The organism is Gordonia sp. ABKF26 (assembly GCF_041103195.1).
GTDB lineage: Bacteria > Actinomycetota > Actinomycetes > Mycobacteriales > Mycobacteriaceae > Gordonia > Gordonia terrae.
Genome location: NZ_JBGCVZ010000003.1, coordinates 4,596,510 through 4,709,388, shown reverse-complemented (window position 1 = coordinate 4,709,388; position 112,879 = coordinate 4,596,510). Strand labels below are relative to the sequence as shown.

Genomic DNA, 112,879 nt, shown 5'->3' with positions numbered 1-112,879 from the left:
GTGTACGGCACCGCGGCCGTCGAGTGGTTCTTGATCATCGCGATCGCGACGATCATCGTCACCAGGCTGTACCTGCACCTGACCGGGTATCCGCAGATCGGCGGCGGCACCCTGCACATCGCGCACGCGCTGTGGGGCGGGGCGCTGATGATGCTGGCGCTGATCACCGGTTGGCTGTTTCTCGGGGCGACGGCGCGGATCGTCGCGATCGTGCTCGGCGGCATCGGTTTCGGGTTGTTCCTCGACGAGGTCGGCAAATTCGTCACCCGCACCAACGACTACTTCTACGGGCCGTCGGCGGAGATCATGTACGTGCTCGTCGTGATGATCCTGTTGATCAGCCGCGTCGTCCGAGATGTGCAGCGTCCCACCGGCGCCGAAGCGCTCGCCAATGCGGCGGTCATCGCGGCCGACGGTGTCGCACACGGGCTTCCGGAGCGCCGACGACGCCAAGCCGAAGAGTTCCTCGTCGTCGCGGAGGACAAGGGCCTCGATGCCGAGACGATCGGTCACATCCGGGCGCTCCTCGAGTCGAGCGAGGGCACGCCGGACCGGTTGATGCGGCTTCGCGACCGCGCGGTGGCGTTGATCCCCGGCTTCTTCCGGAGTCCCCGATGGGTTCCCGTCGTCGGCTGGGGATTGGTGGTGGCCTCCGGGCTCACCATCGTCGTCGGCGTGTTGAGCTTCTACTTCACCGGGGATCGCAGCGAGGAACTCGACATCTACATCGAGCTCACCGGCAGTACTCCCGCCACGTGGATCCTACTGGTCAGCGGCATCATCACCCTGGCCTTGGCCCTGCCGGCAATGGTCGCGCGTGGACGCGGGGTGGCCTCGGCGGGACCGCTTCGCGGGCTGCGTATCGCGGCGTTGGTGTTCATGCTGTCGAACGCCCTCGTCGACTTCGCGCTCGAAGGGTTCGGTGCCCTGTTCAACCTGGCCCTCGGGCTGTTCGCACTCAGCATCGTGAGCTATCACCTCACGCAGGCGGTCACGACGGATGGCCGACATGATCAACTGAGGGTGTGACTACTCTCGATCGGGCCGTGGCCGCCGCGCGCGTCGACGCCTTTGACCGGCGCACCGCCGACGTCCCGGACGCCCGCGCCGCCTCGGTCGTCCTCGCCGTCGCCGAGAAGGACGGACGCCAGGGCATCTGGCTGTCCAAACGCCCGGCGACCATGCGACGCCACGCCGCGCAGTTCGCCCTGCCGGGCGGCCGGCTGGACCCCGGTGAGGACCATGTCACGGCCGGTCTGCGTGAACTCGACGAGGAACTCGGCATCCAGTTGCCGTCGAGTTCGGTGCTCGGTGCGCTCGACGACTACCCGACTCGCTCAGGGTTCGTGATCACCCCGATCGTCTGCTGGGCCGAGGAGTACCAGGAACCGACGCCCAATCCCGACGAGGTGGCCCTGCTGTTCTTCGTCACCTTCGAGGAACTGCTCGTCGAACCGCGATTCCTCACGATTCCACAGTCGGATCTGCCGGTCATCCAGCTGCCCATCGTCGGCTCCCTCGTCCACGCGCCGACGGCTGCGGTCATCTATCAGTTCGCCGAGGTGGTCCTGCGGGACCGACATACCCGGGTCGACGGCTTCGAGCAGCCGGTGTTCGCCTGGAAGTGAGGCGTCAGCCGTCGCCGAGTCGATGCTCGGCGCGCCGCAGGTAGGGACGGGCGCCGGTGTCGCGCGCGACCCGTATGGCCTCCCGCAGATCGGCCGAGCCATCCATCCCGACGATCTGGCGTGCTGTTCCTCGATAGAGCGTCACCGGACCCAGGCACACGAGTCCAGGCCACTGCACCAGAAGGCCCGACGACCAGTCCGCGGTGAACGGCTCGATGCGTCCGCAGATCTCGCGCGCGGCATCGCGGTGACGGGGATCGCACGAGATCGCGTACAGCGTCTCGATCAACAGCGGAACCCGGGCGACCACCCGCGAACCCGTCCACCCACCGGCGTCCGCGGTGAGCTCGGTCGCCAGGTCGAGGGCGCGGTCGAGGTCGCCGCTCTCGGCGGCGCCGAGAGCGATGACGAGGGCGAAGTCCTCGTCGACCTCTTCCGCGAGCGCGTCGAACGGCGGCAGCGCCGAGGCGAGGTCGCCTCGATGCCACGCCGCGATCGAGGCGCTGGTCGCCATCGAGGACTCGGCGAGAAGCCTTGCACGGTCTGACAGTTCGCCGACCGTCGCCGCGAACCGTTCGGTCAGCCTCGTGCTGGTCTCATGATCGCCGCGCAGGAGCGCGATCATGACTTGCCACCACAACTGCATGGTCTCCGCGTCGGTGCCACCACCTCGTCCAGCGAGTCGGGTGAACTCGGTCGACAGCCGCCGCGCCAGACGGAGGTCACCTGCCTCCAGCGCACACACACGTCGTAGGTGGAGTGCGGTGAGGCGCTTCTGAATGTCGCCCGCCGACAGTTCGTACAGCTCCCGCGCGATCTTGCGCCGATCCGCCAACCGGTCGGGAACCCACCGCACGAGGAAGTCGGCGAGCGCGATCTCGAAATCCACGGCGCCGCCGCCGTGGACGACCCGTGCGGCCCCGAGGTGATCGTCGGCGCCCGGCAAGCCGAGGACCGTCAACCGGGCTGCCTCCGACGCGTGCAGGCGCGCCGACACCTCTGGGGCCAACGCGTCGCCGTGTGTCAGCGCCTCACGGGCCAGCGCGGCGTCGTCGGACTGCACGACGCCGTAACCGGACCAGTAGCCCGCGACCCCTCGGGGGGTCGACAGCAGCGCGGTGTCGGCGAGGGAGCGCCAGTCCCGCGCAGCCCGACTCGGAGCTGCGGCCGATTCGAGAGACGCAGCCGCGGAATCGAACTCGCCGACACGGAGTGCGGCCTCACCGGCGATCCGGTGCAGCTCGACGGTCGACGACGGGTCCAGCCCGGGAAGGGAGAGCCCGCATCGGGCCAGGTCGAGCGCGCGATGGTCCGCCGACGCGGACAATGCGCGGTGAGCCGCCCGGATACACGCCTGAGTGGCGACGGCGATCGATGCCACGTCGACGGTGCCCCGGAACTCGCTCCTCAGAGGAGTGAGGTCGGTCAGCAGGCCGCTGCGCCGCGCCTCATCGCCCACGCCCCGGCCGAGAGCATCGGCCACCTCGGTGAACACGTCCTCGGGGAGTTCACCTCCGGCCACCGCAGCGATGGTGACGAGTGCACGCGCGGCGTCGGACAGGTCGTCGAAGCGTGTCGAGATCATCGATCGGACCGGTTGGTTCCGATCCCACGATTCACCGGTCGCCGCCGCAACGCACAACTGTTGCGCCAGAGCGGGATTGCCGAGCGACTGGGCGACCAGCGTCTCGGCGTCGAGGTGTGCGGTCTCGCCGAAGTCGCCGAGGCGCTGATCGATGAGGGTGCGGATGTCGTCGGTGCCGAGCTCGCGCAGACGCAGGTCGGCGACCGGGCCGTGCCGATCCAGCGTCGACCGGAGGATTCGGACGGGCTCGGCGTCGGGGTCGCGGGAGGTGACCAGTACCGCCAACGGTGCCTGCCCGATGCCTGCCAGCACCCGGCCCAGCACACGCGCGGAGTCGGTGTCGAGCCATTGGGCGTCGTCGACGAGCAGCACTGATCGCCCGAAATCGGCTACGTCAGACCAGATGTGGGCGGTGAGGTCGGTGACGATTCGCCCGGCCGGGATGGGCGCCGTCGGGCCGGATACGGGTGACTCGCCGAACAGTTCCTCGAGTCCGCAGAACATCGGTCCGGGCGGCCCGGGGCGGCCGATGAAGCGGCGCGCGGTCGCACCGTGTCGGGCGACGAGGTGTTCCACGAGCGCGGTCTTCCCGATGCCCGACGGTCCGACCACGACCGCACCCGCGGGACGGCTCGTACTGGCGTTCCAGACCTGTTCGAGGACAGCGTGTTCCGCGGTGCGGCCGAACAGTTCGCGTGTCGTCCGGGCCGGCGACGGTCGCGCGACGGCAGGGGAGGTCCGCATGACCACGGGCGACGGGTCGAGCAGATCGACTTCGAGGGCGACGGTGTCGGGGTGTGGATCGAGACCCAGTTCGTCGCGCAGGCCCTGCCGGAGCAGGCGCAGGACATCGAGGGCGTCGACAGTGCGTCCGTCGTCGTGCAGTGCGTGGGCAAGTGTCCGCGCGGCGCCCTCGCGGTAGGGATGGCGTCGGCACAGCGGCGTCAGCAGCGCCACCGAACGACGGTGCTCGCCCACGGTGCGCAGCGCGTCGGCGGCGGTCTCGGTGAGTTCGGCCCGCATCTCCTCGAGTCGGACGAGTTCGGGTGCGATGTCGGGGGTGTCGGCGATCTCCGGAAGCGGATCGCCGCGCCAGAGTTCCAGGGCTCGGCACAACACCTCTGCGCCGGCTCGAGGGTCGGTCCGGACCAGCTGCAGTCCTTCTTGTCCGAGTTTGTCCAGCAGGTCGAGGTCGGTGACCGCTCCGTCGCAGCGCAACACGTATCCCGCGGGCACGGTGTCGATGCGCACGACACCGGTGGGGCCGAGCGTCCGGCGCAATCGTGAGACGTAACCGTGCAACGTGCTCACCGCCGACGCCGGTGGACGACCGCGCCACAGCAGTTCGGTCACCCGTTCGGGGGAGCACGCCGTGCGTTCGGCGGTGAGGATGGCCAGCAATTCGGCGTGTTTGCGGGCCGTCATCGTGATCGGCGACCCGTCGGCGGCCGTCACCGACAAAGGGCCCAGGACCCGGATCGCCAGTTGTGGATCGGAAGCCAACACACGCGCCGTTCGTCGGGCCGCACCAGTCGCGCACAAGGCTAACACCAGTGGGGGCCGTCAGCGTTGCGGTCATGACTACCACCGCACACACCCAGAACCAGAACGACAACGCGACCGGCGCCGATGGTCCCGGCCCGTTCCGCAGTCCGAGTTGGCAGGTCCTGCGCCGCCTCAGCGGGGGCGCCCTGACGTTCGGCGGGCTCGCCTGCATCGCCGGCGGCACCCTGCACCCCATCGTCGACGGCGAAGCCCATTCGGTGCAGGCGCTACAGGGGGCGGGCGCGCCATGGGCGCAGATCCTGCTCGCGATCGGCACGACCCTGCTGCTTCTCGGCCTGCCCGGGATGTATGCGTGGCTGGCGCCCCGGATCGGGATCGCCGGACTGATCGGCCTCGTCGCCTACGCGGTCGGCAACCTCGTCACCGCAACCGGTCACCTCACGATCGAATTGTTCGTCGCGTATCCCTTTGCGCACGATCCGGACAAGGCCGCGCTCATCGCTGCCGACGACTCGATGCTGGGCACCACGGCCTTCGAACTGCTCAACACGGTCGGCGGCCTCGTGATGCTCGCCGGGATGGGGATCTTCGGCGTCAGCCTCATCCGCAACCGGGCGGTACCGCTCTGGATCGGGATCCTGACCGTGGTCGGCATGGTCGGGTTCATGCTGCCGATCCCGGCGATCGCCGGGATCTCCGGCTTCATCTACGAGGCGCCCCGCGGAATCGCCATCGCCGCGATCGGAGTGTTGATGTTGCGGAGGTGACGTAGATCACACGGGCGCCGGGGATGAAATCGGACCGCGGTCCGGTTAGTGTCTGGTGATGGGTCGCGAAGGCCCACAGCCACCATTCGAGACCCGAACGAACACTCCCTGGAAGGACCACGACATGACCTCCGCAACCACCGTCAAGGCACCCGTCCCCGCCGGCACCTGGACCATCGACGCCGTGCACTCGGCGATCAACTTCACCGTCAAGCACCTCATGGTCAGCAAGGTCCGCGGTAGCTTCGACACCTTCTCCGGCACCATCACGGTCGACGAGAACGGCACCCCGGCCGTCCAGGCCGAGATCGACGTGACCTCGATCAACACCCGCAACGAGCAGCGTGACGGCCACATCAAGTCCGCCGACTTCTTCGACGCCGAGAAGTTCCCGACGGCCACCTTCGTGTCCACCGGCGTGCGTCAGAACGGCGACGACTACCTGCTCGACGGCGACTTCACCCTGAAGGGCGTCACCAAGCCCGTCACCCTCGAACTCGAGTACCTGGGGACCAACCCCGGCATGGGCCAGGGCACCGTTGCCGGCTTCGAGGCGAAGATCGTGCTCAGCCGTAAGGAGTTCGGCATCGACATCGAGATGCCGCTCGAGGGCGGTGGCGTCGTCGTCGGCGACAAGATCACCATCAACCTCGAGATCGAGGCCCTGCAGGCCTGATCCGCACCTGACCCGAATGGACCGGCACCGTGAGGTGCCGGTCCATTCGTGGTTTCGACACGCCGCGTGGCCGCTTCGCGTCCGCGTGGCGGCTCAACCAGCGGGGGATGGGCGCGTGGCGGCTCAACCAGCGGGGGATGGTCGCGTGGCGCCGGGTCGAAGCCACCTGGCTTGCGACAAGGGTCGTTGGACACCTCTGCGACAGCGCCTCCTTCGGTAGGCTGCGGAGAACGCCGTCAGGCAGGAGAGGCCGATGGGACGACCACGCCGGACCCGTCGTGGTGCGTCGTGGATGCGTCTGCGCCGACGCACCGCGGGTTTTCTGTGGGGCGTGTCGACGGTCCCGAGTCCGCGCGGATGGGCCCGGATCGGGCCGACGATGCGCAGCAAGATCGCTCTTCACGCCACTGTCACCGCGATGACGGCCGTGATCGCCAGCAATGCGGTGATCGGCGTCGAGACCTTCCTGCTCGTCCAACTCGCCTTCAACGGCGGACAACTGACCTTCGACGAGACGCTGGGTGCGCCGAACTTCCCGGTCGTCGTAGGGGCGATCGTCGTCGGCATCCTCACCAACCTGCTGCTCGGAATGCTCGCGGTCCGGCCTCAACTGCGCTGGTTCATCAGCTGCCAACCCGCCGACCATGCCCGACGACGCGCAGTGCAGCGGATACCGATCGTGCAGCTCGGGGTCACGGTCGTCTCCTGGAGCGCGGCAGCCCTGTTCTACGTGTTCATCGCCGAGGAACTGACGACCGCGACCGTCGCGGGCGTCGCGGTGGCCTTCGCGCTGGCCGGTATGTCGAGCGCTTGTCTCACCTACCTGTTCGCCGAGCGCGCCGCCCGGCCCCTGGCTGTCGTCGTTCTCGAGGATTTCCCGACGAATCACGTGATGAACGGTGTGCGGGTACGGATGCTGGCCGTGTGGGCCGTGAGCTCGGCGGTGCCGATGGTCGGTCTGCTGACCGTCAACGCAGGCCGGTGGACCGGTCTGTTGCCCGACGTCTACGGTGCCGTCGACTGGACTACGGTGATCCTGTGCCTGGTGGGTCTCGCATCGGGAGCCCGTGTCATCGCGCTTGTGGGACAAGCGATCACCGACCCGTTGACCGAGATGCGCCGCGCGGTTCACCGCGTCGACCACGGGGACTACAAGGCACGCGTGCCCGTCTACGACTCATCGGAACTCGGCGTGCTGCAACACGGTTTCAACCAGATGGTCGAAGGGCTCGCCGAACGTGACCGCATGCGTGAGATCTTCGCGCGACACGTCGGCGACACCGTGGCCGATCTCGCGATCTCCGACGGGGTCGGCATGCACGGCACCAACAAACGAGTCGGCGTCCTCTTCGTCGACATCGTCGGATCGACGGGACTGGCGCAGCAACGCAGTCCCGATGACACCGCCGCGCTGCTCAATGCGTTCTTCAGCATCGTCGCCGACGTCGTCGACCAGCACTCCGGCTTCGTCAACAAATTCGAGGGCGACGCCGCGCTCGCCGTCTTCGGCGCACCCGTCGAGATCGACGACCCGGCCGGTGCCGCATTGGGAGCGGCCCGCGATCTCGCCGACCGACTGGCCAGCAGCCTCGACATCCGTTGGGGGATAGGCGTTTCCTACGGCGAGGCGTTCGCGGGCAACATCGGCGCCGAACGGCGCTACGAGTACACCGTCATCGGCGACCCGGTGAACGAGTGCGCCCGGTTGTCCGACATGGCCAAGACCGGGCGGATCCCGGCGCTGGCGAGCGGGGCGGCCGTCGAGTCGGCAGGCGAGGAAGCCGAGGAATGGAAGCTTCTCGGTACTCGAATCATGCGCGGACGCTCGGAGCCGACCGCCTTCTACGCGCCGATCCAGCTCGTCGAGCGGCTCGGATCGTCGACCAATCTGATCGCGGAACTGTTGCGGCCTGCCCGGCGGATCGTCGGCGCGAATCCGTTGCGGCTGACGACATTCTTCGGCGGGTAGGCCCGGCGAACGCCGGGGACGTCCACGGCGACTCGTTGACGTCGTCCCGGCCGGTCAATAGCGTGGGCCGCATGGACCCGGCGTCGGTGCCGGGCCTGACAACGCATCCCAGGGGGTCGTGATGAGTGGTTGGACGAATTCAGATGTGCCGGACCAGGCGGGCCGGACGTTCGTGGTGACCGGCGCCAACAGCGGTCTCGGCTATCAGACCGCCAAGGTCCTGGTCCGCGCCGGCGCCGACGTGGTCCTCGCGTGCCGGAACACCGCGAAAGCCGACGCCGTGGCGTCGGAGCTGGGGCCGAAGGCGACCGTCGCGAAACTGGACCTCGCCGACCTCGAATCGGTGCGCAGCTTTGCCGCCGGGATCACCGGCGCCGACGTCCTCATCAACAACGCGGGGCTGATGGCGGTGCCGTTCCGGCGCACCGCCGACGGTTTCGAGATGCAGATCGGCACCAATCATCTCGGGCACTTCGCCCTCACCGCGCTGCTGCTGCCGAAGATCACCGAACGTGTGGTGACCGTGTCCTCGACGATGCACCAGATCGGGGACATCCAACTCGACGACCTGAACTGGGAGCAGCGCCGCTACCGCCGGTGGCGGGCCTACGGCGACTCGAAGATGGCCAACCTGATGTTCGGCAAGGAACTCGCCGCGCGGCTGGCCGCGGCCGGGTCGTCGAAGAAGTCGTTGATCGCCCATCCCGGTTATGCGTCAACGGAATTGCAGGGCAGGAGTGAGAACTTCTCCGACTTCTTCGCGAAGCTGGGCAACAAGCTGCCGATCGCCCAGCCGGCGGCCGACGGCGCGCTGCCACAGCTGTACGCGGCGACCGTGCCGGACGCGGAGTCCGGGACGTTCTTCGGGCCCACCCAGATGTTCGGCATGCGCGGTGCGCCCGGTCGGAGCGGTTACAAGAAGGCCGCCGACAAGACGGAGTTCCGAGCGGCGCTCTGGGAAGAATCCGAGCGGCTGACGGGTGAGAAGTTCGACGTCGGGGCCGCGGGCTGACGAACGGAGTCGGCCACGCGATTCGTTCCCATGATCGGACGAATTGTGTTCGGGATCGAGAACTTCGGACGCTGATGCCATAGATTCTCGGCATGACTCTGTCGAAAGTCTCGATACGAATCGTCCTCGCCGGCGCCGCGTGTGTTGCCGGCGCGGCATTGTCCACCGTCTCGCCTCCGTCGGCGTCGGCCGAACCCACCGGATGTGTGGCGGGTTCGGCCTTCGTCGTGGCGGCGTCGTACTGCAGTGGCGGGACGGGTGAGCATCGGGTCGAAGCGGCCTGCGTCGTACCTTCGCTCTACGCCACGTTGTTCACAGCCCCCGGACCCTGGACGGCGCCTGGCCAGCTGTCCGTCGTGACGATCGGTGCGCCGACGACGTCGCCGACTTCGGCCGGGAGCTGCGTTCTCCCGGTCCTCGCCGGAACCGGGACGCGCTGACACCGAACGCTCGGCCGACGTCCGGCGACGTGACTACTGGACGCTGAACGCGATGCTGTTCGACGCACCCGAGATGGTGTCGGTGACGCGGATGGTGAAATCGCCCGCGCCCTTGAAGAAGTAGGACTTCACCGCAGTGCAGTCCTGCGTCTTGAACAGGGAAGCCTGCTTGGGGACCTTGGGTCCGGACAGACGGACCTCCATGCGGCACTCGTTGCCGTCGACGATCGGCCCGGCGTCGATGATCGAATTCCAGCGCACGCCCAGACGCGAGTTCTTTGGGTAGGTGTTGGGCACGATCGCCTGGGTCTTGTCGGGCGTGTAGACCCACACATTGATCGACTTGATGCCGTTTGGCGCGCCGGGACGACCGAGCTTGCCGTAGTGCGTCACCTTGTCGCCGCCTGACGAACCGAGCGCGGCGCTGCCGGAGTCGAGGCTGCCGCTCGCGCTTCCGAACAGCGTGTCGAACGGGCTCGCGGTCGCCGGCGCGACCGGCAGGGCCAGGGCGGCGGTGGCGAGCAGGGCGGCGGCGATACGGGTGCGCTTCATGACTTCTCTCGGTCCTGGCGGTTTATAACGAAATGATTAAAGCACGATCGCCCGCTGGTTGACCCGGCACCGAGCCGAAGGCACTTGGTGACCTACCCCCGCTGCTCGGCTGGCAGGAGAGCCCTGCCCCCGCTGGCTCGGCGAGCGGGAGAGCCCTACCCCCCGCTGGTTGAGCCGGCTCCGAGCGGAGCGAGGCGCCGAGTCGAAACCACTTGGCGACCGCAACGGCCCACATCACCACACCCCGGGCGGCCTCAGTTGAATGCTGATCCGGGCGCCGACACCACGCACCTTGGGGACCGCGTGCTCCCAGGTGCGTTGGCAACTCCCACCCATGACGAGCAGGTCGCCCGACGACAGCGTGAACTTCAGTGACCGCCCACCACCGCGGGGTCGCAGCATGAGGGGTCGAGGTGAACCGAGCGAGATGATGGCGACCATCGTGTCGTGCGTGGACGCCCGGCCGATCCGGTCACCGTGCCACGCAACCGAGTCATTGCCGTCGCGGTAGAGGCTGATCCCGGCCGTCGAGAATCCCTCGGGCAGCTCGTCGCGGTAGTGCTCGGTCAGCGCGGTGCGTGCGTCGGTGATGATCGGATCGGGGAACCGGTGATCGGCCTGGTAGATGGAGACAAGCCGCGGGACCTCGACCACCCGCTCGTACATACGACGTCGCTCGGCCCGCCAGGGGACACATTCGCTGAGTCGGTCGAAGAGTTCGTCGGCGCCCCTGATCCAGCCGGGACACAGGTCGACCCACGCTCCCTCGGTGAGCGGGCGCCGCGAGATCGAGGTCGCCAGGTTTCCGAGCGTCGGCTCCGCTGACTGCTCAGAGAACAAGGAGCCTTGGGTACCGAGGGACATGGTTGCAGGGTACACCTGAGTAGCACGTGTGTTCGAGTATTCTGCGCCTGCCGTCACCTCCCATCCGCGCGCGACAGTTCCGGCAGCAGGTCGAGCCGGCCCTCGATGAGTGCGGTCCGCTTCGCGCGCGACCAGCCATGGATGCGACGCTCTGCTGCGTAGGCCTCGCCGATGTGCGGGAACTCCTGCTGGTAGACGAGCCGAACCGGCCGACGAGGACGCGTGTAGCGCGATCCGTTCCCCGACTGGTGCTGGTCGAGTCGATGCTCGACGTCCCGGGTGCTGCCGACGTACAGGGTGCCGTCGGAGCATTCGAGGATGTAAAGAAACCCGCTCATGACTCGAGAGTGGTCCCTGTTGATCCAGAGGGCGTGACTGTGTCCACAGCTGATGAACTCTGCGCCGCCTCCATACACAGGCGCGTCTCGCGTACGGGCTGGGTTGGGAGGTCGGGTCACCAGGTGATTTCGACTCGGCGCCTCGCTTCGCTCGGTGCCGGCTCAACCAGCGGTGGGGACTGCCGGGTCAATTAGCGGGGGTGCCGCCAGGTGGTTTCGACTCGGCGCCTCGCTTCGCTCGGCGCCGGCTCAACCAGCAGTGGGGGGGCTTCCGGGTCAACCGGCGCGGGTGGCGTCGGACACCGGCGTGATCGGCAGACGCAGCGCGCCGGGGGCGTGTGCGGGGACGGTCGGACGGTGGGGTTCCACCGGCTCGACGGGACGGTACGACGCTCCGAGCTCGGGGCGCGGGTCGGCCTCCCCGGCGTTGGGCCACATGGCGAGCGCGCGCTCCGCCTGTGCGGTGATCGTGAGCGAGGGATTGACGCCGAGGTTGGCCGAGACGGTCGCGCCGTCGACGATGTGCAGGCCCGGGTGATCGAACACCCGGTGGTAGGGGTCCACCACGCCGTCCAGTGCCGACCGTCCGATCGAGCAACCGCCCAGGAAGTGAGCGGTCATCGGGATGTTGAACAGGTCGACGATGGAACCTCCTGCATCGCCGTCGATCTCGCGTGCGACAGCCCGGACCGCGTCGTGTCCCTCCGGGATCCACGTGGGCGGTGGATCGCCGTCGCCCTGCCTGCTACGCAGCATCGGGCCGAAACGGCCTCGCCGGGAGAACAGTTCGAGTGAGTTGTCGGCAGTCTGCATGACGAGCGCGATGATGGTGCGCTCCGACCAGCGCCGTACGGAGAGGCCGCGCATCGTGATCACCGGGTGGCGGACCATCTCGATCAGTGCCTGCAGCAGCCGCGGCAGCGGACCACCACCGTCGACGAGAATCGCCTGCAACAATCCGATCAGGTTGCTGCCCTTGCCGTATCGCACCGGCTCGATGTGCGTGTGCTCGTTGGGATGGAACGACGACGTGATCGCCACACCCTCGGTGTAGTCGGTCTCGAGGTCGCGCGCGGTGGCGGCCAGTACCGCCTCGGAGTTGGTGCGGACCACCTTGCCCAGGCGCGACGACAGCCCGGGCAGGTGTCCGCCCTGCTGCATGTCCAGCAGGAGCTTGTTGGTGCCGTACGTGCCGGCGGCGAACACCACGTGATCGGCGGTGAACGTGCGGCGCCCGCGGCGCGACCAGCGGCGGCCCGACCGGTGCGCCTCCACGACGTACCCGTCGCCCGAACGGGGACGGACGGTGTCGACGGTCGTCATCGGGATGATGTCCGCGCCGGCCTGCTCGGCCAGGTACAGATAGTTCTTGACGAGCGTGTTCTTCGCCCCCACCGGGCATCCCGTCATACACGCGCCGCAGTCGGTGCAACCGGTGCGTGCCGGACCGGCGCCGCCGAAGAAGGGGTCCTCGACGGTCTTGCCGGCCTCCCCGAAGAACACGCCGACGGGGGTGTGGACGAAGGTGTCGCCGACCCCCATCTCCTCGGCGACCTTGCGGATCACGCGGTCGGCCGGCGTCACCTTCGGGTACGTCGTCACACCGAGCATTCGCGACGCCTGGTCGTAGTACGGGTCGAGCTCGGACGCCCAGTCGGTGATCGACCCCCAGTGCGGGTCGTCGAAGAAGGCGGGCAGCGGCCGGTACAGGGTGTTCGCGTAGTTCAGCGATCCGCCGCCGACGCCGGCACCGGCCATCACGAGCACGTCGCGCAGCAGGTGCATGCGCTGTACGCCGAACAGTCCCAGCGCGGGCGCCCAGACGTAGTCCTTGAGGCGCCAGCTCGTCTTGGGCAGGTCGCCGTCGGAGAAACGCCGTCCGGACTCGACAACCGCGACCCGGTAGCCCTTTTCGGTGAGACGCAGGGCCGCAACCGAACCGCCGAAACCGGAGCCGATGACGATGGCGTCGTAATGGTCTGGGGTCGAACTCACGGTGCGACGGTCCTCTCGGTGTCGGGTTCGGTTGCATCGGTGGCGGCCGCGAGTGGGATCGCGGCGTCGAATCGGTGATCGGCCGGGTCGAACGACGACATCATCCGGCGGAAGTCGCTCGTGAACTTCGGCCACATCACCGAGTTTCGTCCGGTGGAGTCGAGATACCAGCTCGAGCATCCGCCCGAATTCCATACGGTGCGTTCGAGTTCGGGATCGAGGTCGGCGTTGTACCGGTCCTGGGCGGTGTCGGTGACCTCGAAGGTCGACCGGCCGCTGCGGGACAGCTCGGAGAGTGCCTTGCTCATGTAGTACGCCTGCGGTTCCAGCATGAGCACGATCGAGCTGTGACCCAGATTGGTGTTGGGGCCGTACAGGAAGAACAGGTTGGGGAAGCCGTGGATCTCGACGCCGCGGTAGGCGCGCGGCGATCCCGCCCACGCCTGGGCCAGGGTGCGCCCGTCGCGTCCGGTGATCGCCGACGCGATCGGCGGTTCGGTGGGGGTGAACCCGGTGGCGAAGACGACCGTGTCGACCTCGTGTTCGCGGCCCTGGTCGTCGACGGCGCCGCGTGCGGTGAGGCGGGTGATCGCGCCGGTCACCGTTGCATTGTCGCGCTGCAACGCGGGGAACCATTTGTTGGTCAACAGCATCCGCTTGCAACCGATGGTGTAGTCGGGGGTGAGCCGACGGCGCAGGTCGCCGTCACGGACCTGGATCCGCAGCTGCGCCAGCGCGATGGTCTTGGCGATCGGGAGCAGTTTGGGGTTGCGGGCCATCATCAGGACGTAGGCCTCGCGATAGGTCCACACCATCCGCCGGACGAGCCGGTGGACACCGGGGACGCGGCGATAGAGTGCGCGTTCGAGGGAACCGATGGTGCGGTCCAGACGCGGCACGACCCAAGCGGGAGTGCGCTGGAAGACCGTGAGATGTCCGACCTCGTCGACGATCTCGGGCACGATCTGGATCGCCGACGCGCCGGTGCCGACGATCGCGACGCGACGTCCGCGGAGGTCGTGGGAGTGGTCCCACTGAGCGGAGTGGAACACGGTGCCGGTGAACTCATCGGCTCCGGCGACCGGTGGCAGACCCGGCTCGGACAGCGCTCCCGGTGCCGCGACCAGGTAGCGGCAGCGGATCTCGCCATCCGTCGTGACCACGATCCATTCCTGCGCCGCGCCGTCCCAGTGAGCCGATGTGAGTGCACAGTTGTAACGGATCTGGTCGGCGAAATCGGCTGCGACCGAACGTAGATACTGGTGGATCTCGTGGCGGCGACCGTAGGTGTTGGACCAGTCCGGGTTGGGGGCGAAGGACAGGGAGTACAGCGACGTCGGGACGTCGCAGGCCGCGCCCGGGTAGTCGTTCTCGCGCCAGACCCCACCCGCGCCGTCGCCACGTTCGATGGCCAGCGTCTGCAACTGCGGATGATCCGTGCGAAGACGATGCAGGGCGGCGAGACCGCCGAATCCGACGCCGACGACGAGGACGTCCACGCGCCGGGGCAGCGTGTTCTGCTGCGGGAGAGTCGGACTGGGTTCAGTCATGGGTCAGGAGTTCCTTCCATACGGGCAGGAGGTGGTCGAGCAGCGCGCGGTCGGCGTCGGGTGAGCGCAGGATGCGCGACACCGCCAATCCGCGTGCGAGTTCGATGGAGAGTTCGAGTTCCGCGGCGGTGTACCGGTCGCCGAACAACTCGGCACAACCGACGGCGAGTGCGTCGGACACCTGCTGTTCGAGCGGGATGATCGCGGTTCGCAATCCGACGTCGCAGCGGGCGGCGACCCACAGCTCGAGAGCGGCGTCGAACAGCGGGCCGCTGAATGCCTCGATGAGTATCTCGAGTCCCTCGTCACCCGTCCGGGGCCGCGACAGGATCTCTGCCAGCCGACGCTCGACCAGGTGTCCGACCGCGGCGACCACCAGTGATTCCCGGGTGGGGAAGTGATGCAGGAGAGCGCCGCGGGAGATACCCGCTCGGCGGTTGACCTCCTGCGTCGTGGTGGCGGCGTAGCCGACGTCGACCAGGGCGTCGACGGTCGCGTCGAGGATGAGCGCACGCGTGGTCGCGGTGCGTTCGGCCTGCGTGCGTCGGCGCGGGGCTCGGGTGGGCTCGGTCACATCGACGACGATAGCACAAACAGTCCGGACTGCTTGTAAGTTCCGGGGATCATCCACCGCACGCCGCATGCGATGTCGTGATTGTCCACTCCGTACGATGACCGGGACGCAAGGGAACCCGGTGCGAATCCGGGGCTGTCCCGCAACTGTGACCCGACCTCGATCGGGAAGCCAGATCGCTTGCGTCTTCGCGACCCACGAGGATGGACATGAAAAATTCAAGATCGACAGCTGCGCACGCAGCTCCCGAATTGACCCGACGCCGGCTGCTACGCGGAGCCGGTGGGATCGCCGGCCTCGCCGGTCTCGGCGCGGTGGGCCTGCTCGCCGGTTGTGCCGACCGGCCGAGCCCGGCAGGCGCTCCGAGCGGCGGTACCCCGGTCCCCGGCGGCACATTGCGCGTCGTCTTCGCGGGCACCTCGGCGACCGCCGATGTCCTCGACCCGCACGTCGTCGGCCACTCGGCGGGTGGCGCACTGTCCAAGGCGGTGTGGGATCACCTCGTCGACTACAACAACGACCTCACCCTCGACTATCGGCTCGCCGAGTCGCTGGAACCCAACGCCGACGGCTCGCAGTGGCGGATGGCGCTGCGCCGGGGCGTCGAGTTCAGTGACGGTTCGCCGTTCACGTCTCGCGATGTCATGTGGAGTCTCGAGCGCATGCTCGACGAGGAGAAACCGTCGGCCGGTGACCTCGACATCATCGACCTGTCCCGCACCAGGCCCGACGGCGATCACGCCGTCGTGGTGTCGATGAGAGAACCCGTCGCCGACTTCGGTTCGGTGCTCGCCGGTTGGTACGTCTACGTGATCAAGGACGGTACGACGGAATTCACGCCGTCGTCGCTTCCCGTGGGGACCGGCCCGTTCGTTCTGGAGTCGTGGTCGCCGGGCGACCGGTCGGTGTTGACCCGCAACGAGAGCCACTGGGATCAGCGGCCGCACCTCGACGGGCTGGAGATCCTTCAGGTCGCCGAAGCCGACGCCAGATTCAACGCGTTCGGCTCGCAGGAGGCCGACGTCGTCTACGAACTCTCGCCGGCGCAGGGCAACATCCTGCGATCGCAGTCCGACGTCTACCTCGTGACGCCGCCGGTGGGCACGATGAGCTCGTTCACGATGCGTACCGACCTCGCGCCGTTCGACGATCCGCGAGTACGCGAGGCCCTCAAGCTGTCGGTGGACCGGCAGGCGATGGTCGACAAGGTGTATTACGGGTTCGCCGAGGTCGGCAACGACCTGTACGGCAAGGGCGCACCGTTCTACGCCGACATGCCGCAACGCGCGTACGACCCGGAACGAGCTCGCCGCCTGCTCCGAGAGGCGGGCAAGGAGAACCTCGTCGTCACCCTGCACACCGCGGACGTCAGTCCCGGCCAGTTGGCCTCGGCGACCCTCTTCGCCGAGCAGGCCAAGGCCGCCGGGATCACCGTCAACCTCGCTGTCGAGCCGGGCGACACCTACTTCTCCCAGTTCGTCGGGTCAAAGCCCCTCACCCAGTCCGGTTGGTGGAACTACAGTCTGGACTACTTCTACGGGCAGACCCTCACCTCGGACGCCCCGGCCAACGCGACCGCCTGGCGTCGTCCCGCGTGGGATGCCACCTTCGCCCAGGCTCGCGCCGAGATGGAGCCGGCTCGCCGTGGTGAGTTGTACCGGGAACTGCAGGACGAACTCTGGAACGACAGCGGTTACCTCATCCACAGTTTCGCCCTGCAGCCGACGGGCGTCCGCAACACCGTGCAGGGCATCACCGACGGGGTGCCCGGCACCGGGCAGTGGGCCTCCTTCACGGGCACCTGGCTCCAGCAGCGCTAGGGGACTCGTCGTGTTGCGGTATGTCGCGGGCCGGTTGGCCGGGGCGTTGGCCGTGCTCGCTGTCGTTGCGGTGTCGATCTTCGTGCTCTTCGAACTGCTCCCGGGTGATGCCGCCACGACCCGGTTGTCGAGAGGAGCCGCGGGCCAACCGGATCCGGCTCAGGTGGCCGCTCTGCGCGCGGAACTGGGACTCGATCGTCCGGCAGTCGTACGGTTCCTCGACTGGGCAGGCGGTTTCCTCACCGGGGACCTCGGCGTGTCGCAACTCTCGGGCCGTCCGGTCGCCGAGATCCTCGACGGGCGACTCGCGAACTCGGTGATCCTCGCGATCGTCACCGTCGTCGTCCTGGTCCCGGCGGCGCTGGCGATCGGCGTCGCCGCCGGCGCACGGCCGGGTTCGCGCTGGGACCGGTTGCTCAGTACTGCGGCGCTCGCGGCGGAATCCGTCCCCGCGTTCGTGGTCGGTGTCGTACTGATTGCCTGGGTGGCGATCGGGATGGGGGTGCTGCCCGCGGTGTCGCTCGTACCGACGGGCACATCGGCGCTCGACCGTCCGGAGGTGCTGGTGCTACCGGTGCTGTGCCTGCTCATCGGGCTGGCACCGCATCCGGTGCGACTCGTCCGCGCCCAGATGGCGGAAGCGATGCGCGCGCCGTACATCTCGGCGGCGCGGGCGAACGGGGTCGGCGAATTCCGGCTCGTCGTGCGTCATGCGGCGCCCAACGCGATCTCCGCGTCGGTGCAACCGCTGGCGGGAGCCGTCGTCGGGCTCGTCGGCGGTATCGCGGTCATCGAAGTCGTGTTCGCGTATCCGGGTGTGGCGCACGAACTCCTGCGGGCCATCTCCGGACGCGATCTGATCTTCGTGCAGTCGGTGGCGGTGCTGTTGGCCGCGTACGGACTAGTCGTGTACCTGCTTGCCGACATCGTGGCACTCGGCTCGTCACCGGCCGCGCGTGGTGTCATCGGACGTGGGCGGTCATGAGTACGCGCTCTCGACGGCTCGTCGGCCCCGCTGCGGTGTTGGTCGTCCTCGTGATCGTCATCGTCCTCGGGCCGTTCGTCGCACCGTTCTCGCCGACCGCGATCGCCTCGGTGCCGTTCGAGACACCGTCGTCGAACCATTGGCTCGGAACCGATTTCGTCGGACGCGACGTCCTGTCGCGAGTCCTGCACGGTGGTCACCGGCTGGTGTTGATGACCGCGGTGGCGTTGTCGGTGTCGTACGTGGTCGGCGTTCTCCTCGGAGTCACCGCGGGAATGTCACGCCGGCTCGACGGCTGGGTGATGCGCCCGGTCGACGCGATCACCGTCCTGCCATGGTTTCTCCTGCTCGTGGTCATCGCGACGACGATGGGGAAGGGCCCGGTCGCGGTGTGCCTCACCGTCGGAGTCGCGACGGTGCCATGGGTGGCGAAGATCGTGCGGACGGCGACGATCGAACTCATGGACGCGGGTTTCGTCGAAGCCGCGATCGCCCGCGGCGAGACACTGCGATGGATCGCGGTGGCCCAGGTACTGCCGAACCTGCGGCCGGTGTTGCTGGCCGACGCCGGGATACGGGTCTCCGGAACCATCGCGCTCGTCACCGCGGGCAGCTTCCTCGGTCTCGGAGTGACTCAGCCACAGCCGGACTGGGCGTTGATGGTCACCGAGAACAAGGGCGGGATGGCGTTGACCCCCTGGCCGGTCGTCGTGCCTGCCGTATGCATCGCAGCGCTGGTCGTGGCGGTGAACCTGCTCGTCGACCGGTTGTCCGAACCCCCCGAGCCCTCACCTCGTGGTCCGCGACAACGTGTCCGGCGGCCGCTGGGCCGTCCGGATGCCACGGCCGGGAACCCGATATCGGTGTCGGGGCTCACGGTGGCGGCACCTGATGGCACCCCGCTCGTCGCGATCGACGCTCTCGAGGTCCGCCGTGGCGAGACCCTGGCCGTCGTCGGACCCTCCGGTGCCGGAAAGACCACGACGGCACTCGCTCTCGTCGACGCGCTGCCACCCGGATTCGTCACCGCCGGGACCGTGCGTGTGCAGGCTCCCGCCGACGGCGGTAGACGGCTCGGATACGTACCGCAGGACCCCGGTACCTCGCTCAACCCGTCCATGCGGATCGGTTCGGCCCTCCGAGAAGTCCGACGCGCCCACCGGTCGCGTCGTGCCCGGGACATCGAGATCCTGCTCGCCGAACTCGGATTGCCGACGGACCGCGAGTTCCTCCGCAGGTATCCGGCGCAGCTGTCCGGCGGCCAGCAACAACGGGTTCTCCTCGCGATCGCCCTCCTCGGCTCCCCGGGCGTGCTCGTCCTCGACGAGCCGACGAGCGGTCTGGACGCGGCCACGGCGGACGAACTGGTCGGGGTGTTGGACCGTCTCCGCAGTGGACGCACGGTCATCGTCATCACCCATGACCTGCACCGTATCTCGCGTATCGTCGATCGAGTCGTGATGCTCGACGGCGGGCGGATCACCGGTGAGTGCCAGGCCGACGAGTTACCTGCATCGCATGTTCCGGCGGCGGTGGCGCCCGCGGCCCGATTCGTCGACGACGCCGGCCCACGCGTCGTCGTGCGCGGCGTCACGGCAGGCCATGGCCGCGCCACCGTGCTGCACGACGTCTCGTTCGAGATCGGGCGGGGTGAGTGTCTGGCGATCGTCGGACGTTCGGGCGCCGGAAAGTCGACGCTCGCGCGGTGTCTGGCGGGTCTGCATCCCCCGACCGACGGTGAGCTGCTGCTCGACGGCGCGCGCCTGGCGTCGACCGCCCGTGACCGCAGCATCGATCAGCGGCGCGCGATCAGCATGGTCTACCAGAATCCGCGACGCAGCCTCGACCCCCGGCGGACGGTCGGCCGGGAACTGCGCCGGGTACTCCGGGTGTTGCGCGGACTCGACGGCGTTGCCGCGGACCGCGAGATCGCGTCATTGCTGGCGGCGGTCCACCTCTGCCCGGAGATGCTCGATCGCCGCCCCGGCGAGTTGTCCGGCGGCCAGATCCAGCGCGTGGCGATCGCACGGGCACTCGCCGGCGGTCCGGACGTCCTGATCTGCGATGAGATCACGTCGTCGCTGGACGAGGTGGCCGCGGACGCGGTCCTGAGGATCCTCGAGGAACTCCGGGCGACGGGAACCTCGATGCTGCTGATCTCCCACGATGCGCAGACCGTGCGGCGGATGGCCGATCAGGTCCGGACGATGATCGACGGCCGCGTAAGTTGGACGGCATGCGATTCGGACTCTTCATTCCGCAGGGCTGGCGTCTAGATCTCGTGGGTGTGGACCCCGCGGACCAGTGGGGGGTGATGTCCTCGGTCGCCGACCGCGCCGAGTCGGGCGGATGGGACTCGGTCTGGGTCTACGACCACTTCCACACCGTGCCGCTGCCGACGGACGAGGCCACCCACGAGGCCTGGACCCTGGTGGCCGCACTGGCCGCCACCACCAGTCGCGTGGAGATCGGCCAGATGTGCACCGCGATGAGTTACCGCAACCCGATGTACCTGGCCAAGGTCGCCGCCACCGCCGACCTGATCTCCGGGGGCCGCGTGCAGATGGGCATCGGCGGCGGTTGGTACGAACACGAATGGCGCGCATACGGATACGGATTCCCGTCGGCGGGCGAGCGCCTCGCGCGGCTCGACGAGGGCGTGCAGATCATGAAACAGGCCTGGGAACAGGGCCGCGCGACGCTCGACGGCAAGCACTACACCGTCGACGACGCCATCTGCGCCCCGCAGCCCACGGCCGGACGGCTGCCGCTGTGGATCGCCGGCGGCGGGGAGAAGAAGACGCTGCGGATCGCGGCGAAGTACGCGGACTACACCAACTTCGACGGCACACCCGACGGATTCGTGCACAAATCGGCAGTGCTGCAACAGCATTGTGCCGACCTCGGACGCGACTTCGAGGCGATCACCCGCTCGGCCAACTACAACATCATGCTCGGCGAGACCGAAGCCGAGGTGGAACGCAAGCTCGCCGACCTCGAAGCCCGGCTCAGCAAGACGGTCGGGCCCGACGCGGCTGCCGGCAGCATGGGCGCGTTCCGCGGTATGCCCGGCGTCGGAACCCCGGAACAGGTCGCGGAGAACCTCCGCGGCCTCGCCGATGCCGGTCTGGCATACGGGATCTGTTACTTCCCGAACATCGCCGTCGACCGCGAGGACCTCGAGTTGTTCGAGGAGCGAGTGGTTCCGGCGCTGCGCTGAGTGGCTTCGGTCGCCTGGTGGTTTCGACTCGGCGCCTCGCTTCGCTCGGTGCCGGCTCAACCAGCGGGGGTGGGGCTTTTTCTGCTGGCCGAGCAGCGTCGACCGAGCGGAGCGAGGCCGCCGCGTCCGTCGAGGTCACTGAGTGGGAGTGGTTGCCTGGTGGTTTCGACTCGGCGCCTCGCTTCGCTCGGTGCCGGCTCAACCAGCGGGGGCGGTGCCGGCTCGATCAGCGAAAGATCAGAGCCGCCGAAGTCGTTCGGCGGCCTCGGCGATGACCTCGTCGCGTTTGGCGAAGGCGAACCGGAGCAGGTGGTGCCAGGGTTCGCGGTCGTCGGTGAAGACGCTCACCGGCACCGCGGCGACGCCGATGCGCTCCGGCAACGACCGGCAGAACTCGACGCCGTCGTCGACGCCGAGCGGCCGTGGGTCGGCGCAGACGAAATATGTTGCTTCGCTTCGGTGTACGGCGAAGCCCGCATCGGTCAGGGCGGTCGATATCAGGTCGCGTTTCGCCTGTAGTGCGAGAGCTGACTCGCGTACCCAACCCATCTCGTGTTCCAGGGCGTGCGCGACCGCGGGCTGGAACGGTCCGGAGCCCACGTAGGACATGTACTGCTTCGCCGTCCGTGCCGCGGCGATCAGTTCGGGCGGCCCACTCACCCAGCCGACCTTCCAGCCGGTGCAGTTGAAGGTCTTCGCAGCGCTGGAGATCCGCAACGTCCGTTCCCGCATGCCCGGCAGCGTCGCCAGCGGGGTGTGGGTCCGTCCGTCGAAGACGAGGTGTTCATAGACCTCGTCGGTGACGGCGACGACGTCGTGTTCGACGCAGAGTCGGGCGATCTCGGCGAGGTCGCCGGGCGACAGGACGGTCCCCGTCGGGTTGTGCGGGCTGTTGACCAGCACCATCGATGTCTTCGGCCCGAAGGCCGCGGCGAGCCGTTCGCGGTCCAGGCGGAAGCCGTCGCCGTCGGGTACCAGCGGTACGACGCGTCGCACGCCGCCGGCCATCGCGACGGTGGCGGCGTAGGCGTCGTAGTACGGCTCGATCATGATCACCTCGTCACCCGGTTCCACCAGGCCGACGACCGCACCCGCGATCGCCTCGGTCGCGCCGACCGTGATCAGCACCTCGCGATCCGGGTCGTAATCCAGCCCGTACAGGTCGTGCTGCGTTCGCGCGACAGCGCGCCGCAACTCCGGCACCCCGATACCCGGCGGGTACTGATTACGTCCGTCGGTGATGGCCTGGCGCGCGGCGTCGAGCATCGTCGCCGGCCCGTCGGTGTCCGGGAAGCCCTGGCCGAGGTTCACGGCATCGTGGTCGACCGCCAGCGCGGACATCTCGGCGAAGATCGTCGTGGCGAACGGACGGAGCCTGCGGGTTGTCCTGTCCTCGAATGACATGGATCCCACAGTGGCACAGGTCCACTGTGTGCGGACACCGGACCTCGTCCGAATGACGGGGTCGACGACCCCGCCGGGGCGTACGATCCGTGCATGAAAAACCCAGCAGAGGTGAAGAAGCCCGCCGGACGGGTTCGGGTGCTGGCGGCGATCGCGGGGTGCGCTGCACTGTTCGCCGTGGCGGCCTGTTCGTCGGTCGAGCGCGTCACGAACAACGTCTCCGAGCCCTCGGATGTCGCGATCGGGGAGTGCGTGGAGGTCCGCGAAGCGGACGGTAGCTCCACCGTGGAGGCGACGAAGACCGATTGTGACGGTGACGGAATGACATTCGTCGCCACCCAGGTGATCCCCGGCGAATGCGGCGAATTCGAGAACTACCTGACCTTCCCGGAGACCTCCGACAAGCTGTGCCTGATGCCGAACTTCGCCGACGGCCAGTGCTACCAGATCCCACAGTCGGCGGGCGGGTCGCTGGTCGACTTCGCGAAGATCGACTGCGCGGGCACCGCGGAATCCGGATCGGCGATCTACCGCGTCGACGCCAGCGGTGACGGCTCGCTGGAGTGCACCGAAGAACAGCTCAAGGCCACGTACGAGGTGCCCGAACCACGCGCGTTCTGCATGACCTCGGTGGGAGACGCCTGACGCGCGAGGAGGGGCGATGCCGCGCAATCCAGGCGAGCACTTCGCCGGCTACACCATCATCCGACTCGTCGGCCGCGGCGGGATGGGCGAGATCTACCTCGCGAGACACCCGCACCTGCCGCGGAACGAGGCGCTGAAGGTACTGCCCGCCGAACTCAGCCGCGACCCGATGTACCGGCAGCGGTTCGTCAAAGAAGCCGAGCACGCCTCGAGCGTCGTCCACCCGTCGATCGTGACGATCTTCAACTCCGGCGAGTACGACGGCCACCTGTGGATCGCGATGGAGTACATCGACGGCATCGACGCGCTGCGACTGCTCCGCCAGACCCCACAGGGTCTCGACACCCCGACCGTGATCGCCATCGTGCGCGCCGTCGGTGCCGCGCTTGACCGTGCGCACGCGACGGGACTCCTGCATCGCGACGTCAAACCGGCCAACATCCTGCTGCAGGGCGTGGGCGGCCCGGAGCCACGAGTCCTGCTCGCGGACTTCGGGATCGCCAAGTCCGAGCAGGACGTCAGCCATCTCACGTCGACGAACGTCTTCCTCGGCACGGTCGCCTACGCCGCCCCCGAGCAACTGCTCGGCGATCCGGTGGACGCGCGTGCGGACCAATACGCGCTCGCGGCCACCGTCTTCGAACTCCTCACCGGCCGGCCGCCGTTCCAGGGCGCCGGCACCGCGTCGATCATCGCCGGCCACCTGCAGTCGATGCCGCCGCGCCCGTCGACCCTGCGACCGGGCATCTCCGGCAGCGTCGACCCGGTGTTCGGCCGCGCCCTCGCGAAGGAGCCCGACCGCAGGTACGGATCCTGCCGCGAGTTCGCCGCCGAGCTCGAACGCGCGCTCGCGGCACCACCGCTGTCGAAGGAGCCGACGGTGCGTGCCCCGACACCCGCGCCGCCGGTTTCGGTGACCCCGCCCGCCCCGGTGGGTCCGGTTTCCTATCCGCAAGGGCCGCAGCAGCATTCGCCGTATCAGTCGCAACCGGGGACCTATCCCGGTGGGTTCGCCTCGCAGGGCGGCTACCCCTCGCAGGGTGGCTACGCGCCGCCACCGCCGAAGAAGCGGTCCGGCCTGCTGATCGCCCTCGGCTCGCTCGCGGTGATCCTCGTCCTCGCGATCGCCGCCGGGGTCGTGTACGTCGCGACACAGGTGTCGAGTGCACCGACCGCGGGCGGCACCTCGACGTCGCGCTCGACCCCGGTCGCCGGGCCGGAGACCACGACCTCCGCCGCCGACACCTCCGCTCCTCGCACCACCGACTCCTCGACGCCGGCCGTCAACGGACCGGGGGACGTCCAGGTCGGCGAATGCGTCGGCATCGCCACCGACTCCGGGTCGTCGACGAGTGTGAATGCCTCCAAGGTCGACTGCGACTCCGCCGGTCTCAATTTCTACGCCGCGTCGAAGATCGCCGCGTCCACGTCGTGCGCGAGCCCACAGAATTCGACGCTCACGTTCCCGGACAGCACGGACAAGCTCTGTCTCACACCGAATTTCTACGAGGACCTCTGCTACCTGGTCCCGCTCTCGGGTGGCTCGCTCGCCGACTACCGGGAGGCCCCGTGCGCGAGCTCGGCGACGGCGCAGACGGTCCTCGCGCGTGTCACCACGCGGTCGGACGCAACCGTGACCTGCTCCGGCGACGAGACCAAGTGGGTCTTCTTCGAACCGGAGTCGATCGGGTACTGCCTCATCGAGACCTGAGGCCGTAGGGACCGGAGGGGCTCAGTCCGCGGAGGTGGAGTCACCGATCGTCGGGCCGAGAAGGTCGTCGGCGTCGGTGATGCGGTAGGCGTAACCCTGCTCGGCCAGGAACCGCTGGCGGTGCGCCGCGTAGTCGGCGTCGAGGGTGTCGCGGGACACCACCGAGTAGAAGTGTGCTTGCCCGCCATCACGTTTCGGGCGCAGCAGCCGGCCGAGGCGCTGCGCCTCCTCCTGGCGGGAACCGAACGTCCCCGACACCTGAACCGCGACCGAGGCCTCGGGGAGGTCGATGGAGAAGTTCGCCACCTTCGACACCACGAGGGTCTGCAGCTCGCCGGAACGGAACCGGTCGAACAGCACCTCGCGCTCCTTGTTCTTCGTCGAGCCCTGGATCACCGGGGAGTCGAGTTCGCGACCGAGTTCCTCGAGCTGATCGATGTAGGCGCCGATGATCAGGGTCTGCTGACCGCGATGCTTGTCGAGGATCGCCTTGACCACGTTGACCTTGGTGTGCGCCGTCGAGCAGAGCTTGTACTTCTCCTCCGGCTCGGCGACCGCGTACTGCAGACGTTCCTCGTCGGTCAGGGTCACCCGGACCTCGACGCAGTCGGCCGGGGCGATCCACCCCTGGGCCTCGATGTCCTTCCAGGGCGCGTCGTACCGCTTGGGGCCGATGAGGCTGAAGACGTCCCCCTCGCGGCCGTCCTCGCGGACCAGGGTCGCGGTCAGGCCGAGGCGACGACGCGACTGCAGGTCGGCGGTCATCCGGAAGACGGGAGCGGGGAGGAGGTGGACCTCGTCGTAGATGATCAGACCCCAGTCGCGCGAATCGAACAGGTCGAGATTGCGGTACTCGCCCTTCGACTTCCGGGTCATCACCTGGTAGGTCGCGATCGTGACCGGTCGGATCTCCTTGCGCTCACCCGAGTACTCGCCGATCTCTTCCTCGGTGAGCGTCGTCCGCGCGATGAGTTCGCGTTTCCACTGACGACCGGCGACCGTGTTGGTCACCAGGATCAGCGTCGTCGCGCCCGCCTTGGCCATCGCCGCCGCGCCGACCATCGTCTTGCCCGCACCGCAGGGGAGGACCACCACGCCCGAGCCGCCGGCCCAGAACGAGTCGGCCGCCATCTCCTGGTAGTCCCGCAACTGCCAGTCGTCCTGGGCGAGCTCGATGGCGTGCGCCTCGCCGTCGACGTACCCGGCCAGGTCCTCGGCGGGCCAGCCGACCTTCAGCAGCACCTGCTTGAGGCGGCCGCGCTCGGAGGGATGCACGATGACGGTGTCGTCGTCGATGCGGGCACCCAGCATCGGTGCGACCTTCTTGTTGCGCATCACCTCGATGAGGACGGCCTGGTCGAGGCTGACGAGGGTGAGGCCGTGTGCCGGATGCTTCACCAGCTGCAGTCGGCCGAACCGTCCCATCGTGTCCACGACGTCCATCAGCAGCGGCTGGGGCACCGCGTAGCGCGAGTACGTCACGAGCGCGTCGACGACCTGTTCGGCATCGTGACCTGCGGCTCGGGCGTTCCACAATGCGAGCGGGGTGACGCGGTAGGTGTGGACGTGCTCGGGGGCACGTTCGAGTTCGGCGAAGGGTGCGATCGCCGCGCGCGCCGCCGCGGCGTCGGGGTGATCCACCTCGAGCAGCAGCGTCTTGTCGGATTGCACGATCAGGGGTCCATCGGTCACCCGCTCCATTGTCCAGAAAGCACCGACGATTGTCAGCGTCGGGCCTGCTCTGGAACGCGTGAGACCCCCGTCGGCCTCAGAAGACGGGGATGCCGAGCTTGCGTCGGACCCGCAGATCCACCAGGTTGAGCCGGAAGATCCCGCGCAACACGGGTGCCACCAGAGGGTCCACGAGTCGGAAGCCGGCGAGCGCCCGCTGGTACCGGCGCTCGTCGCGGTCGGACCACCGCCACCGCATCATCTCGCGGAACTCCGGCGGTAGCCCGGCTTTGATCGCGTAGGCGAGTGAGGGGCCGATCGTGATGTGCGCGAGGGTTCCCAGCGCCCCGACCCGGTACTCCAGGAACGACAGGTCGGCGAGGCTGCGGAGTTCCTCACGGACCGGGTCGTCGATGCGCAGCGCGGTCAGCTCGGTGTTCCAGTAGACGAGCAGATCGTCGTAGGTCTTCGGCCATCTGTCCCGCGGCACGTTGAGCGCGGTGCCCAACGGGTGCGACTCGGTGAGCACCATCTGCTTCTCCTCGGCGCTCAGGGGGCCGTAGAGCAGTTCGTACTGGTCGATGAAGTACTTGAGCAGGCACACCGCGACCCACAGCTGTAGGCGTGAGTCGTTGGCGCTGTAGCGGACGGGACTCGTCGCGGTCGAGTACACCTGGTCGTGGATGTGGCCGACGGCGTCGTGGATGTAGGCCTTGTCGGCGTCGGTGCCCATGAGTGCGACGGCGAGGAACGTCCCCGTCGTGCGGCCTCGTTTGATGGGCCGCTTGATCGCGTTGCCCGACGGCACGCGGCTCTCGTGGACGCCGTAACCGACCTTCGGGTTGGCGAGCTGCATGATCACGTTCGCGCCGGCGAGGGAAGGCCCGATGGCGGTGACGAGGTCGGCCGGTCGTGTCACCCGGGGGCGCTTGCGCGAGGGTTTCATCCGGGTGACGAGGTCGTGCTGATAGGTGTCAGCGACGCCACCGGGGGGTTCTCCTGCGGGGATCTCGCGAGCCGCGGTCATACCCGAGGGTACCAAGGATGAGACGTAAATCACTCCGATGTCTCTGTCTCCAGGGCTCAGGCGTCGAGCAGTTCCACGCTGGTGAGTCGATGGAGCGAGAAGCGCTGCTCGTCGTCGCGGCCCTCCTCGACGGCCACGAGTTGACCCGCGCCGAGGATCTTCGGCGTCACCACGTGCCGGCTCGCCGAGCCCTGGGCGTCGACGTACCCGACGCGCAGCCTGCGGTTGGCACGCAGGGCGAGCTGGATGAGCGCGGTCGCGGATTCGCCCCCGCCGGTGGCCCGGACCGGGGTCGTCGTGGCCGCGCCGCGAACCGGGGTGGCGGCGGCCGCCCGGTCGGTCGAGCGGATTCGCGTGACCACCGACCGTAGTTGGTCCTCGGACGGCGAATTTCGGCGCGGCTGGCTCTGCCGCCGCGCCCGCGACACCGTGACCCGACTGCCCCGCTCGCGCAGATCGACCAGGGCGCCCGACGAATCCTCACCCGCCGGAGCGAATCCCGCCGCTCGCAACTGGTCGATGACGTCGCGCACCTCTGATGGCGACACCGCGACCGTCGGCGCCAACGCGCGCAACGCGAGTGGCTCGGCAGCCGCGCTGCGCAGCACGGCGGCCAGCACCGTCGGGTCCTCACATCGGATGAACGCCGACGCCACGCCCACCCGCAACTGGCCGTGTCTGCGGGCCACGTCCTCGATGAGATACGTGAGGGATTGCGGCACCGGGGTTCTCGAATGCGTCGTGAACATCGACAACAGCTCGTTGCTGCTGCGGCCCGCGTCCAATGCCCGGCGCACGCTCTCCGGCGAGACCCGATACACCGAGGCCGCGCCGCCCGACTCCAGATCGGCGACGAGTTCGACCTGTTCCGCGAGCTCCGAGGTCATCGGGCCGGGGACGGTCAGCGTCAGATCGGCCTGCGTCAGGAAGTGATCCACCGGTTCGGGCAACGCCTTGCGCATCGCGGCGAGCACCGCCGCGTCGACATCGGCGGGGTCGGTGGCCGGTGATTCCTCGACGGTGTACGCGCGGCCGACGGTGGTCAGGGCGTCGTGCGCGACGAGACCCAACTCCCGTGCCTCACGGAGTGTTTCGGCGACGACGCGGCGACTGAAACGTCGGATCTGGCGGGGACGGTGCCAGTGCAGGTTCGCGAGGACCGTGTCGGCGGGTACCCCGACCGCGGTGCCGGCGTCGGCGAGCGTGGACAGGATGAGCTGACGTTGCACGGGCGCGTACGCATCGTGCAGGTCGGCGGCCAGGGTGGCCAACGCGTTGCCGTCCCGGTCGGGTTCGCCGACCTGCCAGGCCCGGCGCGGCATGTGCAGCCAGGCATCTGCCAGCGCGAGCCACTGACGTTCCCGCGGTTGGTGCAGCCAGGTGTCGGCGGTGGAGGTGGGTGCGAAGGACTGCTCGCCGGAATCGTTGGGCGGCGCGGGTTCCGGGAAGCCGGCGTCGATGAGCCGGAGGTAGGCGGCGAGCTCGATCAGGAACGCGACCCGTTGAGTCTCGAGGCCGGTCAGCTTCGCCAGGCGCCGCAGTTCGCGCACGCCGAGCGCGCCCGAGCGGAGCACCGCCGCCGGGGTCGCCCCGAGGACCGTGATCAGCTGGGTGAGATGACGGATGAGTTCGAGTGCCTCACCCCCTGCGGCGGCGTCGACCGCCTTGGCCCCGAAACGGGGTTTGGCGCCGGACTCGTGTAACGGCGGTGGCGTGAGAACATCTGTGTGCCAAGGCGGTTCGTCGCGAAGCACGGCGCCGACCATCGGTGGGAGCTCGACGGTCTGACTGTCGACGCGGGCGAGCAGGCCCGACGAGATGAGGCGCGCGACCGGGGACTCCGGATCGGCGTCGGGTGCCGCATCGCGGCTGCGGCCCAAGGCCGGTCCGCGTGCCAGCGTCTGCAGCAGACCGAGAGGGCGTTCGTCGAGACCGGCGATCATCGCCGCGATCTCCTCCCCGGACCGGCCGACGAGAGGTCCGGTGAGATGCCGCGCCTTCCATGGCATCGCGGATTCGAGGTGCTCGCCGGCGCACAGGGAGGAGTCATCGCCCCACAGCACCGCGCGTCGACGGAGGAGATCGATCCGGGCACGTACGGAGTCGGCATCGGCCCGTCCGGACAAGGCCTTGACCACCGTCGTGACCGACGGTCGCTTCTTCTTGTCCGGACTACGGCTGTGGCGCGCGCTGACCACCTCGAGCACCGCGACGGCGAGAACGTCGAGATCCTCGCCCGCCAGGGACAGCGACGCCGCCGACAACGCCCGCTGCGCGAGCACGCGGGTACCCGACGGTGTCGGTGAGGCGAGATCGGGGCGTTCGACGAGGAGCTCGGTCAGTGCGTCGTCGGAACGCGCGGCCAACTCATCGGCCAAGCCGGTGTGCTGGTCATCCGAACTCATTCGATCGAGCTTACCGGGGGCCTTCGACGGGGCTCAGGCAGCAGGGACCGGGGCTCAGGCAGCAGGGACCGGGGCCCAGGCAGCAGGGACGAGGAATCAGACGTCGCCGCGGCGGAGCATGCGGCCCCGGGCGGTCTCGAAGTCCACCCGCTGTCCGCGAACCCAGGTGCCCGTCACCACACCGGCAAGCGCACGACCGTCGTACGGGCTCACCGGGTTCTTGTGGTGGAGCCGGTTGACGTCGACGATCTGTGCGGACTCCGGCTCGAAGATGGCGAAGTCGGCGTCGCAACCGAGGGCGATGCGGCCCTTGGTCGGCAGGCCGGCGAGGTCGGCGGGCTTCGACGCCATCCACTCGATGACCTGCGGGAGGTCGATGCCGCGCTTCTTGGCCTCGGACCAGATGAGCGAGAGCCCGAGCTGCAGCGAGGCGACGCCGCCCCACGCGACCCCGAAGTCCCCGTTCTCGGGGTCCTTGAGGTCGACGGTCGACGGCGAGTGGTCGGAGACGATGCAGTCGATCGTGCCGGCCAGCAGTCCCTCCCACAGCAACTCACGGTTGCCGGCCTCCCGGATGGGCGGGCAGCACTTGAAGGCGGTCGCGCCGTTGGGCACCTCCTCGGCCAGCAGGGTGAGGTAGTGCGGGCAGGTCTCGACGGTGATCTTCACGCCGTCGCGCTTCGCGCTTGCCAGCATCGGCAGGGCGTCCGACGACGACAGGTGGAGCACGTGGGCGCGGACCCCGGTCCAGCGTGCGCGCTCGATCACCTCGGCGATGGCCAGGTTCTCGGCCCCGCGCGGCCGCGAGGCGAGGAAACGTCCGTACTCGTCACCTTCGGGTGACGGAGCCTTGTCGATGGCGCGGGAGTCCTCGGCGTGCACGATCATCAGCGAGTCGAACTCGGCCAGCTTGGCCATGTCGGCTTCCATCTCGTCGGCCGTCAGGTGCGGGAACTCGTCCACTCCCGAGTGCAGCAGGAAGCACTTGAAGCCGAAGACGCCGGCGTCGTGCAGTCCCCGCAGGTCGTCCTCGTTGCCGGGGATGGCGCCGCCCCAGAAACCGACGTCGATGTGCGTCTTGCCCTGCGCCGCAGCGCGCTTCTCGGCCAGTGCGTCGACGTTCACGGTGGGCGGTATCGAGTTCAGCGGCATGTCGATGAGCGTGGTGACGCCACCGGCGGCGGCCGCGCGGGTGGCCGAGTCGAAGCCCTCCCACTCGGTGCGGCCGGGCTCGTTGACGTGTACGTGGGTGTCCACCAGTCCGGGGATCATCACCTGGTCGTCGGCGAGTTCGATGACCTCGGCGCCCACGAGTCCGCTCCCGAGCGGTTCGATGGCGACGACCCGACCGTCGCGGATGCCGATCTCACGCGCGACGATGCCCGCCGTCGTCAGCGTCTGTTCGCCACGCACGACCAGGTCGAACGGGGTGTCGGAGACGGGGGCCTGGTCACCGGATTCTGAGGTCATGGGGCGGGACTCCTTGGTGGTCGCCGTGTCCTGGGTCGATCCAGAGACTAGCTCACACTATTCCTCATCATGGAATCCCGTGCTGTTATTTCGGAACGTAACTCGCGAGTAGCGCAGGGTCGTGCTATTGACAACGACCCTGAGCGTGGGGCTAACTGTCACGAACGCGGAAATCCGATTCCACATCACGGAACTCCCGCAAGTGTAGGAGCGCGGTCATCGCCGACCGTCCGACCGAAAGTGCAGAGATGAGCACTGAGCAGCACACAGTTCCCGTCGGTGAGGATGTCTCCGGTACCACCGGCGTCGTCCCGGATGGGCTGAGTCCGAAGCTCTACAACGACGACCTCGCGCCCACGAGCCGTGTCGGTCGACGCTGGAGCAGCTACAACATCTTCACGTTGTGGGCCAACGACGTCCACAGCCTGGGCAATTACGCCTTCGCCATCGGACTCTTCGCGCTCGGACTCGGCGGCTGGCAGATCCTGACCGCGCTGGTGCTGGGCGGCGTCTTCCTCTTCCTGCTGCTGAACCTCTCCGGGTTCATGGGGGAGAAGACCGGTGTGCCGTTCCCGGTGATGAGCCGCATCTCGTTCGGCATCCGTGGCGCGCAGATCCCCGCCCTCATCCGTGGCGGAGTGGCCATCGCGTGGTTCGGCATCCAGACCTACCTCGCCTCCGTCGTCCTGCGGATCATGCTGGTGGCCTTGTTCCCCGGCGCGGCCGATCTGGACACCAACCGCTTCCTCGGGCTGTCGACCCTGGGCTGGATCGCCTTCGTGTCCCTGTGGGTGATCCAGGTGATCATCGTCAGCTACGGCATGGAGATGATCCGCCGCTACGAGGCGTTCGCCGGTCCGGTCATCCTGATCACGATGGTGTCCCTCGCCATCTGGATGCTCAGCAACGCCGACTGGACCATCGCGTGGTCGACGCCCGATTCGTTGACCGGCGTGGACATGTGGCTCCAGATCATCGGTGGCGCCAGCCTCTGGGTCGCGATCTACGGCACCTTCGTCCTCAACTTCTGCGACTTCACCCGAAACGCCGAATCGCGAAAAGCCATCGTGGGCGGCAATTTCTGGGGCATCCCGCTCAACATGCTGCTGTTCGGCGGCATCGTGGTCGTCCTCGCCGGCGCGCAGTTCCGGATCAACGGCACGGTCATCGAATCGCCGGCGGACATCGTCCAGACGGTGCCCAACACCTTCCTGCTGGTGCTGGCCTGCCTCGCGCTGCTCATTCTCACCGTCGCGGTGAACCTCATGGCCAACTTCGTCGCGCCGATCTATGCGCTGTCGAACCTCTTTCCGCGGCATCTCGACTTCCGGCGCGCAGCGCTGGTCACCGCGGTCATCGGGCTGGTGATCCTGCCGTGGAACCTCTACAACTCTCCCGCGGTGATCAACTACTTCCTGGGCGGGCTCGGTGCACTTCTCGGACCGCTGTTCGGCATCGTGATGGCCGACTACTGGCTCGTCCGGCGTGCTCGGATCGATGTACCCGCGCTGTTCAGCGAGGCTCCCGACGCCGCCTACCACTACCGCGGCGGGGTGAACATGCGGGCCGTCGCCGCGCTGGTCCCGACCGCCGCCATCGCCCTGGTGATGGCGTTCGTCCCGGCCTTCGAAGTGATCTCGGAATTCTCCTGGTTCATCGGCGCCGGTCTCGGGGCGGTGGTCTACCTGGTGGTCGCCGACCGTCGCGGGCCGTTCGCCGAGGTCTCGGGCGAGCCGATCTCCGTCGCCAGCACCCACTGATCAGGAAGAAGATCTGATGCGCATCCTCGTCGCCAACGTGAACACCACCGAGTCGATGACCGAGGCCATTGCCGATTCGGCTCGATCGGTGGCCTCACCGGGCACCGAGATCGTCGGCATCACACCGCGATTCGGCGCCGACTCGTGCGAGGGCAACTTCGAGTCCTACCTCGCCGCCATCGCGGTGATGGACGCGATCCTCGCCTACCCGGAGCCGTACGACGCGGTGATCCAGGCCGGGTACGGCGAGCACGGCCGCGAGGGACTGCAGGAACTTCTGGAGGTCCCCGTCGTCGACATCACCGAGGCCGCGGCGTCGACGGCGATGTATCTGGGACACCGCTTCTCGGTCGTGACGACGCTGGATCGGACCGTCCCGCTCATCGAGGACCGGCTCAAGCTCGCCGGCCTCGATCAGCGCTGCGCATCGGTTCGGGCCTCGGGACTCGGTGTGCTCGAACTGGAGTCGGACCCGGAGCGTGCGGTCAAGGCGATCGTCGAACAGTCGACGCGCGCCGTGGCCGACGATCACGCCGAGGTGATCTGCCTCGGCTGCGGCGGAATGGCCGAGCTCGAGGAGCAGGTCCGCGAAGCGACCGGCGTCCCGATCGTCGACGGCGTGCGTTCAGCCGTCACGATCGCCGAAGGCCTTGTCCGGATGGGACTCTCGACGTCGAAGGTGCGGACCTACGCCCCGCCGCGAGAGAAGAAGATCACCGGCTGGCCGTTCCGGATCTGATCGGCAGCCGGCCGGGGTCGGTTCGACGGTCACTCACCGCCCCGCCGGACCCGCAACAGGGTGAGCGCGACGACCACCTCGGTCGGGTTCTGTGCGAACGGTGTAGGGAGCAGCTCGTCGACCCGGGCCAGGCGGCGGTCGATGGTGTTGCGGTGGGTGTACAACCGTTCGGCCGTGCTGGTCCGGTTCAGGCCCTCCTCCACATGGACGAGCACCGTCCGATGGAGAACGGGACTCGCGTCGAGGAAGTCGCCGAGGACATCTGCCACGAAACGGTCGGCGGCGGCCACGTCTCCCGAGATGAGATCGACGAGATGGACGTCTTCGTAGCGCACCACCGTCATCTGAGAATCCAGACGGACCAGAAGACGCTGCGCTGCAGCGGCATCCATATGCGTCCGGCGGAAGCCGGCCGCGCTCCGCGCCGGACGTCCGAGAGCCACGCGGACGTGCCGATGGCCGCGGAGTCGATCGATGACAGCGTCGGGCGACGGCGTGGCGGCCGTCGGAATCCAGAGCCACAACGTCGCTGTTCCGGCGACCACGGTGAGACGACGATCGGCGCCACACGCCCGCATCACCTGTTCGGCAGCGCGGTCGAGCGAGCCGACGTCGTCCTCGGAATCGACCCAGACCACCACACCGAGGTGTGATCCGGTCAGCGCATATCCCAGCTGCTCCTCGGCATGCGCGGTAGAGATGTCCGCACCCTGCAGCAGCAACTCGACCGTGGCGTATCGCTGCAACTGAGAACCGCCGGCGAGCTCGTCGGAGATCCGCCGCACATATTCGCTCAGCTCCGCCATCGCGTCGTCGGTGAACGTGGTCAGCGTGTTGCCCGAGACCTCGCACAGTTCGCGGAGCTCCGCCGGATCGTCGGTGGCGTCGAAACACGCTGTCAGCCACCATTTCCAGCAGACGCGCTGTACCGACCGCCAGGCGCCCACATCGTCGGCGACGAGACCGCGCAGCACGACATCGCGTGCGAACGTGCGCATCTCGGCCCCGCCGAGTGGCCGCACCCGCTTGCCCGGTTCGGTGATGTTGGACGTCACCCAGTGCTTGACGAGCGACACGACCAGGCGTGCGTCTGCGTCGGCGAGTGTCGGGTCGTCGGCGATCGTCCGGTACTGGGGCTCCGCGATGGACGCGGCGGTCGCGTCGGCGATGACCTCGTCCAACCGGGCGAGCAGTGTCTCGGCCAGCTCGCGGATCAACCGTGACACCGACTCGGAAGGGTCGGGCCACGGCTGATTCGGCGTCGTCATGCCAGCCAGTCTCCTCGCGAGAGCCTCGGGCATCAGTGATTCCGGCAGACTTCGACTACAGGCCCAAGTAGTCGGCGAGTTCGGCGTAGTCGACCTGCCAGAGTCCCGGCGAGCCGAGGGGGTACTGCGAACGGAAGCCGAGGATGCGCTGCACGCGCTCGGGCAGGCCGGCGGCCACGTCCCGCGACACGAGGAAGGGGTAGGCCTCCTCGCCCACGAGGTAGCCGGGGTTGAACGCGAACGACACCGCACGCCGATATTGATCGGCGGTGACGTTGGCACCACCGCCGTGAACCGTCTTCCCGCTGATGAACAGTGCGTCACCGGGCTTCATCGTCGCCGGAATCGTCTGCTCCGGGGATCCGCGATCCTCGAAGTCGCTCCAGAGGTGGCTGCCCGGAATGACCCGCGTGGCCCCGTTCTCCTCGGTGAAATCGGTCAGCGCGATGAGGAAGTTCAACGTGATCTCGGGTCCGGCCGGTCCCATCCCGACGAAGGGGTACCAGTTCTCCAGGTCTCGGTGCAGCATCTGGGCACGGTTGCCGGGCCCGATCTCGATGACCTGGGCGGTGGTCATCCAGTAGGTTCCTGACTCTTCCAGGAACCGCGCGTCGCACAGTTCGTGGACCAGGTCGAGGTCGATGATCTCGTCCCGGAACACGTCACTGCGGTTGACCAGGTTGGTCAACCGCTTGGTGTTGACGCCGTGGAACTCCTGCACGATCTCGTTCTCGTGTGTGCTGCCCGGTGCCAGGGCCGCGACCGAGGGGTCGATCTCGGCGTTGAAGCGCGAGACCTGTTCAGGGGACAGCAGTCCTTCGATGACGACGCCTCCGTCTCGCGCGACGATAGCGAGGATGTCGGCGGCGGGTGTCGTACTCGGGACTCGCTGGATGGCGGTGTCGAGGCTGGTCATGGCACTTCCTGTCTGTCCGATCGAATGTGGCGCAGGTCTCACTATCGACATCTCCGGGCCCGTTGCCCATCCGCATGTTTCAGCGTTTCCGGGGTGGCCGCGGTGCAGAGTGCACCGGTCCCGGAGGTCGGTGCGCTGCCGGCGGCGACGGGCGAGCGAAGTGTGTGAGGAATGCACACTCCGATCGTCGAAGACGCTCACATCTGCTGTGGCGCGCGTTACACCCGCGTCGGCAGGCTATGCCCATCACACAGTCGTTCAAGCCAAGTCGTCGGCTCCCCGGCGCGCAAGGGAGGCAGAGGATCATGCCCGGACACTCACCCACCTCACCGGAGAATTTCGACGTCGTCATCATCGGCGGCGGGATCTCGGGGATCGGTGCCGCCGTCTACATCACGCAGGAGTTCCCGACGAAGAAGGTGGCCCTCCTGGAGGGTCGCGACGCAATCGGCGGGACATGGGACCTGTTCCGCTACCCCGGTATTCGGTCGGACTCCGACCTGCACACCTTCGCCTACGAGTTCAAGAGCTGGCGGCACGAGACCGCCATCGCGGACGCGCCGCTGATCAAGGACTACCTCGCCGAGACCGTCGACGAATACGGCCTCGGCGCGATCGTCCGGTATCGCCACCACGTCACGTCCGCGGACTGGTCGGGGAGCGACGCGCGGTGGACGCTGGCGGTGGACATCACCGACACGGACGGGGCCGTCCGGCACGACATCATTACGGCCGGTTGGGTTTTCGGTGCCACCGGTTATTACCGGTACGACGAGGGTTACACCCCCGAGTTCGAGGGCCGGGACGACTTCGCGAGTGACATCATCCACCCGCAGCACTGGCCCGAGGACTACGACCACACCGGTAAGAAGGTGGTTGTGATCGGCAGCGGTGCCACTGCGATCACGCTGATCCCGTCGATGCTGAAGGGACCGGGTGCGGCGTCGCACGTCACGATGCTCCAGCGGACGCCGTCGTACATCATGACGATGCCGCGGATCGACGGACTGAGCCTCACGTTGACCAAGTTGCTCGGCGAGCGTCGCGGGTACCTGGCGACTCGATGGAAGAACGTGTGGGCCGATTGGGCAGTCGTCAAGACGCTCACCACGTTCCCGAAGGCGTCGCGGCGAATGATCCGCTACCTCAACACCAGAGAGCTGCCCGCCGGGTTCGACGTCGACAAGCATTTCAACCCGCCCTACGACCCGTGGGACCAGCGCCTGTGCCTCGCGCCGGACGGTGACTTCTTCACCTCCATCCGCACCGGCGATGCGTCCGTCGTCACCGACCGGATCCGGCGGTTCGTCCCGGACGGCATCGAACTCGAATCCGGCGAGAAGCTGGAGGCCGACCTGATCGTGACCGCGACGGGACTCAACATGCGGCTCCTCGGCGGTATCGACCTCACCGTCGACGGTCGTCCCGTCGATCTGCCGTCGTCGGTGGTCTACCGGGGGATGATGCTGTCCGGCGTGCCGAACTGGGTCATGGCCGTCGGTTACACGAAATCGTCCTGGACGCTGAAGATCGGGCTGCTCGGCAAGAGCTTCATCGAATTGCTCCACCACATGGACACCCACGGATTCGACACCGCGACGGCGGTTGCCCCCGACGGCACCGGCACCCGTCCGGTCATCGACCTCGATGCCGGTTACATGCTCCGCGCGAAGCACGCACTGCCTCGACAGGGTGATGAGATGCCGTGGCAGATGAAGAGCGTCTTCCTCGAGGACCGGAAGATGTTCCGCCAACCCGTGATCAGCGATGCGCTCACCTTCTCCTCGCGTCTCGAACGGGAAGTGGGCAGGCCGGCCGCGGTGGAAGCTGCACGATGATGACGGTTCTCGAACGATGTCAACGCGCGGCGTTCACCGCTGTCGGTCGTCTGCCCGACACCGTGCTGAGCCGTGTCGTGCCGCCCGTCATGAACTCCGACGGTGACGTCATGGCGCCGGAAATCGCCGTCCTGATGAAGGTCTCGTCCTCCGGTCCGGACTTCAGCGACGGGCCCGTCGCGCAGGCACGGGTCGCGATGGACAACGATTGCCGGGTCTTCGCCGACGACGCCCCGGCGATGGACGTCGACGATCTCGCTCTGCCGAACGGGATACGCGCCAGCCTGTATCGCCCGCCCGGCCGGTCCGATGGACTCGTCGTGTTCCTGCACGGCGGAGGTTTCGTGCTCGGCAGTCGAGCCGGGTACGACGCACCGGTCCGCCTCATCGCCGACCGCGCGGGCGTGGCCGTCCTGTCGGTCGAATACCGGCGCGCGCCCGAAGCGCGGTTTCCCATCCCGGTCGATGATGCGTTGCACGCGTGGCGTTTCGCTGTCGATCAGGCTTCCGAGTGGGGAGTCGATCCGGAACGGATCGTGCTGCTCGGTGACAGCGCCGGGGCCAACCTGTGTGCGGTGCTCGCCAACGATCTCGCCGACGAACCGCTCCGGCCCCTCATGCAGGTGCTGATGTATCCGGTGGTCGACGGCGTCGGCGCTCATCCGTCACGTACCGAGTTCGCCGACAACCCCGCATTGTCGGCCAAGCAGATCGACTGGCTGTCAAAGCTTTATGTCCCCGACGGCCATCCCGCGACGGACCCGCGTGTCTCGCCGCTGTACGCCGACGATCTGTCCCGGGCGCCGGCGACGCTGATCACCGTCGCCGGATTCGACCCGCTGCGCGACGAGGCGATCGCGTACGCCCGTCGGCTGATCGACGCAGGCGTACCGACGCGCGTGATGCGCGAAGGCGGCCTGGTCCACGGTTACATCTCCCTGACACGCATCAGCAAGGCGTCGCGCCAGGCCGTCGACCGTGTCGCAGACGCCATCGCCGACGCACTTCGACATGACGCCGGACCAACCCGAGATGAGTTGCCATGAGCTTGATTCACATGACGTTGGTGTTGATCGCCAACCTCGCGATGTTGGGCGCGGGCTATGTCTACGGTGTCCGATTGCTACGGCGCCATCGCAACCTGCTGCTGGGCGTCGAATGGCTGGTGATCGCGGTGTCCGGCACCAACATCTTGATCCTCGCGGCCACCGGGGTGTCCCACGACAGCGTCAGCTACCACCTGATGGTGTTCTTCGACGCGTTCTCCCGGTCGTTCGGCATGACGGTCATGTTCATCCTCGGGATGCTCGTGGTCACCCACCGGTACCGCCCGAGCTGGATCGTCGAGGCTCTCGTGATCGGAGCGGGAATCGCTGTGGGGCTCGACCGTGCCCTCGACGTCCGGCCGGTCAGCACGGGGTGGACGGTCTTCTACACCGTCGCGAACCTCGCCACCGCGGCGTTCATGCTCTACGTCGCCGCGCGCCTCGTCCGTATCGGCGAACGGCGCCCCGGCACCTGGGTGGCGGTCGCGACCGTGCTCGGCGCGTTCGTCGCCGCGTCATATGACTTCATCCGAATTCCCGGCGACGACGCCGACCGCACCCTGTTCTACAGCGTCGCGATGGCGGTCTGGGCTCTCATGCTCGTGACGTACTACCACGGTTACCGCGTCCTCGACGAGCACCGGCAACAGCTCTCGCGCAGTTCGGATTCGGCTCTGGTCGGAAGCTGAGGGCGTCACCGCTTCCTCGACCTCGACGGGCAGATCGGCGGCGTTTCGCGAGTCCGCGGATTGCGCGCCGACGTCCCCGTACCCTGGTCCCGTGACGTCTCCGATTCGCGAGTACACGACCATCAGTCATCCCGGGCCGAACACTCGTGTGTGGCATGAGATCCAGGGTGATGGGCAACCGGTCGTTCTGCTGCACGGCGCGTTCTCCGGCGCGTCGTCGTGGGGTGGCCAGGTGCCCGCTCTCGTCGAGGCGGGCTGGAAGGTGTTCTGCCCGGAGCGGCACGGCCATGGCCACAGCCCGGACGTGATGGACGAGTTCCACTATGCGGACATGGCCGAGGAGACGATCGCTTATCTCGATGAGGTCGTCGGCGGACCTGCCGAGATCGTCGGGTGGAGCGACGGCGCGGTGGTGGGAGTCATGGTGGCGCTCCGTCGGCCCGATCTGGTCCGTCATCTCGTCCTCATCGGCCAGTACTACAACAGTTCCGGGCGCGCGGTCGGCGGCATCCTGGATGCGCTCGATACTGCCGACGACGAGCTGATGGGATTCTTCGCCGCGGAGTACGCATCCGAATCCCCGGACGGGGCAGAGCATTTCCCGGTCATCTTCGCCAAGACGATGGCCATGATCAACACCGAACCCGAGATCGTTCTCGGCGATCTGGCGGCGATCACCGTGCCGACGCTGGTGATGCAGGGCGACCAGGACGAGGTGACCCTCGAGCACAGCCGCGACGTCGTCGCGGCCATCGCGGGCGCCCGGTTGGCTGTCATCCCCGGTACGCACCTCATCCCGATCGAGGCGCCGCAGGCGGTGAACGCGGTGCTCGTGCAGTTTCTCGGCGCGGAATGAGCGTGCGGCTTCTCGGGCCCGCGCCTGTTCAGGATCGAGTCATCGCCGCGAAAGCGTCTGTCAGAGTGGGGTAGACGCAGAGTGTCCGATCGAGACCGGACAGCTGCAAGGGCCGCGTGATCGCGGGATGCTCGGCTACGACGCCGAACCGGCCGCCCGGGGTGATGGCCGCGTGGGCGGCGAGGAGTGCAGCGATGCCGGAGGACGCGAGGAAGTCGGTGGCGGTGAGATCGATGATGAGCCCGCGGGGTTGCTCGCTCACCGCCTCCAGAACAGCTGCACCCAGCCGCGGAACCGTGAGTAGATCGATGCTGCCGTGAGTGGTCAGGATGGTGAGCTGATCGCGCTGTGTCGAGATCACCGCCAATGCCCGACCTGCCGGGGACTCGTCCCGGCCGTCGTCGACGACCACCGGTTCGAAGCTGTCTGCCTTCATGTGGCACTGCCTCCCTGTCCGCTCGACGTCGACCATCGGCGAGATGGCAGCGCATCGAGATTCGCCTGTGCGGCTACGGCAGTTGGCTTCGCCGGGGCCTTCGGAGTGTGTCTCCCGGTATGGCGTTCGGCGCCGCGGACGACACGGATGGTCGGGCCATCCTCACCGAGGTGCCGGTTGCGCGACCGAGGAGACGTACACGGCCACCGCCACAGCACTGACCAGCACGAGGTACCACCCCTCGCCGTGGTCAAGGGCCAGCAGGTAGAGCGCGGCCAGCGTCGCGGCGCACAGAGCCGCGGCCAGGACTGCCGGAAGCCATCGACTGTCTCGCAGGACGAAGATCGCGGCCTGGAACTGCAGCCCGAGGTGGGTGAGTGTCAGGACCGCTCCGGCGCAGCCCGTCGCGACCCACCCCGGGACGGAACCGACGTCGAACAGGGCTGCGGTCACCGGCGTCGCCAGGACTGCGATCGTGCCCAGAAACGCCCGGATCGTCGGTGACGTGAAACGCGCGAAGTCGCGGTCTACCGAGGTGTTCTCGAGTTGCTCGACGGAACTGTGCATGACTTCTGTCTAACGCACTACGTGCATCGACGGTAGTATGCACAATACCGTCCATATGGACGACAATGTCCACATGAAAGCCGGCGGGAGGTCGACGATGGAGAGCGAGGACGAGTCCACCCTGCGGGACCCGGTCCGACGCGCCTACGAGGTGTGTCCGGTCGAGGTGAGTGTTGCCGTGCTCGGCGGCTCCTGGAAGATGACCATCGTCAAGAACCTCCTCGAGGGACCGATGAGGTACGGCGCCCTCGGACGCGCGGTCGGCCCGGTGACGCCTCGCGTCCTCACCCGCCAACTCCGTGAACTCGAGAGCGACGGCATCGTGCAACGCACTGCCTATCCCGAGGTTCCACCCAGGGTCGAGTATTCGCTCACCGAGCAGGGCCACGCGTTGAGCCCGTTCGTGTCGGCACTGAACGAGTGGGGGAAGACCTACGTGGCCGAGGTCATCGAGCCGAAGGTCGCTCGCCAGGGGACAGTGGCGAGCTGACCGGCGGAACCGCCCGACAGACGGAGTGTTCCGCGGAACACTCGTGACCTCGGGTTGAGACCCGGGGGATTGTCGGTGGCGGCCGATACGTTTGTCCTGTTCCGTTCGTCTGGTTCAGGGGGTTGCGGTGGGGGTCAGTGCTTTTCGTTCGGGTGGTGATGTGTCGTCGATGTTCGACGATGCGGATCCGGCGTCGTTGTCGGATGAGATTCTTGAGGGGCGGGTGCTGGGGTATGCCGCGCAGATCACGGCGCTGACAGCGGATTTCCTTGGACTGGTGGCGGAATTGGCTGAGCGGGGGTCGTGGCGGGGGCCGGGGATTCATTCGCTGGCGCACTGGTTGTCGTGGAAGGCTGGGATTGCGCCGCGAACGGCGCATGAGCAAGTGAGGGTCGCGAAGGCGATCCGAGGATTGCCGATGATCCGCAACGCTTTCGGTGAGGGTCGGTTGTCGTATTCGAAGGTTCGGGCGTTGACGCGGGTGGCCACCCCGGAGCGGGAGGCCGAGTTGGTGAATCTGGCGTTGTCGTGCACGGCGAGCCAGTTGGATCGGGCGGTGCGGGCGATGGTTCAGATCGATCGTGATCGTGGTGTCGAGGGGAGTGGGCCGCCGGTGGAGTCGACGGGTCGGTGGAAGTGGAATGCTGATGGGTCGTTGTCGGTGTCGTTGCGGTTGAGTCCGTTGGATGGTGCGCGGTTTCTGGCCGGGGCGGTGCGTGCGGAGTATGAACGCACTCGCACCTGCGATGACCCGGATCTACCGGCCGTGCAGAGTGTTCCGCGGAACACTGAATTTGAGTCGGGTGGCGGCGATTCGGAGGTGGTTCCGTCGCGGCGTCGGGATCTGTGGCGGCAGGTGCCGTCGAATGTGGCGCCGGCGGTGGTGGTGATGGCCGGCATGGTGCATGACGGGATCGCGATGCCTGAACTCGCACCCGGTGCGGAGATCCTGATCCATGCAGATGAAAGGGTGGAGTCTGCCCATCTCGATGACGGTCCCGGGTTGTCGGAAGTCGAGGTGGCCGAAGCTCGGTGCGGGGCATCGACGCGGGAGGTGGCGAGCCGCAGGGTTCCCGGGCAGCCGGGGAAGCTGGCGTTGTTGGGTCTGGGGCGTAAGTCGCGGGCGCCGAACAAGGCCCTGATCAGGGCGTTGTTCCTCCGCGATCGGTGTTGTCAGATGCCAGGGTGTGGTCGGACGCGTCATCTGCATGCCCATCATGTGCGGTTCTGGTCGGCGGGTGGGCGGACGGATCCGGACAATCTGATCTTGTTGTGTGGGTCGTGTCATCGGTCGTTGCATCGGGGTGAGTTCTCTATCACCGCGCACGGCGAGCAGCGGTTCACCTTTCGCAGTCCGGACGGTGTCGAGATCGTGGCAGCCCCGCCGACCTCGAAACCGGTGGGCTGGGTGCCCGATTCCCGGATCGGTGCAACGGCGACGGTGCCGGTCGGTGGCGGGCGGATGGACTTGGGGTACACCACCGAGGTGCTCTACGCCGTGTGGGAATGGAAGGAACGCAACGCAACTCGATCGGGGCCGGTCGTCCGAGCCGCGGCGTAGCTATTCGTCGCGCAGCTCATCGATGTCGGCCCGAGCGATCTCGTCGAGCCGGTCGAGGATGCGGTTGTAGGCGGGAGACTGATGATGCACGAGTGAGGTGTGGGTTTCGCCGTCGAACAGCTGCAGCTCGGTCGAGCCGCCGGCGGCGTCGAGGGCGCGCGTATAGCGGCGCGAGTTGTTCGGATCGACATCGGTGTCGGCCAGACCGTGAAACATGGTGACCGGTAGCGCGGGGTCGAGATTGCGGATGGGATCCACCGAGTCGTAGCGGTCGGGGACTTGTTGAGGTGTGCCGCCGAGTATGTGAGTGATGACGCGGTTGTTGCCGTGGCCGACCGCATAGCGCATGTCCAGGGGCCCCGAGATGGACACCACTCGCGATGGAACGAAGGCCGGACGCGAGCCGACTTCATCGTCGGTGAGGCGATGGCGCGTGCCGCCCCACACGGCCAATTGCGCACCGGCGCTGTGACCGATCACCAACTCGTCGTCGATTCGCAACTGCGGGTAGGACTCTGCCAACGCGGGCACGTGATCCAATGCGCGAGCCACATCGTGGAAGGTGGTGGGCCACCCGCCGCCCGTACCCAGGCGTCGGTACTCCACGTTGTAAACCGCCAGCCCGCGATCGGTGAGATCCCTCGCCATCTCGTCGAATTGCTCGGCGCCCGCACGGCTTTCCCAACCGCCACCGTGGATGATCGTCACGAGCGGCAGCGAGTCGTCGGCTTGCTCACCGGTAGGCAGGTACAGATTCGCCCAGTTCTCGGCGGGGTCGGCATCGGCGTCATCGAGATACTCGACGCGGACGACGTCGACCGATTCCGTTCCCGCAGGTACAGGGGGAGCGGTTGCCGCAGATGGTGTGCTGCTCGAAGTCGGCGACGACGACGGCTCGGGTTGCGTCGAGCATCCACCGCCGGCGACCGCGACCACCATGCTGACAGCGATCGTGACCATCCGGCGTCCCATCGGCTACTTCAGACCCGCCGGAACAGTCTCGCCGTTGACCGTCACGGTCACCTCGCCCGTCGATGTGTTCTCGGTGATCCTGCCGTGTTCGAAGGTCACCACCTCGAGGTCTCCGTCGACTGTCACGTCGCTGGTGGGCACCCCCAGCGGGCCGGCCGAACCGTTGGTGCCGGTGAGCAACGGGACCCCGTCCGGCCCGCGCTCGGTGTTCCACGCGTCGCGGATCTTGCCGGAGGTGACGATGTAGGCGGGCGTTCCGGCGGCACTGTTCTTCGCGATGATCACACCACCGCGGAACTGTTGATAGACAACGCCGCTGTCGCGCGTCCCCGCGTTGTGATCCCCGGTCAGCGGCTTGCCCAGGGCTTCTCGCTGTGCCCCCGTCGCGGACCCGTACTTCACCGCGATCGGACCGGTGAGGGTCACCTCCACGTCGTCCTCGCCCATCACCGTCACCTCGGTGGGCTCGGGCGTGGCATTCTGCGCGACAGGGGAGGGGGCCGTCGTGTCGCCGGCCGCTGCGGTCGTCGTCGACGACCCGGTCGTCGGGACTCCTGTGGGTGAGTCGTCGGCATCTGAGGTGCCGCACCAGGCGGCGATCAGCGTGACCACGAACAATCCGGTAACGAACTCGGTGCGGCGGGAAGCCATCTGCTTCATGTGCTCACCCTAACGGTGAACGGCAGGTGTGCTCACCCGTGCCGACGGCGATACTCACGCGCGGCACCCGGATGCAGGGGGATGGGGCCGGTGAGGATCAATGACTGCGCGTCGAGGAACTGACTGCCGATCGCCTGCGACGGTACGAGGTGTGCGGAGTCGTCGAGGAGCAGATCGACGACGGCCGCGGCGGTCGCGTCCGGCACATCCCGACGGGCGAGCAGCAGGTTCGCGACCCCGACGGTGGTGACCGCCGGGTGTCGGCCGTAGATGTCGGCCGGGATGCGTACGGGCTCGTACGCCGGCCCGTGCTCCCGTCGTAAGGCCGCCACGACTCCACCGAGATCGAGGAGGGCGATCGGCACGCGCAGGTCGGTGAATGCCGGGGTCGGCAGACCACCCGCCCACATGACGGCGTCGACCGCTCCCGTGGCGAGCGCCGAGCCGGCGTCCCGCATGGTCTGGCGAACCGGCCGGATGTCGCGGTCGGCGTCGAGGCCGGCCGCGACGAGTACCCGCTCGGAGAGTCCCGCGGCACCGGAACCCGGCGCGCCGACACTCACCACCCGTCCGCGCAGATCGGCGATCGTCGCGATGCCGGAATCTGCGCGGACGGCCACCTGGAAGTAGTTCTCGTACACGCAACCGAGAGCGGTCAGTTGTGGATTCGCACGTTCGATGGCCGTGTCACTGAGGCTCATGGCCAGGTCTGCGGAACCCTCTGCCAGGGCGTCGAGGTTCTCGGCCGAGCCACCGGACCGACGCGGGCGGATCGGCGGCGCGCCCGACCGGTCGGCCGCCGCGGCGAGCAGTCCGGCGAACTCCCAGAAGAACCCGCCCGACTCGCCGGCGGCCAGGCGTACCGGCGCCCCGCGCTCGGTCCCACACGCGGACACCAGGAGCAGCGCGCCCAGGCCGGTGGCACCGCGGAGCATGGTCCGCCGGCCCACCGACCCGCGCGCGAACGACATGGTGCCACCTTAGGCCCGTCGCGCGCCGACCCCTGCGTCGAGGAAGGCCCGCCCCTGCTCGCGATCGAGCGGCGTCTCCGCCTTGTTGCGCAGGACGAAGATGTACACCATCAGCGACACCGCGATCACGATCGTGACGTAGGCGATGAACCACGGGACGTGACCGCCGTTCTTCGCCGCCTGGTAGATCAGCGGTGCGGTGCCGCCGAATGCCGAGTTCGCGAGCGCGTAACCCAGACCCACTCCCAGCGCACGGACGTGCGAGGGGAACAGTTCCGCCTTCACGATCGCATTGATCGAGGTGTAGCCGGTGAGGATCACGTAGCCGACGGCGAGCAGGGTCAACGACGTTGCCACCGAGGTCGTCTGGGGCAGGTAGGTGATCAGGACGTAGGTGTACAGGACACCGCCGACGCCGAAGAAGATGAGGACGGGCTTGCGTCCGACCTTGTCGCTGATCATTCCGCCGATCGGCTGCAACACCATCAGGAACACCAGGCCGATGAGATTGATCCACGTCCCGGTGCGGCCGTGGTCCTCGTAGGCGGTCTTGACGATGGCCGGTGCGTTGACGCTGTAGGTGTAGAAGGCGATGGTGCCGCCGATCGTGACCAGGAAGCAGACCAGCAGGGGACGCCAGTAGTTCACGACGAGTTCGCGAATCGATCCGGACTCGGAGTCGGCCCCGCTGCGCACGGCCTCCAACTGCTCCGGTGTGAGCGACTCGTCCATGCTGCGGCGCAACCAGAAGACGACCACCGCGGCCACACCGCCGATGAGAAACGCGATGCGCCAACCGAAGTCGGAGATCTGCTCCTTGTCGAGGAACACCTGCATCACCAGCAGGGTGAGCTGTGCCAGCACGTGTCCGCCGATCAACGTGACGTACTGGAACGACGAGAAGAAGCCGCGACGCTCGCGGGTGGCCGCCTCGGACATGTAGGTGGCCGACGCGCCGTACTCGCCTCCGGTGGCGAATCCCTGCACCAGACGACAGAGCACCAGGACGACCGCCGCCCACACGCCGATCGATTCGCGACCCGGTGTGAGCGCGATGACCAGGGAGCACGCCGCCATCAGCGACACGCTGAAGGTCAGCGCGGCCCGTCGGCCCCGACGGTCGGCGTACCGGCCGAAGAACCAGGAGCCGACCGGCCGCATCAGGAAGGTGACGGCGAAGATGGCGTACACGTAGACGGTCGAGTTCTTGTCGGCCGAGTCGAAGAACTGGCTCTCGAAGTACGTCGCGAACACCGTGTAGACGTAGACGTCGTACCACTCGACGAGGTTGCCGGAGGACCCGCGCAGGGTGTTGAGCACGGCACGGCGCGTCGCCGCGGCCGACGAGGTCGGCGGTGCGCTCCGGGCGTCCGCGGGCTGCCGGGTGGGCGAGTCGGTCATCGGGGTCCTCCAGATCGTCGAACGTGCTCCCGACCCGGTCCGGCGTCGGTGCCCCTAACACTGTGAATGCAGTCACAGGCGAAACGGAAGCCGATCGACGTTTCCTAACACTCCCTTAGGAGAGGTCCTCCACGTCGACCTCCGCTGCCGGGATCCAGAGGTCCACCCGCAGTCCGGTGGGACGTCCGGCAGCAACCCTCAGCTCGCCCCCGGCCGCGTCGACGAGGGCCGCAGCGATGGACAACCCGAGTCCGGACCCCGGTACGCCGCCGGTCGACGCGCGGAAGAACCGCTCCGTGACGCGCGGCAACTCGTCGTCCGTCACGCCGCGGCCGGTGTCGGCGACCCAGATCCGGGTTCGCGCGCCCTCGGACCGACAACCCAACTCCACGTGGGCTCCCTTCCCGGCGTGGCTGACCGCGTTGCTCATCAGGACGTCCATCGCCCGGATGAGGTCGTCCTCGTCGAGCGCGGCGATCACCGACCGCGGTCGGGGTGGCGAGACGATCGACGCCGACAGCCCCTCATCCGCGAGCGCATCCGCCCAGAAGTCGTGCCGTTCGACCAGTACGGCGGCGACGTCGCAGACCCCCGTGGTGGAGCCGGCGGGCCGCGACTCGGCGGTGGCCAGGACGAGCAGGTCGTCGACGATGCGGTCGAGCCGGTCGATCTCCACGATGGTCTTCTCATGTGATTCGAGCGAGCGGCCGGTCAATCCGAGCCCGAGGGTGTCGAGACGAAACCGCACGGCCGCGAGCGGATTACGAAGTGCGTGCGCGGTGTCGGCCACCAGGCGGCGCTGGGCGCCGGTGGCGTTCTCGACGTCGGCTGCCATCGCGTCGAAGATCCGGGACAGCTCGCGGACCTCCGGCGGGCCGGTGTGCCGGGGATCGGGCGGTCCGCCCTGGGGCGTTTCATCCGCTGCCGGACCGACCGGTGTCGGACCGCCGTCGATGACCGAGGCGCGCAGTGATCGCACCCGTGCCGTCAACGCGGTGAGTGGGCGAACCGTCCACCGCGACAACGCAACCGCGATGATGGAACCGATCACGAGCATCGCGACGGCACCGCCGGCGATCACGGCCCACGTCCTGGCGACATCGCGTGTCGCCGCCGACGTCGACGCCTGGATGACGACCGCACCATCGACCTGGGTGCCCGTACCGATCGGCATGGCCACCAGTACCGATTCGGGTGACCACGGTGTCAGTCCCGACGCGATCCGGGTGCGCTGATTGCGCAATGCCCCGGACACGGCCTCGGCGACCTCTGGTGACCGGGCCGAGAGGCCGGCCGAGGCGCGCGTCGTGCCGGCTCGATCCACCACCACGACACCTTCGTCGTAGAGATCGCGATAGCGTTCGACGGCCCGCTGCAACTCGGTACCCCGCATCTCCGGTTCCCGATCGGCGAGGTCGGCGAAGTAGATCGCAGACGCGGTCCGGCTCTCGGTGAACCGTTGCAGCCGTTCGCGACTCACGGTCGTCGCGAGGGGGACCGCCAGGCCCAGGACCACGATCGCCGAGTAGGCGACGAGCACGAGCAGCACGCGCCGCCACATCGTTCAGGAACCCCACCGGTAGCCGAACCCGCGGATCGTCTCGATCACGCCCGGCCTGCCGAGCTTCGCCCGGAGTGCGGTCATGTGGACGTCGAGGCTTCGGGAGATCGCGACATGGGCGTCGCCCCAGATCGCATCCATCAACTGTTCGCGGCTGACCGCCTCGCCGCGCCGCGCGACGAGGTGCCCGAGGAGTTCGAACTCCTTCGGGGTCAGGGCCACGTCGACGCCGGCCACGGTGACCAGTCGCGCATCGAGGTCGACCACGATGTCGCCGGTCGTGATCCGTCGCTCGGCGACGGCAGGCGCATCGACGACGCGGCGGCGGGCGGCCACCTCCAGTCGCGCCATCAACTCGCCCAACCGCGCCGGCTTGACCACATAGTCGTCGGCGCCCGCCCGAAGTGCCCGCACCACGGACCGTTCGTCGTGCCGCGCGGTGAGCACCACCACCGGCAGCTCGCTGACGGTCCGCAAGCGGCGCAACACGGTCAGGCCGTCGTCGTCGGGCAGGCCCAGGTCCAGCAGCGCGAGGTCGACATCTCGATGACCGAGTAAGAGATCGGCGCCGCGCCGCATCCGGCGGGGCTCGTGACCGACCTCGGTCAGGGCGTCGACGAGCGCATCACCGACCCCGTCGTCGTCCTCCACCACCGCGATACGCATCGGACCCACGGTACGACAGCGGCGGTGAGATTCCCGACGTCGACGACCCGGGTCGTACTCAGCCCTGCTGGGTGTATCGACGCCAGCGGTGCATTGCCGGTGGGCAGCAGACGCGATCAGCTCGAGATGATCCGAGCGATCGAAGCGACGGGCTTGCGGCACTTCGGCAAGATCTGCATCGATATCTGATCTTTCTGTCCTCCGGTGCCACTAAGACGCCAACTCGATGGCGGCGGGAATGGTGTTGCCGCGGAAACCGATGCGATCGATGACTGGTCGTATCAGCCCGGGGATGCGCGCGACGATCGCGTTCATGCGCGTCGGGACGATCACGTCGGCACGCCGTTCGATGCCGGCGACAGTGGCGTCGACAACCGTCTGGAGTGGGATCATCTTCCAGATTCCGGCCTTGTTGCCGCCCCACAGGGTGCTCCCGGCGGGATCGGAGTGGACGGTATCCATCATCGGGGTCTTGAAGAACGTGGGATGGACGCTGCCCACGCCGACTCCCTCGTGGCGTAACTCGAGGCGCGTGGCATCGCACAGAGCCCAGACGCCTGCCTTGCTCGCGACGTAGGGGCCGTTGAGCGGTGAGTGCACGAAAGCCGCCATCGAGGAGACGGCGAGCAAGTAGCCGCGTTGCGGTTTCACATGAGGTAAGGCGGCGTGGAAGGTCCGCCACACGCCGGACAGGTTGATGTCGATGATTCGTTCCCACATGGCGGGTTGCATCGTCTCCATCGGTACCATCGAGGAGATGCCCGCATTGGCGATGACGACGTCGATACGCCCGAAATGTTCTGCCGCGGAGTCAATTGCCGAGCGGACGCCGGCGAGGTCGGTCACGTCGACCGACCAGCCCCGCGCCACGGACGTCGGCCCGAGTCTGCCGGCCTGCAAGGCTGTCGCGTCCCCGTCGAGGTCGAGCAGCGCGAGGTTGGCGCCGCGGGCGCGCAACGCTGTTGACAGAGCGGTCCCGAGCCCGCCCGTGGAGCCGGTGATGACGACAGTGCGTCCGGCCAGGTTGTAGTGGGTCATCATGTTGTCCTTGTGAGTGTTGCGTGGCGGGGTGGAGGTCAGGGCCCGGCGGGGACATGCCGGGAGAGAAAGTCGAGCTGGTCGGAGACATTCCGCTCGAAGTCGTCGCCGACGTAGATGTCGAAATGACCGGCGCCGTAGAGCTTGATCTCGCTGTGCGGAGACTGCGCTGCATACTTCTGGGTTGGTCTCGACGGGGCCACGCTGTCGTGTTCGCAGATGGCGAAGAAGATCGGGCAGGCCACGTTTCGCGCCTGCCTGCCAGGAAAGTGGCGCACGATGTCGAGGGCGAATCGCGCGGCGACGTCCTTCGGGATGTCGCTCCCGTCAGGGATGAGAGCGGTGATTCCGGCGACGCTGTCGGGGGTGGACATCAATGCAGTTGATCCAGGCGGACCGTAGGTCGGAATCATGACCGGTGACCGCCCGAACCTGGCCCCGATCGCGTCCCGTAGCGCACGACCGGTGATCTTCGCCGAACTCAGGGCCGGCATGGCGGAGGCCGAGGCGCGACCGTCGGTGAACGGGCACTGCGCGATCACCGCTGCGACTCGCGAGTCGCGGCCAGCGGTGATGATCACGTGGCCGCCGCCGAAAGAAGTCCCCCACAACACGATTCGATCGGGATCGATGCCCTCTATGGATAGGGCATACGAGACGGCCGATTCCCAGTCGTGGAGCTGCCTGTCGATGTCGAGCAGTTGTCGCGGCTCGCCGGAACTCGCCCCGAAATGGCGGTAGTCGAAGACCAAGCATGCGTAGCCCATCTCGGTGAACCGGTCGGCAAAAGCGTCGAGGCGCATCTCCTTGACGCCGCCGAGCCCGTGACCCATCACGATCAGCGGCCGTGGCCGGTCTTCGGGCGCGTGCGCGGGCCGATAGAGCCAGGCGGCACAGTGGCCGTCGCCGGAGGGGATCTGTACGTCGGTTCGAGTCACGATGCACAGTGTATGGAATTGATACCAACATTGGAAGTAGTTCCAAGGATTGATTGGGTTACAGTGCTGAAGTGAACGCCTCAGCTCCACGAGGGTCGCGCTCGATGACCCGAACCCAGCAACGAGCTGCCGCGAACCGCCGTGCAGTAGTCGACGCGGCGCGCCGGATCATCGCGACGCAGGGGGCGGACGCCCTGACCCTCGAGGCGGTCGCCGACGAGGCGGATGTTGTCGTGCAGACCATCTACAACAGAGTCGGCGGCAGGTCGGCGCTGCTCACCGCGGTAGCCGAGCAGGCGCTCGACGAGAGCCGCGTCTACATGGACGCCGCGTACGCGGCGCAAGGCAGCGTGGAGGAGCGACTTCTACTCGTCGCCGAGGCGTACTCGAGATTCGCGCGCGAACGTCCGCACGAGTTCCGGATACTGGTCGAACCTCCCGGGGAGCCCGAAGCGGTGGAACGAATCGCCGCCTTGACCCGTTCCCAGAACGCCCGCCTCGCCCGGGTGCTGAGGGAGAGTGCCGAATCAGGCTTGGTACGAGACGATCTCGATCCCGATGATCTCGCCACGGCGCTGTGGGCAGCGTTGAACGGCCTGCTCTCGCTCGCCTGGCGGCCCGGAAGCCTGCACGCCGACCAGGACACCATCGACCGGCTCTTGGTCACCTACATCTCCACCGTCCGGGACGGCCTGCAGCGCAACCTCGATTGACTGTGTCGACGTGTTCTCAGAGCACGATCTGCCGGTTGACGTCCTTGTACAGCAGGTAGCGGAAGTTCGACGGTCCGCCGGCGTAGCAGGCCTGCGGGCAGAAGGCGCGCAGCGACATGTAGTCGCCCTCCTGCACCTCCACCCAGTCCTCGTTGAGGCGATAGACGGCCTTGCCCTCGAGGACGTACAGGCCGTGCTCCATCACGTGGGTCTCGGCGAAGGGGATCGAGGCGCCCGGCTCGAAGGTCACGATGTTGACGTGCATGTCGTAGGCGAGGTCCTGCGGGTCGAGCATTCTCGTTGTCCGCCAGGCGCCGTCGGTGTCGGGCATCGCGGTGGGCTCGATGTCGCGCTCGTTGCCGAACTTCGGGGCAGGCTCATGGCCGGCGATCGGCTCGTAGCGCTTGCGGATCCAGTGGAAGGATGCGGGGACGTCGCCGCGGTTGTGCGCCGACCACGAGGTGCCCGCGGGAAGGTAGCCGAACCCGCCGTCGGTCAGCGTGTGTTCCTCGCCGTCCACGGTCACGGTCAGCGCACCGGCGGTGACGAAGACGAAACCCTCGACCTCCGACTGTGGTTCGGGCGCATCCGATCCGCCGCCCGGGGCGACCTCGACGATGGTCTGCGCGAAGGTCTGCGCGCCACCGGGTACGGGGCGGTTGAGCACCCAGGCGCGGGTGTCGGTCCACTCGGGGAAGACGGAGGTCACGATGTCGCGCAGAACTCCCCGCGGGATCACCGTGTACGCCTCGGTGACGACCGCGCGGTCGCTCAGCAGGTCGGTCTGCGGCGGGAGTCCGCCGGCGGGGGTGTAGTACGGTGTCGCGTTCATCGGGCTGTCCTCTGTGAGTGGGGGAGTGCGAGTTCACGCACCTCCGCGATGGGCAGGTCGGTCGCGGTCTCGACCTCGTCGACGGTGAGCGCTCCGCACACCTCGCCGCGCCGGATGAAGCCGGCCAGGGCGCGGGCCGTAGCCGGCTCGTCGAGGACCGACGACTCGATGCGATGCGCATAGTTCCGCAGACGCACTGCGGCGGAATCGAATCCGTCGCGATAGAAGGCGTATGTGGCCAGGAATCGGGTGACCAGTTGAGCGGGATGCAGATCCCACCCCTGGTAGAAACCGCGTTCGAGGTGGCGGCGGACCAGTCGCGCGTGCAGGGCCCAACCGGCCTCGACGGCTTCGGCGTCCCCGACCGGGAGGATGTTCGTCGATCCGTCCGACAGCCGCACGCCGGTACCCGCCGCCGCGAGTTGCATCACGGCCTTCGCGTGGTCGGCCACCGGATGCTCCATCGACTGATAGGCCGCCGCGATGCCCAGGGAGGCCGAGTAGTCGTAGGTGCCGTAGTGCAGTGCGGTCACCCGGCCCTCGCCGGCCTGGATCATCGGCGCCACGGCCGCGGTGCCGTCGGCGCTCATCACCGACTGCGGCGTTTCCACCTGGATCTCGAAACCGATGCGTCCCTGCGGAAGTCCGTGGACCCGCTCGAGTTCGCGGGCGACGGTGACCATCGCGGCGACCTGATCGGTCGAGGTGACCTTCGGCAGCGTGAGCGTCAGCCCCGCCGGGAGGTCGCCGGTCTCCGCCAGGCCGGTGACGAACAGGTCGAGGGTGCGCAGGCCGCGCGCGCGGACGTCGGCCTCGAAGCACTTGAACCGGATGCCGAGGAACGGTGGCGAGGCGTCACCGGCCTGACGGACCGCGGCGACGGCAGCGGCGACCGCCGCATCCTCCTCGTCGTCGGGCCGGACGCCATAGCCGTCCTCGAAGTCGATACGCAGGTCCTCGATGGGCTCGGAGCGCAGCTTGCCCTCCACCAGATCCGCGAGCGCGGAGGCTGTCGAGTCGGTGTGGGCGACGGTCGCCCGCGCGATCGCGGCGAGCCCGCCGTGCGAGGCGGCCGTGTCGAGCGCCGCACGGCCCCATCTCTGGGAGAGGTCCGCGGTGTACCGGTCGGCGGGGACGTACACCGTGTGAACCGGTTGCCGACTGCCGTCGTCACCCGGATACCGATCGGACAGGATGGCGTCCGCCGGTGCCAGGGCGGCGTCGACGCCGGCGAGGAAGGCCGCACCGAGGCGACCGGGTTGCACGCTCACGACGCGTTCCCTCCATCCGCTGGATTGTGGAAAAACTATTCCGCAAGGCGGAGTTTACACCCTGATTGTGGTTTCACATGATGGAACGTAGCGTGAGTCCGAAATATGGAGGTGGCGATGCCAGGGAACTCGGGCGGTGTGCAGTCCGTCGAGCGGGCCTTCGAATTGCTCGAACTCATCGGACGCGCCGGTGGCGAGTGTTCGCTGAGTCATCTGTCGGCGGAATCGCCGTTGCCGCCGCCGACCATTCACCGGCTCCTGCGGACGCTGGTGGGCATCGGATACGTCCGTCAGCTGCCGAACCGGTCGTACGCCCTTGGCCCCCGGCTGATCCGTCTCGGTGAGGTGGCCAACCGGCAGCTCGGCGCAGTGGCCGCACCCGTCCTCGCGTCGTTGGTCACCGAGCTCAGCGAGACCGCGAGTCTCGCCGTCCTCGACGGCGACATGGTCATCTACGTGGCTCAGGTGCCGTCCCCGCACAGCATGCGCACCAACAACGAGGTCGGCCGCCGGGTGACGATGCACAACACCGCAGTGGGCAAGGCCGTGCTCGCCGAGCTCGACGACGCGCGCATCCTCAAACACGTCACGCAGGCCGGGCTGACCGCGGCCACCGAGTGGAGTGTCACGTCGTTGTCCGGTGTGTTCGCCGCCGTCGAGCAGGTCCGCGCCCAGGGCGTCGCCACCGACGAACAGGAACACGAGGTCGGGGTCTGCGGGATGGCCGTCGCGGTGCCCGGCGCCCCCACGCCCATGGCGGTCGGCATCTCCGGGCCGGTCGCCCGGTTCGACGACGACCTGCGCGCTCGCGCGGTCGGCGCCCTGCGGACCGCGGCCGGAACCGTCTCCGAGGCGTTGATCGGGTCGCGCGAGCCGTAGTCAGATGGTGAGCTTCGTCGGCGTCGTGCGGTTCGCGCCGTCGCCGCTCGAACCGTCACCGATCTGACCGTCGTTGTTGAAGCCCCAGCAGTACACCGACGCCGCCGACATCGCGCAGGACGTCCCGTTGCCGGTCGAGATCGACGTGACGTCGGTCAGGGTCGAGACCTCGCGGGGGATCTTCACCGAGCCGCCGGTGGAACCGAGCTGGCTGCGGTCGTCGTCGCCCCAGCAGAAGGCCCGGTCGTCGGAGACCGCACAGGTGGTGCCCCAGTCGGTGGAGATGGCCGAGACCCCGCCCAGATTGCCGACCTGGACCGGTGTCTGTCGGGTCTCGCTGGTGCCGTCACCGATCTGACCGTAGGCGTTGGAACCCCAGCACCACGCGTCACCGCCGGCGACCGCGCAGGTCGTCTGGAAGTAGGTGCTGGTGTTGGTGTTCGGGTCGTCGTCATCGGCCGCCTCGTGATAACCGCCGATGGCGATGTCGGTGACGTCGGTCAGCGAGCCGACCTTGACCGGTGCCGATCGCGCGGTCGTGGTGCCGTCACCGATCTGCCCGTTGTCGTTGGCTCCCCAGCAGAACGCCGAGCCGTCCGACACCGCGCAGGTGGTGCCGTAGGCGGTCGCGATGTCGGTGACGACGCCGAGTCCGGGCACCTTGACCGGGGCCGACACCGGGTCGGTGTCGCCGCCGTTGCCGAGCTGGCCGTATTCGTTGTTGCCCCAGCAGTAGGCGTCGGTGCCGGCGACGGCGCACGTGGTGCCCCACCCGGTGGAGATCGCCTTGACGTCGGAGATGGTGCCGACCTTGGTCGCGGCATCCACCGTCGATCCGCTGGCGCCGTTGCCGACCTCGCCGTAATGGTTGTTGCCCCAACAGAATGCGTCGCCCGCGGCGATGGCGCATGCCGTCGAGACGTAGGCGTTCTCGCCGGTGAGGTAGCCGCCCGTGGTGACCGCGGTGGCGTTCGAGACCCCGGTCACCGCGACCGGGCGGGTGTGCGGGGTCGTCGTGCCGTCGCCGAGCTGCCCGGTGTCGTTGTCGCCCCAGCAGTGCACGCTGCCGTTGACCACGGCGCAGCTGCTGCCGAAGTTGGTGCTCACCACCGGCTGGGCGACGGCGGTCTTCTCGGGGTCGTCGACGGTGCTGCCGATGACGGCCAGCCCGACGACGGCCGCGACCACGAGCAGCAGCACGGCGCCGAGCACGCCGGCGACGATCAGCCCGGTCCGCTTCTTCTTTTTCGGCGGGACCGGGGGCATGCCGGGGTAACCGGGCTGGGGGTGGACCGGCTGGGCGTGCGGGCCAGAGAGGTGCGGTGCCGACGAGTACATGGGCTGCGGCCCCGACGGTTTGTTCATCAGCGGTTGCGGGCCGGACGGCCCGGTCATCGTCGCCTGGGGAGGAGGCGTGTACTGGCCGTGGGGTGGGCCGAACTGCTGCTGGGGTCCCGAGGGGTGCGGGGCCGGCGCGCCACCCGTGCCGCCACCGACGAGAGTGGGTGGGGGCACCGAGCCGGCGACCATCGTGTTGCCCTGTGCCGCAGGCGAATCGAGAGCCGCCTGCAATGCCGCCGCGAAACTGCGGCAATCGGGGTACCGGGCCGCGGGGTTCTTCGACAACGCGCGCTGGAACACCGGGTCGAGGTGGGCGAGGTCTCCGCGGAGCCGGCCGATGTGGGGGACCGGACGCTGGATGTGTCCCAGCATCACCGACGGCTCGGACTGACCGACGAACGGAGGCTGCCCCGCGAGCAGTGCGTAGGCGGTGCAGGCCAGCGAGTACTGATCCGATCGCGCGGTGGCGTCGGCTCCCTCGAGTGTCTCCGGGGCCGAGAAGGCGACCGTGCCGATGAAGGAGTGGGTACCGGTCAGATTCGCCGAGCCGGCGAGTTTGGCGATGCCGAAGTCGAGTACGAGGGCGCGCTCGACGGCATTCGTCGCCGGATCGCGGGTGACGAGGATGTTGGCCGGCTTGATGTCCCGGTGCACCACATGATGGCGGTGCGCGTAGTCGAGAGCGTCGGCCACCTGCGAGACGACCGTGGACACCTCGGCCGGCGTCAGGCGCTCCTCGGTGAGGTCCTTGCCGTCGACGTAGCTCATCGAGAACCACGGCGAGCCGTCGGAGATCCCGTACTGGTGGATGGTGATGATGCTGCGATGGTCGAGTTTCGCGGTGGTGCGTGCCTCGTTGGTGAAACGCTGGTTGAAGCCGGGCTGCGCACTGACCGCCGTGGAGATGACCTTCAGGGCCTCGCGTCGTTCCAGCTGCAGGTTCTCGACGAGGTACACCTCGCCCATACCGCCCGCGCCGAGCTGCGAGACCACGCGATAACCGGCGATGTGGGTGCCGGGACTCAACGGCACGGCGTCACCTCTTCCTGAGCTTGGCGAATGAACGGCGCCCAAATGGCCGCTCTCGCAGACGTATGCAGGGACGATACCGAAGCCGAAGGGGTCCGGGGCACCCTTCAACCGGATGACGGAACGCGTCGCTAGAACGTGACCTGGGCAGGGGTGGGACGGTCGTCGGTACCGCCGACGCCGAGCTGCCCGGTGGCGTTGAAGCCCCAGCACCAGAGGTACGACGCCGCGTACGCGCACGAGGTTCGCTCGCCGGTCGAAATCGCACTCACATCGGACAATTGGGGCACCCGGGTGGGCGCGGGGCGGTCGGTCAGGGTGCCGTCGCCGACCGACCCCCAGGCGTTGGCTCCCCAGCAGTACGCGACGCCACCCGCCACCGCGCAGGTGGTGTTCGCCGTTCCGGTGCTGACGGCGTCGACCCCGTCGAGGCCGGTCACGGGCGTCGCCGTCCGGCGGCCGTAGGTGGTGCCGTCGCCGAGCTGCCCGAAGTCGTTGTTGCCCCAGCAATACGCGCTCGCCCCGGCGATCGCGCAGGCGGTGGCGGCACCGGCGGAGACCGTGGTCGCGCCGTCCAGATCGCCGACGCGGGTCGGGCGGGCCCGGTTCGTGGTCGTGCCGTCGCCGATCTGACCGTTGTCGTTGAGTCCCCAGCAGTAGGCGTCGCCGGCCGCGACGGCGCAGGTGAAGTTCACCCCGACGCTGATCGCGGTCACGTCGTCGAGCCCGGCGACGCGAACGGGCCGGTACTGGTTCGCGGTGGAGCCGTCACCGAGCTGGTCGAAGTCGTTGGTGCCCCAGCAGTAGGCCGCGCCTGCCGAGATCGCGCAGGTGGCCCAGTTGGCGGTCGAGATGGCGGTGACGTCGGCGAGACCGGCGACCCGGGTCGGCGTCAGGCGCGCGTCGGTCGTGCCGTCGCCGACCTGCCCGTAGTCGTTGTTGCCCCAGCAGTAGGCGAGTCCCGCGGCGATCGCGCAACTGTTGGGGCCACCGGTGCTGATCGCGGTGACATCGCTGAGATCGGCCACTCGGGTGGGTGTCTGGCGGGCTTCGGTGGTGCCGTCGCCGAGTTGGCCTGCGGTGTTGTCGCCCCAGCAGTAGGCGGTCCCGTCCCGGATCGAACAGGTGGCCCCGAGGCCGGCGCTCAGCTGCGCCTGGGCGTCCGTGGCCGCCAGGGGTGACGACGCGGCGTCGGAGGTGGTCCCGTCGTCGCCGCCGAGGGTGACGACCCCGATCGCGACCGCCGTCGCGAGGAGAGCGACCGCGACGACCGCGGCCAACGCGAGCGGCCACCGGCGGCGGTGCGGCGGCGGCGACGATGCCGGCGGCGTCGGGGACGAGACCGTCGGAGGCGGCGTCGTCTGTGGTCGCGGTGTGATGACCTGCGTCGCAGGTGTGACGAGCGTGCGTGACCGGTCGTCGGTTCCGGCCCGTTGAAGCGCGGCGTGTAGCTCTGCGGCGAATGCGCGGCAGGTGGGGTATCGGTCCAGGGGGCCGCGAGCGAGCGCACGGTCGAAGACGGGGTCGAGAGCGCCGAGCTCCGGCCGGTGGCTGCCGATCGGCGCCGGGCGCGTCGTGAGCTTCGCGACGATGTGCCGGGTCTGCGTATCGGCGTCGAACGGCGTTGCGCCGGAGAGGAGTTCGTAGGCCGTGCAGGCCAGGGCGTATTGGTCCGACGCGGGGCCCGCCGGTTTGCCGTCGAGGATCTCCGGCGCGGCGTACACAAGAGTTCCCACGAACGACGACGGCGCGGTCAGCGTGGTGGCGGTGGTCAGCTTCGCGATCCCGAAGTCGAGGACGACCACGCGGTCGAGGGCGTCGTCCATCGCGCGGCGCGTGACCATGATGTTGCCGGGCTTGATGTCGCGGTGGATCACGCCGTGTTCGTGCGCGTAGTCGACCGCATCGGCCACCCGGTGGACCACGGCCACCACCTCGTCCGGGCGCAGCGAGGCGCGGCGGAGGTCCCGGCCGTCGAGGTAGGTCATCGTGAACCAGGGGTCGCCGTCGGTGACGCCGTAGTGGTAGATCGTCACGATCGCGGGGTGGTCCAGGGCCGCCGCGGTCTGCGCCTCACGGCTGAATCGCCGCGCGAACTCCTCGTCGACGGTCTCGGCGATCGAGATCACCTTCAGCGCCTCACGACGACGCAGCTGCGGATTCTCGACCAGGTACACGGTGCCCATCCCGCCGCTGCCCAACCGGGTGATCACCGGGTAGCCGGCGACCTGGACTGGCTGGGCGGCCATGAGCGCCTCCTGGTGGCGTGACCTGTGTTGCGACGACGATAGCCCCTCCCGAGGCCGTCCTGCCCGGACACGGCACTTGTTCATCCGAACGTCATGGCACAATGCTCGACGTGGCAAACAAAACTGGCGCTGACACATCCACCCCCGGCGAAGCGGGTGCCGGCACCGGCAAGGTCGTCGAATCTGCCAAGGGCAAGAAGCAGTATGTCGACAACGGCTGGCCGCAGGACGACAACGGCGACGCGGCCGAGCACGCCGTCTCCGAACTCGCGACGCACATCCCCGGTGCGCTGTCGCCGTTCGGCGACACCGAGTTCCCCCTCCCGGTCGACGACCTGCCGTTCGTGCAGTCGAAGACCGTCGTCAACCGCTGACACCGATGCCGCCCACCGGAACTGACGAAGGTGGGTCGGACTCGCGCGGGCTCGCAGAGGCCGGCGGCTCACGACTGAGCCACCTCGACGCCTCCGGGTCGGCCCGCATGGTCGACGTCGGTGCCAAGGCGTCGACGAGGCGTCGCGCCGTCGCCGCCGGTACGTTCCGGACCACCGCCGAGGTGATCGGCCTCCTCAGTGAGTCGAGGCTGCCCAAGGGGGATGTGCTCGCCACGGCTCGCATCGCCGGGATCATGGCGGCAAAACGGACCGACGAGCTGATCCCGCTGTGCCATCAACTGGCGCTGTCGTCGGTCGAGGTCGATTTCGCGATCGGTACCGAGACGATCGAGGTGACCGCCACCGTGGCCACCTCCGGTCAGACGGGCGTCGAGATGGAGGCCTTGACCGCGGTCGCCGTCACCGGACTGACCTTGCACGACATGGTCAAGGCCGTGGACCGGCGGGCGCAGATGGACGGGATTCGCCTGCTCGCCAAGACCGGGGGCAAGTCGGGGGACTGGTATCGCGATCCGGCTGACCCAGCCGATGACTGACCCGCAGCCCCCTCGCGTCGCGCGCGTCGTCGTCGCATCGAACCGCGCCAGCACCGGCGTCTACGCCGACCGTTCCGGTCCGATCATCGAGGCCTGGCTTGCCGAGCAGGGGTTTTCGGTCGACGAGTGCGACGTCGTGGCCGACGGCCCGCCGGTCGGCGACGCCATCCGCGCCGCGGTCTACGCCGAGGTCGATCTCGTGATCACCACGGGCGGAACGGGCTTGACCCCCACCGACCGGACACCCGAACAGACCCGTCCGCTGCTCGACGTCGAGATCCCGGGTCTGGCCGACGCGATCCGCTCGGCGGGCCTGCCGAAGGTGCCGACCGCCGTCCTCTCACGCGGGCTGGCCGGTGTGGCGGGGACGACGCTCGTCGTGAACCTGCCCGGCTCGACGGGCGGGGTCCGTGACGGACTGGGCGTGCTCGCCGGCGTCGTCCACCACGCACTCGATCAGATCCGCGGAGGCGACCACCGATGACCGGAGATCCCGCCACCCGGGTGGTGCACACCGGGGTCGTGGACGAGGCGATCACGCTGGCCGAGCACGAGGCGATGGTTGCCGACGCCGCCGACGGCAAGGCCGGGGCGGTGGTCGGATTCGTCGGCGCCGTCCGCGACCACGACGGCGGACGAACCGTGACCGCCCTGCACTATTCGGGACATCCCACGGCCGCGACGGTCCTGGCCGAGGTCGTCGAACAGGTCTCCGCGGTCGACGGCGTGCGCGCGGTCGCCGTGTCCCATCGGATCGGCGACCTCGCGATCGGCGACATCGCGTTCGTGGTGGCGGTGGCTGCCGACCATCGCCGAGCCGCGTTCGAGACCTGCTCGCGCCTCGTCGACGAGGTCAAGGCCCGGCTACCGGTCTGGAAACATCAGTTCTTCGACGACGGCACCGACGAATGGGTCAATTCGGCCTGAGGCCGCCCCCGCTGGTTGAGCTTGTCGAAACCCCATTGGAAAAGGGCCCCGCACGGATGGTTCATCGTGCGGGGCCCTTCGTCTGGGTCCCAGATCGGGCGTGGAGCAGGGATCAGGGGTTGGGCAGCAGGTGCTTGTTGTCGTTGAACAGCTTGATCTGGTCCTGGTTCAGCGAGACTCCGCTGTCCTTGGCCGCCTGCCAGAGGTTCTTGATCTCGGGGCTGACGCCGGCCTCGGTGAGGGCGTCGGTGACCTGCTTGGCGACGTCGTCGGTGGTCTTGGCCAGGTCGACGCTGCCGTTGCCGCCGGGGAGGACCGGAGCGATCTCACGCGGGGTGTCGGTCGGCGCGCTGCGCGGGGTCGAGCCCGAGAGGCCGGTGCCGCAGGTGGGCCATGCGCCCTTGCCCTGCGATCCGAGGACGCGCTCGGCGACGACGATCTGCTCTTCGCGCGAGGCCTGATCGGCGGTCGGGGCGAACTCGCCGCCACCGTGGCCGGACCAGGTGCTCGGGGAGAACTGTAGGCCGCCGTGGTAGCCGTTGCCGGTCGCGATGGCCCAGTTGCCACCGGACTCGCACTGCGCGACCTGGTTCCACTCGGCGTCGGTGGCCGCGTTGGCGGTACCGGTGCCCAGGAGGGCTGCTCCGCCGCCGAGGACTGCGCCGGTGAGGGCGACCTTGGTGATGGTCTTGGCGGCCGTGCTGGTCGTCTGCTTGCGATGACGTCCGGACATGTGTGTATTTCCTCTCTCCACGCGCCTACGAAGTCAGCTGTCGGGTTCGAGCGAGAGGTGCTCGGCCCCGGTTGTCGTGGCGGTTGCCGCGACTTCCGGGACTTAACCCCGAGGACACCTGGTGTGGTGCCCGGTCTCAGGGGATGAGGTTGGGTCCCCCGTCCTCGTTCCCAGATTGCTTGTCGTTCCCACCGGCGGAACGAGGCTCGGCGCGGCCGGTGGGACGTTATGTCTTGGTTGCTGTGTCGTGACCTCCGAGGAGGACGCTTCGTACAGTACGTCGTTCGTTGGACTGAATCACCTGCTTGAACGCAAGCGATTTTCGGCCCGGATCCGGGTCTTCCGACCCACTCCGGCCGTCATCCCAGTTCAACGGGTTAGTGGCCGTCCCGTGCCCATCCTGTTACCGGGCCGTGATGTGACTAAGGTCACAAGGGGGCTGTGGCGTCAGCCACCGGCAAACGGGGGGAGGACGTCGAGTGTGGTGCACGTGCCGAGCGCACGCGTCCGATCGGAGAACGCGACCTCGTCGCGTAGATACGAGCAGCGTTCGAGAACCGTGGCGAGGGAGGGGTTTCCGGCCGCGAGGGTCTCCTCCAGGGCGCGGAGGGTGGTCGACGGATCGACGTCGACAACCGTCTCCTCGGCGCCGGCCGCGGCGCGCGCGGCCGCGAAGAATCGCACTGTGAGCTGCATCGGATGCGAGCCTAGCCGCCGATCGCCGACATCGGCCGATCCGGTTGCCGGAAGCCGGCCACGTTCACCTCGTGGCCGGGGGCCTTCGCCCACATGCTCGCGCGCCAGAGCTGCGCCAGGGCCGCGTCGATCTCGTCGTCGGGGAGCGTGCGCAGTGCGGTCCGGATGTCGGTCTCCGTCGTCGCGAAGAGGCAGTTGCGCAGCGAGCCGTCGGCGGTGAGGCGGGTGCGGTCGCAGTCGCCGCAGAACGGCTGGGTGACCGAGGCGATGACTCCGACACGGGCGGGCCCCTGTGGCCCGTCGTGGCCGCCCACGAGCCAGGTGGCGGCCGGAGCGCTCCCGCGTGGCGCGGGGTCGGGAAGCAGGGTGAAACGCTCGCGCAGCGTCGTCAGGATCTCTCGGGCCGTGACCATCTGCGCCCGCTGCCACGCGTGGTCGGCGTCGAGCGGCATCTGCTCGATGATCCGCAGCTCATAACCGTGCTCGAGGCAGTAGGCGAGCAGGTCGGGCACTCCCGCGAGGTCCGCGCGGTCGGGCACCACGGCGTTGACCTTGACCGGATCGAGTCCCGCGCGCCGTGCCGCGGCCAGGCCGTCGAGCACGTCGGTCAGACGGTCCCGGCGTGTGATCTCCGCGAAGCGGGCCGGGTCGACGGTGTCCAGCGAGACGTTGATGCGGTCGAGCCCGGCGTCGACCAGGCCGTCGACCCGCCGGGGCAGTCCCAGGCCATTCGTGGTCATCGCGAGCTCGGGGGCCTGCGGCAGGCAGGCCACGGCCGCGATGATGTCCTCCAGGTCGCGGCGCAGCAGTGGTTCACCGCCGGTGAACCGGATGCGTTCGATGCCGAGGTCGCGGACCGCGACCGTCAGGACCCGGATCAGTTCGTCGGTGGACAGCACCTGGTCGGTGGGCATCCAGTCGAGTCCCTCGGCCGGCATGCAGTACGAGCAGCGCAGATTGCAGCGGTCGGTGACCGAGACCCGGAGATCCTTCGCCACCCGGCCGAATGTGTCGCGCAGCGGACCCTCGGACGGCACGTCGGATGCCGCTGCCTCCCGCGGAGAGCGGGGCAGTGGCAGGCCGAGGCCGACCGTGCTCATGTGGTTGCCGTCATGCTGCGGGGAGACTCACTTCCGGGTGGGGTCCTTACGTGCCTCGAGGGCGCGGAAGGTGCTGGCGTGGAAGACCAGGGGTTCGACATCGGGATCGGCGCGCAGGGACTCGATCTCCAGCAGTACGACGGTGTGGTCGCCGGCCTGGATCTCGTTGTGAATCGTGCACGACAGGTGTGCGGCGGCGTCGGGCACGAACACCGCACCCCGGTCGGTGCTCAGCGGCGTGATGCCGTCGAAGCGGTGCTCCGACGATCCCGCGAGCTGCTTGCACAGCTCGATCTGGTCGCCGGCGAACACGCTGACCCCGATGGCCGGTGCGGTGCGGATCCGCGGCCAGGTCGTCGAGGTGTTCTGCACGCAGACCGAGACGAGTGGCGGGTCGAGCGAGACGGTGGTGAACGAACTCGCCGCCATTCCGATCAGGGTGGTCGTATCCCCGTCGCGCTGTTCGCAACACACCGCCACGACGCCGGACGGGAAGCAGCTGTAGGCATCCCGCAGTGCCCGCTCGTCGGAGACGGGGGAGAGGTCGGGGGTGGTGTCGATGGTTGTGGTCACGGTCCTCACCTGGCTCGGCGTCCGGCACGGAGTGCGTACACCAGGCCCAGGACGAAACCCAGCGGTGCGCACATGGTCAGCAGGTAGACGGCGGTCGGTGCGGTGTCGCCGTCGGTGACCAACGGTGTGAGGAACAACGCCACGATCGCCAGAATTCCGATTCCGAACACAACCCCGGCCGCCTGCAGCAATCGCGGGGACGACGTCTTCTGCATACCTGCCACGGTAGTGCAACGCCGAGCGCTTCGACGCCGCGCGATACGCGCCCGCCGGGTAATGGTGTGACCCCGGGGTGGGGCGTTGGCTACGATGGTCGATGCAGGCGCCTTGCATCCGTCTGGGCCCGCACGGCATCCGCCGTCCGGACCGCCGAGATGGGTGACGGCGTCTTTTGTCGTGACAGGTCGTTTTTCGACAGTTCGAGAACAGATGAGGGTGAGCACAGTGCCGACCGGCAAGGTGAAGTGGTACGACGCGGACAAGGGCTTCGGCTTTCTCTCCCAGGAGAGCGGTGAGGACGTCTACGTGCGTTCGGCAGCGTTGCCCGACGGGGTCGAGGCGCTCAAGCCGGGGCAGCGCGTCGAGTTCGGCATGGCCGCCGGTCGTCGCGGACCGCAGGCATTGAGCGTGAAGGTCCTCGAGCCCGCACCCAGCGTCTCCAAGAACGTGCGTGAAGCCGCCCGCAAGGACGTCAAGCGGCACACACCCGACGAGCTGCACGGCATGGTCGCCGACCTCATCACCCTTCTGGAGGGCAAGGTCCAGCCGGACCTGCGCAAGGGCCGGTACCCCGACCGCAAGACCGCGCAGCGGATCTCCGAGGTCGTGCGGGCCGTCGCGCGGGAGCTCGACTCCTGACGACCTAGGCGTCCGGCGCGGTCTGCACCGCGAGTTCGCCGCGGGGCAGGACCTCGTCGGCGGGGGAGAGTCGCGCGGACGCGGAGATGACGGTGAATCCGATCAGCACCCGGTCCGGCACCGACCGCAATGTCAGCGTGTAGGTGCTGTCCGACCCCTGCGGCTGCTCGTCTTCGACGAGCCCGCGCGGCGTCTGGTAGACGGCCGCGAGATTCCACGGGCCCTGCGCGATCTCGCTCGAGACGGTCAGCATGACCGTCGACCCGACCGGCACCGGGACCGTCGCGGTCTCGCGCGGCGCGGTGATCTCCGGATCACAGGCGGTCAGCATCAGGTCGCACCACCAGCGCGGATCGACCGTGTGCAAGTCGTCGCCGACCGCGACGTGCAGGTAGGGCTGGTCGTCGGAGCTCGCGTTGCGGGTCAGCAGGAACACCGACGTCCCCACCACCGCCACGAACAGCACGACGACGATCGCGATGATCGACAGAGCCTTCTTCTCACCACTGCTGATCACTGACGTCGCTGTCCTGTCTGGTAGTTCGGCGGGTGGTCGCCGGGGCTGTACGGGCGCTCACCCCGGTTCTCGAAGGGGGCGGTCGACGGTGTCCGGGTGGGCATGCGAGCCGTCGACGGCCGTTGGCTGTGCGGTCGGGTGTCGGCGTCGGCCGGGCCGGTCCGGATGTCCGATCGGGCACCGGCGGCACGGAAGGCGACTGTGGGTGCGGCGTGGTCGGGGCGTCGGCCGCCCAGACCGGGGACCAGCGACTTGCCGCGGGTGGTCATCACGGTCTGCAGCAGCCCGAGTCCGAGCAGCACGGACACGACGGTGAACCCGATCCACAGGGTCGGCGGCAACAGGACCCCGAGGGAGGCGCCGAACACCCACGACAGCTGCAGCACCGTCTCCGACCGGCCGAACGCCGAGGCGCGGGACTCGTCGGGGAGATCGTCCTGGATGGATGAGTCGAGGCACACCTTGCCGATCGCGCTGGTGCCGGAGGCGACCAGGGCCGCGACTGCGGCTGCGGCGATGTTGCCGAAAATCGCGGCCAGCACCGCGACGACGAAACAGGCGGCTGTCGCCCCGACGACGATGTTCGGCGGGTTCTTCAACTCGAGGCGGGTGCCGACGCCGTTGCCGATCATGTTGCCGACGCCGGCCGCGGCACCCACCGCGCCGAGCAGCAGGAGTTGGGTCCAGTCCGACGCGTCGCCCTGCTGGGCCTTGGCGTAGAACGCCACGAAGAGCGTCAGGAAGCCCGTCAGGATGCGGATCGTGCCGTTGCCCCACAGGCCCGCGACGACCTTGCGGCCGAGCGGCTGGCGCATCTTGGCGGCGATCATCTTGGCGCCGTCCCGGGCGCTCGTCGGCTGATCGGCGTCGCCGGGCGCCGACCGTGCGGGTTCGCCGTGGTAGGTGAGGGTCGTCGGGATCTCGCCCTCGGTGGACTCCACCCAGGACGGGATGCGCATGCACAGATACGCACCGGCCCCGGCGACCACGGCCAGCCACACCATGGCGCCCGGCAGATGCAGCGGGAGCACCTGGCCGAGCAGGAACTCGATGGCGGCGGCGACCGCGCCACCCACGATCGTGCCGCCGATCAGGCCGAAGGTGGTCAGCCGGGAGTTCACCCGCGGCAGATCGATGGTCGGCGGCACCACGCGCGGCGTGACGGCCGACTTGAGGACGCCGAAGGATTTCGACAGCACCAGCAGGCCCAGGGCGCAGGGATAGAGGACCCACGGGTCGTACTCCAGCTGCTGCGTCACGTCGTTCCACTGGACGTTGGCCATGATCAGCAGGGCCAGGACGACACGCAGACCGAAGGTCGTGGCCATGGCGATCCGGCGGCCACGCTGCAACCGGTCGAGGAGAGGTCCGATCAATGGCGCGATCAGCGCGAAGGGCGCGATCGTCAGCGCCAGGTACAGGGCGACGTTGGTCTTCGACTCGCCGGTTGCCGCGGCGAAGAACAGCGTGTTGGCGAGCGCGACGGCCATCGCGGCGTCGGCGGCGAAGTTCGCGATCACCGGCAGCGTCAGCGCGGTGAGGCCCGACTGGTCGGCGCCGTCGGCGGTGGCCGCCTGATGGATCTTGCCGATTCCCTTGCCGGTCAGCTCGCGGCTCCGCATCGCCGCGACCCGCATCACCGTCAGCTTCTTCGGCGTCCGGCCGCCACCGCTCTGGGGCCCGTGCTCGGTCGGCATCGCCCGGGTCTGGTCCTCCGAGGGCGGCCGGCCGCGGTCGTCGAGCGGCGGGAGATGCGGATTGTGCGTGGGCGGGGGGAGGTAGGCATTGCGGCCGGGGCCCGGGCCGGCCGGTGGCTCTCCCCATCCCGGTGCCGGTCGACGGGTGCGCATCTGTCGTGTCTCGTCGGCCGGATAGTTGGTCGAACCGGGGTGCTGTGCGGCGCGGCGCGCGCGACCGTCGGGTGGTGGCTGCTGGGGATGCTGGTTCGCGGGACCCCTGGGGGCCCCGCGCCCCTCGTCGTGTCGGGAACTCCGTGGGATCACGCTGACGATTGTTCCTCATCTCCGGCCGAGGTCGCTTGAAGCGGGTCGGTTGTGTGGCACACGTCGGCGATATTGCACACTGGAGCGGTGACTCTGGTTGGTGACGGCGAACGACACGGTGACGGCGAACGGCTCCTGGCGGCCGTCGACATCGCGCGTGCCGCGCTGCTCGACGAAGGTCAGCGGCCGGGCGCGCATCGGCGCAGTGTGGCCGAGGGCGACTGGGCCGCCGCGCACTACTTCGACGCCGAGCTCGCGGGTTACCGGGGCTGGCAGTGGTGCGTCGTGCTGGCGGGCTCCCCGGGCAGTGACGAGATCACGCTCAGCGAGGTCGTGTTGCTTCCCGGTGACGGTTCGTTGCTCGCGCCGCCGTGGGTGCCGTGGGCGGAGCGGGTCGCCTCCGGAGACCTGGCCCCGGGTGATCTGCTCGCCGCCGAACCCGATGATCCGCGGCTGGTGCCGAATCAGATCGACACCGGCGACGAGTTCCGCTTCGATTCCGAGTCCGTCGAACCCGACGACATCGGTCAGGTCGCGGGCGAGCTGGGACTCGGCCGCAAGCGGCTGCTGAGCCCGGAGGGACGCGCCGACGCCGCGCAGCGCTGGTACGACGGCGACTTCGGGCCCGGCTCGGAGATGGCCCAGGCCGCGCCGTTCTCCTGCTGCACGTGCGGCTTCTATGTTCCCCTCGCCGGCGCGCTGCGGGCCGGGTTCGGTGCGTGTACCAACGAATTCGCCGCCGACGGACGCGTGGTCTCGGCCGAGTACGGCTGCGGTGCGCATTCGGACGTGCAGGGGCCCAAGGGCAACGGCTCGCCGGCCTATGACGCCTACGACGACGGCGCGATCGAGGTCGTCGCCATCTCCCGGGACGCGGAACCGGCGCGGACCTGATCCGGCGCACCCCGACCGTGAGCGACGACCCGTTCGGCACCGCGGTACTCCGGTCGTCGACCCTGGACGCCTGGGCCGCATCGCCCACCCGGCTCGCCGAGGACGCGGCGGCCGAGTCGGATCTGGTGACCGTCGGGTATCGCGATCGGTTGTTGACCGAAGTGGCCGCGAACGCCGCCGACGCCGCATCGGCGGCCGGTGTCGCGGGGCATCTCGCCGTCTGGGTGGACGGTGATGAACTGCATGTCGCGAACACGGGCGCCCCGCTGACCGATGCGGGCGTGCGTTCGCTTGCCGCGCTGCGGGTCTCGGCGAAGGTGTCCGGCGAACCGGGTGATCGGCAGATCGGGCGGTTCGGAGTCGGCTTCACCGCGACCGCGACGGTTGCCGATCGTGTCGAGATACGTTCCCGCACGGGGTCGGTGGTCTTCGACCGGGCCGCAACGCTGGACGCGGTGCGCGAGGCGGGGATGACCGTCGGTTCGAGCGCGGGCGTGCCGGTCCTCCGTCTGGTGTGGCCGACGAACCGGGAACCGGCACCGGGTTTCGACACCGAGGTGGTCCTGCACCTCCGCGTGGATCCCGGTCCGCTCGTCGAGACGATGCCGGCGCAGGCGTCGGACCTCATCGTCGAACTGACTGCACTACAACGGATCACGGTCGGCGACATCGAGGTGTCGGCGGAGCGGATGGCCGGTCCGGACGTCGACGACGAGGCTGCGCGGTCGGTGCTGACGACGGTGTCCATCGCCGGTGATCTCGCATCGACCGGCCTGCCGGCGACACGACGGTGGCTCGAGGTCGCACGAGGCGGCACACGCTGGCTCGTCGACGCCGACGGTGAACCCGGGCCGGCCGGTGACGTCCTGCGCGCACCCACCCCCACCGACATCGAACTCAGCCTGCCGTGCCGGTGCATCACCGACCTCGCCCTCACGCCCGACCGGCGACACCTCCATCCGCGTGCCGAGATCGGCGACGCGGCAGCGGGTTACGTCGATCTGATCCGGCTCGTCGAACCGACACGCCGAGTGCGCCTGATCCCGGAGCTGCATCTGGCGCGGAACCCCGACGACGCGCGGCTCATCGAGGCGGTCCGGCGCGAACTCCGGGACGCCGCTTGGCTTCCGGCCGCAGCCGGTGCCGACCTGGTGCCGCCGCGTACGGTGATGCTCGTGGGTGTGACCGATCGGCTCGCGGACACCCTGGGCGAACTCTTCGGCGACCTGCTTCATCCGGATCTCTCACTGACACAGCACCTCCCGGCGCTGGGTCGGCTGGGGGTGTCGGAACTGGGACTTGCGGAGCTGGCCGAACGGCTCGTCGGCATCGAACGCGACCCGGCGTGGTGGTACGACCTGTACGACGCCCTGGCGCCGCTGGTGTCGACCGGGCGCGAGGTCGAGGAGCTCGGTGCCCTGCCCATCCCGCGGTCGGACGGGCGGACCGCGATCGGGGTTCGCGGCCTGTTCGTCAGCGACCGGATCTCGACGCCGATGCGGTGGATTCCCACCGTGCATCCCGAGGCCCGCCACGAGTTGCTGACGCGACTCGGTGTCGCGGACCTGACCGTGGCCGAGGCGCTCGCGGACCCGGCGTTGCGCAGTCTCGTCGAGGAGGTCGACTTCGAGGCGGCCGACGACGGACTCGCCGCCGAGGTGTGCGCCGTGCTCCGTGCCGACCCGGATGCGCCGGTCCCGTCGTGGCTGTCGGCGCTCGCGCTGCCCGACGCCGACGGTGAGCTGCGGCCGGCCGATGAACTCCTGCTGCCCGGCAGTCCGCTGCTCGAGGTCCTCGTCGACGACCACCCGTTCGGTGTCGTCGACACCGAGATGGTCGCGGAGTGCGGGGCGGAGCCGTTGCGCCGGATCGGCGTCGGATGGGGGTTCGTCACCGTCGACGACGACCTGCCCGTCGGGCCCGAGCATGACCTCCCCGATGAGGAGGACTGGTGGGAAACACTCGCCGATGCTCCGGAGAAGCTCAGTGCGGTCCGGGATCTCGATCTGATCGACGAGGGGAGCTGGCCGGCGGCGCTGACCATGATGGCCACCGACGAACGGATCAGGCCGCTGTTGGCCGACCGCGCCGGTTACACCGCCTGGTGGTTACGACGCCACGCCGAGGTCGACGGGCTGCTGCTGGGGGAGTACCGATCGCCGTCGGATGACGTCCTGCAGAACATCATCGACCCCCTCGACCACCCGTACGCCGACGAACTCGGCGGCGCCCTCGCCCGTCTGGAACCCGACTCCACCGACGACGCGACGTTGCTGCTGACCCGACTCGGCGATCGGGCCCGGACGATCAGCGCGGGTGCCGCGGTGTCGGTGCACGCGGCCGTCGTGGCCGCATGCCGGCGCGGTGTCGTCGACCCGCATGAGGTCGAGGTGCCGGAACGCGTGCGCACACTGGCCGGTGAGGCCGCCGACCGCGCGGTGGTCGTCGACCGGCCCTGGCTCCTCCAGGTGCTCGCCGACGACGAGTGCGTGCTCGCCGGCTCGACGGTGGTCGCATCCGACGCCGACCTCCTGGGCACGCTGCTGGACCTGCCGCTCGCGAGCGAGGAGTACTCGGCATCGGTGTCCGCGCCCGGTGAGGCGGTGGGTTGGTCTCACCCCGACGTGGTGCGTTTCGGGGCCCTCCGCGGTGTCGAGGTGCCGCACGCGGAGGTCCGGCTGCACGACGAACTGTGGGTCACGGTGCGCGACAACGACACCGACCGTGAGGCCCGGGTCGAGTGGTGGGTCGACGCCGCGGGTGTCACGCACCTCGAGAAGCGCCGGCATCGATCCCGGCGGTGAGAATCGACGCGAGCTGGCGGTAGGCGGCCGCGTCGTCGAGCCCGGTCGCCGCCCACACCTCGCGGCGTTGGATCCGGCTCATCATCGATGACGCCAGGTCGGCGGCGAACGCGGCGTCGACGTTGCGGAACTCACCCGCCGCGACCCCGTCTGCGATCAGCGCCTGGACTCGCGAGGACGCTGCCGCGGTGTTGCGCTCGTACAGCGCGCGAGCGGGTTCGAACGCGTCGAGGTCGCGCATGAACGCCTCCGATGCCGGTGCGAGTGCCTCGCCGACCGCGACGAGGTAGGCGACGACCCGGTCGCGCGGACCCGTCGACGCTGCGACCCGGGCCTCGACCTGCTCGGTCGCGGTGCGGAAGAAGTGGGTCACGGTCGCGGTGACCAGTTGTTCCTTGCTGGCTGCGAGCGTGTAGAGCGTCGACTTCGAGCATCGGAGTTCGGCCGCGATGGAGCCGATCGACAGGTGGGCGAATCCCTCGCGCAGGATCAGTTCGAGCAGGGCGTCGAACAGCGCTGCCCTGCGGCGGGTCGCGAAACCCTGGTTCGGCATGCAAGAATAGTACCGCGAGAAGGACTTGAGTACTAGTTTGGTTATCTGTTGCTGTTACCTGGAGGTCTGAGATGCCGGTCGATCGTCTGCTCCCCAACGACGAGGCGCGCGACCTGATCGCGCTGGTCCGCGACATCGCCGACAAGCGCATGGCGCCCATCGTCGATCAGCACGAGAAGGACCGTCAGTATCCCGAGGGGCTGTTCGCCGAACTGGGCGAGGCGGGGCTGCTCGGCCTGCCGTACCCGACGGACTGGGACGGTGGCGGCCAGCCGTACGAGGTCTACCTCCAGGTGCTCGAGGAACTCGGCGCGCGCTGGGCCGCGGTCGCGGTCGCGGTGAGTGTCCACGGGCTGGCCTGCCACCCGCTGTTCAACTTCGGTACCGACGAGCAGAAGCAGCAGTGGTTGCCGGATCTGTTGAACGGCAAGCTGATCGGCGCCTACAGTCTCAGCGAACCGCAGGCCGGCTCGGACGCCGCAGCGCTCGCGTGCCGCGCCGTGCCCGGCGATGGCGGCTATTCGATGACCGGTGCGAAGGCGTGGATCACGCACGGTGGTATCGCCGATGTGTACAACGTCTTCGCTCGTACGGGTGAGGGTTCCAAGGGGGTGTCCTGCTTCTTCGTCGCTCGGGACACCGACGGGCTCAGCTTCGGCAAGCCCGAGGACAAGATGGGCCTGCACGCGGTCCCGACGACCGGCGCCACCTACGACGACGCGTTCATCGAGGAGGGCCGTCGGCTCGGGTCGGAGGGACAGGGGCTTCAGATCGCCTTCTCCGCTTTGGATTCGGGGCGTCTGGGCATCGCGGCGGTGGCGACCGGTCTGGCGCAGGCTGCGCTCGACGCCGCCGTCGATTACGCGCAGGAGCGAGCCGCGTTCGGCCGCAAGATCATCGACCACCAGGGTCTGTCGTTCGTGCTGGCCGACATGGCCGCCGCGGTCGATTCGGCCCGCGCGACCTATCTCGACGCCGCTCGGCGCCGCGACGCCGGCATCGACTACACGCGCGCGGCCGCGACCGCCAAGCTCGTCGCCACCGACGCCGCGATGAAGGTGACCACCGACGCGGTCCAGGTGTTCGGCGGGTACGGCTACACGCGCGACTTCCCGGTGGAACGCTACATGCGCGAGGCCAAGATCACCCAGATCTTCGAGGGCACCAATCAGATTCAGCGACTGGTGATCGGTCGGTCGCTGGCGCGGTGAGTTCGCCGAGCATCGCTGTTCAGCGCGGGTTGTAGTAGAATGCGCGGTCGTCGAGTCGCCGGAACCTCGGTCCGCCGAGCCTGATCATCAGCCGCAGGATCGCGGGGATGCGGGCGTACACCGCATCGCGGTCGGCGCCGACGAGTCCCTTCGCCATCAGCGGGCACGTACGAAGTGTCTCGGCCAGACCGGCGCGTCTGCTCATCTTCTCCTCGAAGGCGTCCCAGTCCGGCAGTGTCAGCCGACGCTGCACGATCGCGATCGCGTCGGTCTCCTCGTGGGCGAGGTGCCGGCCGAGAACCTCCTCGGTGCGCAGCAACGCCTCCGCGAGAGCGGCGCGGCCGGCGGCGTCGGCGTGTTCGGCCATCCGCGCGAAGCCGGCCGCGCACTCCTCGAGCAGTGGATCGATCTCGTCGTGCTCGGCCTCCATGGCCTCGAGTACCTCCCGCTCGGTGCTGTCGCATCGCTCGAGCAGCAGCGGCCACAGTTCGAGATCTTCGCCGGTGTGGTGGTGGTGCAGCGCGTGCGCGAACATCGTCCATCGCCGGGCGAGTGCTCGCCACGTCCCAGCGTCGTCGATGGGTGTGACCGGCACGGTGGCGGCGAAGTCGGCGAGGTCACGCCGGAAACCGTGATGTAGGACGTACATCATGAACGGGTCGATCGGCCCGTCGGGCGCTGCGGCCTGCCCGGGGAGGAACAGCTGGATCGGGTGAGCGGTGTGGGCGGGGTGCGTGGTCATCGGCGGTGTCCTCATCGGTACGGGGTCGGGCTGTGTCGATGACAACTGTCGGCGGTGACGCTTGTGACGTACTTGCAGGCGACTTGGGCGACGCCTGATTCGGGCCGGTGTCCCGCGGTGCGTGTCGATCGAACAGACGACGGATCGCGCCCGGATAGGGTGGCGGAATGTTCATCTCTCCGACGACGATCGACGAGAACATTCTGAACTGGGTCGTCGAGAACCGTTCGGAGCCATGGATCTCGATCGCCGAAGTGGTGACTCTGCTCGGGAACACCGTGACGATGACGGTGTTGACCTTGGCGGCCGTGGTCGCGCTCGCCGCGACACGACACCGGGTCGACGCCGTCTTCGTCGGCGCCGGAGTGCTTTCCGGTTATGCGGTGATGCAAGCGCTCAAGTACTCGTTCGCGCGGGACCGCCCGCCCGTCGAGGACCGCCTGCTCAACATCGACACCTTCTCGTTCCCCTCCGGGCACGCGATGATGACGATGGTCGTGTTCGGGCTGTTCGCCGTCGCAGCGTTTCGCTGCTTCGCCTGGGTGCGATCGCATCGCTGGGTCCTGGTGATCGCACCTGTGCTGTCGATCCTCGTCGGCCTCACCCGAATACAGCTCGCCGTGCACTGGGCCACCGACGTCGTGTCCGGATGGGTGTTCGGGGCGATCTGGGTCGTACTGTGCACGTGGGTCCTGCTTCGGTACGAATCGCGACGCGGCACGGGCGATCTCGCCGGGGATCGGCAATAGGTCAGGCTGAGCCGTATCCGCCTCTCCATTTCTAGGAAGGGGCAGTTCGGTTCGATATGCGACTCATGCTGCCCCCTGCTCGTTGCGGCTCGGTCGGGTGGCAGGGGAACTGTGGCCGACAGTTCGATCAGAGTGATGTCAACATCGTCAGACCGGATGCAAGCCAACAACCAAGCTCACTGCGTCCACTTTCCAGAGGACCTCACACGCCTGGGGCACTGTGGAGTTGTCAAAGGACTGCTGCGGTCCCGGGCAAGTTCCGGGTGCGAAGGTGCTACGCGAAAGTGTGTGTCGGCAGACTGCTGTCGGTGGTGTGGTCAGGCGGCGTCGTCGAGTCGCATGGTGCGTCGGTTATAGGCAGGGAGTGGTCGGCGTTGTGAGTCGATGGTGGCGGGCGGGACAAGCCAGGGGTGTCGGTCGAAGCCCATCACGACGTCCCAGCCATGGTGATGCACCTGGGTGTGACAGCGCTGGCACAGCAGGCAACCGTTGTCGAGGTCGGTGGGTCCGCCGTCGGCCCAGTGCTCGATGTGATGCACCTGGGTATGCGATGGGGGTGCACCGCATTTGATGCAGCAGGTGTCGCGCACGATCACTGCTCTACGTAGATGAGCCGGGAACAGGCGGTGGGTGTGCCCCATCTGTAGCGGTACGCCCTCGCCGTCGAGGATGATCTCCGTCAGCGACCCGTCACACGACACCTGTTTGGCGACCGCCTGCGACACCGATCCCGTCCACGGCAATGATGCGGGATCAGCGCCGGCGGCGGGGATGGTCACCATGAGTTGCGTACGGGGAGAGCCGACGCTGTCGAGTGTGGCGCCGAAAGCGGCTTGATCGAGGATCAACTCGAATGCATCCGCTCGACGCTGCTCTGCGGTACGTCGATCCTCGGCGCCGTCGGGTTCGGGGCGCGGGCAGGATCGTTCGTCGATCATCGACAGGAACTTTTCCCCGACCACCTGGGTGACGTCGACCCGGATGTCGACACGGCCGTCGTCAGTGGTGTGCGCGTTGACTGAGTTCAGCGCTGCGTCGTCGGCCGCGGGTACACCGGTGTCGGAAGCGCCGGCAAGGCTGTTGGCGATGGCTCGGGCGTGCTTGAGTACTTCTGGTGGCGTCGCACCGGACAGCGCCTGGGCGAGGATCTCCAACTCGTACGAACTCATGTCGTCGTCGGAAAGAGCGTCGCCACAACGCTTCTCGATCTCGTTCAGTCCGCGCACGATCGCGTCGACGATCTCGCTGGTCAGTCGCCCATCAGCGGCGTGACGCGCGACCGCCGGCAGCGTGGGCAGGGCGTCGACGCTTCGCATGGTGCGGTGGGCGGCGGCCGGTGCGTGGCCGGATTCGATCAGCAACTTCTTGGTGGTGCTACCGGATTTCTGTGCGACGCCGAGAACGTCGAGTTGCGCTGCGTGCGTGACGATCTGATGGTCGGCAAGGTTGCGGATCAGGCGCCATGTATCGAGGGCGTCGAATGTTTCTCTGCCGGTGGGGTCGTCGGCGGGTGGGGTGATCTCGATGAGATGGTCGAGGAGAGTGGCTAGCTCTGGCATGACTCCAAGGTACCGGAACATGCGTTCGAGTTCGAGGTTTCTCCACAGGCTTGAGCCACGAATTCATCGACTGTGCAGCATATTTCGTCGACTGTGCGTCGATTCCGTTGACTGTGCACCCGATCGTTGACACGGTCATCTTCAGTCACACCCGTTACGGATTGCGGTCGACGTCAATGAGTTGGTTCGGCGGGCAGGAGCACTGAGAATCGTCCGGGCGGGACAGTCGGGTGGTGCCGAGTTGAGATTGACTGGAGAGATGTCGAATCCGGGACACCCGATGATGACGCGACCATGCCCGGATTACGTGTCGGCGATGAGTCGCCGACGACGATCCAGCCCGCCCGTCCGACGGTGGTCCCGGGGTGTCGCTGAACAAGGGCCCGTCGCCCAACCCGTTCGACGCCACGCAGCCGGATCCGGCTCCGGACCGTCCGCCGTATCAGCAGATACCGGTCGCCTACCGGCCGCCCGGATATCCGGTACCGGGCTACCCGCCACCGGGTCCTCCCCAGCCCGGGTGGTATCCAACCCCGCCGCAGCGGTCCAATCGGCTCGCCTACCTCATCACGGGCGTCGCGTTGGTCTGTGTGCTCGCGCTGGTCCTGGGCGGGGTGTTGTGGTGGAAGCTGTCCTCGTCGGATGGCGGTTCCGACGACACCCCAAGCCTCGTCGCCGGCCAGCTCACCGGCTCGTTTCCCACCGGCCGAGTCCCGCCCGGAGCGTCGATGCGAGTTCGCTCGGTGGGATGAGCTTCCTGTCGCCGCAGAGTTCCGAAGGGCAATACGGCAGCCCGGGCGGTGTCAGCGACGGTGAGGCCCTCGTCTCGATTGTCGGAGAACAGTTCTCGAGTGTCGGAAACGCGTATGCAGTGGAGATCGATGCACGCACCGGCGCAGCATGGAGGTTCGACGAGCCGGTGCGATCCTGTGCCGACACCATCGTCGATCACCGGATCGCGTGCGTCGGCAACGGAAAGGTGCACTTCCTCGACACCCGGACCGGCGACGCCATCGCGACTGTCGCCGCGCCTGCTGGCGCGCCGGTTTGCTCGGAACGATGACGGGTAATCGGTTCATCGCGATACGGTCGGGTATGGATTTCTCCCCGTCAACGCGGTCGGCCGAACTCACCGAACGCGTGCGCAACTTCGTGACCACCGAGATCGAGCCGGTCGAACCCGAGATCCATCGGGACATCAAGGCCCGTCGCGACGGGGACGGCAACCCCTGGACGCCGTCGCCGATCATCGCCGACCTGCAGAAGAAGGCACGCTCGCAGGGGCTGTGGAACCTCTTCCTGCCTGCTGAGCACGCCGGTCGTTATGCCGCGGACTTCGGCACCGACGGCGGTGCGGGACTGTCCAACGCCGACTACGCGCCGATCGCCGAGGCGATGGGATCGTCGGGGCTCGCGCCCGTCATCTTCAACTGCAACGCACCCGACACCGGCAACATGGAGGTGCTGCTCCGGTACGGCACCGAGGAACAGCGCAAGCAGTGGCTCGAGCCACTGCTGACCGCGGAGATCCGCAGCGCCTTCTGCATGACGGAGCCGGCCGTCGCGTCGTCGGATGCCACCAACATGGCCGCGACCGCCGTGCTCGACGGCGACGACGTCGTCATCAACGGAACCAAGTGGTTCTCCACCGGCGTGGGCCATCCCGACTGCAAGGTCCTCATCTTCATGGGCGTCACCGATGCCGAGGCCGACCGGAAGTCGCGTCACACCATGGTGCTCATCCCGATCGACGCTCCCGGCGTGACCGTCGACCGGATGCTGACCACCATGGGCTATTTCGACGAGCCGTTCGGCCACGGTGAGGTCAGCTTCGACAACGTGCGCGTCCCCGCGTCGAACATCCTGCTCGGACCCGGCCGCGCCTTCGAGATCGCGCAGGGGCGGCTCGGTCCGGGCCGGGTGCACCACTGCATGCGGGCGATCGGGCTCGCCGAGAAGTCATTGGAACTCGGTGTGCGGCGGGCGCTCTCACGCGAGGCCTTCGGCAAGCAGCTCGCCCGTCTCGGCGGCAACAGCGAGCGCATCGCCGACGCCCGGATCGCGATCAACCGGTCGCGACTCCTCGTCCATCACGCGGCGTGGCTGCTCGACCAGGGCCTGTCCCGCGAAGCCGTGTCGGCGGTCAGCGAGATCAAGGTCGAGGTGCCCAACATGGCGCTCGGCGTCATCGACCTCGCCATCCAACTGCACGGCGGTGCCGGCATGACCGATGATTTCCCGCTGGCCCAGGCCTGGGTGGGCGCACGATCGCTGCGCCTGGCCGACGGCCCGGACGAGGTGCACCGCAACGTCGTTGCGCGCATCGAGTTCGGCAAGTACCGCTGATCGGGGGAACGAGATGACTGACGAAGTCGCGGGTGCAGGCGAGGTCCGCACCGAAGACGCATTCGACGTCGAGGCGGTGGCGAAGTGGCTCGAGGCCAACGCTGCGGATCCGGCCGGTCTCGACGCCGTCCCCGAGGTTCGCCAATTCGGCGGCGGCGCATCGAACCTCACATTCCTGCTGCGTTATCCGGCAAAGGATTTGATTCTGCGCCGGGCGCCGCGGGGGACCAAGGCGCGTGGCGCGCACGACATGGGACGGGAGTACCGGATTCAGTCCGAGCTCGCGACGGCCATCCGGTACATCGCGCCCATGATCGCGTTCTGCGACGACGAATCGGTGCTCGGCGCGGACTTCTACGTCATGGGCCGCATCGACGGTGTGATCCCGCGGACCGAATGGCCCGCCGACGTGCCGCTCGATGCCGAGCAGGCGCGCCGGCTCTGCCTCAACTTCATCGACACCCTGGTCGAGGTCCACTCGGTCGATCCGAGCGGCACCGGACTCGCCGACCTCGGCAAGGGGCACGGCTACGTACGCCGCCAGGTCGACGGATGGACCGCACGTTTCCGCAACGCCCACACCGACGACGTGCCCGACTTCGAGCCGACGATGGCCTGGCTGGCCGAGAACCAGCCCGACGATGTCGCGAACTGCGTCATCCACAACGATTTCAAGCTCGACAACGTCGTCCTCGACCACGACGATCCCACCCGTGTCATCGGCATCCTGGACTGGGAGATGGCGACCCTGGGCGATCCGCTCATGGATGTCGCGGGGTCGATGGCCTATTGGATCCAGGCCGACGATCCGGAGGCCATGCAACTCATGCGGCGCGTCCCGACGCACCTGCCCGGCATGATCAGTCGCGCAGAGTTCGTCGAGAAGTACTGCGAGCGGATGGGGTTCGACATGACTCCCGAACGCTGGCGTTGGTACGAGGTGTTCGGACTCTTCCGGGCGGGTGTCATCGCCCAGCAGATCTACTACCGCTATTACCACGGACAGACCACGAACAAGGCGTTCGAGCGGTTAGGTTATGCCGTGGGCATCCTCGGCGGGCGGTTGGACGAGCTCCTGCCCGACTGACACGTTGCCGCCGAGAGGAACTCAGACCATGGCCGAAGACCTGACCACCCCGGCCGGTGTGGACGAGGAGTTCCAGGACAGCGGATATGCGCCGGAATTACGCAGGACACTGGGCGGTTTCGCGGTGTTCGCGATCTCCTTCGCGTTCATCTCGGTCGCCGTCGGTGTGTTCGCCACCTACGGCGACGTGCTCACCACGGCCGGCCCCGTCGGCATCTGGTTGTGGATTGTCGCGGCGATCGGTCAGACCCTCATCGCGCTCGTGGTGGCCCAGTTCGCCGCGCGAATCGCGCTGAGCGGTTCGTCGTATCAGTGGGCATCGAGACTGGCCGGCCCGAAGATCGGCTGGTTCTTCGGTTGGCTGAGCTTCTGGTATCTCGCGATCGCCGTGGTGGCGATGGACAACGCACTGGCGAGCCAGGCGTTCATGCCACTGGTGGGGATGGCCGAGAACGAGGACACCGCGAGGGTGATCACGTTGGTCATCCTCGTCGTGCAGGCGGTCCTCGTGATCGCGTCCACCCGGTTGCTCGGTCTGTTCACCTCGGCTGCGGTGGCCGTCGAGCTGGCCATCGTCGCGGTCCTGGTGATCGGGCTCGGCGCGGTGATGATCTTCACCGGCAGCGGAGATCTCGACAATCTCGCCTCGCGCGGGGTCGCCGAGGGCGCCGCCGACTACTGGGCCATCGGTGGCGGGGTGATGGCCGCGATGGTCATGGGCCTGACCACGCTGGTCGGTTTCGATTCCGCGGCGAACCTCGCCGAGGAGGCCAAGGACCCGTTCCGCAGTGTCCCGCGCGCCATCGTCGCATCGGTGGTCGCCGCTGCCGTGGTGGGTCTGATCTTCCTGATCGTGCTCACCATCGCCATCAAGGACGTCACGACGGTGAGTGCCGGGGGATCTCCGGTCGCGGCGATCATCCGCGACCAACTGGGTCCTTTTGCTGAGCGAGTCCTGCTGGCGTGCATAGCGTTTGCGATGTTCGGTGCCGGCATGGTGGTGATGGCCGCATGTTCGCGGCAAGTGTTCGCGATGGCGCGCGACCAGCGGTTCCCGGCCCACCGGTTGATGCGCCGGGTCAACCCGGCGACCCAGACGCCGGTCCCGGCGACCCTGCTCATCCTCGCCGTGGGGGTGGTGCTCATGGTGGCCCTGCCCGGTGACGCACTCATCGAACTCATCATCGCCTCGACGATCCTGCCCGCCCTGATCTACGGCGGCATCGTCGTCCTCTATCTGGGAGTGCGCAAGCGGTTGGAGCACAAGGAGGGCGGTTTCAGCCTCGGCCGGTACGAGCTTCCCGTCGCCGTCGCCGCACTGATCTGGGTGTGCTTCGCGCTCTTCGTCCTCGTCACGCCCGACGAGGCGACGGTCCCCACCCTGATCGTCGGCGGTCTCATCGTCGTGGGTGCGCTCTACTTCGCGGTGATGATGGTCCGCAATCGCGCTGTGCTCGATCACGAACCGGGCGCCGACGAGTTCGCGCCGCGAGAACCCTAGTCGAGCCCCTCCTGCGCGCCGCGGTCACCGCGTCGGACGCCGGCACGCTGCACGAGGACGATCGTCGTCCCGAGCAGACCGACGGCCAGCCCGACCAGACAGATCGGGAGCGCGCGGTCGCCGCCGAGATCGGTGACGGCCACGAGCACAGTGGCGATCACCCACGCGACCATCCCGACCACGATCACCGGCTCCGGGGCGCGCAGTGCGCGGGGTAGTTCGGGGATCTCAGGTGTCGCGGACATGGACAACAGGGTAGCTTTCGGAACGTGCCACACGATGAGCCGAGTGAGTCTCGCGATCTGAGGTCCTCCGACACCCCGGGTGCCGACGCACCGACGGGGCACCTGCCCACCGAACCCGACTTCCCGGCGACCACGCCGGGGCCGGACTCCGCCGTTCCCCACGGCCCGCTCGACCGGTTCTTCAAGATCTCCGAACGCGGTTCGACGCTCAACCGCGAGTTCCGCGGCGGTCTGGTCACGTTCTTCACGATGGCCTACATCGTGGTGCTCAACCCGATCATCATCGGCGGTATCCCGGGCGGCGACAAGAACGCCGACGTCCTGGGCAACGTCCTGCCGCTGGCGCAGGTCGCCGCGGTCACCGCGCTCGTCGCGGGCGTGATGTCGATCCTGTTCGGCCTCGTCGCCAACTATCCGTTCGCGATCGCGGCGGGACTGGGCATCAACAGTCTGCTGGCGGTGTCGATCGCCCCGCAGGTGACGTGGCCCGAGGCGATGGGTCTGGTGGTCGTCGACGGCATCATCATCGTGTTGTTGGCCGTGACCGGATTCCGCACCGCGGTGTTCAACGCGGTGCCCCCGGAACTGAAGGCTGCGATCGCGGCCGGGATCGGTCTGTTCATCGCCTTCATCGGTTTCGTCGACGCCGGGTTCGTCAAGCGCATCCCCGACGCCGCCGGGACCACCGTGCCCGTGCAGTTGGGCAGCGACAACTCGATCTCGACCATCCCCACCCTGATCTTCGCCGTCGGCGTGCTGCTGATGGGTGTCCTGGTGGTGCGCCGGGTCCCCGGCGGTCTGCTGATCGGCATCGCCATCACGACCGTGTTGTCGATCGTGCTGGAGCAGATCTTCGACTACGGGTCGAGCGTCGACAACCCTTCGGGCTGGGGCCTGAGTGTGCCCGACATCCCGAACGCCCTCGGCGGTCTGCCCGATCTCAGCCTGGTCGGCGACGTCGACCTGTTCGGTGCATTCACGCGGATCGGGGTGCTGGCGGCGTCGGTGCTGGTGTTCGCCCTCGTGCTCTCCAACTTCTTCGACGCGATGGGCACGATGACCGGCCTCGGCAAGGAGGCCGGGCTGGCCGACGAGAAGGGCAACCTGCCCGGGATCGGCCGCGCGCTGGTGGTCGAGGGCACCGGTGCCATCGCCGGCGGTGCCGCCTCGGCGTCGTCGAACACCGTGTTCGTCGAGTCCGCGTCCGGTATCGCCGAAGGTGCGCGCACCGGCCTGGCCAACGTCGTGACCGGTGTGCTGTTCCTTGTGGCGATGTTCCTGACACCGCTCTACGAGGTGATTCCGCTCGAGGCGGTCGCCCCCGCGCTGGTGGTCGTCGGTGCCATGATGATCGGCCAGCTCACGACCGTCGACTTCAAGCGGCTCGACTTCGCGCTGCCGGCGTTCCTGACCGTGGTCACGATGCCCTTCACCTACTCGATCGCCAACGGCATCGGCATCGGCTTCATCAGCTGGGTCGTGATGGCGACCGCGGCGGGCAAGGCGCGTACGGTGCACCCGTTGCTCTGGTTCGTCGCCGCGGTGTTCGTGGCCTACTTCGCGCGCGGACCCATCTCCGACCTCATCGGCTGACGGACTCGCGCGACGTTCGTTCGGGTTTGCCCGATTCGGTGTCGTCCGCCCGATGCAATTTGGTTGCGGTCGGGGCTGGGTACCGTTTTCCTGGCCTACCCTTTGTGAATGCATTCACCATACGGTGACGGAAGTCTGTCGGGCGATCTGTCCCTCGCCGTGGTGCGCCTCGCGCGCCGACTCCGGGGTCGGCGCGAGAACAAACTCGTATCGCTCACACAGCTGTCCGCCCTCAACACCCTCCACCACGAAGGACCGATGACGCCGGGCGCACTCGCGGCCGCCGAGCGGGTCCGCCCTCCGTCCATGACCCGGGTGATCGCGTCGCTGTCGGATCTGGGGATGATCAAGCGCGAACCGCACCCGACCGACGGCCGCCAGGCCATCGTGACGTTGTCGCCGGAGGGTGTCGATGTCGTGATCGACGAACTCGCCGCACGCAAGGCGTGGTTGAGCGACCGACTCGCCGAACTCTCCGCCGACGAGCGGGAGATCCTGCGCGAGGGCGTGCAGATCGTCAACAAGATTCTCGGACAGGCCGACACCGACGTACCGCGCTCACGCGCGATCTGATCCCCGCTCCCTGAGGAGTCCCGGAGCTTGCGGGGCTGTCTCCCCGCTCCCTGAGGAGTCCCGGAGCTTGCGGGGCTGTCTCCCCGCTCCCTGAGGAGTCCCGGAGCTTGCGGGGCTGTCTCCCCGCTCCCTGAGGAGTCCCGGAGCTTGCGGAGGGACGTCTCGAAGGGTCAGAAGAACGTGCCGGAGAACGGTGCGCGATCGGTCATGAACGCGTGGTCGAGGGCCCTCAGCGTCGCCGGGGAGTCGACGTGCAGGCGTCCCGCCGCCGCGAAGGCCGAGGGTCGGATCCCGCCCAGGTAGATGCTGGAGAGCACCGAGATGTCCAGCCGGACCGTGGGCGTCGCACCCGCCTTCGCCGGCGCGACGATCGCCCCGCCCTCGCGTACCGAGATGTCGAAAACGCCTCCGTGCCCGCGGAACTCGTCGGTCACCTCGATCACGGCGTCGAGATCGGCCGCATAGTGGCGGGCGCCGAGCGCGGCCGGGACGTCGAGGATGCGCAGCCACATCGTGTCGGCGGTGCCGGTCACCGACACCGACCGCGGATTGACGAGCTTCTGCGCCAGCGGGTCGTCGACCGGGATCGTCGCGGTGATCGACGGGATGAGGTCGAGGTTGATCAGGACGCGCCACAGGTCGGTGTGCGCGTCGTCGGTGACCGCGAAGACCTCGTTGACCTCGCCGCGCACCGCGCCGGTCTCGTCCTTGTAGATGCGGTAGCTCGCGTAGCCGTCGGCGTGCAGCAGGTAGTGCAGTCCGCTCGCCGACAGGGGCCGCTCCGACGCCCGGTCGGCCAGGATGGGATTCCACCAGGCAGGGGTGCGGGTGAGGGCGCCTGGCGTGGTGAGGGTCCACCGGGCGTGGAGGTCGGGGATCGCCGCTGCCACCGCGTCGGCGTCGGCGTACCGGACGGTGGCGTCCTCGGGCTGCGCGGCCCGCATCGCCGCGCCCGGCGTCAACGACACCGAGTTCGCGAAACACGCCGGGCCGAAGCCGAACCGCTCGTAGATGGTTCCCTCGCTGGCGGTGAGGATCCCGAAGGTGTACTTCTCCGCCTCCCACTGCTCGACGAGTTCGGTGAGCATGCGGCGCAGGATGCCGCGACGCCGGTGGGTCGAGGCGACCGACACCCACGACAGTCCGGCCGCGTCGGACACACCGCCTCCGGGCAGCGACATCGACATCCGGTAGAACATCGCCACCCCGACGAGCGGTCGGGCGTCCAGACCGGTGTCGCGCACCAGCACGACGTCGTCGTCGGCGACCTTGCCCCGCAGATCGGCGACCTCGTCGTCGGGCAGCGGGTTGCGCATGGCGAACGCACGGGCATCGGTGGTGATGATGTCGGCCCAGTCCGCGTCGGTGGCGCGGTCGAGGGACAGACGTGACATCGGAGTCGAATCGCTGGTCACGCCTTCCACAGTTTCACACCCGTGCGCTGCCGGTTTCGTCCGGGTGGCACACTGTTGCGGTGCCCGGGCTCGCAGTGAACGTGATCGACATCGACGACCCGGCGGACCCGCGGGTCGACGACTTCCGCGATCTGAACTCCGTCGACCGACGACCGGACCTGCCGGTCCTGCCCGGTGGGCGTCCCGGTCGCGGTCTCGTCATCGCCGAGGGCGTCCTCGTCGCGCAGCGGATGATCGCCTCGCGCTTCGAGACCCATGCATTCCTGGGTGTGGCCAAGCGGCTCGACGAACTCGACGCCGATCTGCGGGACCCCTCGCTGACCGGCGTGCCGTTCTTCCGTGCCACCGCCGAGGTGATGGCCGAGGTCGTCGGCTTCCACCTCAACCGGGGCGTGCTCGCGGTCGCCCGGCGCCCGGTGGCGCTCACGGTGCCCGACATCCTCTCCAGCGCACGGACCGTCGCGATCCTCGAAGGTGTCAACGACCACGAGAACATCGGTTCGATCTTTCGCAACGCCGCCGGATTGGGCGTCGACGCAGTGCTTTTCGGTCAGGGTTGCGCAGATCCGCTGTACCGCCGGTGCGTGCGGGTGTCGATGGGTCATGCGCTGCTCGTGCCGTTCGCGCGGTTCGACGACTGGCCGCGCGGTCTGGACCTCCTGCGGGACCGCGACTTCCAACTGGTCTCGATGACACCCGACCCCGGCGCCGTGACCCTCGCCGAAGCCGTCACCGCCGAGAAGGTCGGTTTCCTCGTCGGGGCCGAGGGGCCCGGCCTGACGGCGTCGGCGATGGCGGCGACCGACGTGAAGGCCCGGATTCCGATGAGCCGGGGCACCGACTCGCTGAACGTGGCGACCGCGGCGGCCGTTGCGTTCTACGAACGCGCACGATCGGGCACGATGGGGGAGTGACCGTCGAGTCGGAGAGCGGCGAGCCGACGCCGTGGGCCCTGGGGATCATCGTCGGCGTCTTCAGTGCGTTGTTCGCCGCGTTCGTCCTGGTCGGCGTCTATCAACTCATCGGCGGGATATTCCGATTCCTCGGCATCGCCGCGGTCCTGGTCGTCGCGGGTGGACTCGGCTGGACCCTGTGGGAGTTCCGGGCGCGACCCGTGTGGCGCTGGGTCGTCTGGGGGTTGCTGCTCGGCTTCCTCGCCGGCGTCGCGTCGTCGATCGCGTTGCTCGCGCTGGGCCGTCCCGCTGCCTGACTCTCAGAACCCGAAATACTCGCGGATGCGGCCTCGCTTGCGGGCATGCTCGTCCGGCGGGGCCGTCCGCTCCTGCGTGCGCGAAGCCGTTGCCGCCCGGTAGTTGTCGTAGTCGGCCGCGGTCGGCTCGTACTCGGCCGGGTGAAGGGCGAAGCAGGTGACGGTGATCGACGAAGGGTCGAGATCGGACTCCGCGAGCGGGTGGGTGTAGCGGAACCCGAGCCACGCGCGATTCGACTCCTCGGCGAGGTGTGCGGGGTGAAAGGGCAGCGACATCGGCGCGGTGGGCACGCCCTCGGCATGACTCAGCGGGTGTTCACCACCCCAGAACGGTTTCTCGAAGGTGAACGGCAGGCCGTGGTCCTCGTGGATGGTCACGGGGTCGGCCGCGAAGGAGCGGCGTAGCGTCCCCGACTCCCACCGAGCGAACACACCGAGGGAGGTGTCCGGCTCGGCGTACAGCAGGGTCGTCGTCGCGCTGGGGCGGATCCGTGCGAGTGCGCGGGTCAGTGTCGACGGTGCTTTCGTCTCGAACAGCGAGCAGGACACGACGGCCAGCGGGCCGTAGAAGCCGGCGTAGACGTGGGTGTCGCGGGCTGCGGCGGCGGTCGCGAGATCGGTGTCCACGAGGGGGACGAGCACACTGTCGCCGAAGACGGCGCAGGCCAGCTGATGGGCGTGCTGAGAGTCATTGGCCGGACCGGTGCGGAGGATCGAGGCCGGATCGTCGGAGTCGATGAACCAGACGGTGGCCGCGCGCGCCGAGGCCACTCAGCTGTTCCCGTTGCTGCGCACGCCGAGCAGGACATCCTCCCACGCCGGGACAGCAGGTTTACGCGTCTTCTTCCGGCGCGGACGTTCGGGTCCGGCCGCGGGAGCCGACGGCGCGTCGTCCGTGTCGGCGTCGTCGGGCCGTGCGGGCGTGGGCTCGTCCGGGGTGTCCGCGGTGTCGCCGGAATCGGTGGGCTGGTCGTCGAAGCCGAAGTCGAACGGCACGGTGCCGTCGTCGTCGGCCGGCCGCCGGTCGTGGCGCGCGCGTTGTGCACCGATGATCGAGTTCGCGTCGATGGTGACCTCTTCGCGTCCGTCCGGGGTCGTCTCGACAGCGACCTCGGGGGTGGCCACCGGGGTCAGCCGGCGACGGGGAGCGATGGTCTCGGGGTGGGTGAGCTCGTCGGCGAGATCGTCGAGCGGGTCGACGCTGCCACCGTGCGAGCCGGGCTGGTAGCGCCAGTGCGCCAGGTTGTCGGTTCGTCCGACGCTCCAGGCCACCTGCACCACCCAGTAGCCGTCGTCACCCTTCCATGCGTCCCAGTCGGCGTCGTTCGGGTTCTGGCCGTAGGCGAGGAGTCCCTCGGTGACCGACTCGACGAGCGTTGCGACGGCGGGGCCGTCGTGGCGGATGGGATGCGCGGCGCCGGCGAGTTCGGTGGCACGGCTGCGTTCGAGGAGGACCGGGTGGGCGAAGCGTTCGATCTTGTCGACGCCCACCCCTGCTGCGGCCGCCACCTCGGCGACGGTTGCACCCGCTCGGATTCGTGCCTGGATCTCGCGTGGCCGCAATGCACTCTCCATCTCGATCTCGATCTGTCCCAGTCGTGAGATGTCGCCGCGGGCTGCGGCGCGGAGGCGTTCGTCGGAGGCGATCCGGAATTTCTCACCCGATTGCGGGTCTTGACAGATGACATGGGAGCCGTCGGTTTCCACTCCGACGACGCGGAGCTCACGCATCTGCTCCTCCTCCGGTGGGTGCACGCATTGGGGTCACATTAACTCACCGATCTGCCGATTCACTGTGGGACACGCGGCAAAACCGCAGTTCAGCACGCGTGGGGCTCAAGCGACGCCAGCGGTCGATGCGTCGGATGTGGTCTGTGGGAACCAGGCTACCGGTTCGTGAACCACGACCGGCGCGCCGCAACGATCTGTGCGGCGCGCCGGTGGTCGACGGATCTACGAGGCGGTCAGAGACGCTCGACGATGTAGTCGATGCACTCGGTGAGCTTGCTGACGTCCTCGGGCTCGATGGCCGGGAACATGCCGATGCGCAGCTGGTTCCGACCCAGCTTGCGGTACGGCTCGGTGTCGACGACCCCGTGCGCGCGAAGGATTTTGGCGACGGCCGCGGCGTCCACATCGTCGTTGAAGTCGATGGTGCCGACGACCTGGCTGCGGTTGGCTGCCTCGGTGACGAACGGGGTCGCGAACTGGCTGGCCTCGGCCCACCGGTAGAGGCGTGAGCTGGAATCGGCGGTGCGCGAGACGCACCAGTCCAGGCCGCCGTTGTTGTTCATCCACTCGATCTGGTTGGCGAACAGCAGCAGCGATCCGACAGCCGGGGTGTTGTAGGTCTGGTTCTTGCTGCTGTTGTCGACCGCGGTCGGCAGCGACAGGAACTCCGGGCACCAGCGGTCGGTCTCGGCGATCTCCGCGACGCGGGCGAGCGCACGCGGGCTCATCAGCGCGACCCAGAGTCCACCGTCGGACGCGAAGCACTTCTGCGGCGCGAAGTAGTAGACGTCGGCATCGGCGATGTCGACGGGCAGGCCGCCCGCACCCGAGGTGGCATCGATGGCGATGAGCGCGTCATCCGAGCCTGCGGGACGCACGACGGGAACCGCCACACCCGTCGAGGTCTCGTTGTGGGCCCAGCCGATGAGGTCGACGCCGCCGAAGTCGTCCGCGGTCAGCGCGGCCGGATCGGGTGCGGTGCCCGGGTCGGTCGAGATGACCGCGGGGGAGTCGAGGAACGGTGTCTTCTTCGCGACCGTCGCGAACTTCGACGAGAACTCGCCGTAGGTGAGATGTAGCGAACGCTGCTTGATCAGGCCGAACGCCGCGGCATCCCAGAACGCGGTGGTGCCACCGTTGGAGATCACGACCTCGTAGCCCTCGGGCAGGGAGAACAGATTCGACAGGCCTTCGCGGATCGAGCCCACGACGTTCTTCACCGGGGCCTGACGGTGGCTGGTGCCGAACACCGACGCACCGGTGTCGACGAGGGACTGCAACTGCTCGGGGCGCACCTTCGACGGTCCGCAACCGAAGCGGCCGTCCGACGGCAGCAGGTCGGCGGGCAGGGTGACGGGTGCGGTGGCGGCTTCGCTCATGACGGCAATTCTAGGGAGTGGTCCCCGCCACCTCGGGTTCGGTCCCTGCAAACCCGGTGACAGCGCCGTCTCCGGCTCGGTTGCCTCTGCATGTACGCGCGACGAGTGCAAGACGCGCCCGTGCACATGAGCGTGCGGCTCAGGCGGACCGGCGTCCGATGATCGTGTCCATATGGCCGACGAATTGCGACAGGAACGCGTCCTCGCCGTAGAAATTCAGCTTCCAGAACACGGCCTGGCTACCTCCGGATGTGATGGCGACCAGGTTGAGCTCACGTCCGCGACCTATCAGCGTGACGGTCAGACTCAGCCGATTGCCACCGACCATGCTGTAGCGCTCGAAGACGAGAGTTGCGCAACGGACGTCGCCGACCGTGATGTCGCTGCCCGCTTCGTAACTCGCCGACGAGCTGCCGTTGAGAACGCAGGCGTGGATTGCGTGGAGGACTTCGTCGAAGTCGCCGGTGAAGGCGCACTCGTGCTTGGACATGTGTTCTCCTTGGTGTTTCGGTGGCGAGCGCGTCCGGCCACGTCAGCTATCTCTCGATCCGATGTGATCACGGGGGTGGCCACGCGGGCGACTGAGGAAGCGCCGGGAACTGTTCCGGCCGACGTGAATTCGCGGTCACCGAGTCCGTGTCTTCGGTTATGACCTGGCCGCGGTACGCGGGATGCGATCGGACGGTTTCTCGTCGTAGTCAGGGTCCCGGCCATGCGAGAGACTGAGGCAGAGTTGGAAACCCTTTTCCGCCGAGAAGTTTTGGCTCCAACTCGGCAGCGGACCCGTCAGGTGCGAAAGGATTCTGGCCTGAGTACGCCGGAATCTGATCGAGCATTCGGGCTGCCCATCGAGCGCAGGGTCGCTCGTTGAAGGGCGGTTCCGGCGGAGCTGGCGTCCCTCGTCGTACTGCATCAAACTTCCACGGGTAGAAAACGTCGAAATGCGGGGCACGCGCGGTCGCCCCTGCAACAGCAGCTGGACCGACACCTGCCCGTGGATCGGTCTTACCTCCGGGAAGTTGGGCAACGAAGCTGAATTCAGTCGCGTTGAGGTAATCGCTCTCCGGCTCTTGTGTCTTCACATCGGCGCGACCGTTGGTTGTGTAACACCCGCGGGCGGAGACTTGGTTTTCGCTGGAATCCAGCTCGAGGATGGTGGCGTACAGAGTGCCGAAATACGCTGGCTTATCACCTTCCGGCTGTTCGGGTGCGAAGAGGCAACTCATACGATGGTCGACGGTCGGGGCGGGAGCGGCAGCAACCGCACCGGGATAGGCGGCCTGCCGGCCGAAGATCGACAACTGGCATGACTCAACATAGGCGCGCGCCAACTCGGCCGCTCTGCTGTAGAGGTTGATTTGGTCGGATGCAGACCAGACCGCGTTGTAGGGACCGGCCACCCCAGTGGGGAAGCGGTAGGCACTCGGCTCGGAACTCGAATCCGTTGACGCTGAAATTTTCCCGCGTCCATTGTCCTGTGGCGATACCGCTGTCGAGCAAGAGATGACGGAGAGAACTGCACATAGCGCAAAGACAGTGAGAATCGACGGAGGCCGAAGTGAGAGTTTCATCTACTTGGGGCCGTTCAAAATCATGTTGTCGTAATTGTCTGGATCGGTTTGATCGAAATGCTTCTTACCATTGGTGTCCCCCGTGCTGGTCCTACGAGGGGTGAGTTCGGCATCGCTGAGCTGGTGATCGCGCTGATGTCCGGCCGCGGCGCGGACTCGATGAAGTACCCCATGCCTTCGAGTGCGCCTGCGACGCCGTCCATCGCACCTGGATTGACGACAAAATCCCCGCTCATCGTTCCCCCGACAGTCGTTGTGAGCACGTGACTTGGGGAACACTTTACGATGCCGGCCGCGACCCGACGAGCGGGTGTCCACAACCGACCCGACCAGGCTGAACCTGGCCGCGGCTGTGGAAGGGACCTACAGACCCGGCTTCACGACGTCACCCCAGCCCTCGACGTCCTCGGGGCGCCGGGGGCTCGGGCCGGTGTAGATCGCGGCCGGGCGGACCAGCTTGCCCAGGCGCTTCTGCTCCACGATGTGCGCACACCAGCCGGCGGTCCGGCCGCAGGTGAACATCGCCGGCATCATGTGCGTCGGCACCTCGGCGAAGTCGAGGATGACCGCCGCCCAGAACTCGACGTTGGTCTCGATGGCGCGGTCGGGGCGTCGTTCGCGGAGTTCGGTGAGCGCGGCCTGCTCGAGTGCGGCGGCGATCTCGAACCGCGGCACGCCCAATTCCTGTGCGGTGCGACGGAGTACGCGGGCACGCGGATCCTCCGCGCGGTACACGCGGTGCCCGAAGCCCATCAGCTTCTCCTTGCGGTCGAGGATGCCCTTCACGAGTCCTCGTGCGTCCCCGGTGTTCTCGACCTCTTCGATCATCGGCAGCACGCGGGCTGGGGCGCCGCCGTGCAGCGGACCGGACATGGCGCCGATCGCGCCCGAGAGCGAGGCCGCGACGTCGGCGCCGGTGGAGGCGATGACCCGCGCGGTGAACGTCGACGCGTTCATCCCGTGCTCGGCGGCGCTGACCCAGTAGGCGTCGATCGCGGCGATGTGCCGGGGATCGGGGTCGCCCTTCCAGCGCGTCATGAAACGTGCCGTGACGGTGTCGCATTCGTCGATCACGTGCTGCGGGACCGCGGGCTGATGGATGCCGCGCGCCGACTGCGCCACGTACGACAGTGCCATCACCGACGCGCGGGCGAGATTGTCGCGGGCGGTCTCGTCGTCGATGTCGAGGAGCGGCTGGTAGCCCCAGATCGGGGCGAGCATCGCGAGTGCGGCCTGGACGTCGACGCGCACGTCGCCGGTGTGAATCGGCAATGGGAACGGTTCTGCCGGTGGCAGGCCGTCGCCGAACTTGCCGTCGACCAGGAGCGCCCACACATCGGCGAAGGTCACCTTGTTCTCGACCAGGTCTTCGATGTCGACGCCGCGGTAACGGAGATTGCCGCCGTTCTTGTCCGGTTCGGCGATGTCGGTCGTGAAGGCCACCACGCCCTCGAGACCGGCGACGAAATCCTCGGGAACAGTGTTGGCCATGGCAACCCACCTCACTCGACGTCTGTGTCGTGCATCCGCGGGGATGCAATCCACGTGGAACTGTAGATCAGCGCGGCGCCCCGCGTGTACCCCGGAGTAACGAGTGAGGTCGGAGTAGCGTCAGGAAAGTGCTGGACGAGTCGCGCGACCCCATCGACCTGCCGAACATGCGCGTCGGATACGGCGGCGGCATCCCACCCAACATCGGCGAGGGTGACCGTGCCGCCGGCGCCGACGGCATCCGCGAGAACCTCGACCCGAGCTGGCTGCGTGGCGACCCGCCGTGGCTGGACCTCTTCCATGTCTGGCTGCGCGAGGCCATCGACGCCCGTATCGCCGAACCCAATGCGATGGTCCTCGGCACGGCCGACGCGGACGGCCGGCCGTCGACCCGAACCGTCCTGTGCAAGGGAGTCGACGCGAACGGGGTGGTCTTCTTCACCGGCTACGACTCCGACAAGGGTCGGCAACTGGCCGCGAATCCGTGGGCCTCGGTGACGTTTCCCTGGATCGCGCTGGAGCGTCAGGTGCACTTCCGCGGCCCGGTCGAGCATGTCAGCGCCGAGGAGATCCAGGCCTACTGGGAGCTCCGACCCCGCGGTTCCCAGTTGTCGGCCGCGGCGTCGGAGCAGTCGCGGCCGATCGAGAGCCGCGTCGAACTCGAGCAGAAGGCCGCCGACCTCGCGGAGGCCTTGGGTGGTTTCGACAGTGGGGCGGAGGTGCCGGTCCCGACCTCCTGGGGTGGGTACCGCATCGCCCCGGTCGAGGTCGAGTTCTGGCAGGGGCGAGCCAACCGTCTACACAATCGGGTTCGGCTCACCCACGTCGATCACACCTGGCGTGCCGAACGGCTGCAGCCGTGAGGGTCGACGCCGTCCCGGTCAGCGATAGTCGAGGCGTTTCGTGTCGAGTGTGGTGAGACCGCACTGCGCCTGGGCGAAAATCGGTGCCCGATACACGTGATGGGAGACGCGCACGCCGTTCACCCAGATCGTGCAACGGGCGTAACCACCCCATGACGTGATGTTCGCCGCCGTCTGCTGCCGCTTCTGGTGCGAGGTGAAAGTGGTTGTGGTCGACCACAACATGGTCGCCGGATCGAAGTTGCGCAGTGTCATGCCGACCCGGGCCGCGCGAGGTGCCATCCGGTGGTGGCCGTCGACCCACCAGAAGCCGTAGGTGCTTCGCTGATCCGAGGCGACCTGGACCGTGATCCGATCGCCGGCCGTCGGATACCGCGGACTGGCCTGTGCTGTCCCCGGAATCGCGAGACCGAGCACGACGGCCATCGCGACCGTCACCACCGTCAGCCGGTGCCGAACACCCATGTGCATTCCCCTTCTCGAAGCCCCGACCCAGGTGCGAGTGCGCCTCGGGCGGAGATGACCATAGCGGAGGGCCGCACCCACGTTGCGGTCACTCTTCACAAGGCACGTGTCGGCCTGCGTGACCCGACGCCGGGCGGCGGTCATAGCATCGTGGAAATGGCCCGCCTTCTCGCCGACACCGCGCCGCTGCGCAATCACTACTTCCGGCGGCTGTGGCTCGCGAACATCGTCACCGTGATCGGCGCGCAGCTGAGTGTCGTCGCGGTGCCCGCTCAGATCTATGAGGTCACGGGGAGTTCGGCGTACGTCGGGCTGACCGGGGTGTTCGGTCTGGTCCCGCTCGTCGTCTTCGGCTTGTGGGGCGGGGCCCTGGCCGACGTCGTCGACCGTCGGACCCTGCTGATCATCACGACCATCGGCCTCATCGTCTGCAGCGCACTGTTCTGGGCACAGGCCGCGGTGGGCGGGCAGAACGTCTGGATCGTGTTGGTGCTCTTCGGCGTTCAGCAGGCCTTCTTCGCCGTGAACCAGCCCACGCGGACGGCGGTACTACCTCGACTCCTCGACACCAAGGACCTGCCCGCCGCGCTGTCGCTGAACATGACGGTGATGCAAGCGGGCGCCATCGCGGGGCCGTTGGTCGGCGGCTCCCTGATCCCGGTTCTCGGCTACTCGCTCCTGTACTTCGTGGACACACTGTTCCTGGTGCCGACGCTCATCGCCGTCATCATGTTGCCGTCCCTGCGACCGGAGAGCGAGGCAGCGCCGAAGGTCGCGGGCCTGCGCTCGGTCCTCGACGGCCTTCGGTACCTGGCCGGGCACAAGATCCTCCTCGCATCCTTCCTCGTCGACCTCATCGCCATGATCTTCGGCATGCCGCGGGCGCTGTTCCCACAGATGGCCCACGAGAACTTCGGTGGCCCCGAAGGCGGTGGCATCGCGTTCGCCTTGCTGTTCACGGCGATCGCCGCGGGAGCCGTCGTCGGCGGGATCTTCTCGGGTTGGGTCGCCCGCGTGCAGCGGCAGGGTCTCGCGGTCATCGTGTGCATCATCATCTGGGGTCTGGCGATCACCGGGACGGGGATCGCGGTGTCGTTCGCCGACGGCGCCGCCATGCCGATGCTCGTCGTCGCGGTCGTGCTGCTGATGATCGGTGGGGCGGCCGACATGGCGTCCGCGGCGTTCCGGCAGACGATCCTGCTGGCGGCCGCGACCGACGAGGTGCGCGGCCGACTGCAGGGCGTGTTCATCGTCGTGGTGGCCGGCGGCCCGCGGATCGCCGACGTCGCCCACGGCGCCGCGGCCGCCTCGATCGGGGTCGCCGCGGCGACGGCGTTCGGGGGCATCGCGGTCGTGATCGCGACGATCGTGGCCGCACTGATGATCCCGGCGTTCGTGCACTATCGCGCCGGTCAGCGCACCTGAGGGCCCGGTTCGCCGACCAGCGCGACCCGGCGATCGGTGCCACCATGGACGCCATGACCGCCGCCGCCACCGGATTCGACGTGCCGCTCATCGACATCTCGCCGTACACACGCAACGGCGATCCCGCCGACCGGGCCGTGGTGGCGGCGAGGTTCGACGACGCGGCGAGTTCGGTCGGCTTCATCCAGGTCGTCGGGCACGAGATCCCGGCTGCGGTCATCGACGAGTTCACCGCGGTCATGGACGACTTCTTCGCCCTTCCGCTCGAACTGAAGAAGACCTACCGCACACCGCCGAAGATCAATCGCGGGTACGCGCCGCCGAAATCGGAATCCCTGTCACTCTCGCTGGGCGTCGAGTCCGCGGGACGCATGAACGACTTCTTCGAGGCCTACAACGTCGGGGTCGAGGCAACGCAATACCCCGAACTCGACCTGCCCGCCGACCAGTACGCGACCAACACCTGGCCGGCCGTCGACCATTTCCAGGCGGCGGTCTCGGCGTACTTCAGCGAGGCCCGCCGCGTCGCCCACACACTGACCAGGATCTTTGCCGACGCCCTCGACCTGCCGGCCGACTTCTTCGAGGGATTCACCGACCATTCCCTCGACGTGCTCCGGATGAACAACTACGCCCTGCCGCCGGGTGAGATCGAACTCGACGGCGAGCTGACCGGCATGGGCGAGCACACGGATTACGGGATCGTGACAGTGCTGTGGGCCGACCAGGTGCGAGGCCTACAGGTGCTGGATCGGAACGGCGAATGGCACGACGTGAGTCCGGCTGACGGTGCGCTGCTGATCAATCTGGGCGATCTGATGGCGCGCTGGACCAACGAGCGATGGACCTCGACCCTGCATCGGGTCAAACCGCCCGTCGTCGACGGCTCGGTGGAACGGCGCCGATCCGCGGCCTACTTCCACGACGGGAACCTCGACGCGATGATCACGACCTTGCCGTCGTGCGTCGGGGCCGGCAGCCGCTATTCACCGATCACCGTGGGCGAGCACATCGGTGCGAAACTGGCAGGCTCGCGGGCCGGACGTCCGAACCCGCACGCCACCCGGGAGGCCGGACGGGTCCGGCAGGCCATGCGACGAAGCCAGGGGCAGCAGTAGGAGACTCGTGGGTCTCAGTCAGCGGTGAGCACGCCGGGGTAGGACGCCCGCCGTGCGGCGGTCACCGGGCAGTAGTGCATCGGGTTGTCGCGCTCGCTCTCCGGGGGCAGGTTCCGCGTGGGCGTGTGCACGATCGGTGCGTCCGCGGCGACTCTTCCGGTGACGCGGTCCCATGCGTCGCGCGGCCGCGGATGGCGCAGCACCCGCTTGGGTAGGAGCTTGTGCATCACGAGGTTGATGCCCTTGCCCAGCAACCGGAATCGTCGCTCGTCCGTGTCGGTCCACTCGAGGCCGAGGATCTCGCGAACCGGCTCGTCGTAGAACCCGGTGGTCAGCCACATGAACAGCTTCTGGTTCTGCGGCACCAGATACCGGTCCCACAGCCACGTCGGTATGAAGCCGAGGAAGGGCGGCGGCGGCAACTGGGTGATGTCGAGGACCGTGCGAACCGAGACGTGATCGCGGAGCACGTTGCGGCACATGTAGTCCCAGTACTCCAGGAAGTCCTCGTAGGTGTCCGGCACGGGACGCATCGACACGCCGTACTGGGCGTACCAGGCCTTCGACTCCTCGAACAGCTGGCGCTTCTGGTCCTCGGTCAGGAAGGGGCCGAATCGCTCGCACAGCCGGACGTTGCCGTACCAGAACGTGGCGTGGGCCCAGTAGAAGACATCGGGATCCAGCGCGTGGTAGCGGGACCCGTCGTCCATCGTCCCCTTGACGGTCCGGTGGTAGTCGCGTACCTCCAGCCCGGTCTGCGCGCCGGGCACGACGGAATCGAAGACCACCCCGCTGATGGGATACAGCGACCGCATCAGACGCTGCCATCGCTCGCCGAAGAAGTCCGAGTGGTCCCACACCGCGGCGCCCAGTTTGGGGTGCATGTTCTGGATCGATCCGGCCCACAGACCCTGGAACATTCCCGTCCAGGTGCCCCAGATCTGCCAGGTCAGCGAATCCGGACCGAGAGGCTCGTACTCGTGTGCCGACGCCGCGTCGTCGGTGTGAACGGGACAGGCCTCCGTCGCAGCGTCCATAACCTCGGTCATGAGACGAAACCCTAGGTTCGTCTCACCCCGGTGTCAACTGTCGGTCACTCGGGATTCTCGTGGGTCACGGCCCGGTAGCCACGTGCGCCGGCCCGGTCGACCGCGGCCTTGACGAGTCCGAAGACGAGACCCTGCAACGCGGCAGCCACCAGGACCTCGGTGTTCGAGCGCTCGAGGTCCTTCGGATCGGGTGCCGACTCGTCGTCGGAGATCCGTTTCCAGATCTGACCGAACACCGCGCCCGCGGCGATACCGCCGAGCACGCTGGTCGCCAAGGACATCGGTTTGTACATCGCCTTCGATACGGCACTCATGCGAATTCCTCGCTCATTCGGTAGTGGACCCTGGGCGGATCGTGGTCGGAGGTCAGCGGCGTCGACGACGGACGATGACGATGGTGCCGACGGCCAGCACGGCGGCCACCGCCGCGCCGATCAGCACGGTCGAGTTCTCCTGGGCCTTCACCTGTGCGGTGTGCGCCGTCCTCGACGCCGCGTCGTTCACCCGCGCCGGGACATCCAGCTTGGCGGCCAGCGCGTCGACGGTCTCGGCCAGTTCCTGGCGTTGCTGCTCCACCGGGGGCGGGGTGTCGGCCGGAGTGTTGTTCTCGGGTGTCTCACTCATCTACAGGTGCTCCTTCACAGTCGCCACGTCGCGCTGGACACTCTCGACGGTGCGCTCCGGGGCCGGCGGCACCGCGGACTTGGCCCGTTTGGCTCCGATCGCGGCGGCGGCCCCGCCGATGACCAACAGGATCACCCCCACGATCACCGCGGCCAGCCACGCCGGTACCGCGTTCGCCAGCCCCAACACGGCTGCCGCGACAAGAGTGCCGAGGCCGAACAGCACCAGCAAGGTGCCCGCACCGGAGATGCCGGCGCCCACCCCGATCCGGGTGCCCTTGCCCTTCATCTCCGCGACCGCGTGCTGCAGCTCGGTCTTCACCAGGGTCGTCGTCTGCTGCTGCAGACGTTCGACGAGCTGCACGGTCGACAGGTCGTTCACAGACGGATCACTCACGCTCGTACCTCCTATCGGGACGCTGGTCTATGGCTTCCCTCGGTCGGCGATCCCGAAACGTCGATTCTCCGATCAGCGTTGCCGGAATCGGATCTCCGATCCGGGAGCGACCTGCGCGGCGAGATCCACCGCCTCGGCGGTGAGGACCGCCACCACCGGATAGCCGCCGGTGACCGGGTGATCGGCGAGAAAGATGACCGGACGGCCACTCGGCGGGACCTGGATCGACCCGTGGGCGATGCCCTCGGAACGGAGCTCCGCGGCGTCGTCACGGTGCGTGAGGAGGGGAAGCCCCGAGCCCTCGGCGCGGTCGACCCGCACGCCCACGCGATTGCTGTCGGTTCCGACCACCCAGGATCCGACGCACACGTCGGCCGGAGCAGCGAGATGGTCGGCACGGGGGCCGGTGTGGCAGTCCAGAACGACGACCTGCGGGTGCTCGTTGTCGGCGGGGGCGGACCACGTGGTCGGCCAGTCACCGGCGGCGTGACCCAGGGGCAACAGCGCGCCGGTGTCGAGTGGAGGCGGCCCGAGTCCGGAGAGGGTGTCGGTCGACCGCGAGCCCAACACCGGTTCGACGTCGATACCGCCCCGCACGGCGACGTAGTTGCGCAACCCCCAGGTGGGCGCGTCGAGCGACAGCTCGTCACCGGCACGAAGCACGAGAGCCGCGGCGAGCCCCGCGGGGATCCCGTTGCGACGCACCACGGTGTCCGCCCCGGTCGCCGCGACCAGTACGTCGGAATCGGCGCGAATTCGCAACCCGCCCAGCGTCGTCTCGACCACCGCCGCCGACTCCGCATTGCCCACAAGACGATTGGCCAGAGCGTGGGCCGCACGATCCGCAGCCCCCGACCGCGGGACGCCGAGGTGTGCGTACCCGGGCCGCCCGGCATCCTGGACGGTCGCCAGAGGCCCCGTCGCGAGAACCGTCAGCGAGGTCATCTGCGTCCGCGCCCGGCGTCGACGAAGCGGACCATCCGGCCCGCGGTGAACAGGGCGGGGGGATCGGCGTGCGCGTCCCACAGGCGAACATCGGTGCGGCCCAGCAACTGCCAGCCGCCGGGGCTCGACCTCGGGTACACCGCGCTGTACCCGGCGGCGATCGCGACCGACCCCTCCGGAACGTTCGTGCGTGCTTCCCGGCGTCGACCCACCGTGTCGAACGGGTGCGATGCCTCGTCGTCGGCGACGAGATAGCCGAAACCCGGTGCGAAACCCATGAACTGGACGCGCCATCGGGTGCGGCAGTGCACCTCGACGACCTCGTCGCTCGTCATGTCCAGTGCCGCAGCGACATCCGCGAGGTCCGCGCCGTCGTACTCGACCGGGATGACGATCTCGTCGGAAACACGCTGGTCGTTGTCGTGCTCGGCGTCGGTTCCGCGGTGTCGCAGCGCGCGGCGGACACCGAGTTCGTCCACACCGCGACCCGGATTCGCCTGGACCAGGAGGGTGTGCGCGCTGGGCACGAGATCGGTCACCTCGGCGAGCTCGCCGCGATCGATCGCGGCGCGCAACGCCCTGGTCGCGGCGAGCACCGCGGCCGACGGGGCGTCATCGGCCGAGAAGTCGAGGACCACCGCGTCGGGGCCCGCCGGCAGCTCGTGCATGGATCGAATCTACCCCGGGCGACGTGGTGTCCCACCCCGCGAAGTCCAGGCGTGCGCCCGCGTTGCGATGGCAGACTCGGTGGAGGTGCCGTGCCCGGTGGCCCATGCGAATGCGAGGAGAGACCGTGAGAGAGATCGTCGTCTGCGGCGAGTCGCTGGTCGATGTCGTGCAGCAGGGCGGAAGTCGGCACGAGGCGAACCGAGGAGGCCTGGCGCCCCTGCAGCCCGCCCTGGGCGGCGGTCCATTCAATGTCGCAATCACCCTGGGGCGGTTGGGGAGTGCGGTGTCGTTGCTCTCGGCGGTGTCCACCGACACCTATGGCGATGCGATCGTCGACGCGCTCCGCGCTGCCGGGGTGGGAACCGCGCTGGTCCAACGTCGCGACGAGCCCACTTCCTTGGCTCTGGCGACCATCGCCGACGACGGATCGGCACGCTATTCCTTCTACGTGGAGGGGACCGCAGACCGGGCGGTCACCGATCCGGGCGCGCTGCCGCCCACCGTCGCGGCGGTGACGTTCGGGACCCTGTCGCTCGTGCTCGAACCCGGTGCCACGGTGTACGAGAACCTGATGCGTCGCTGCCGCGCCGAGGGTCGAGTCGTGGTGCTGGACCCGAACATCCGGCCCGCGGTCATCGACGACCCCGACGACTACCGACGCCGTTTCCGCAGCTGGATGTCGTCGGTGGACCTGGTCAAACTCTCCGACGAGGACGCGGCCTGGCTCGGCGACGGGCCGGCGGGCAGTTCGGCGGCGGACTGGCTGGGTGACGGAGTGGCAGCGGTTGTCACCACAGCCGGGGCATCGGGCATCACTGTTCGTACAGCGGTCGGTGAGGTGACCGCGCCGGCGCCGTCCGTCGACGTCGTCGACACGATCGGCGCGGGGGACAGCGTCCTCGGAGGCCTTGTCCACCACCTGGACCGGCACGGTCGGCTCTCCCCGGACGCGGTGCGTTCACTGACCGTCGAAGAGTGGCGAGAAGCGGCCGAATTCGCAGCTCACGTGGCTGCGGTGACGGTGTCGAGGCCCGGGGCCGACCCTCCGTGGGCGGGCGAGCTGAGAAGCGACTAGGTTGTACCTGTGTGTCCTACCCGGACACTGTAAAAATCTCTGATCTGAATAAGGGGTTCGTGTGTCTGCTGAAACAGTCCCAGCCGACCAGGCGTCCGACACGGCCTCAGCGACCTTCACCTACCCCGGTGGACAGCTGGAGCTCCCGATCCTGAAGGCCACCGAGGGCACCGACTCGGTCGCGCTCGGCAAATTCCTGGCCGAGACCAATCTGACCACCTTCGACGGTGGCTTCGTGAACACCGCGTCGACCAAGTCGGCCATCACCTACATCGACGGTGACGCCGGCATCCTGCGCTACCGCGGGATCCCGATCGATCAGCTGGCCGAGAAGTCGACCTTCATCGAGGTGAGCTACCTGCTCATCTACGGCGAGCTCCCGACTCCGGCGCAGCTGGAGGACTTCACCACCAAGATCCAGCGCCACACGCTCCTCCACGAGGATCTCAAGCGCTTCTTCGACGGCTTCCCCCGCAACGCGCACCCGATGCCGGTGCTGTCGAGTGCGGTCAACGCGCTGTCGGCCTACTACCAGGACTCGCTCGACCCCAAGGACGACGAGCAGGTCGAGCTGTCGACCATCCGCCTCCTCGCGAAGCTGCCGACCATCGCGGCCTACGCGTACAAGAAGTCGGCGGGTCAGCCGTTCCTCTACCCGGACAACTCGCTGAGCCTGGTCGAGAACTTCCTGCGGATGACCTTCGGCTTCCCCGCGGAGCCCTACGAGGTCAACCCCGAGGTCGCGAAGGCGCTCGACATGCTGTTCATCCTGCATGCCGACCACGAGCAGAACTGTTCGACCTCGACGGTCCGCCTCGTCGGCTCGTCGCAGGCCAACCTGTTCACCTCGATCTCCGGCGGCATCAACGCACTCTGGGGTCCGCTGCACGGCGGCGCCAACCAGGCCGTGCTCGAGATGCTCGACGACATCCGCGCCGACGGTGGCGACACCAAGGACTTCATGAAGCGGGTGAAGAACAAGGAAGCCGGCGTCAAGCTCATGGGCTTCGGTCACCGCGTTTACAAGAACTACGATCCGCGCGCCGCGATCGTGAAGAAGACCGCCGATACGATCCTGGAATCGCTTGGCGTGCAGGATGATCTGCTCGACATCGCGAAGGGTCTCGAAGAGGTCGCGCTCAACGACGACTACTTCATCGAGCGCAAGCTGTACCCGAACGTGGATTTCTACACCGGTGTCATCTACCGTGCGATGGGCTTCCCCACCCGCATGTTCACCGTGCTGTTCGCGCTGGGACGCCTGCCGGGATGGATCGCCCACTGGCGCGAGATGCACGAGGACCCGACCACCAAGATCGGCCGTCCGCGTCAGCTCTACACCGGCTACACCGAACGCGACTACGTCCAGATGGGCGATCGCTGAGCGACCGCTCTCGCCGGACACGTCTGACCGCCGCACACCCGACTCAAAGGAGAGTCCAGTGACCAGCACCGAGAAGCCCACGGTCGAGTTCCAGGCGGGACCCCCGCCGGCCGACCTGACCATCTCCGACCTCATCGTCGGCGAGGGTGCCGAAGCCGCCCGCGGCGGCATCGTCGACGTTCACTACGTCGGGGTCGACTACGAGACGGGCGAAGAATTCGATTCGTCGTGGGACCGCGGCCAGTCGGCCAACTTCCCGCTGGACCGGTTGATCCCGGGCTGGCAGGAGGGAATCCCCGGCATGAAGGTCGGCGGACGCCGTCAGCTGACCGTTCCGCCCGAGCTCGCCTACGGTTCAGCCGGTGCGGGCCATCGTCTGTCGGGACGGACGCTCGTGTTCGTCATCGACCTGCTCGGAGTGGGCTGACGTCCGCGACCTCACTGGTCTGGCTCAGGCGTGATCTGCGCCTGAGCGACCTCCCGCCGCTCGCCGCGGCCGCCTCGGGGACCGATTCGTCGGTCCTCGTGTGCTTTGTGCTGGACCCGCGGCTGGAGAAGTCCTCGGGTGAGCGGCGCCTGGCCTTCCTGTTCGACTCGCTGCGCGAGATCGACGACAAACTCGACGGCAAGCTACTCGTCGTCCGGGGACGCCCCGAGGACGAGATCCCGAAGCTGGCCCGGGCGGTCGACGCCGAACGAGTCCACATCTCCGAGGACTTCGCGCCGTTCGGCCGACGACGCGACGAGGCCGTCGCCGACGCGCTCGGCGACGTCGAACTCGTGGCGACCGGGTCGCCGTACCTCGTCTCGCCCGGCCGGGTGACCAAAGACGACGGTTCGCCGTACAAGGTGTTCACGCCGTACTCGAAGCGGTGGCGTGACCACGGGTGGCGCGCACCCGCCGACTCGTCGGTGCCGGCGAAGAAGATCGTCGACCCATCGGATCTGACGAAGACCGGACGCATCCGGGTCCCTGCCGCGCCGACGACGCTCTCCATCCCCGCGGGCGAGGATGCGGCCACGGAGCGCTGGGCCGAATTCGTCGACGGCGATCTCGCCGACTACGACTCCGGCCGCAACGATCCCGCCGGGGACAGCACCAGCCGGATGTCGGCGTACCTCAAATACGGCAACATCCATCCCCGCACGCTCGCCGCGGATCTGGGCAGGTCGGGGGGAGCGCAAGCCTATCTCCGCGAGCTCGCGTTCCGTGACTTCTATGCCGACGTGCTCTATCACTGGCCACACAGCCTGTGGCACAACTGGAATCGCCAGTTCGACGGCATCGATCTGGATACCGACGAGAAGGCCTACGAGCGGTTCGACGCCTGGAAGGCCGGGCGTACCGGCTTCCCGCTCGTCGACGCCGGGATGCGTCAGCTGGCCGAGACCGGCTATATGCACAACCGGGTGCGCATGGTCACCGCGTCCTTCCTCGTCAAGGATCTGCACCTGCCGTGGTGGTGGGGAGCGGAATGGTTCCTCGATCAACTCATCGACGGTGACATGGCGTCGAACAACCACGGTTGGCAGTGGGCTGCGGGCACGGGAACCGATGCGGCACCGTACTTCCGGGTGTTCAACCCCGAGGCCCAGGCCAAGAAGTTCGACCCAGACGGCGAGTACGTCCGCCGGTGGGTGGGCGACATCGACGCCGACGACTATCCCGAGCCGATGGTCGATCACAAGGCCGAGCGTGAAGAGGCGCTCCGCCGATTCGGCCAGATCTAGTCCCGCAACGTCCCCTGCTGGTCGAGCGTGTCGAAACCACCTGCCGCACACGAGGACTGCACTGGCCCGATCCAGCTTCGCTGGCCGTCCCGCGAGGGATGAGATCGTCAGAAGGGTGGTGGGTCGAGGCGGTCGAGCTCTTCGCGGGCTTTCCTGTTCCGGGCGCGCTCTTGTCGCCGGCGGGCCAGTTTGGCGTCCAGTCGGCTGGTGGTGCGCTCCGAGTTGTCGACGGAGGCGATGATGTGTGGGGTGGGTGGGGCTTGAGCGGCCTGTTCGAACCGGATTCGCCGCAGGTTGGGGAAGGTGTCTTCGAGGGTTTCGGCATCCCCGGGCAGGGTGACCCCTTCAGGGGTCTCGTATTCGGTGACCAGGCGGCCGCCTTCGTCGCGGTATTGCACGTCGACCCAGTCACCGTGGGTTTTGAGGAGATGACTGGGGCGGCACTTGGCGTTGAGGTTCTCACTCGACGTCGCCCCACCCCGGGCAGGGTCGGTGTGGTCGTACTCGGTGACGTGGTCGAGATCGCATGCGAATGCCGAACGGGTACAACCGGGTTCGGTGCAATAGCCGTCCCGCACCCGCACGAAATCAGCGCACGACGCGGTGGGCCGGTACCCGTTGCCAGGATGGGTTGCCGGGTAAACCACTGCTACTGATGCGGTGGTGTCGCCGGGCTCACCGTCCGATCGAGTTGTGGCGCCACCGTTGTCGTCGTCGGCTCGTGTGTCTTCGGCTGATGCCGGGCGTTGGGCGGTCCGCCGGTGATCGTCGTCGTTGGTGGCGACGTAGGTGGGTTGGGTGCGGGCCGGGGTGACCGGGGTGAGGGTGGCGTCGGGGCGGGCGGCGAGGTCACGGACGTGCTCGTCGCTGATGATGCCGTGCTCGTCGAGGAACCCCACCCCAGGCGCCCCCGCGAGGGTGGCGGCGTCGGTGACCACATGGATCACTATCTCGGCGCGCACCGCGTCGAGGACACTCCGCGGGTCGGGAATGTCGGCAATGCAGGGCTCGTCGTCGGCGCACTGGCACTCGAATGCCGTGCGGGTCAACAGCGCGAACATCGCATCGGACTGGCGGTGCCCGCGCTTGCGCCCGTCTCGTTTGCATACCGCATCAGCGAGGACGCGGACGGCTTTGGCTGAGATCCGCACGTTCTCTGCCGACATGACGGCGGTGAGTTCGGCGGTGCCGTCGGGCAGTTCGTGCGTCCACACCCCACGTTGGTCCATCGCGTCTTTGCGGCGTTGGCGTACCGCATCCGGATCGTGGCGGAACACGAGGCGGTCGACCATGTCGCGCAACCGCGCCCGATCCCACACACCGCTGCGGCGGCGCAGAGTACCGGCGATCTCGGCGTCGAGGGCGGGGATGATGGGGTCGTCGGCGGGGATCAGCTCGGTGCGGGAGAGGATCAGCCGGATCTGCCACTGCGACAGGATCCCGTCACGCAGGGTGTCCGCGGTGTCGGGAAGCCGGTCACGCAGGGCGATTGCCTCGTCGATCAAGATTTCGGCCTGCCGTCGTGACACCGCGCCTTGGCGGGCGATCCGGGCGGCGCAGTCGGCGTGGCCGTCCATCACGAAGCCTGAGGCGCTGGTGGTGACGAGCCGGTCGGTCATCGCCGCGATCGTCTGATATCGATGCCAGGCGAGATAGGACTCTCCGCGTCGGGTGGCGTCGAGGCCGCCCATCAACATGACCATGTCGGTCTCGGCCGCGCGGGCAGGATCGACCCCGGCGACGAACTCGCCCGGTAGATCGGTCCACATCCTCACAACGCCCCCCGACGCCTGTTTCGTCACCCGCCCCGACCAGGGTGATCCGCTACAGACCAATGTAAACCCGACCACCGACAACCTTTTCCGATCTCAGCAGACGACGTCGTCGTGGTCGAAATGGGTTCCGGGCGTTGCGGTATGGGGCCGGACGGATTGGCGACGCCTGAGTTCCGCGGGTCACCAGGTGGTTTCGACACGGCGCCTCGCTCCGCTCGGGGCCGGCTCAACCAGCGGAGGGCGGGCCCCGGCTCAACCAGCGGGGGTCAGCGGGCGAGCTTGAGCACCTCACCCCACCCGATGCGCGATCCGGTGCGCAGGATGGAGCGCTGGTAGATCCGCGCGGCGATCCAGGTGGCGGCCGCACAGGCGGCACCCATCAGACCGAACGTCACGATTTTCTGCACGGCATCGGTGTCGCCGGTGGCGATGCGCATCGGCATCAGGGCCGCGCTGAACGGCGGTATCCAGCTGAGTACCTCGATCAGCGTCGAATCCATCGCCTGGACACCGAAGATGCCCGAGTACAGCACCGCGACCGCGAGGAACGTCAGCGGAGCCGACGACGAGTTCAGCTCTTCCTGTCGGGACACGATGGCCCCGGTCGCCGCGTAGAGGGAAGAGAAGAACAGGAACCCGAGGAGGAACCACGCGATCACCGCCGCGAACATCCCGAGGGCGGCACCCGGGAGGGTGAGTATTCCGGTCGCGGTACCGGCGATCAATGCGGTCGCGCCGAGCAGCACCACCTGGCCCAGGGCGACGACGCCGATGCCGATGATCTTGCCCCACAGCAGGTGCAGCGGCTTGATGGTCGCCAGCAACAGCTCCACGACCCGCGACGTCTTCTCTTCGACGACGCCGACGGCGACCATCGTGCCGCCCATCATGATCGCCGTGACCAGCAACACCACGCCGACCATGGCGATGAGCAGACGCTGTCCCTCATCGGGCTTGTCCGGCTCGGTCTGGGTCACGCTGATGTCGACGGTCGGCAGGGTGGCGGCGTCGACGCCGCGTTCGGACAGTGCCGCCGTCAGATTCGCCTGCGACACCGCGGTTCTGATGGGCCCCTCGAGCGCGGGCTCGAGGCTGTCCTTGGTGATGATGACGTACGACCCGGGTGCTTCACCGGGCACCAGCGCGGCGGCCACATCGCCGCTGTTCACGCGATCCCGCGCCTGTTCGACAGTGTCGGCGGGTTCGGTGGCGATGGTGGTGCCCGACGCCTCGCCGACGGACACGATGGACTCGGTGACCGCTGACGGCTGACCGACGACGGCGACCTTCTCGGTGTCGTCCCCGCCGGAGAACAGGTTGATGATGATGGCACCGGCGATGATCACGACCATCAGCAGTGCGGTGCTCACCACGAAGGACTTGGTCTTGGCGCGCGTGGTGATCTCGCGGCCGGCGACGAGACGAATGGCCTGTGCGGCAGTGGCACTGGTGTCGCCGGTGGCGGGTGTCGGCGGGGTGTCGCGTAGCGTGGTCATGCGGAAACCACCTCTCGGAACAGGTCGGTCAGGGACGGGGTCGAGGTCGCGAAGCGGTGGACGGGACCGTGTTGCAGCGCGGTGGAGAGGATCAGCTGATCGTCGGCGGTCTGCGGGTCGATGAGGAGCCGGGTCGTCTCGCCGTACTCCACGCTCCGCACGCCCGGAAGGCCTTCGGCCCAGGCGATGTCGGCACGCGGCCCGGTGATCTCGAGGCTGACCCCGTCGCGGGCGCGAAGGTCGTCGACGGTGCCGAGCGCACGCATCTGGCCCTTGGCGATGATGCCCACGCGATTGCACAGCCGCTGGACCAGGTCGAGCTGATGCGAGGAGAAGATGACCGGAATGCCCTCGGCTGCTTTCTCTTTCAATACGTCACTCATCACGTCCACGGCGACCGGGTCCAGACCCGAGAACGGCTCGTCGAGCACGAGGACGGTGGGATCGTGGACCAGTGCGGCGGCGAGCTGGACGCGTTGCTGGTTGCCGAGGCTGAGATCGGCGACGTTGTCGTCGTAGCGCGCGCCGACGCCCAGCCGGTCGGTCCAGCGCCGGACCGACTCCTCGGCCTCGGCGGCGGACATGCCGTGCAGGCGCGCCAGGAACGTGAGTTGCTCACCGACTTTCATCTTCGGGTACAGGCCGCGCTCCTCGGGCATGTAACCGATCCGGCGGCGCAGGTCGAGGTCGATGCGGCGGTCGCCGAGCCGCACCTCGCCGGAGTCGGCGGCGAGCACGCCGAGGATGATGCGCATCGTCGTGGACTTGCCGGCGCCGTTGCTGCCGACGAAGCCGAAGATCTCACCGGGCTCGACATGAAAGGTCATGTCCTGCAATGCGACGAGATCTCCGTAGCGTTTGTGGAGCCCGTCGACGATCAGTGGTGCGGTCACGGCGCACCCTCCTCACTGGGGATGGTTGTCGGGTCGGATGACAGTGCTTCGAGGTCTTCGGGGTCGGGATCGGCCATCCACCAGGCGGTCAGCATGGTCGGCACGCAGATGGCGGAGAGTACGAGGGTGATCAGCAGGATCGCCGAGCCGTAGACGGCCTGCCCGGGTACCTCGTCGCGGAAGCTGAGGACGATCAGCACCGCGTACGGGATGAACATCAGGCAGTACAGCACGGTGAAGCCGATCGAGCGTGCCGAGTTGCGTTGCGCCACCTGGATCTCGTCGAGTGCCGTCACCGGTGTGTCGGCGATCGAGCCCGTGACGATGCGGAGCAGGTAGAGCGTCGTGATGATCCCGAACAGGCCGATCATGAACGGGAGGAGAAACCACCCGGATGTGAAGAACGCGATGATCGAGCTGAAGAGGAGCACGGTCGCGAAGAACACCTGCGCCACGACGAGGCGCCGGAACGTGCGCCGGGTGCGCCACGAGGTCAGACGGTGGGAGTTCTTGGCATTGAATTCCTGATGCCGCTGACCGCGCCATTGTTCATAGCGTCGCCAGAGCGCGGGGGTTGCCTCCTCGGGGATGGCCGAGTAGGGGTCGGTCATCGTTCACCTCCGGTGTCGTCGGTGTGGATGGTGTGGACGGGTGGTGATTCTGGTGACTTCGGGGATGTTTCGCGGTGGTAGAGCGCCGCCGACATCGCCCCGAACTCTCGACGGCTGAACACCGCCTCGACGGGGAGGTCGAAGACGTCGCAGATACGGAAGGCGAGGTCGAGGCTGGGATAGTTGTCACCGCGTTCGAGTGCGCCCACCGACTGCACGTTGATGCCCACGAGGGCGGCGAGTTCGGCCCGCGACATCCGACGCTCGGCGCGAAGGACGCCGATGCGGTTGTAGATGGGAAGCTTTTCCCCACGGCGTATTGGACTCACGTGACTTAGTGTTGTGAAAACACAACAACTTGTCAAGAGCGGGCAAACCGTCCCGCCGTCGGGTCAGTGCGCGGACACGCCGAGCAACTCGGCCGCGACCCGCGCCGCCTCACGCCCGGCGCGATTGGCGCCGATCGTGGATGCCGATGGGCCGTAGCCGAGTAGCTGAATTCGCGGATCGGCGTCGACGACGGTCGCGAGGCGCCCGGTCATGGTGATCCCCCCACCCGGCGCGCGCAGCCGCAGCGGGGCGAGATGGTCGATGGCGCTGCGGAATCCGGTGTTCCAGAAGATGACGTCGAGGTCCAGGTGGTCGGGTACGCGCGCGCGATCGAGGCCCTCACCGGTCCCGCCGTCGCAGTCCCAGCACACGCCGGTCTCGGTGATACGGGTGAACATCGGGCGCCATGTCAGGATCCCGTCCCGTTTCGCCGCCGCGATCGTCGGGGTGAGCGCCAGCCCGGTCACCGACACCACCGACGTGGGGGGCAGCCCGGCGCGCACACGCCGTTCGACACGGGCGACGGCCTCGCGTCCCTGTTCCGGGGTGAACGGCCCGGAGTTGAACACCGGTTCGCGCCGCGAGCACCAGAACGTCTCGCTCCCAGGTGCCTCCCGGGCGATCTCGATCAGCAACTGGATCGCAGAGATGCCCGCACCGACGACGAGGACGCGTTTGCCCTCGAACTCCTCGGGCGACGTGTAGTCGTGTGTGTGCAGCTGTCGGCCGCGGAAGTCGGCTGCACCCGGGATGTGCGGGATGAACGGCCGGTCCCAGGTGCCGGTGGCGTTGACGATCAGATTCGACGTGACCGAACCGCCGCCACCCAGCTCGGCGCGGAAGCCGTCGCCCTCACGTCGCACGGCGCGCACATGCACGGGCCGATGGACGGTGAGGCCGAACTTCTCCTCGTAGCGGCCGAAATAGGCGGGGACCGCAGTTGCGGCCGGTAGCTCGTCGCAGTCCAGACCGAGCGCCTCGACCAGACCCCAGCCCGGTAGGTCGTGGACGCGGTTGGCGGTGGCCAGGGTCAGCGTCGGCCACCGGAACTGCCAGGCGCCGCCGGGCCCGGGGGCGTGGTCGAGCATCTGGTACCGATCGCCGAGCCCGAAGCGGTGGAGGAAGTAGGCCGCCGAGAGGGCGGCTTGTCCGCCGCCGATGATCAACACATCCGTATGCGGGGCGGGCTGTGCGCCGGTCGGGGGGATCTGCACGTCCCCACCTTGTCACGCCGTGCCGCTGTCAGGCCGATGCGAGGTGTGGTCGGTAGGGTGGTGGCCCATGATCCACTCCACCACCGACGGATCGGTCGTCACGATCGAGTTGGACCGGGTAGACAAGCGCAACGCCCTGAACGAGGAGATGCTGTCGGGCTTGTCCGGTGCCTTCGACGCCGCGCTCGGGGCGGGTGCCCGCGCCATCGTCGTGACCGGTCGGGGGCCGGTCTTCAGCGCCGGTGCCGACCTGTCCGGTCCGGTGTACGACAAGGGTTTCCTCGACATCCTCGTCGGCACCCTGCGGCAGATCGAGACCGCGCCGGTGCCCGTGATCGCGGCGTTGAACGGGTCGGCGATCGGCGCGGGGCTGCAGCTGGCGATGGCCGCCGATCTCCGCGTGATGGCACCGGACGCCATCGCGGGCATACCGGCTGCGAAAATCGGTGTCGCCGTGGACGAGTGGACGATCCGGCGGCTGGTGTCACTGGTCGGGGCGGGGCAGGCCCGGGGAATGCTGATCGGGTGCGACCCGCTCGGTGCCGATCGGGCCCACTCGCTGGGCTTCGCGAACCGCATCGGCGATCTCGTCGATGCCCAGCACTGGGCGCACACGATCGCCGACCTCGCCCCGCTGACGCTCCAGCACTACAAGCTCGTCCTCAACGGCGACGGTGCCCGCGATGCGGCGCCCGACGATCGGGCCGCGGCGATGATGCGGGCGTGGGAGAGTTCCGACTTGCAGGAGGGCCGCGCGGCCCGCGCCGAGAAGCGCGCGCCCAGGTTCCTCGGGTCCTGAGCGGAGCACCTCGCTACCGGCGGTGGATGGGGCCGGTTCCCGCGTGGAGGGGTGTCGCCGTCGCACGATGCCGTTCGGCGATCAGCTGCGCTGCGATGGCCACGGCCGCCTCGCCGGGTGTGTGCCCGCCGAGGTCGAGCCCCAGCGGTGAGCGCAGACGGGCGAGTTGCCCGTCGTCGAGGCCCGCGTCGCGGAGACGTTGACGGCGGTCGTCGACGGTCCGTCGCGACCCCAGCGCACCGACGAAACCGAGGGTCGGGGAAGCGAGTGCGACGCGCAGGGTCGGGACGTCGAACTTCGGGTCGTGCGTCATCACGCAGATCGAGGTCGACGCACCGACCCGTCCGTCCCGGATCTCGCCCGCCAGGTACCTATCCGGCCACCCGACGACGACGTCGTCGGCGTCGGGAAACCGTGCGCGGGTGGCGAACACCGGTCGCGCGTCGACAACCGTCACCCGCATCCCGAGACTCGTCCCGAGTGAGCTGAGCGCCCGCACGAAGTCGTTGGCGCCGACCAATATC

108 protein-coding genes and 2 riboswitches (2 of these 110 only partly in view) are annotated in these 112,879 nt (G+C 68.1%); of the genes, 49 read left to right on the top strand and 59 right to left on the bottom strand.

Annotated elements, in window-relative coordinates; translation table 11 throughout:
• Both AB4Z55_RS21785 and AB4Z55_RS21780 read left to right on the top strand, forming a co-directional pair.
• A protein-coding gene (locus AB4Z55_RS21785) for a hypothetical protein (protein ID WP_369521044.1) crosses the window boundary here: on the top strand, positions 1–1,029 show its 3' portion. It extends 15 nt beyond the left edge of the window; the window shows 1,029 of its 1,044 coding nt (coding positions 16–1,044); its start codon lies off the left edge, out of view; it ends in the stop codon at positions 1,027–1,029.
• On the top strand, positions 1,026–1,628 hold the full coding sequence (locus tag AB4Z55_RS21780) for a CoA pyrophosphatase (RefSeq protein WP_369520507.1): 603 nt from the start codon (positions 1,026–1,028) through the stop codon (positions 1,626–1,628). Before AB4Z55_RS21785 ends, AB4Z55_RS21780 begins: the two co-directional genes overlap by 4 nt.
• 4 nt (positions 1,629–1,632) lie before the next feature.
• On the opposite strand, the gene AB4Z55_RS21775 is transcribed toward AB4Z55_RS21780, so the two are convergent.
• Positions 1,633–4,719 (bottom strand): BTAD domain-containing putative transcriptional regulator, encoded by a 3,087-nt coding sequence (locus AB4Z55_RS21775; protein ID WP_369520506.1) that lies wholly within the window; start codon positions 4,717–4,719, stop codon positions 1,633–1,635.
• Between the two features lie 71 nt (positions 4,720–4,790).
• On the opposite strand from AB4Z55_RS21775, the gene AB4Z55_RS21770 reads away from it, so the two are divergent.
• The 5 genes from AB4Z55_RS21770 (at position 4,791) to AB4Z55_RS21750 (ending at position 9,583) form a co-directional block, all read left to right on the top strand.
• On the top strand, positions 4,791–5,486 hold the full coding sequence (locus tag AB4Z55_RS21770; protein WP_369520505.1) for a hypothetical protein: 696 nt from the start codon (positions 4,791–4,793) through the stop codon (positions 5,484–5,486).
• Between the two features lie 124 nt (positions 5,487–5,610).
• Positions 5,611–6,162: a YceI family protein gene (locus AB4Z55_RS21765; RefSeq protein WP_004021349.1), complete on the top strand. Its 552-nt coding sequence runs from the start codon at positions 5,611–5,613 to the stop codon at positions 6,160–6,162.
• Between the two features lie 253 nt (positions 6,163–6,415).
• Entirely contained in the window at positions 6,416–8,131 is a 1,716-nt protein-coding gene (locus tag AB4Z55_RS21760; protein WP_004021348.1) for an adenylate/guanylate cyclase domain-containing protein, read from the top strand.
• Between the two features lie 121 nt (positions 8,132–8,252).
• Positions 8,253–9,143, top strand: a complete 891-nt coding sequence (locus AB4Z55_RS21755) for an oxidoreductase (protein ID WP_101820226.1) — start codon at positions 8,253–8,255, stop codon at positions 9,141–9,143.
• Between the two features lie 92 nt (positions 9,144–9,235).
• Positions 9,236–9,583, top strand: coding sequence for a hypothetical protein (locus AB4Z55_RS21750; RefSeq protein WP_369520504.1), 348 nt, complete (start codon positions 9,236–9,238; stop codon positions 9,581–9,583).
• 33 nt (positions 9,584–9,616) lie between these two features.
• Here the strand turns inward: AB4Z55_RS21750 and AB4Z55_RS21745 are convergent, their stop codons facing one another.
• The 6 genes from AB4Z55_RS21745 to AB4Z55_RS21720 form a co-directional block, all read right to left on the bottom strand.
• Entirely contained in the window at positions 9,617–10,135 is a 519-nt protein-coding gene (locus AB4Z55_RS21745; RefSeq protein ID WP_369520503.1) for a hypothetical protein, read from the bottom strand.
• 234 nt (positions 10,136–10,369) lie between these two features.
• A complete protein-coding gene (locus AB4Z55_RS21740) occupies positions 10,370–10,999 on the bottom strand; it encodes an alpha-ketoglutarate-dependent dioxygenase AlkB (protein ID WP_101820255.1) in 630 nt (209 codons plus the stop codon).
• Positions 11,000–11,052: 53 nt separating this feature from the next.
• On the bottom strand, positions 11,053–11,337 hold the full coding sequence (locus AB4Z55_RS21735; protein WP_064572140.1) for a GIY-YIG nuclease family protein: 285 nt from the start codon (positions 11,335–11,337) through the stop codon (positions 11,053–11,055).
• Positions 11,338–11,613: 276 nt separating this feature from the next.
• The gene (locus AB4Z55_RS21730; RefSeq protein WP_354560417.1) at positions 11,614–13,332 is read right to left on the bottom strand and encodes a GMC family oxidoreductase; all 1,719 of its coding nucleotides are present in this window, start codon (positions 13,330–13,332) and stop codon (positions 11,614–11,616) included.
• Positions 13,329–14,882, bottom strand: a complete 1,554-nt coding sequence (locus AB4Z55_RS21725; RefSeq protein ID WP_369520502.1) for a flavin-containing monooxygenase — start codon at positions 14,880–14,882, stop codon at positions 13,329–13,331. Before AB4Z55_RS21725 ends, AB4Z55_RS21730 begins: the two co-directional genes overlap by 4 nt.
• The gene (locus AB4Z55_RS21720) at positions 14,875–15,456 is read right to left on the bottom strand and encodes a TetR/AcrR family transcriptional regulator (protein ID WP_064572139.1); all 582 of its coding nucleotides are present in this window, start codon (positions 15,454–15,456) and stop codon (positions 14,875–14,877) included. Before AB4Z55_RS21720 ends, AB4Z55_RS21725 begins: the two co-directional genes overlap by 8 nt.
• A gap of 62 nt (positions 15,457–15,518) precedes the next feature.
• Positions 15,519–15,655: riboswitch (cobalamin riboswitch) on the top strand.
• A 10-nt stretch (positions 15,656–15,665) separates the two neighbouring features.
• On the opposite strand from AB4Z55_RS21720, the gene AB4Z55_RS21715 reads away from it, so the two are divergent.
• From AB4Z55_RS21715 to AB4Z55_RS21700, 4 genes are read left to right on the top strand one after another with little or no spacing between them, the layout of a single operon-like run.
• Positions 15,666–17,276 carry an ABC transporter substrate-binding protein gene (locus AB4Z55_RS21715; RefSeq protein WP_369520501.1) on the top strand — a complete coding sequence of 537 codons (1,611 nt, stop codon included), beginning with the start codon at positions 15,666–15,668 and terminating at the stop codon, positions 17,274–17,276.
• 10 nt (positions 17,277–17,286) lie between these two features.
• Entirely contained in the window at positions 17,287–18,261 is a 975-nt protein-coding gene (locus AB4Z55_RS21710; protein ID WP_369520500.1) for an ABC transporter permease, read from the top strand.
• A complete protein-coding gene (locus tag AB4Z55_RS21705) occupies positions 18,258–20,537 on the top strand; it encodes an ATP-binding cassette domain-containing protein (protein ID WP_369520499.1) in 2,280 nt (759 codons plus the stop codon). Before AB4Z55_RS21710 ends, AB4Z55_RS21705 begins: the two co-directional genes overlap by 4 nt.
• Entirely contained in the window at positions 20,498–21,481 is a 984-nt protein-coding gene (locus AB4Z55_RS21700) for an LLM class F420-dependent oxidoreductase (RefSeq protein WP_239402793.1), read from the top strand. The genes AB4Z55_RS21705 and AB4Z55_RS21700 overlap by 40 nt, the downstream gene beginning before the upstream one ends.
• Before the next feature lie 237 nt (positions 21,482–21,718).
• On the opposite strand, the gene AB4Z55_RS21695 is transcribed toward AB4Z55_RS21700, so the two are convergent.
• On the bottom strand, positions 21,719–22,885 hold the full coding sequence (locus AB4Z55_RS21695) for a pyridoxal phosphate-dependent aminotransferase (protein ID WP_369520498.1): 1,167 nt from the start codon (positions 22,883–22,885) through the stop codon (positions 21,719–21,721).
• Positions 22,886–22,978: 93 nt separating this feature from the next.
• Here AB4Z55_RS21695 and AB4Z55_RS21690 point away from each other — a divergent pair, with 93 nt between their 5' ends.
• Entirely contained in the window at positions 22,979–23,530 is a 552-nt protein-coding gene (locus AB4Z55_RS21690; RefSeq protein ID WP_064571305.1) for a hypothetical protein, read from the top strand.
• Between the two features lie 16 nt (positions 23,531–23,546).
• On the top strand, positions 23,547–25,241 hold the full coding sequence (locus AB4Z55_RS21685; RefSeq protein WP_369520497.1) for a protein kinase: 1,695 nt from the start codon (positions 23,547–23,549) through the stop codon (positions 25,239–25,241).
• A gap of 21 nt (positions 25,242–25,262) precedes the next feature.
• On the opposite strand, the gene AB4Z55_RS21680 is transcribed toward AB4Z55_RS21685, so the two are convergent.
• The 4 genes from AB4Z55_RS21680 to allB all read right to left on the bottom strand — a co-directional run bounded on the left by AB4Z55_RS21680 (position 25,263) and on the right by allB (position 31,814).
• A complete protein-coding gene (locus AB4Z55_RS21680; protein WP_338085706.1) occupies positions 25,263–26,933 on the bottom strand; it encodes a DNA repair helicase XPB in 1,671 nt (556 codons plus the stop codon).
• 76 nt (positions 26,934–27,009) lie between these two features.
• The gene (locus AB4Z55_RS21675) at positions 27,010–27,939 is read right to left on the bottom strand and encodes an oxygenase MpaB family protein (RefSeq protein WP_064571303.1); all 930 of its coding nucleotides are present in this window, start codon (positions 27,937–27,939) and stop codon (positions 27,010–27,012) included.
• A gap of 56 nt (positions 27,940–27,995) precedes the next feature.
• Positions 27,996–30,344 carry a helicase-associated domain-containing protein gene (locus tag AB4Z55_RS21670; protein WP_369520496.1) on the bottom strand — a complete coding sequence of 783 codons (2,349 nt, stop codon included), beginning with the start codon at positions 30,342–30,344 and terminating at the stop codon, positions 27,996–27,998.
• Between the two features lie 96 nt (positions 30,345–30,440).
• Positions 30,441–31,814 carry an allantoinase AllB gene (gene allB / locus AB4Z55_RS21665; RefSeq protein WP_004020244.1) on the bottom strand — a complete coding sequence of 458 codons (1,374 nt, stop codon included), beginning with the start codon at positions 31,812–31,814 and terminating at the stop codon, positions 30,441–30,443.
• A gap of 248 nt (positions 31,815–32,062) precedes the next feature.
• Here allB and AB4Z55_RS21660 point away from each other — a divergent pair, with 248 nt between their 5' ends.
• Positions 32,063–33,574 (top strand): NCS1 family nucleobase:cation symporter-1, encoded by a 1,512-nt coding sequence (locus AB4Z55_RS21660; RefSeq protein ID WP_004020243.1) that lies wholly within the window; start codon positions 32,063–32,065, stop codon positions 33,572–33,574.
• A 16-nt stretch (positions 33,575–33,590) separates the two neighbouring features.
• Entirely contained in the window at positions 33,591–34,313 is a 723-nt protein-coding gene (locus tag AB4Z55_RS21655) for an aspartate/glutamate racemase family protein (RefSeq protein ID WP_354560398.1), read from the top strand.
• A gap of 29 nt (positions 34,314–34,342) precedes the next feature.
• On the opposite strand, the gene AB4Z55_RS21650 is transcribed toward AB4Z55_RS21655, so the two are convergent.
• Positions 34,343–35,581 (bottom strand): CdaR family transcriptional regulator, encoded by a 1,239-nt coding sequence (locus tag AB4Z55_RS21650; protein ID WP_101820268.1) that lies wholly within the window; start codon positions 35,579–35,581, stop codon positions 34,343–34,345.
• A gap of 55 nt (positions 35,582–35,636) precedes the next feature.
• On the bottom strand, positions 35,637–36,497 hold the full coding sequence (locus AB4Z55_RS21645; RefSeq protein ID WP_369520495.1) for a phytanoyl-CoA dioxygenase family protein: 861 nt from the start codon (positions 36,495–36,497) through the stop codon (positions 35,637–35,639).
• A 305-nt stretch (positions 36,498–36,802) separates the two neighbouring features.
• On the opposite strand from AB4Z55_RS21645, the gene AB4Z55_RS21640 reads away from it, so the two are divergent.
• The 4 genes from AB4Z55_RS21640 (at position 36,803) to AB4Z55_RS21625 (ending at position 40,926) form a co-directional block, all read left to right on the top strand.
• Entirely contained in the window at positions 36,803–38,335 is a 1,533-nt protein-coding gene (locus AB4Z55_RS21640; protein WP_369520494.1) for a flavin-containing monooxygenase, read from the top strand.
• On the top strand, positions 38,332–39,381 hold the full coding sequence (locus AB4Z55_RS21635) for an alpha/beta hydrolase (protein WP_369520493.1): 1,050 nt from the start codon (positions 38,332–38,334) through the stop codon (positions 39,379–39,381). Before AB4Z55_RS21640 ends, AB4Z55_RS21635 begins: the two co-directional genes overlap by 4 nt.
• Positions 39,378–40,070, top strand: coding sequence for a hypothetical protein (locus AB4Z55_RS21630; protein WP_369520492.1), 693 nt, complete (start codon positions 39,378–39,380; stop codon positions 40,068–40,070). Before AB4Z55_RS21635 ends, AB4Z55_RS21630 begins: the two co-directional genes overlap by 4 nt.
• Before the next feature lie 91 nt (positions 40,071–40,161).
• Entirely contained in the window at positions 40,162–40,926 is a 765-nt protein-coding gene (locus tag AB4Z55_RS21625; protein WP_239402811.1) for an alpha/beta fold hydrolase, read from the top strand.
• Between the two features lie 28 nt (positions 40,927–40,954).
• Here AB4Z55_RS21625 and AB4Z55_RS21620 read toward each other — a convergent pair whose 3' ends face one another.
• Together AB4Z55_RS21620 and AB4Z55_RS21615 are read right to left on the bottom strand one after the other, a co-directional pair.
• Positions 40,955–41,362, bottom strand: coding sequence for an STAS domain-containing protein (locus AB4Z55_RS21620; protein WP_248644866.1), 408 nt, complete (start codon positions 41,360–41,362; stop codon positions 40,955–40,957).
• Positions 41,363–41,524: 162 nt separating this feature from the next.
• The gene (locus tag AB4Z55_RS21615) at positions 41,525–41,929 is read right to left on the bottom strand and encodes a hypothetical protein (protein ID WP_248644867.1); all 405 of its coding nucleotides are present in this window, start codon (positions 41,927–41,929) and stop codon (positions 41,525–41,527) included.
• Between the two features lie 97 nt (positions 41,930–42,026).
• On the opposite strand from AB4Z55_RS21615, the gene AB4Z55_RS21610 reads away from it, so the two are divergent.
• A complete protein-coding gene (locus AB4Z55_RS21610; protein WP_248645542.1) occupies positions 42,027–42,419 on the top strand; it encodes a helix-turn-helix domain-containing protein in 393 nt (130 codons plus the stop codon).
• 169 nt (positions 42,420–42,588) lie between these two features.
• Positions 42,589–43,980 carry a DUF222 domain-containing protein gene (locus AB4Z55_RS21605; RefSeq protein ID WP_369520491.1) on the top strand — a complete coding sequence of 464 codons (1,392 nt, stop codon included), beginning with the start codon at positions 42,589–42,591 and terminating at the stop codon, positions 43,978–43,980.
• Here the strand turns inward: AB4Z55_RS21605 and AB4Z55_RS21600 are convergent, their stop codons facing one another.
• The 8 genes from AB4Z55_RS21600 to AB4Z55_RS21565 form a co-directional block, all read right to left on the bottom strand.
• Positions 43,981–44,940 (bottom strand): alpha/beta hydrolase, encoded by a 960-nt coding sequence (locus AB4Z55_RS21600; protein ID WP_369520490.1) that lies wholly within the window; start codon positions 44,938–44,940, stop codon positions 43,981–43,983.
• 15 nt (positions 44,941–44,955) lie between these two features.
• Positions 44,956–45,612 (bottom strand): LGFP repeat-containing protein, encoded by a 657-nt coding sequence (locus AB4Z55_RS21595; RefSeq protein WP_369520489.1) that lies wholly within the window; start codon positions 45,610–45,612, stop codon positions 44,956–44,958.
• A gap of 32 nt (positions 45,613–45,644) precedes the next feature.
• The gene (locus AB4Z55_RS21590) at positions 45,645–46,583 is read right to left on the bottom strand and encodes a TAXI family TRAP transporter solute-binding subunit (RefSeq protein ID WP_004020229.1); all 939 of its coding nucleotides are present in this window, start codon (positions 46,581–46,583) and stop codon (positions 45,645–45,647) included.
• Between the two features lie 9 nt (positions 46,584–46,592).
• Positions 46,593–47,984 carry an MFS transporter gene (locus tag AB4Z55_RS21585; RefSeq protein ID WP_004020228.1) on the bottom strand — a complete coding sequence of 464 codons (1,392 nt, stop codon included), beginning with the start codon at positions 47,982–47,984 and terminating at the stop codon, positions 46,593–46,595.
• A 115-nt stretch (positions 47,985–48,099) separates the two neighbouring features.
• Positions 48,100–49,545 (bottom strand): sensor histidine kinase, encoded by a 1,446-nt coding sequence (locus tag AB4Z55_RS21580; RefSeq protein ID WP_369520488.1) that lies wholly within the window; start codon positions 49,543–49,545, stop codon positions 48,100–48,102.
• 3 nt (positions 49,546–49,548) lie between these two features.
• Positions 49,549–50,211 carry a response regulator transcription factor gene (locus AB4Z55_RS21575; RefSeq protein ID WP_239402819.1) on the bottom strand — a complete coding sequence of 221 codons (663 nt, stop codon included), beginning with the start codon at positions 50,209–50,211 and terminating at the stop codon, positions 49,549–49,551.
• A 210-nt stretch (positions 50,212–50,421) separates the two neighbouring features.
• Complete coding sequence (locus tag AB4Z55_RS21570; protein WP_369520487.1) at positions 50,422–51,249, bottom strand: SDR family NAD(P)-dependent oxidoreductase; 828 nt, start codon at positions 51,247–51,249, stop codon at positions 50,422–50,424.
• A 38-nt stretch (positions 51,250–51,287) separates the two neighbouring features.
• Complete coding sequence (locus AB4Z55_RS21565; protein WP_369521043.1) at positions 51,288–52,190, bottom strand: alpha/beta hydrolase; 903 nt, start codon at positions 52,188–52,190, stop codon at positions 51,288–51,290.
• Positions 52,191–52,291: 101 nt separating this feature from the next.
• Between AB4Z55_RS21565 and AB4Z55_RS21560 the strand changes: the two genes are divergently transcribed.
• Positions 52,292–52,900, top strand: a complete 609-nt coding sequence (locus tag AB4Z55_RS21560) for a TetR/AcrR family transcriptional regulator (RefSeq protein ID WP_369520486.1) — start codon at positions 52,292–52,294, stop codon at positions 52,898–52,900.
• 16 nt (positions 52,901–52,916) lie between these two features.
• Here AB4Z55_RS21560 and AB4Z55_RS21555 read toward each other — a convergent pair whose 3' ends face one another.
• Both AB4Z55_RS21555 and AB4Z55_RS21550 read right to left on the bottom strand, forming a co-directional pair.
• Positions 52,917–53,732 carry a bifunctional allantoicase/(S)-ureidoglycine aminohydrolase gene (locus tag AB4Z55_RS21555; protein ID WP_369520485.1) on the bottom strand — a complete coding sequence of 272 codons (816 nt, stop codon included), beginning with the start codon at positions 53,730–53,732 and terminating at the stop codon, positions 52,917–52,919.
• Positions 53,729–55,003: an aldolase/citrate lyase family protein gene (locus AB4Z55_RS21550; protein WP_101820281.1), complete on the bottom strand. Its 1,275-nt coding sequence runs from the start codon at positions 55,001–55,003 to the stop codon at positions 53,729–53,731. Before AB4Z55_RS21550 ends, AB4Z55_RS21555 begins: the two co-directional genes overlap by 4 nt.
• Before the next feature lie 117 nt (positions 55,004–55,120).
• On the opposite strand from AB4Z55_RS21550, the gene AB4Z55_RS21545 reads away from it, so the two are divergent.
• Positions 55,121–55,882, top strand: coding sequence for an IclR family transcriptional regulator (locus AB4Z55_RS21545; RefSeq protein WP_239402828.1), 762 nt, complete (start codon positions 55,121–55,123; stop codon positions 55,880–55,882).
• Here AB4Z55_RS21545 and AB4Z55_RS21540 read toward each other — a convergent pair whose 3' ends face one another.
• Both AB4Z55_RS21540 and AB4Z55_RS21535 read right to left on the bottom strand, forming a co-directional pair.
• Positions 55,883–58,255 (bottom strand): protein kinase, encoded by a 2,373-nt coding sequence (locus AB4Z55_RS21540; protein WP_369520484.1) that lies wholly within the window; start codon positions 58,253–58,255, stop codon positions 55,883–55,885. It lies immediately after the preceding gene.
• A 128-nt stretch (positions 58,256–58,383) separates the two neighbouring features.
• A complete protein-coding gene (locus AB4Z55_RS21535; RefSeq protein WP_369520483.1) occupies positions 58,384–60,501 on the bottom strand; it encodes a protein kinase in 2,118 nt (705 codons plus the stop codon).
• Positions 60,502–60,602: 101 nt separating this feature from the next.
• Between AB4Z55_RS21535 and AB4Z55_RS21530 the strand changes: the two genes are divergently transcribed.
• From AB4Z55_RS21530 to AB4Z55_RS21515, 4 genes are read left to right on the top strand one after another with little or no spacing between them, the layout of a single operon-like run.
• Complete coding sequence (locus tag AB4Z55_RS21530; RefSeq protein WP_101820284.1) at positions 60,603–60,875, top strand: hypothetical protein; 273 nt, start codon at positions 60,603–60,605, stop codon at positions 60,873–60,875.
• Positions 60,876–60,880: 5 nt separating this feature from the next.
• Positions 60,881–61,432: a cyclic pyranopterin monophosphate synthase MoaC gene (gene moaC / locus AB4Z55_RS21525; protein ID WP_101820285.1), complete on the top strand. Its 552-nt coding sequence runs from the start codon at positions 60,881–60,883 to the stop codon at positions 61,430–61,432.
• Entirely contained in the window at positions 61,425–61,916 is a 492-nt protein-coding gene (locus AB4Z55_RS21520; RefSeq protein WP_369520482.1) for a molybdenum cofactor biosynthesis protein B, read from the top strand. Before moaC ends, AB4Z55_RS21520 begins: the two co-directional genes overlap by 8 nt.
• Positions 61,913–62,359 carry a molybdenum cofactor biosynthesis protein MoaE gene (locus AB4Z55_RS21515; RefSeq protein WP_354560353.1) on the top strand — a complete coding sequence of 149 codons (447 nt, stop codon included), beginning with the start codon at positions 61,913–61,915 and terminating at the stop codon, positions 62,357–62,359. Before AB4Z55_RS21520 ends, AB4Z55_RS21515 begins: the two co-directional genes overlap by 4 nt.
• Before the next feature lie 112 nt (positions 62,360–62,471).
• On the opposite strand, the gene AB4Z55_RS21510 is transcribed toward AB4Z55_RS21515, so the two are convergent.
• The 5 genes from AB4Z55_RS21510 to AB4Z55_RS21490 form a co-directional block, all read right to left on the bottom strand.
• On the bottom strand, positions 62,472–63,092 hold the full coding sequence (locus AB4Z55_RS21510; RefSeq protein WP_239402833.1) for a transglycosylase family protein: 621 nt from the start codon (positions 63,090–63,092) through the stop codon (positions 62,472–62,474).
• A gap of 6 nt (positions 63,093–63,098) precedes the next feature.
• A riboswitch (cyclic di-AMP (ydaO/yuaA leader) is annotated at positions 63,099–63,314 on the bottom strand.
• 225 nt (positions 63,315–63,539) lie between these two features.
• The gene (locus tag AB4Z55_RS21505) at positions 63,540–63,788 is read right to left on the bottom strand and encodes a MoaD/ThiS family protein (RefSeq protein ID WP_101820288.1); all 249 of its coding nucleotides are present in this window, start codon (positions 63,786–63,788) and stop codon (positions 63,540–63,542) included.
• Positions 63,789–63,799: 11 nt separating this feature from the next.
• Complete coding sequence (gene moaA, locus AB4Z55_RS21500) at positions 63,800–64,888, bottom strand: GTP 3',8-cyclase MoaA (protein WP_369520481.1); 1,089 nt, start codon at positions 64,886–64,888, stop codon at positions 63,800–63,802.
• A gap of 27 nt (positions 64,889–64,915) precedes the next feature.
• Positions 64,916–65,461: a flavin reductase family protein gene (locus AB4Z55_RS21495; RefSeq protein ID WP_369520480.1), complete on the bottom strand. Its 546-nt coding sequence runs from the start codon at positions 65,459–65,461 to the stop codon at positions 64,916–64,918.
• A 5-nt stretch (positions 65,462–65,466) separates the two neighbouring features.
• Positions 65,467–65,676, bottom strand: coding sequence for a hypothetical protein (locus tag AB4Z55_RS21490; protein ID WP_004020199.1), 210 nt, complete (start codon positions 65,674–65,676; stop codon positions 65,467–65,469).
• Positions 65,677–65,905: 229 nt separating this feature from the next.
• Here AB4Z55_RS21490 and AB4Z55_RS21485 point away from each other — a divergent pair, with 229 nt between their 5' ends.
• On the top strand, positions 65,906–66,319 hold the full coding sequence (locus AB4Z55_RS21485; protein ID WP_004020198.1) for a cold-shock protein: 414 nt from the start codon (positions 65,906–65,908) through the stop codon (positions 66,317–66,319).
• Positions 66,320–66,323: 4 nt separating this feature from the next.
• Here AB4Z55_RS21485 and AB4Z55_RS21480 read toward each other — a convergent pair whose 3' ends face one another.
• The gene (locus AB4Z55_RS21480) at positions 66,324–66,836 is read right to left on the bottom strand and encodes a DUF2771 family protein (RefSeq protein ID WP_004020197.1); all 513 of its coding nucleotides are present in this window, start codon (positions 66,834–66,836) and stop codon (positions 66,324–66,326) included.
• On the bottom strand, positions 66,833–68,686 hold the full coding sequence (locus tag AB4Z55_RS21475; RefSeq protein ID WP_369521042.1) for an MFS transporter: 1,854 nt from the start codon (positions 68,684–68,686) through the stop codon (positions 66,833–66,835). The genes AB4Z55_RS21480 and AB4Z55_RS21475 overlap by 4 nt, the downstream gene beginning before the upstream one ends.
• A gap of 240 nt (positions 68,687–68,926) precedes the next feature.
• Between AB4Z55_RS21475 and AB4Z55_RS21470 the strand changes: the two genes are divergently transcribed.
• Positions 68,927–69,733, top strand: coding sequence for a DUF3027 domain-containing protein (locus AB4Z55_RS21470; RefSeq protein ID WP_004020194.1), 807 nt, complete (start codon positions 68,927–68,929; stop codon positions 69,731–69,733).
• 17 nt (positions 69,734–69,750) lie between these two features.
• Positions 69,751–72,537, top strand: a complete 2,787-nt coding sequence (locus AB4Z55_RS21465; protein WP_369520479.1) for a sacsin N-terminal ATP-binding-like domain-containing protein — start codon at positions 69,751–69,753, stop codon at positions 72,535–72,537.
• Here AB4Z55_RS21465 and AB4Z55_RS21460 read toward each other — a convergent pair.
• Positions 72,497–73,090, bottom strand: coding sequence for a TetR/AcrR family transcriptional regulator (locus AB4Z55_RS21460; RefSeq protein ID WP_101820293.1), 594 nt, complete (start codon positions 73,088–73,090; stop codon positions 72,497–72,499). The two genes, AB4Z55_RS21465 and AB4Z55_RS21460, sit on opposite strands and share 41 nt — an antisense overlap.
• Positions 73,091–73,161: 71 nt before the next feature.
• Between AB4Z55_RS21460 and AB4Z55_RS21455 the strand changes: the two genes are divergently transcribed.
• Positions 73,162–74,301, top strand: a complete 1,140-nt coding sequence (locus AB4Z55_RS21455) for an acyl-CoA dehydrogenase family protein (RefSeq protein ID WP_101820294.1) — start codon at positions 73,162–73,164, stop codon at positions 74,299–74,301.
• A gap of 19 nt (positions 74,302–74,320) precedes the next feature.
• Here the strand turns inward: AB4Z55_RS21455 and AB4Z55_RS21450 are convergent, their stop codons facing one another.
• Positions 74,321–75,043: a hemerythrin domain-containing protein gene (locus AB4Z55_RS21450; protein WP_004020190.1), complete on the bottom strand. Its 723-nt coding sequence runs from the start codon at positions 75,041–75,043 to the stop codon at positions 74,321–74,323.
• Between the two features lie 167 nt (positions 75,044–75,210).
• On the opposite strand from AB4Z55_RS21450, the gene AB4Z55_RS21445 reads away from it, so the two are divergent.
• Positions 75,211–75,792 carry a phosphatase PAP2 family protein gene (locus AB4Z55_RS21445; protein WP_369520478.1) on the top strand — a complete coding sequence of 194 codons (582 nt, stop codon included), beginning with the start codon at positions 75,211–75,213 and terminating at the stop codon, positions 75,790–75,792.
• A 317-nt stretch (positions 75,793–76,109) separates the two neighbouring features.
• On the opposite strand, the gene AB4Z55_RS21440 is transcribed toward AB4Z55_RS21445, so the two are convergent.
• On the bottom strand, positions 76,110–77,372 hold the full coding sequence (locus AB4Z55_RS21440; protein ID WP_369520477.1) for a DUF222 domain-containing protein: 1,263 nt from the start codon (positions 77,370–77,372) through the stop codon (positions 76,110–76,112).
• Positions 77,373–77,716: 344 nt separating this feature from the next.
• Here AB4Z55_RS21440 and AB4Z55_RS21435 point away from each other — a divergent pair, with 344 nt between their 5' ends.
• Genes AB4Z55_RS21435 through AB4Z55_RS21415 form a run of 5 tightly spaced genes read left to right on the top strand, consistent with a single transcriptional unit; the run spans position 77,717 to position 82,285 of the window.
• The gene (locus AB4Z55_RS21435) at positions 77,717–78,103 is read left to right on the top strand and encodes a hypothetical protein (protein WP_369520476.1); all 387 of its coding nucleotides are present in this window, start codon (positions 77,717–77,719) and stop codon (positions 78,101–78,103) included.
• Entirely contained in the window at positions 78,100–78,414 is a 315-nt protein-coding gene (locus tag AB4Z55_RS21430; protein ID WP_369520475.1) for a hypothetical protein, read from the top strand. Before AB4Z55_RS21435 ends, AB4Z55_RS21430 begins: the two co-directional genes overlap by 4 nt.
• 32 nt (positions 78,415–78,446) lie before the next feature.
• Complete coding sequence (locus tag AB4Z55_RS21425; RefSeq protein WP_064571277.1) at positions 78,447–79,697, top strand: acyl-CoA dehydrogenase family protein; 1,251 nt, start codon at positions 78,447–78,449, stop codon at positions 79,695–79,697.
• A 13-nt stretch (positions 79,698–79,710) separates the two neighbouring features.
• A complete protein-coding gene (locus AB4Z55_RS21420; RefSeq protein WP_004020187.1) occupies positions 79,711–80,784 on the top strand; it encodes a phosphotransferase family protein in 1,074 nt (357 codons plus the stop codon).
• 28 nt (positions 80,785–80,812) lie between these two features.
• On the top strand, positions 80,813–82,285 hold the full coding sequence (locus tag AB4Z55_RS21415) for an amino acid permease (protein WP_101820298.1): 1,473 nt from the start codon (positions 80,813–80,815) through the stop codon (positions 82,283–82,285).
• Here the strand turns inward: AB4Z55_RS21415 and AB4Z55_RS21410 are convergent.
• Complete coding sequence (locus AB4Z55_RS21410) at positions 82,282–82,530, bottom strand: DUF2530 domain-containing protein (RefSeq protein WP_004020185.1); 249 nt, start codon at positions 82,528–82,530, stop codon at positions 82,282–82,284. The two genes, AB4Z55_RS21415 and AB4Z55_RS21410, sit on opposite strands and share 4 nt — an antisense overlap.
• A gap of 24 nt (positions 82,531–82,554) precedes the next feature.
• On the opposite strand from AB4Z55_RS21410, the gene AB4Z55_RS21405 reads away from it, so the two are divergent.
• Positions 82,555–84,123, top strand: a complete 1,569-nt coding sequence (locus AB4Z55_RS21405; protein ID WP_064571275.1) for an NCS2 family permease — start codon at positions 82,555–82,557, stop codon at positions 84,121–84,123.
• A 108-nt stretch (positions 84,124–84,231) separates the two neighbouring features.
• Positions 84,232–84,696 (top strand): MarR family winged helix-turn-helix transcriptional regulator, encoded by a 465-nt coding sequence (locus AB4Z55_RS21400; protein WP_004020183.1) that lies wholly within the window; start codon positions 84,232–84,234, stop codon positions 84,694–84,696.
• Between the two features lie 170 nt (positions 84,697–84,866).
• On the opposite strand, the gene AB4Z55_RS21395 is transcribed toward AB4Z55_RS21400, so the two are convergent.
• Positions 84,867–86,090, bottom strand: a complete 1,224-nt coding sequence (locus AB4Z55_RS21395; RefSeq protein ID WP_101820381.1) for a GNAT family N-acetyltransferase — start codon at positions 86,088–86,090, stop codon at positions 84,867–84,869.
• Positions 86,091–86,170: 80 nt separating this feature from the next.
• Here AB4Z55_RS21395 and AB4Z55_RS21390 point away from each other — a divergent pair, with 80 nt between their 5' ends.
• Entirely contained in the window at positions 86,171–87,025 is an 855-nt protein-coding gene (locus AB4Z55_RS21390; RefSeq protein ID WP_369520474.1) for a TrmH family RNA methyltransferase, read from the top strand.
• A complete protein-coding gene (locus AB4Z55_RS21385; RefSeq protein WP_004020180.1) occupies positions 87,022–87,321 on the top strand; it encodes a DUF2537 domain-containing protein in 300 nt (99 codons plus the stop codon). Before AB4Z55_RS21390 ends, AB4Z55_RS21385 begins: the two co-directional genes overlap by 4 nt.
• A gap of 3 nt (positions 87,322–87,324) precedes the next feature.
• On the opposite strand, the gene AB4Z55_RS21380 is transcribed toward AB4Z55_RS21385, so the two are convergent.
• The 5 genes from AB4Z55_RS21380 to AB4Z55_RS21360 form a co-directional block, all read right to left on the bottom strand.
• On the bottom strand, positions 87,325–88,092 hold the full coding sequence (locus AB4Z55_RS21380) for a hypothetical protein (protein WP_354563536.1): 768 nt from the start codon (positions 88,090–88,092) through the stop codon (positions 87,325–87,327).
• On the bottom strand, positions 88,093–89,052 hold the full coding sequence (sepH, locus tag AB4Z55_RS21375; RefSeq protein ID WP_369520473.1) for a septation protein SepH: 960 nt from the start codon (positions 89,050–89,052) through the stop codon (positions 88,093–88,095).
• Positions 89,053–89,285: 233 nt separating this feature from the next.
• Complete coding sequence (gene serC, locus AB4Z55_RS21370) at positions 89,286–90,431, bottom strand: phosphoserine transaminase (RefSeq protein WP_369520472.1); 1,146 nt, start codon at positions 90,429–90,431, stop codon at positions 89,286–89,288.
• Positions 90,432–90,570: 139 nt separating this feature from the next.
• Positions 90,571–90,921, bottom strand: a complete 351-nt coding sequence (locus tag AB4Z55_RS21365; protein ID WP_369520471.1) for a DUF6054 family protein — start codon at positions 90,919–90,921, stop codon at positions 90,571–90,573.
• 1,444 nt (positions 90,922–92,365) lie between these two features.
• A complete protein-coding gene (locus AB4Z55_RS21360; protein ID WP_369520470.1) occupies positions 92,366–93,493 on the bottom strand; it encodes a citrate synthase 2 in 1,128 nt (375 codons plus the stop codon).
• A 128-nt stretch (positions 93,494–93,621) separates the two neighbouring features.
• Between AB4Z55_RS21360 and pdxH the strand changes: the two genes are divergently transcribed.
• Entirely contained in the window at positions 93,622–94,356 is a 735-nt protein-coding gene (pdxH, locus tag AB4Z55_RS21355) for a pyridoxamine 5'-phosphate oxidase (protein WP_369520469.1), read from the top strand.
• A gap of 18 nt (positions 94,357–94,374) precedes the next feature.
• Here the strand turns inward: pdxH and AB4Z55_RS21350 are convergent, their stop codons facing one another.
• A complete protein-coding gene (locus tag AB4Z55_RS21350; RefSeq protein ID WP_369520468.1) occupies positions 94,375–94,821 on the bottom strand; it encodes a hypothetical protein in 447 nt (148 codons plus the stop codon).
• Between the two features lie 156 nt (positions 94,822–94,977).
• Here AB4Z55_RS21350 and AB4Z55_RS21345 point away from each other — a divergent pair, with 156 nt between their 5' ends.
• Both AB4Z55_RS21345 and AB4Z55_RS21340 read left to right on the top strand, forming a co-directional pair.
• Entirely contained in the window at positions 94,978–96,246 is a 1,269-nt protein-coding gene (locus AB4Z55_RS21345) for an MFS transporter (RefSeq protein ID WP_369520467.1), read from the top strand.
• 44 nt (positions 96,247–96,290) lie between these two features.
• Positions 96,291–97,364: an isopenicillin N synthase family dioxygenase gene (locus tag AB4Z55_RS21340; protein ID WP_369520466.1), complete on the top strand. Its 1,074-nt coding sequence runs from the start codon at positions 96,291–96,293 to the stop codon at positions 97,362–97,364.
• Positions 97,365–97,378: 14 nt separating this feature from the next.
• On the opposite strand, the gene AB4Z55_RS21335 is transcribed toward AB4Z55_RS21340, so the two are convergent.
• From AB4Z55_RS21335 to AB4Z55_RS21310, 6 genes are all read right to left on the bottom strand, one after another.
• Positions 97,379–98,413: an oxygenase MpaB family protein gene (locus AB4Z55_RS21335; protein WP_064571262.1), complete on the bottom strand. Its 1,035-nt coding sequence runs from the start codon at positions 98,411–98,413 to the stop codon at positions 97,379–97,381.
• A 44-nt stretch (positions 98,414–98,457) separates the two neighbouring features.
• A complete protein-coding gene (locus AB4Z55_RS21330; RefSeq protein ID WP_004020164.1) occupies positions 98,458–98,727 on the bottom strand; it encodes a DUF4235 domain-containing protein in 270 nt (89 codons plus the stop codon).
• A gap of 52 nt (positions 98,728–98,779) precedes the next feature.
• On the bottom strand, positions 98,780–99,037 hold the full coding sequence (locus AB4Z55_RS21325) for a DUF3618 domain-containing protein (RefSeq protein ID WP_064571261.1): 258 nt from the start codon (positions 99,035–99,037) through the stop codon (positions 98,780–98,782).
• Positions 99,038–99,433 (bottom strand): phage holin family protein, encoded by a 396-nt coding sequence (locus AB4Z55_RS21320; protein WP_004020162.1) that lies wholly within the window; start codon positions 99,431–99,433, stop codon positions 99,038–99,040.
• A gap of 72 nt (positions 99,434–99,505) precedes the next feature.
• Positions 99,506–100,378, bottom strand: coding sequence for a biotin-dependent carboxyltransferase family protein (locus tag AB4Z55_RS21315; protein WP_354563527.1), 873 nt, complete (start codon positions 100,376–100,378; stop codon positions 99,506–99,508).
• Positions 100,375–101,046 (bottom strand): allophanate hydrolase subunit 1, encoded by a 672-nt coding sequence (locus AB4Z55_RS21310; RefSeq protein WP_369520465.1) that lies wholly within the window; start codon positions 101,044–101,046, stop codon positions 100,375–100,377. Before AB4Z55_RS21310 ends, AB4Z55_RS21315 begins: the two co-directional genes overlap by 4 nt.
• Before the next feature lie 125 nt (positions 101,047–101,171).
• Between AB4Z55_RS21310 and AB4Z55_RS21305 the strand changes: the two genes are divergently transcribed.
• The 4 genes from AB4Z55_RS21305 (at position 101,172) to AB4Z55_RS21290 (ending at position 105,237) form a co-directional block, all read left to right on the top strand.
• Entirely contained in the window at positions 101,172–102,122 is a 951-nt protein-coding gene (locus tag AB4Z55_RS21305) for a carbohydrate kinase (RefSeq protein WP_248644892.1), read from the top strand.
• Between the two features lie 61 nt (positions 102,123–102,183).
• Positions 102,184–103,506: a citrate synthase gene (locus AB4Z55_RS21300; RefSeq protein ID WP_004020158.1), complete on the top strand. Its 1,323-nt coding sequence runs from the start codon at positions 102,184–102,186 to the stop codon at positions 103,504–103,506.
• Positions 103,507–103,564: 58 nt separating this feature from the next.
• Positions 103,565–103,933 (top strand): FKBP-type peptidyl-prolyl cis-trans isomerase, encoded by a 369-nt coding sequence (locus tag AB4Z55_RS21295; protein ID WP_004020157.1) that lies wholly within the window; start codon positions 103,565–103,567, stop codon positions 103,931–103,933.
• Between the two features lie 14 nt (positions 103,934–103,947).
• Entirely contained in the window at positions 103,948–105,237 is a 1,290-nt protein-coding gene (locus AB4Z55_RS21290) for a deoxyribodipyrimidine photo-lyase (RefSeq protein ID WP_101820385.1), read from the top strand.
• Between the two features lie 107 nt (positions 105,238–105,344).
• Here the strand turns inward: AB4Z55_RS21290 and AB4Z55_RS21285 are convergent, their stop codons facing one another.
• The 6 genes from AB4Z55_RS21285 to AB4Z55_RS21260 form a co-directional block, all read right to left on the bottom strand.
• Positions 105,345–107,006 (bottom strand): DUF222 domain-containing protein, encoded by a 1,662-nt coding sequence (locus AB4Z55_RS21285; RefSeq protein WP_369520464.1) that lies wholly within the window; start codon positions 107,004–107,006, stop codon positions 105,345–105,347.
• A 272-nt stretch (positions 107,007–107,278) separates the two neighbouring features.
• Complete coding sequence (locus AB4Z55_RS21280) at positions 107,279–108,508, bottom strand: ABC transporter permease (protein WP_369520463.1); 1,230 nt, start codon at positions 108,506–108,508, stop codon at positions 107,279–107,281.
• Positions 108,505–109,401 (bottom strand): ABC transporter ATP-binding protein, encoded by an 897-nt coding sequence (locus tag AB4Z55_RS21275; protein ID WP_369520462.1) that lies wholly within the window; start codon positions 109,399–109,401, stop codon positions 108,505–108,507. The genes AB4Z55_RS21280 and AB4Z55_RS21275 overlap by 4 nt, the downstream gene beginning before the upstream one ends.
• Positions 109,398–110,012, bottom strand: a complete 615-nt coding sequence (locus AB4Z55_RS21270) for a hypothetical protein (RefSeq protein WP_004020152.1) — start codon at positions 110,010–110,012, stop codon at positions 109,398–109,400. The genes AB4Z55_RS21275 and AB4Z55_RS21270 overlap by 4 nt, the downstream gene beginning before the upstream one ends.
• Positions 110,009–110,341, bottom strand: a complete 333-nt coding sequence (locus tag AB4Z55_RS21265; protein WP_033203714.1) for a helix-turn-helix transcriptional regulator — start codon at positions 110,339–110,341, stop codon at positions 110,009–110,011. Before AB4Z55_RS21265 ends, AB4Z55_RS21270 begins: the two co-directional genes overlap by 4 nt.
• A 63-nt stretch (positions 110,342–110,404) precedes the next feature.
• Positions 110,405–111,556, bottom strand: a complete 1,152-nt coding sequence (locus AB4Z55_RS21260) for an NAD(P)-binding domain-containing protein (protein WP_239402860.1) — start codon at positions 111,554–111,556, stop codon at positions 110,405–110,407.
• A 67-nt stretch (positions 111,557–111,623) separates the two neighbouring features.
• On the opposite strand from AB4Z55_RS21260, the gene AB4Z55_RS21255 reads away from it, so the two are divergent.
• Complete coding sequence (locus AB4Z55_RS21255; protein ID WP_354563521.1) at positions 111,624–112,355, top strand: enoyl-CoA hydratase; 732 nt, start codon at positions 111,624–111,626, stop codon at positions 112,353–112,355.
• Between the two features lie 13 nt (positions 112,356–112,368).
• Here the strand turns inward: AB4Z55_RS21255 and AB4Z55_RS21250 are convergent, their stop codons facing one another.
• Positions 112,369–112,879, bottom strand: the 3' portion of a protein-coding gene (locus tag AB4Z55_RS21250) for an XdhC family protein (protein ID WP_239402862.1). Its footprint extends 584 nt past the window's final position; only the last 511 of its 1,095 coding nucleotides appear in the window; its start codon lies beyond the right edge, outside the window; it ends in the stop codon at positions 112,369–112,371.

Excerpts from the sequence above, each read along its gene's own strand:
- AB4Z55_RS21600 (WP_369520490.1), bottom strand. The coding sequence starts at position 44,940 with ATGGTCACGATCGCTGTCAGCATGGTGGTCGCGGTCGCCGGCGGTGGA.
- AB4Z55_RS21560 (WP_369520486.1), top strand. The coding sequence starts at position 52,292 with ATGACCCGAACCCAGCAACGAGCTGCCGCGAACCGCCGTGCAGTAGTC.
- AB4Z55_RS21725 (WP_369520502.1), bottom strand. The coding sequence starts at position 14,882 with ATGACTGAACCCAGTCCGACTCTCCCGCAGCAGAACACGCTGCCCCGG.
- AB4Z55_RS21255 (WP_354563521.1), top strand. The coding sequence starts at position 111,624 with ATGATCCACTCCACCACCGACGGATCGGTCGTCACGATCGAGTTGGAC.
- AB4Z55_RS21400 (WP_004020183.1), top strand. The coding sequence starts at position 84,232 with ATGCATTCACCATACGGTGACGGAAGTCTGTCGGGCGATCTGTCCCTC.
- AB4Z55_RS21365 (WP_369520471.1), bottom strand. The coding sequence starts at position 90,921 with ATGTCCAAGCACGAGTGCGCCTTCACCGGCGACTTCGACGAAGTCCTC.
- AB4Z55_RS21690 (WP_064571305.1), top strand. The coding sequence starts at position 22,979 with ATGAAAAACCCAGCAGAGGTGAAGAAGCCCGCCGGACGGGTTCGGGTG.
- AB4Z55_RS21280 (WP_369520463.1), bottom strand. The coding sequence starts at position 108,508 with ATGACCACGCTACGCGACACCCCGCCGACACCCGCCACCGGCGACACC.
- AB4Z55_RS21760 (WP_004021348.1), top strand. The coding sequence starts at position 6,416 with ATGGGACGACCACGCCGGACCCGTCGTGGTGCGTCGTGGATGCGTCTG.
- AB4Z55_RS21440 (WP_369520477.1), bottom strand. The coding sequence starts at position 77,372 with ATGTTCCGGTACCTTGGAGTCATGCCAGAGCTAGCCACTCTCCTCGAC.
- AB4Z55_RS21410 (WP_004020185.1), bottom strand. The coding sequence starts at position 82,530 with ATGTCCGCGACACCTGAGATCCCCGAACTACCCCGCGCACTGCGCGCC.
- AB4Z55_RS21765 (WP_004021349.1), top strand. The coding sequence starts at position 5,611 with ATGACCTCCGCAACCACCGTCAAGGCACCCGTCCCCGCCGGCACCTGG.
- AB4Z55_RS21675 (WP_064571303.1), bottom strand. The coding sequence starts at position 27,939 with ATGACCGCGGCTCGCGAGATCCCCGCAGGAGAACCCCCCGGTGGCGTC.
- AB4Z55_RS21505 (WP_101820288.1), bottom strand. The coding sequence starts at position 63,788 with ATGCAGCTCACAGTGCGATTCTTCGCGGCCGCGCGCGCCGCGGCCGGC.
- AB4Z55_RS21575 (WP_239402819.1), bottom strand. The coding sequence starts at position 50,211 with ATGCGTATCGCGGTGGTGGAGGACGACGACGGGGTCGGTGATGCGCTC.
- AB4Z55_RS21615 (WP_248644867.1), bottom strand. The coding sequence starts at position 41,929 with ATGCACAGTTCCGTCGAGCAACTCGAGAACACCTCGGTAGACCGCGAC.
- AB4Z55_RS21460 (WP_101820293.1), bottom strand. The coding sequence starts at position 73,090 with ATGCCGAACCAGGGTTTCGCGACCCGCCGCAGGGCAGCGCTGTTCGAC.
- AB4Z55_RS21535 (WP_369520483.1), bottom strand. The coding sequence starts at position 60,501 with ATGGCCGCCCAGCCAGTCCAGGTCGCCGGCTACCCGGTGATCACCCGG.
- AB4Z55_RS21310 (WP_369520465.1), bottom strand. The coding sequence starts at position 101,046 with ATGCACGAGCTGCCGGCGGGCCCCGACGCGGTGGTCCTCGACTTCTCG.
- AB4Z55_RS21660 (WP_004020243.1), top strand. The coding sequence starts at position 32,063 with ATGAGCACTGAGCAGCACACAGTTCCCGTCGGTGAGGATGTCTCCGGT.
- AB4Z55_RS21655 (WP_354560398.1), top strand. The coding sequence starts at position 33,591 with ATGCGCATCCTCGTCGCCAACGTGAACACCACCGAGTCGATGACCGAG.
- AB4Z55_RS21335 (WP_064571262.1), bottom strand. The coding sequence starts at position 98,413 with ATGACCGAGGTTATGGACGCTGCGACGGAGGCCTGTCCCGTTCACACC.
- AB4Z55_RS21515 (WP_354560353.1), top strand. The coding sequence starts at position 61,913 with ATGACCGGAGATCCCGCCACCCGGGTGGTGCACACCGGGGTCGTGGAC.
- AB4Z55_RS21590 (WP_004020229.1), bottom strand. The coding sequence starts at position 46,583 with ATGTCGTTCGCGCGCGGGTCGGTGGGCCGGCGGACCATGCTCCGCGGT.
- AB4Z55_RS21555 (WP_369520485.1), bottom strand. The coding sequence starts at position 53,732 with ATGAACGCGACACCGTACTACACCCCCGCCGGCGGACTCCCGCCGCAG.
- sepH (WP_369520473.1), bottom strand. The coding sequence starts at position 89,052 with ATGCGTGAGCTCCGCGTCGTCGGAGTGGAAACCGACGGCTCCCATGTC.
- AB4Z55_RS21345 (WP_369520467.1), top strand. The coding sequence starts at position 94,978 with ATGGCCCGCCTTCTCGCCGACACCGCGCCGCTGCGCAATCACTACTTC.
- AB4Z55_RS21475 (WP_369521042.1), bottom strand. The coding sequence starts at position 68,686 with ATGCGCACCCGTCGACCGGCACCGGGATGGGGAGAGCCACCGGCCGGC.
- AB4Z55_RS21735 (WP_064572140.1), bottom strand. The coding sequence starts at position 11,337 with ATGAGCGGGTTTCTTTACATCCTCGAATGCTCCGACGGCACCCTGTAC.
- AB4Z55_RS21605 (WP_369520491.1), top strand. The coding sequence starts at position 42,589 with ATGTTCGACGATGCGGATCCGGCGTCGTTGTCGGATGAGATTCTTGAG.
- AB4Z55_RS21545 (WP_239402828.1), top strand. The coding sequence starts at position 55,121 with ATGCCAGGGAACTCGGGCGGTGTGCAGTCCGTCGAGCGGGCCTTCGAA.
- AB4Z55_RS21610 (WP_248645542.1), top strand. The coding sequence starts at position 42,027 with ATGGAGAGCGAGGACGAGTCCACCCTGCGGGACCCGGTCCGACGCGCC.
- serC (WP_369520472.1), bottom strand. The coding sequence starts at position 90,431 with ATGAGCGAAGCCGCCACCGCACCCGTCACCCTGCCCGCCGACCTGCTG.
- moaA (WP_369520481.1), bottom strand. The coding sequence starts at position 64,888 with ATGAGCACGGTCGGCCTCGGCCTGCCACTGCCCCGCTCTCCGCGGGAG.
- AB4Z55_RS21770 (WP_369520505.1), top strand. The coding sequence starts at position 4,791 with ATGACTACCACCGCACACACCCAGAACCAGAACGACAACGCGACCGGC.
- AB4Z55_RS21530 (WP_101820284.1), top strand. The coding sequence starts at position 60,603 with ATGCTCGACGTGGCAAACAAAACTGGCGCTGACACATCCACCCCCGGC.
- AB4Z55_RS21620 (WP_248644866.1), bottom strand. The coding sequence starts at position 41,362 with ATGAAGGCAGACAGCTTCGAACCGGTGGTCGTCGACGACGGCCGGGAC.
- AB4Z55_RS21745 (WP_369520503.1), bottom strand. The coding sequence starts at position 10,135 with ATGAAGCGCACCCGTATCGCCGCCGCCCTGCTCGCCACCGCCGCCCTG.
- AB4Z55_RS21755 (WP_101820226.1), top strand. The coding sequence starts at position 8,253 with ATGAGTGGTTGGACGAATTCAGATGTGCCGGACCAGGCGGGCCGGACG.
- AB4Z55_RS21570 (WP_369520487.1), bottom strand. The coding sequence starts at position 51,249 with ATGACCCACTACAACCTGGCCGGACGCACTGTCGTCATCACCGGCTCC.
- AB4Z55_RS21430 (WP_369520475.1), top strand. The coding sequence starts at position 78,100 with ATGAGCTTCCTGTCGCCGCAGAGTTCCGAAGGGCAATACGGCAGCCCG.
- AB4Z55_RS21415 (WP_101820298.1), top strand. The coding sequence starts at position 80,813 with ATGGCCGAAGACCTGACCACCCCGGCCGGTGTGGACGAGGAGTTCCAG.
- AB4Z55_RS21670 (WP_369520496.1), bottom strand. The coding sequence starts at position 30,344 with ATGAGTTCGGATGACCAGCACACCGGCTTGGCCGATGAGTTGGCCGCG.
- AB4Z55_RS21350 (WP_369520468.1), bottom strand. The coding sequence starts at position 94,821 with ATGGGTGTTCGGCACCGGCTGACGGTGGTGACGGTCGCGATGGCCGTC.
- AB4Z55_RS21695 (WP_369520498.1), bottom strand. The coding sequence starts at position 22,885 with ATGTCATTCGAGGACAGGACAACCCGCAGGCTCCGTCCGTTCGCCACG.
- AB4Z55_RS21330 (WP_004020164.1), bottom strand. The coding sequence starts at position 98,727 with ATGAGTGCCGTATCGAAGGCGATGTACAAACCGATGTCCTTGGCGACC.
- AB4Z55_RS21740 (WP_101820255.1), bottom strand. The coding sequence starts at position 10,999 with ATGTCCCTCGGTACCCAAGGCTCCTTGTTCTCTGAGCAGTCAGCGGAG.
- AB4Z55_RS21685 (WP_369520497.1), top strand. The coding sequence starts at position 23,547 with ATGCCGCGCAATCCAGGCGAGCACTTCGCCGGCTACACCATCATCCGA.
- moaC (WP_101820285.1), top strand. The coding sequence starts at position 60,881 with ATGCCGCCCACCGGAACTGACGAAGGTGGGTCGGACTCGCGCGGGCTC.
- AB4Z55_RS21490 (WP_004020199.1), bottom strand. The coding sequence starts at position 65,676 with ATGCAGAAGACGTCGTCCCCGCGATTGCTGCAGGCGGCCGGGGTTGTG.
- AB4Z55_RS21700 (WP_239402793.1), top strand. The coding sequence starts at position 20,498 with ATGCGATTCGGACTCTTCATTCCGCAGGGCTGGCGTCTAGATCTCGTG.
- AB4Z55_RS21420 (WP_004020187.1), top strand. The coding sequence starts at position 79,711 with ATGACTGACGAAGTCGCGGGTGCAGGCGAGGTCCGCACCGAAGACGCA.
- AB4Z55_RS21270 (WP_004020152.1), bottom strand. The coding sequence starts at position 110,012 with ATGACCGACCCCTACTCGGCCATCCCCGAGGAGGCAACCCCCGCGCTC.
- AB4Z55_RS21285 (WP_369520464.1), bottom strand. The coding sequence starts at position 107,006 with ATGTGGACCGATCTACCGGGCGAGTTCGTCGCCGGGGTCGATCCTGCC.
- AB4Z55_RS21640 (WP_369520494.1), top strand. The coding sequence starts at position 36,803 with ATGCCCGGACACTCACCCACCTCACCGGAGAATTTCGACGTCGTCATC.
- AB4Z55_RS21635 (WP_369520493.1), top strand. The coding sequence starts at position 38,332 with ATGATGACGGTTCTCGAACGATGTCAACGCGCGGCGTTCACCGCTGTC.
- allB (WP_004020244.1), bottom strand. The coding sequence starts at position 31,814 with ATGACCTCAGAATCCGGTGACCAGGCCCCCGTCTCCGACACCCCGTTC.
- AB4Z55_RS21645 (WP_369520495.1), bottom strand. The coding sequence starts at position 36,497 with ATGACCAGCCTCGACACCGCCATCCAGCGAGTCCCGAGTACGACACCC.
- AB4Z55_RS21315 (WP_354563527.1), bottom strand. The coding sequence starts at position 100,378 with ATGACCTCGCTGACGGTTCTCGCGACGGGGCCTCTGGCGACCGTCCAG.
- AB4Z55_RS21580 (WP_369520488.1), bottom strand. The coding sequence starts at position 49,545 with ATGTGGCGGCGCGTGCTGCTCGTGCTCGTCGCCTACTCGGCGATCGTG.
- AB4Z55_RS21630 (WP_369520492.1), top strand. The coding sequence starts at position 39,378 with ATGAGCTTGATTCACATGACGTTGGTGTTGATCGCCAACCTCGCGATG.
- AB4Z55_RS21715 (WP_369520501.1), top strand. The coding sequence starts at position 15,666 with ATGAAAAATTCAAGATCGACAGCTGCGCACGCAGCTCCCGAATTGACC.
- AB4Z55_RS21325 (WP_064571261.1), bottom strand. The coding sequence starts at position 99,037 with ATGAGTGAGACACCCGAGAACAACACTCCGGCCGACACCCCGCCCCCG.
- AB4Z55_RS21650 (WP_101820268.1), bottom strand. The coding sequence starts at position 35,581 with ATGACGACGCCGAATCAGCCGTGGCCCGACCCTTCCGAGTCGGTGTCA.
- AB4Z55_RS21705 (WP_369520499.1), top strand. The coding sequence starts at position 18,258 with ATGAGTACGCGCTCTCGACGGCTCGTCGGCCCCGCTGCGGTGTTGGTC.
- AB4Z55_RS21445 (WP_369520478.1), top strand. The coding sequence starts at position 75,211 with ATGTTCATCTCTCCGACGACGATCGACGAGAACATTCTGAACTGGGTC.
- AB4Z55_RS21340 (WP_369520466.1), top strand. The coding sequence starts at position 96,291 with ATGGACGCCATGACCGCCGCCGCCACCGGATTCGACGTGCCGCTCATC.
- AB4Z55_RS21750 (WP_369520504.1), top strand. The coding sequence starts at position 9,236 with ATGACTCTGTCGAAAGTCTCGATACGAATCGTCCTCGCCGGCGCCGCG.
- AB4Z55_RS21450 (WP_004020190.1), bottom strand. The coding sequence starts at position 75,043 with ATGACCACGCACCCCGCCCACACCGCTCACCCGATCCAGCTGTTCCTC.
- AB4Z55_RS21425 (WP_064571277.1), top strand. The coding sequence starts at position 78,447 with ATGGATTTCTCCCCGTCAACGCGGTCGGCCGAACTCACCGAACGCGTG.
- AB4Z55_RS21395 (WP_101820381.1), bottom strand. The coding sequence starts at position 86,090 with ATGTCACGTCTGTCCCTCGACCGCGCCACCGACGCGGACTGGGCCGAC.
- AB4Z55_RS21455 (WP_101820294.1), top strand. The coding sequence starts at position 73,162 with ATGCCGGTCGATCGTCTGCTCCCCAACGACGAGGCGCGCGACCTGATC.
- AB4Z55_RS21510 (WP_239402833.1), bottom strand. The coding sequence starts at position 63,092 with ATGTCCGGACGTCATCGCAAGCAGACGACCAGCACGGCCGCCAAGACC.
- AB4Z55_RS21585 (WP_004020228.1), bottom strand. The coding sequence starts at position 47,984 with ATGACCGACTCGCCCACCCGGCAGCCCGCGGACGCCCGGAGCGCACCG.
- AB4Z55_RS21360 (WP_369520470.1), bottom strand. The coding sequence starts at position 93,493 with ATGGCCAACACTGTTCCCGAGGATTTCGTCGCCGGTCTCGAGGGCGTG.
- AB4Z55_RS21520 (WP_369520482.1), top strand. The coding sequence starts at position 61,425 with ATGACTGACCCGCAGCCCCCTCGCGTCGCGCGCGTCGTCGTCGCATCG.
- AB4Z55_RS21595 (WP_369520489.1), bottom strand. The coding sequence starts at position 45,612 with ATGAAGCAGATGGCTTCCCGCCGCACCGAGTTCGTTACCGGATTGTTC.